The 111768-nt window shown below is 60.9% G+C and carries 111 protein-coding genes and 1 riboswitch (2 of these 112 running past the window's edge); of the genes, 51 read left to right on the forward strand and 60 right to left on the reverse strand.

What is annotated here, in order from left to right; genetic code table 11:
- The 3 genes from EI291_RS00155 to fdhD all read right to left on the reverse strand — a co-directional run.
- Positions 1 to 2207 carry the 5' portion of an FdhF/YdeP family oxidoreductase gene (locus EI291_RS00155; RefSeq protein ID WP_125417249.1) on the reverse strand. Its footprint begins 343 nt before the window's first position, so the window shows 2207 of its 2550 coding nt (coding positions 1-2207); the start codon lies at positions 2205 to 2207; its stop codon lies off the left edge, out of view.
- A gap of 45 nt (positions 2208 to 2252) precedes the next feature.
- Positions 2253 to 2579, reverse strand: coding sequence for a DUF7009 family protein (locus EI291_RS00160; protein ID WP_125417250.1), 327 nt, complete (start codon positions 2577 to 2579; stop codon positions 2253 to 2255).
- Between the two features lie 120 nt (positions 2580 to 2699).
- Positions 2700 to 3584 (reverse strand): formate dehydrogenase accessory sulfurtransferase FdhD, encoded by an 885-nt coding sequence (gene fdhD / locus EI291_RS00165; RefSeq protein ID WP_240635311.1) that lies wholly within the window; start codon positions 3582 to 3584, stop codon positions 2700 to 2702.
- Positions 3585 to 3828: 244 nt separating this feature from the next.
- On the opposite strand from fdhD, the gene moeB reads away from it, so the two are divergent.
- From moeB to EI291_RS00185, 4 genes are all read left to right on the forward strand, one after another.
- The gene (gene moeB, locus EI291_RS00170) at positions 3829 to 4938 is read left to right on the forward strand and encodes a molybdopterin-synthase adenylyltransferase MoeB (RefSeq protein ID WP_125417251.1); all 1110 of its coding nucleotides are present in this window, start codon (positions 3829 to 3831) and stop codon (positions 4936 to 4938) included.
- Between the two features lie 209 nt (positions 4939 to 5147).
- Entirely contained in the window at positions 5148 to 6311 is a 1164-nt protein-coding gene (locus EI291_RS00175; protein ID WP_125417252.1) for a putative sulfate/molybdate transporter, read from the forward strand.
- Positions 6312 to 6403: 92 nt separating this feature from the next.
- Positions 6404 to 7846, forward strand: coding sequence for a S41 family peptidase (locus EI291_RS00180; RefSeq protein ID WP_125417253.1), 1443 nt, complete (start codon positions 6404 to 6406; stop codon positions 7844 to 7846).
- Positions 7847 to 7978: 132 nt separating this feature from the next.
- Complete coding sequence (locus EI291_RS00185; protein ID WP_125417254.1) at positions 7979 to 8281, forward strand: hypothetical protein; 303 nt, start codon at positions 7979 to 7981, stop codon at positions 8279 to 8281.
- Positions 8282 to 8404: 123 nt separating this feature from the next.
- On the opposite strand, the gene EI291_RS00190 is transcribed toward EI291_RS00185, so the two are convergent.
- Positions 8405 to 9214, reverse strand: coding sequence for a DUF2490 domain-containing protein (locus tag EI291_RS00190; protein WP_125417255.1), 810 nt, complete (start codon positions 9212 to 9214; stop codon positions 8405 to 8407).
- Between the two features lie 84 nt (positions 9215 to 9298).
- Between EI291_RS00190 and EI291_RS00195 the strand changes: the two genes are divergently transcribed.
- A complete protein-coding gene (locus tag EI291_RS00195) occupies positions 9299 to 9682 on the forward strand; it encodes a nuclear transport factor 2 family protein (RefSeq protein ID WP_125417256.1) in 384 nt (127 codons plus the stop codon).
- Between the two features lie 98 nt (positions 9683 to 9780).
- Here EI291_RS00195 and EI291_RS00200 read toward each other — a convergent pair whose 3' ends face one another.
- The 3 genes from EI291_RS00200 to moaA all read right to left on the reverse strand — a co-directional run bounded on the left by EI291_RS00200 (position 9781) and on the right by moaA (position 12147).
- Positions 9781 to 10581, reverse strand: a complete 801-nt coding sequence (locus EI291_RS00200) for an alpha/beta hydrolase (protein WP_125417257.1) — start codon at positions 10579 to 10581, stop codon at positions 9781 to 9783.
- Positions 10582 to 10801: 220 nt separating this feature from the next.
- A complete protein-coding gene (locus EI291_RS00205; protein WP_125417258.1) occupies positions 10802 to 11080 on the reverse strand; it encodes a DUF1294 domain-containing protein in 279 nt (92 codons plus the stop codon).
- A gap of 50 nt (positions 11081 to 11130) precedes the next feature.
- Positions 11131 to 12147: a GTP 3',8-cyclase MoaA gene (gene moaA, locus EI291_RS00210; protein WP_125417259.1), complete on the reverse strand. Its 1017-nt coding sequence runs from the start codon at positions 12145 to 12147 to the stop codon at positions 11131 to 11133.
- A gap of 187 nt (positions 12148 to 12334) precedes the next feature.
- Here moaA and moaD point away from each other — a divergent pair, with 187 nt between their 5' ends.
- A complete protein-coding gene (gene moaD, locus EI291_RS00215) occupies positions 12335 to 12577 on the forward strand; it encodes a molybdopterin converting factor subunit 1 (RefSeq protein ID WP_125417260.1) in 243 nt (80 codons plus the stop codon).
- A 105-nt stretch (positions 12578 to 12682) separates the two neighbouring features.
- A complete protein-coding gene (locus tag EI291_RS00220) occupies positions 12683 to 13102 on the forward strand; it encodes a molybdenum cofactor biosynthesis protein MoaE (RefSeq protein ID WP_125417261.1) in 420 nt (139 codons plus the stop codon).
- Between the two features lie 202 nt (positions 13103 to 13304).
- Here the strand turns inward: EI291_RS00220 and EI291_RS00225 are convergent, their stop codons facing one another.
- A complete protein-coding gene (locus EI291_RS00225) occupies positions 13305 to 14480 on the reverse strand; it encodes an NTP transferase domain-containing protein (protein WP_125417262.1) in 1176 nt (391 codons plus the stop codon).
- Positions 14470 to 14958 carry a cyclic pyranopterin monophosphate synthase MoaC gene (gene moaC, locus EI291_RS00230; RefSeq protein WP_125417263.1) on the reverse strand — a complete coding sequence of 163 codons (489 nt, stop codon included), beginning with the start codon at positions 14956 to 14958 and terminating at the stop codon, positions 14470 to 14472. Before moaC ends, EI291_RS00225 begins: the two co-directional genes overlap by 11 nt.
- 322 nt (positions 14959 to 15280) lie before the next feature.
- On the opposite strand from moaC, the gene EI291_RS00235 reads away from it, so the two are divergent.
- From EI291_RS00235 to EI291_RS00245, 3 genes are all read left to right on the forward strand, one after another.
- Positions 15281 to 16321 carry an RtcB family protein gene (locus EI291_RS00235; protein WP_170172437.1) on the forward strand — a complete coding sequence of 347 codons (1041 nt, stop codon included), beginning with the start codon at positions 15281 to 15283 and terminating at the stop codon, positions 16319 to 16321.
- Positions 16322 to 16630: 309 nt separating this feature from the next.
- Positions 16631 to 17860, forward strand: coding sequence for a molybdopterin molybdotransferase MoeA (locus EI291_RS00240; protein WP_125417265.1), 1230 nt, complete (start codon positions 16631 to 16633; stop codon positions 17858 to 17860).
- A gap of 99 nt (positions 17861 to 17959) precedes the next feature.
- Positions 17960 to 18439: a hypothetical protein gene (locus tag EI291_RS00245; RefSeq protein ID WP_125417266.1), complete on the forward strand. Its 480-nt coding sequence runs from the start codon at positions 17960 to 17962 to the stop codon at positions 18437 to 18439.
- 310 nt (positions 18440 to 18749) lie between these two features.
- Here EI291_RS00245 and EI291_RS00250 read toward each other — a convergent pair whose 3' ends face one another.
- The 11 genes from EI291_RS00250 to EI291_RS23295 form a co-directional block, all read right to left on the reverse strand.
- Entirely contained in the window at positions 18750 to 20108 is a 1359-nt protein-coding gene (locus EI291_RS00250) for an alpha-amylase family glycosyl hydrolase (RefSeq protein WP_240635313.1), read from the reverse strand.
- Between the two features lie 303 nt (positions 20109 to 20411).
- Positions 20412 to 20837, reverse strand: coding sequence for a putative signal transducing protein (locus tag EI291_RS00255; protein WP_125417268.1), 426 nt, complete (start codon positions 20835 to 20837; stop codon positions 20412 to 20414).
- Positions 20838 to 20930: 93 nt separating this feature from the next.
- Positions 20931 to 21074 carry an MFS transporter small subunit gene (locus EI291_RS22660; protein WP_170172432.1) on the reverse strand — a complete coding sequence of 48 codons (144 nt, stop codon included), beginning with the start codon at positions 21072 to 21074 and terminating at the stop codon, positions 20931 to 20933.
- 81 nt (positions 21075 to 21155) lie between these two features.
- The gene (locus tag EI291_RS00260; protein WP_125417269.1) at positions 21156 to 22559 is read right to left on the reverse strand and encodes an L-lactate MFS transporter; all 1404 of its coding nucleotides are present in this window, start codon (positions 22557 to 22559) and stop codon (positions 21156 to 21158) included.
- Between the two features lie 301 nt (positions 22560 to 22860).
- Positions 22861 to 24405: an N-acetylmuramoyl-L-alanine amidase gene (locus EI291_RS00265; protein ID WP_170172438.1), complete on the reverse strand. Its 1545-nt coding sequence runs from the start codon at positions 24403 to 24405 to the stop codon at positions 22861 to 22863.
- Between the two features lie 63 nt (positions 24406 to 24468).
- Complete coding sequence (locus EI291_RS00270; protein ID WP_125417271.1) at positions 24469 to 24996, reverse strand: hypothetical protein; 528 nt, start codon at positions 24994 to 24996, stop codon at positions 24469 to 24471.
- Positions 24997 to 25058: 62 nt separating this feature from the next.
- Positions 25059 to 25628 carry an energy transducer TonB gene (locus EI291_RS00275; protein WP_125417272.1) on the reverse strand — a complete coding sequence of 190 codons (570 nt, stop codon included), beginning with the start codon at positions 25626 to 25628 and terminating at the stop codon, positions 25059 to 25061.
- 276 nt (positions 25629 to 25904) lie between these two features.
- Entirely contained in the window at positions 25905 to 26375 is a 471-nt protein-coding gene (locus EI291_RS00280; protein ID WP_205701547.1) for a tetratricopeptide repeat protein, read from the reverse strand.
- A 113-nt stretch (positions 26376 to 26488) separates the two neighbouring features.
- A complete protein-coding gene (metF, locus tag EI291_RS00285; RefSeq protein ID WP_125417273.1) occupies positions 26489 to 27445 on the reverse strand; it encodes a methylenetetrahydrofolate reductase [NAD(P)H] in 957 nt (318 codons plus the stop codon).
- A gap of 172 nt (positions 27446 to 27617) precedes the next feature.
- On the reverse strand, positions 27618 to 31358 hold the full coding sequence (gene metH, locus EI291_RS00290) for a methionine synthase (protein WP_125417274.1): 3741 nt from the start codon (positions 31356 to 31358) through the stop codon (positions 27618 to 27620).
- A gap of 73 nt (positions 31359 to 31431) precedes the next feature.
- Positions 31432 to 31545, reverse strand: a riboswitch (SAM riboswitch).
- A gap of 89 nt (positions 31546 to 31634) precedes the next feature.
- On the reverse strand, positions 31635 to 31766 hold the full coding sequence (locus tag EI291_RS23295; RefSeq protein ID WP_262697259.1) for a hypothetical protein: 132 nt from the start codon (positions 31764 to 31766) through the stop codon (positions 31635 to 31637).
- 207 nt (positions 31767 to 31973) lie between these two features.
- Between EI291_RS23295 and EI291_RS00295 the strand changes: the two genes are divergently transcribed.
- The 5 genes from EI291_RS00295 (at position 31974) to EI291_RS00315 (ending at position 38031) form a co-directional block, all read left to right on the forward strand.
- Complete coding sequence (locus tag EI291_RS00295; RefSeq protein ID WP_125417275.1) at positions 31974 to 33101, forward strand: PA14 domain-containing protein; 1128 nt, start codon at positions 31974 to 31976, stop codon at positions 33099 to 33101.
- A gap of 106 nt (positions 33102 to 33207) precedes the next feature.
- Entirely contained in the window at positions 33208 to 34215 is a 1008-nt protein-coding gene (locus EI291_RS00300) for an SDR family oxidoreductase (protein WP_125417276.1), read from the forward strand.
- Between the two features lie 83 nt (positions 34216 to 34298).
- Complete coding sequence (locus EI291_RS00305; RefSeq protein WP_125417277.1) at positions 34299 to 34898, forward strand: gluconate 2-dehydrogenase subunit 3 family protein; 600 nt, start codon at positions 34299 to 34301, stop codon at positions 34896 to 34898.
- A 28-nt stretch (positions 34899 to 34926) separates the two neighbouring features.
- Positions 34927 to 36606 (forward strand): GMC family oxidoreductase, encoded by a 1680-nt coding sequence (locus tag EI291_RS00310; RefSeq protein ID WP_125417278.1) that lies wholly within the window; start codon positions 34927 to 34929, stop codon positions 36604 to 36606.
- Between the two features lie 90 nt (positions 36607 to 36696).
- Entirely contained in the window at positions 36697 to 38031 is a 1335-nt protein-coding gene (locus tag EI291_RS00315; RefSeq protein WP_125417279.1) for a family 1 glycosylhydrolase, read from the forward strand.
- 13 nt (positions 38032 to 38044) lie between these two features.
- Here the strand turns inward: EI291_RS00315 and EI291_RS00320 are convergent, their stop codons facing one another.
- Positions 38045 to 38758, reverse strand: coding sequence for a carboxypeptidase-like regulatory domain-containing protein (locus EI291_RS00320; RefSeq protein ID WP_125417280.1), 714 nt, complete (start codon positions 38756 to 38758; stop codon positions 38045 to 38047).
- A gap of 350 nt (positions 38759 to 39108) precedes the next feature.
- On the opposite strand from EI291_RS00320, the gene EI291_RS00325 reads away from it, so the two are divergent.
- The 3 genes from EI291_RS00325 to pulA all read left to right on the forward strand — a co-directional run bounded on the left by EI291_RS00325 (position 39109) and on the right by pulA (position 42629).
- Entirely contained in the window at positions 39109 to 39717 is a 609-nt protein-coding gene (locus tag EI291_RS00325) for a TlpA family protein disulfide reductase (RefSeq protein WP_125417281.1), read from the forward strand.
- Between the two features lie 67 nt (positions 39718 to 39784).
- Positions 39785 to 40534 carry an alpha/beta fold hydrolase gene (locus EI291_RS00330; protein WP_125417282.1) on the forward strand — a complete coding sequence of 250 codons (750 nt, stop codon included), beginning with the start codon at positions 39785 to 39787 and terminating at the stop codon, positions 40532 to 40534.
- A 91-nt stretch (positions 40535 to 40625) separates the two neighbouring features.
- On the forward strand, positions 40626 to 42629 hold the full coding sequence (gene pulA, locus EI291_RS00335; RefSeq protein ID WP_125417283.1) for a type I pullulanase: 2004 nt from the start codon (positions 40626 to 40628) through the stop codon (positions 42627 to 42629).
- A 146-nt stretch (positions 42630 to 42775) separates the two neighbouring features.
- Here the strand turns inward: pulA and EI291_RS00340 are convergent, their stop codons facing one another.
- The 7 genes from EI291_RS00340 to EI291_RS00370 all read right to left on the reverse strand — a co-directional run bounded on the left by EI291_RS00340 (position 42776) and on the right by EI291_RS00370 (position 51498).
- The gene (locus EI291_RS00340) at positions 42776 to 45118 is read right to left on the reverse strand and encodes a patatin-like phospholipase family protein (RefSeq protein ID WP_170172439.1); all 2343 of its coding nucleotides are present in this window, start codon (positions 45116 to 45118) and stop codon (positions 42776 to 42778) included.
- Positions 45119 to 45208: 90 nt separating this feature from the next.
- Positions 45209 to 46540, reverse strand: coding sequence for a HAMP domain-containing sensor histidine kinase (locus EI291_RS00345; protein ID WP_125417285.1), 1332 nt, complete (start codon positions 46538 to 46540; stop codon positions 45209 to 45211).
- Between the two features lie 39 nt (positions 46541 to 46579).
- Entirely contained in the window at positions 46580 to 47263 is a 684-nt protein-coding gene (locus tag EI291_RS00350) for a response regulator transcription factor (RefSeq protein ID WP_125417286.1), read from the reverse strand.
- Between the two features lie 143 nt (positions 47264 to 47406).
- A complete protein-coding gene (locus EI291_RS22665; RefSeq protein WP_170172440.1) occupies positions 47407 to 48282 on the reverse strand; it encodes a hypothetical protein in 876 nt (291 codons plus the stop codon).
- Between the two features lie 323 nt (positions 48283 to 48605).
- Entirely contained in the window at positions 48606 to 49574 is a 969-nt protein-coding gene (locus tag EI291_RS00360) for a zinc dependent phospholipase C family protein (protein ID WP_125417287.1), read from the reverse strand.
- Positions 49575 to 49655: 81 nt separating this feature from the next.
- The gene (locus EI291_RS00365; protein WP_125417288.1) at positions 49656 to 50399 is read right to left on the reverse strand and encodes a LytR/AlgR family response regulator transcription factor; all 744 of its coding nucleotides are present in this window, start codon (positions 50397 to 50399) and stop codon (positions 49656 to 49658) included.
- 82 nt (positions 50400 to 50481) lie between these two features.
- Positions 50482 to 51498, reverse strand: a complete 1017-nt coding sequence (locus EI291_RS00370) for a sensor histidine kinase (RefSeq protein ID WP_125417289.1) — start codon at positions 51496 to 51498, stop codon at positions 50482 to 50484.
- 209 nt (positions 51499 to 51707) lie between these two features.
- Here EI291_RS00370 and EI291_RS00375 point away from each other — a divergent pair, with 209 nt between their 5' ends.
- Positions 51708 to 52796: a DUF5694 domain-containing protein gene (locus tag EI291_RS00375; protein WP_125417290.1), complete on the forward strand. Its 1089-nt coding sequence runs from the start codon at positions 51708 to 51710 to the stop codon at positions 52794 to 52796.
- Between the two features lie 132 nt (positions 52797 to 52928).
- On the opposite strand, the gene def is transcribed toward EI291_RS00375, so the two are convergent.
- Positions 52929 to 53528 carry a peptide deformylase gene (def, locus tag EI291_RS00380; protein ID WP_125417291.1) on the reverse strand — a complete coding sequence of 200 codons (600 nt, stop codon included), beginning with the start codon at positions 53526 to 53528 and terminating at the stop codon, positions 52929 to 52931.
- Entirely contained in the window at positions 53525 to 53935 is a 411-nt protein-coding gene (ruvX, locus tag EI291_RS00385) for a Holliday junction resolvase RuvX (RefSeq protein ID WP_125417292.1), read from the reverse strand. The genes def and ruvX overlap by 4 nt, the downstream gene beginning before the upstream one ends.
- Positions 53936 to 54355: 420 nt before the next feature.
- On the opposite strand from ruvX, the gene EI291_RS00390 reads away from it, so the two are divergent.
- Positions 54356 to 56038, forward strand: a complete 1683-nt coding sequence (locus EI291_RS00390; RefSeq protein ID WP_125417293.1) for a S41 family peptidase — start codon at positions 54356 to 54358, stop codon at positions 56036 to 56038.
- A gap of 202 nt (positions 56039 to 56240) precedes the next feature.
- Here the strand turns inward: EI291_RS00390 and EI291_RS00395 are convergent, their stop codons facing one another.
- Positions 56241 to 57227: a transglutaminase-like domain-containing protein gene (locus EI291_RS00395; RefSeq protein WP_125417294.1), complete on the reverse strand. Its 987-nt coding sequence runs from the start codon at positions 57225 to 57227 to the stop codon at positions 56241 to 56243.
- 198 nt (positions 57228 to 57425) lie between these two features.
- Between EI291_RS00395 and EI291_RS00400 the strand changes: the two genes are divergently transcribed.
- Together EI291_RS00400 and EI291_RS00405 are read left to right on the forward strand one after the other, a co-directional pair.
- Positions 57426 to 58634: a homogentisate 1,2-dioxygenase gene (locus EI291_RS00400; RefSeq protein WP_125417295.1), complete on the forward strand. Its 1209-nt coding sequence runs from the start codon at positions 57426 to 57428 to the stop codon at positions 58632 to 58634.
- Between the two features lie 179 nt (positions 58635 to 58813).
- Positions 58814 to 59344, forward strand: a complete 531-nt coding sequence (locus tag EI291_RS00405; protein WP_125417296.1) for a hypothetical protein — start codon at positions 58814 to 58816, stop codon at positions 59342 to 59344.
- Between the two features lie 135 nt (positions 59345 to 59479).
- On the opposite strand, the gene EI291_RS00410 is transcribed toward EI291_RS00405, so the two are convergent.
- From EI291_RS00410 to EI291_RS00435, 6 genes are all read right to left on the reverse strand, one after another.
- A complete protein-coding gene (locus tag EI291_RS00410) occupies positions 59480 to 60301 on the reverse strand; it encodes a hypothetical protein (protein ID WP_125417297.1) in 822 nt (273 codons plus the stop codon).
- 72 nt (positions 60302 to 60373) lie between these two features.
- Positions 60374 to 61930, reverse strand: a complete 1557-nt coding sequence (locus tag EI291_RS00415; protein ID WP_205701548.1) for a hydroxymethylglutaryl-CoA reductase — start codon at positions 61928 to 61930, stop codon at positions 60374 to 60376.
- 61 nt (positions 61931 to 61991) lie between these two features.
- Positions 61992 to 62495 carry an energy transducer TonB gene (locus EI291_RS00420; protein WP_125417298.1) on the reverse strand — a complete coding sequence of 168 codons (504 nt, stop codon included), beginning with the start codon at positions 62493 to 62495 and terminating at the stop codon, positions 61992 to 61994.
- Entirely contained in the window at positions 62488 to 62778 is a 291-nt protein-coding gene (locus EI291_RS00425; RefSeq protein ID WP_240635353.1) for an energy transducer TonB, read from the reverse strand. The genes EI291_RS00420 and EI291_RS00425 overlap by 8 nt, the downstream gene beginning before the upstream one ends.
- Before the next feature lie 60 nt (positions 62779 to 62838).
- A complete protein-coding gene (locus EI291_RS00430) occupies positions 62839 to 63249 on the reverse strand; it encodes a hypothetical protein (protein ID WP_125417300.1) in 411 nt (136 codons plus the stop codon).
- 96 nt (positions 63250 to 63345) lie between these two features.
- Entirely contained in the window at positions 63346 to 64125 is a 780-nt protein-coding gene (locus tag EI291_RS00435) for a WG repeat-containing protein (RefSeq protein ID WP_125417301.1), read from the reverse strand.
- Positions 64126 to 64353: 228 nt separating this feature from the next.
- Between EI291_RS00435 and EI291_RS00440 the strand changes: the two genes are divergently transcribed.
- Positions 64354 to 65169, forward strand: coding sequence for a phytanoyl-CoA dioxygenase family protein (locus EI291_RS00440; RefSeq protein WP_125417302.1), 816 nt, complete (start codon positions 64354 to 64356; stop codon positions 65167 to 65169).
- Positions 65170 to 65260: 91 nt separating this feature from the next.
- Entirely contained in the window at positions 65261 to 66043 is a 783-nt protein-coding gene (locus EI291_RS00445) for an SDR family NAD(P)-dependent oxidoreductase (protein WP_125417303.1), read from the forward strand.
- Between the two features lie 225 nt (positions 66044 to 66268).
- Here EI291_RS00445 and EI291_RS00450 read toward each other — a convergent pair whose 3' ends face one another.
- Positions 66269 to 66922, reverse strand: a complete 654-nt coding sequence (locus tag EI291_RS00450) for a phosphatase PAP2-related protein (RefSeq protein WP_125417304.1) — start codon at positions 66920 to 66922, stop codon at positions 66269 to 66271.
- Positions 66923 to 67084: 162 nt separating this feature from the next.
- Here EI291_RS00450 and EI291_RS00455 point away from each other — a divergent pair, with 162 nt between their 5' ends.
- The gene (locus EI291_RS00455; protein WP_125417305.1) at positions 67085 to 68395 is read left to right on the forward strand and encodes an amidohydrolase; all 1311 of its coding nucleotides are present in this window, start codon (positions 67085 to 67087) and stop codon (positions 68393 to 68395) included.
- 174 nt (positions 68396 to 68569) lie between these two features.
- Positions 68570 to 69445, forward strand: a complete 876-nt coding sequence (locus tag EI291_RS00460) for an ATP-grasp domain-containing protein (RefSeq protein WP_125417306.1) — start codon at positions 68570 to 68572, stop codon at positions 69443 to 69445.
- Between the two features lie 79 nt (positions 69446 to 69524).
- Here the strand turns inward: EI291_RS00460 and EI291_RS00465 are convergent, their stop codons facing one another.
- Positions 69525 to 70316 (reverse strand): SDR family oxidoreductase, encoded by a 792-nt coding sequence (locus tag EI291_RS00465; protein WP_125417307.1) that lies wholly within the window; start codon positions 70314 to 70316, stop codon positions 69525 to 69527.
- A 303-nt stretch (positions 70317 to 70619) separates the two neighbouring features.
- Between EI291_RS00465 and EI291_RS00470 the strand changes: the two genes are divergently transcribed.
- Positions 70620 to 73091, forward strand: a complete 2472-nt coding sequence (locus EI291_RS00470; protein WP_125417308.1) for a M4 family metallopeptidase — start codon at positions 70620 to 70622, stop codon at positions 73089 to 73091.
- 103 nt (positions 73092 to 73194) lie between these two features.
- On the opposite strand, the gene EI291_RS00475 is transcribed toward EI291_RS00470, so the two are convergent.
- Together EI291_RS00475 and EI291_RS00480 are read right to left on the reverse strand one after the other, a co-directional pair.
- Positions 73195 to 73965 (reverse strand): outer membrane protein, encoded by a 771-nt coding sequence (locus tag EI291_RS00475; protein WP_125417309.1) that lies wholly within the window; start codon positions 73963 to 73965, stop codon positions 73195 to 73197.
- Positions 73966 to 74042: 77 nt separating this feature from the next.
- Positions 74043 to 74753, reverse strand: a complete 711-nt coding sequence (locus EI291_RS00480) for a tetratricopeptide repeat protein (protein WP_125417310.1) — start codon at positions 74751 to 74753, stop codon at positions 74043 to 74045.
- Between the two features lie 165 nt (positions 74754 to 74918).
- Between EI291_RS00480 and EI291_RS00485 the strand changes: the two genes are divergently transcribed.
- On the forward strand, positions 74919 to 75812 hold the full coding sequence (locus EI291_RS00485; protein WP_125417311.1) for an alpha/beta fold hydrolase: 894 nt from the start codon (positions 74919 to 74921) through the stop codon (positions 75810 to 75812).
- Between the two features lies 1 nt (position 75813).
- Here EI291_RS00485 and EI291_RS00490 read toward each other — a convergent pair whose 3' ends face one another.
- Entirely contained in the window at positions 75814 to 76320 is a 507-nt protein-coding gene (locus EI291_RS00490) for a methylated-DNA--[protein]-cysteine S-methyltransferase (RefSeq protein WP_125417312.1), read from the reverse strand.
- Between the two features lie 267 nt (positions 76321 to 76587).
- Here EI291_RS00490 and EI291_RS22990 point away from each other — a divergent pair, with 267 nt between their 5' ends.
- Positions 76588 to 78162 (forward strand): RICIN domain-containing protein, encoded by a 1575-nt coding sequence (locus EI291_RS22990; RefSeq protein WP_205701549.1) that lies wholly within the window; start codon positions 76588 to 76590, stop codon positions 78160 to 78162.
- Between the two features lie 69 nt (positions 78163 to 78231).
- On the opposite strand, the gene EI291_RS00500 is transcribed toward EI291_RS22990, so the two are convergent.
- The 3 genes from EI291_RS00500 to EI291_RS00510 are packed head-to-tail and all read right to left on the reverse strand — an operon-like array spanning position 78232 to position 81163.
- Positions 78232 to 78960 carry a phospholipase D-like domain-containing protein gene (locus tag EI291_RS00500; protein WP_125417314.1) on the reverse strand — a complete coding sequence of 243 codons (729 nt, stop codon included), beginning with the start codon at positions 78958 to 78960 and terminating at the stop codon, positions 78232 to 78234.
- The gene (locus tag EI291_RS00505) at positions 78899 to 80179 is read right to left on the reverse strand and encodes a glycoside hydrolase family 1 protein (protein ID WP_240635315.1); all 1281 of its coding nucleotides are present in this window, start codon (positions 80177 to 80179) and stop codon (positions 78899 to 78901) included. Before EI291_RS00505 ends, EI291_RS00500 begins: the two co-directional genes overlap by 62 nt.
- Before the next feature lie 24 nt (positions 80180 to 80203).
- On the reverse strand, positions 80204 to 81163 hold the full coding sequence (locus EI291_RS00510) for a cation diffusion facilitator family transporter (RefSeq protein ID WP_125417315.1): 960 nt from the start codon (positions 81161 to 81163) through the stop codon (positions 80204 to 80206).
- 129 nt (positions 81164 to 81292) lie between these two features.
- On the opposite strand from EI291_RS00510, the gene EI291_RS00515 reads away from it, so the two are divergent.
- Both EI291_RS00515 and EI291_RS00520 read left to right on the forward strand, forming a co-directional pair.
- On the forward strand, positions 81293 to 82723 hold the full coding sequence (locus tag EI291_RS00515) for an APC family permease (RefSeq protein ID WP_125417316.1): 1431 nt from the start codon (positions 81293 to 81295) through the stop codon (positions 82721 to 82723).
- Positions 82724 to 82799: 76 nt separating this feature from the next.
- Positions 82800 to 83501, forward strand: coding sequence for a phosphatase PAP2 family protein (locus EI291_RS00520; protein WP_125417317.1), 702 nt, complete (start codon positions 82800 to 82802; stop codon positions 83499 to 83501).
- 10 nt (positions 83502 to 83511) lie between these two features.
- Here EI291_RS00520 and EI291_RS00525 read toward each other — a convergent pair whose 3' ends face one another.
- From EI291_RS00525 to EI291_RS00555, 7 genes are all read right to left on the reverse strand, one after another.
- The gene (locus tag EI291_RS00525) at positions 83512 to 84024 is read right to left on the reverse strand and encodes a GNAT family N-acetyltransferase (protein WP_125417318.1); all 513 of its coding nucleotides are present in this window, start codon (positions 84022 to 84024) and stop codon (positions 83512 to 83514) included.
- A gap of 79 nt (positions 84025 to 84103) precedes the next feature.
- The gene (locus EI291_RS00530; RefSeq protein ID WP_125417319.1) at positions 84104 to 85288 is read right to left on the reverse strand and encodes a transglutaminase domain-containing protein; all 1185 of its coding nucleotides are present in this window, start codon (positions 85286 to 85288) and stop codon (positions 84104 to 84106) included.
- Positions 85289 to 85394: 106 nt separating this feature from the next.
- On the reverse strand, positions 85395 to 86387 hold the full coding sequence (hemB, locus tag EI291_RS00535; RefSeq protein WP_125417320.1) for a porphobilinogen synthase: 993 nt from the start codon (positions 86385 to 86387) through the stop codon (positions 85395 to 85397).
- Positions 86388 to 86486: 99 nt separating this feature from the next.
- The gene (locus EI291_RS00540; RefSeq protein ID WP_125417321.1) at positions 86487 to 87014 is read right to left on the reverse strand and encodes a hypothetical protein; all 528 of its coding nucleotides are present in this window, start codon (positions 87012 to 87014) and stop codon (positions 86487 to 86489) included.
- A gap of 169 nt (positions 87015 to 87183) precedes the next feature.
- Entirely contained in the window at positions 87184 to 87402 is a 219-nt protein-coding gene (locus tag EI291_RS00545; RefSeq protein ID WP_125417322.1) for a hypothetical protein, read from the reverse strand.
- A 207-nt stretch (positions 87403 to 87609) separates the two neighbouring features.
- The gene (gene rocD / locus EI291_RS00550) at positions 87610 to 88875 is read right to left on the reverse strand and encodes an ornithine--oxo-acid transaminase (RefSeq protein WP_125418213.1); all 1266 of its coding nucleotides are present in this window, start codon (positions 88873 to 88875) and stop codon (positions 87610 to 87612) included.
- 93 nt (positions 88876 to 88968) lie between these two features.
- On the reverse strand, positions 88969 to 89427 hold the full coding sequence (locus EI291_RS00555; protein WP_125417323.1) for a hypothetical protein: 459 nt from the start codon (positions 89425 to 89427) through the stop codon (positions 88969 to 88971).
- Positions 89428 to 89519: 92 nt separating this feature from the next.
- On the opposite strand from EI291_RS00555, the gene EI291_RS22690 reads away from it, so the two are divergent.
- From EI291_RS22690 to EI291_RS00620, 14 genes are all read left to right on the forward strand, one after another.
- Positions 89520 to 89684: a DUF5522 domain-containing protein gene (locus EI291_RS22690; protein WP_170172441.1), complete on the forward strand. Its 165-nt coding sequence runs from the start codon at positions 89520 to 89522 to the stop codon at positions 89682 to 89684.
- A gap of 263 nt (positions 89685 to 89947) precedes the next feature.
- Positions 89948 to 90187, forward strand: a complete 240-nt coding sequence (rpmB, locus tag EI291_RS00560) for a 50S ribosomal protein L28 (protein ID WP_044003635.1) — start codon at positions 89948 to 89950, stop codon at positions 90185 to 90187.
- 197 nt (positions 90188 to 90384) lie between these two features.
- Positions 90385 to 92031, forward strand: a complete 1647-nt coding sequence (locus tag EI291_RS00565) for an aminopeptidase P family protein (RefSeq protein ID WP_125417324.1) — start codon at positions 90385 to 90387, stop codon at positions 92029 to 92031.
- Between the two features lie 149 nt (positions 92032 to 92180).
- On the forward strand, positions 92181 to 92363 hold the full coding sequence (rpmG, locus tag EI291_RS00570) for a 50S ribosomal protein L33 (protein WP_022825071.1): 183 nt from the start codon (positions 92181 to 92183) through the stop codon (positions 92361 to 92363).
- Positions 92364 to 92370: 7 nt separating this feature from the next.
- Positions 92371 to 92532 (forward strand): DUF4295 domain-containing protein, encoded by a 162-nt coding sequence (locus EI291_RS00575; protein ID WP_125417325.1) that lies wholly within the window; start codon positions 92371 to 92373, stop codon positions 92530 to 92532.
- A gap of 187 nt (positions 92533 to 92719) precedes the next feature.
- Positions 92720 to 93697 carry a signal recognition particle-docking protein FtsY gene (ftsY, locus tag EI291_RS00580; RefSeq protein ID WP_125417326.1) on the forward strand — a complete coding sequence of 326 codons (978 nt, stop codon included), beginning with the start codon at positions 92720 to 92722 and terminating at the stop codon, positions 93695 to 93697.
- 141 nt (positions 93698 to 93838) lie between these two features.
- Positions 93839 to 94768, forward strand: a complete 930-nt coding sequence (locus EI291_RS00585; protein WP_125417327.1) for an alpha/beta hydrolase — start codon at positions 93839 to 93841, stop codon at positions 94766 to 94768.
- Positions 94769 to 95037: 269 nt separating this feature from the next.
- Positions 95038 to 96351 (forward strand): 30S ribosomal protein S12 methylthiotransferase RimO, encoded by a 1314-nt coding sequence (rimO, locus tag EI291_RS00590; RefSeq protein WP_125417328.1) that lies wholly within the window; start codon positions 95038 to 95040, stop codon positions 96349 to 96351.
- Positions 96352 to 96620: 269 nt separating this feature from the next.
- Entirely contained in the window at positions 96621 to 98213 is a 1593-nt protein-coding gene (gene bshC / locus EI291_RS00595; protein ID WP_125417329.1) for a bacillithiol biosynthesis cysteine-adding enzyme BshC, read from the forward strand.
- A gap of 214 nt (positions 98214 to 98427) precedes the next feature.
- Complete coding sequence (locus tag EI291_RS00600; protein WP_125417330.1) at positions 98428 to 99336, forward strand: carboxypeptidase-like regulatory domain-containing protein; 909 nt, start codon at positions 98428 to 98430, stop codon at positions 99334 to 99336.
- A gap of 237 nt (positions 99337 to 99573) precedes the next feature.
- Complete coding sequence (locus tag EI291_RS00605; RefSeq protein ID WP_125417331.1) at positions 99574 to 99771, forward strand: hypothetical protein; 198 nt, start codon at positions 99574 to 99576, stop codon at positions 99769 to 99771.
- 42 nt (positions 99772 to 99813) lie between these two features.
- On the forward strand, positions 99814 to 100323 hold the full coding sequence (locus EI291_RS00610) for an RNA polymerase sigma factor (protein WP_125417332.1): 510 nt from the start codon (positions 99814 to 99816) through the stop codon (positions 100321 to 100323).
- 17 nt (positions 100324 to 100340) lie between these two features.
- Positions 100341 to 100946: a hypothetical protein gene (locus EI291_RS00615; RefSeq protein WP_125417333.1), complete on the forward strand. Its 606-nt coding sequence runs from the start codon at positions 100341 to 100343 to the stop codon at positions 100944 to 100946.
- Between the two features lie 36 nt (positions 100947 to 100982).
- The gene (locus tag EI291_RS00620) at positions 100983 to 101567 is read left to right on the forward strand and encodes a 5-formyltetrahydrofolate cyclo-ligase (protein ID WP_125417334.1); all 585 of its coding nucleotides are present in this window, start codon (positions 100983 to 100985) and stop codon (positions 101565 to 101567) included.
- On the opposite strand, the gene EI291_RS00625 is transcribed toward EI291_RS00620, so the two are convergent.
- Positions 101564 to 102037: a hypothetical protein gene (locus EI291_RS00625; RefSeq protein WP_125417335.1), complete on the reverse strand. Its 474-nt coding sequence runs from the start codon at positions 102035 to 102037 to the stop codon at positions 101564 to 101566. The genes EI291_RS00620 and EI291_RS00625 overlap by 4 nt on opposite strands.
- A gap of 108 nt (positions 102038 to 102145) precedes the next feature.
- Here EI291_RS00625 and EI291_RS00630 point away from each other — a divergent pair, with 108 nt between their 5' ends.
- Positions 102146 to 102652, forward strand: coding sequence for an ExbD/TolR family protein (locus tag EI291_RS00630; RefSeq protein ID WP_125417336.1), 507 nt, complete (start codon positions 102146 to 102148; stop codon positions 102650 to 102652).
- 66 nt (positions 102653 to 102718) lie between these two features.
- On the opposite strand, the gene EI291_RS22695 is transcribed toward EI291_RS00630, so the two are convergent.
- From EI291_RS22695 to mnmD, 5 genes are all read right to left on the reverse strand, one after another.
- Positions 102719 to 102868: a hypothetical protein gene (locus tag EI291_RS22695; protein WP_170172442.1), complete on the reverse strand. Its 150-nt coding sequence runs from the start codon at positions 102866 to 102868 to the stop codon at positions 102719 to 102721.
- A gap of 125 nt (positions 102869 to 102993) precedes the next feature.
- Positions 102994 to 103554, reverse strand: coding sequence for a GDYXXLXY domain-containing protein (locus tag EI291_RS00635; protein ID WP_125417337.1), 561 nt, complete (start codon positions 103552 to 103554; stop codon positions 102994 to 102996).
- Positions 103551 to 104771: a DUF2157 domain-containing protein gene (locus EI291_RS00640; protein ID WP_125417338.1), complete on the reverse strand. Its 1221-nt coding sequence runs from the start codon at positions 104769 to 104771 to the stop codon at positions 103551 to 103553. The genes EI291_RS00635 and EI291_RS00640 overlap by 4 nt, the downstream gene beginning before the upstream one ends.
- Positions 104772 to 104820: 49 nt before the next feature.
- Positions 104821 to 105372: a hypothetical protein gene (locus EI291_RS00645; protein WP_125417339.1), complete on the reverse strand. Its 552-nt coding sequence runs from the start codon at positions 105370 to 105372 to the stop codon at positions 104821 to 104823.
- A gap of 23 nt (positions 105373 to 105395) precedes the next feature.
- Complete coding sequence (mnmD, locus tag EI291_RS00650; protein ID WP_240635317.1) at positions 105396 to 106085, reverse strand: tRNA (5-methylaminomethyl-2-thiouridine)(34)-methyltransferase MnmD; 690 nt, start codon at positions 106083 to 106085, stop codon at positions 105396 to 105398.
- A 138-nt stretch (positions 106086 to 106223) separates the two neighbouring features.
- Here mnmD and EI291_RS00655 point away from each other — a divergent pair, with 138 nt between their 5' ends.
- Both EI291_RS00655 and rlmN read left to right on the forward strand, forming a co-directional pair.
- Entirely contained in the window at positions 106224 to 106655 is a 432-nt protein-coding gene (locus EI291_RS00655) for a thioesterase family protein (protein WP_125417340.1), read from the forward strand.
- Positions 106656 to 106915: 260 nt separating this feature from the next.
- Positions 106916 to 107983, forward strand: a complete 1068-nt coding sequence (gene rlmN, locus EI291_RS00660) for a 23S rRNA (adenine(2503)-C(2))-methyltransferase RlmN (protein ID WP_170172491.1) — start codon at positions 106916 to 106918, stop codon at positions 107981 to 107983.
- A 91-nt stretch (positions 107984 to 108074) separates the two neighbouring features.
- On the opposite strand, the gene EI291_RS00665 is transcribed toward rlmN, so the two are convergent.
- Positions 108075 to 108761, reverse strand: coding sequence for a hypothetical protein (locus EI291_RS00665; RefSeq protein WP_125417342.1), 687 nt, complete (start codon positions 108759 to 108761; stop codon positions 108075 to 108077).
- Positions 108762 to 108958: 197 nt separating this feature from the next.
- On the opposite strand from EI291_RS00665, the gene EI291_RS00670 reads away from it, so the two are divergent.
- Positions 108959 to 109582 carry a DUF3575 domain-containing protein gene (locus EI291_RS00670; RefSeq protein WP_125417343.1) on the forward strand — a complete coding sequence of 208 codons (624 nt, stop codon included), beginning with the start codon at positions 108959 to 108961 and terminating at the stop codon, positions 109580 to 109582.
- Between the two features lie 84 nt (positions 109583 to 109666).
- Positions 109667 to 110260, forward strand: coding sequence for a DUF3575 domain-containing protein (locus EI291_RS00675; protein ID WP_125417344.1), 594 nt, complete (start codon positions 109667 to 109669; stop codon positions 110258 to 110260).
- Positions 110261 to 110345: 85 nt separating this feature from the next.
- On the opposite strand, the gene EI291_RS00680 is transcribed toward EI291_RS00675, so the two are convergent.
- Positions 110346 to 111413 carry a YihY/virulence factor BrkB family protein gene (locus EI291_RS00680; protein ID WP_240635319.1) on the reverse strand — a complete coding sequence of 356 codons (1068 nt, stop codon included), beginning with the start codon at positions 111411 to 111413 and terminating at the stop codon, positions 110346 to 110348.
- Between the two features lie 55 nt (positions 111414 to 111468).
- Between EI291_RS00680 and EI291_RS00685 the strand changes: the two genes are divergently transcribed.
- Positions 111469 to 111768, forward strand: partial view of a DUF6503 family protein gene (locus EI291_RS00685; RefSeq protein WP_125417345.1) — the beginning only. 513 nt of this gene lie beyond the right edge of the window; 300 of the gene's 813 nt are visible here — the first part of the coding sequence; its start codon is at positions 111469 to 111471; the stop codon falls past the right edge of the window.

A 111768-nucleotide genomic window follows, 5' to 3' on the forward strand; every position in this document is an offset into this window, starting at 1 on the left:
TAGATGGTGGTGTTGAACTGGTCGTGGCTGCGCACCGTCATCAGGATGAGCTGGTCGGGCTCGTGGGTGTACTTCTCCAGCTCGGTGGTGCTAAAGTTGGCCTTGCCGTTTTTGGTGGTGAATTTCCGGTCCCGCGGGCCGTTAGGCAGGTAGAACCCGCCGGGGCGGCGCAGCTTCTCGTTGAAATTCTCGAAGCCCGGAATCACCCGGCTGATGTGATCCCGGATAACGTCGTAGTTCTCCGTCATGGCTACCCAGTCGTCGATGTTGATCCTGTTGCCGAAGGTGGCAATGGCCATGCCGCACAGGATGGCTACTTCGCTCATCATCTGGCCTTCCAACGGCACCAGTACGCCCTTGTTCTGGCTCACCACCCCCATCGAGTTTTCGCAGGAGGTCATCTGGTGGCCCGACTTCTGCATGTCCACGTCGGCGTGGGTGAAGCAGGGCAGTAGCAGGCTGGTTTCGCCGGTGGTGAGGTGGCCCCGGTTGAGCTTGGTGCCCACAAACACGGTGAGCTTCTGCTTGCGCATGCCCTCGGCAATTATCTCAGTATCGGGGCCGGCGGCCAGCAGGTTACCGCCCAAGCTGAAGAATACCTTGGTTTTGCCCTTGTACATGGCCTTGATGGCCTCCACGGTGTCGTAGCCGTGCTCGTAGGGCGGCTGGAAGTTGAACTCCTTCGCCAGCGAATCCTGGAATTCCTTGGTGGGTTGCTCCCACACGCCCATCGTCCGGTCGCCCTGCACGTTGGAGTGGCCGCGCACCGGGCAGGTACCCGCGCCGGGCTTGCCAATGGCGCCCTTCATCAGCTGCAGGTTCACGATTTCCTGAATGGTCTGCACGCCCTGGCGCTGTTGGGTAACGCCCATAGCCCAGCAGGTTACAATCTTTTGCTTGGTGGCAATGATGTTGGCCGCCTCCAGCAGCTGCCCGCGCGAAATGCCGCTCAGCTCCTCAATATCCTCCCAGCTGGTGTTGCGAATGTTCTGCTCGAACGACTCGAAACCGGTGGTGTACTTGTCGATGAACGGCCGGTCAACTACCTGGCCGGGGTTGCGGTCCTCTGCCTCAAACAGGTGCTTCATGATGCCGCGCAGCAGGGCCATGTCGCCATCCACGCGCACCTGCAGGAACAGGTCGGTAATCTGCGTGCCGTCGCCCAGCAACGCGCCCAGCGCCTTGAAGGGGTTCATGAAATCCTGCGGATTCTTGAACGCCATCAGACCCGCTTCCGGCAGCGGGTTCACCGAAATGATTTTGGCTCCGTTCTGCTTGGCCTTCTGCAAAGCCGTGAGCATGCGCGGGTGATTGGTACCGGGGTTCTGCCCGATGATGAGGATGACCTCTGCCTCGTGAATATCATTGAGCGTGACGGAGCCCTTGCCCAGGCCCAGCGTGGGGCTCAGGGCAGCGCCGCTGCTCTCGTGGCACATGTTGGAACAGTCGGGCAGGTTGTTGGTGCCCAGTAGCTTGGCAAACAGCTGGAACAGGAAGGCTGGCTCGTTGGGCACTTTGCCCGAGGTGTAGAACACAGCCTCGTTGGGCGAAGCCAGTGAGTTCAGGTTGTCAGCAATCAGCTGGAACGCATCAGGCCAGGCAATGGGCGAGTAATGGTTGTCGCCGGGGCGCTTTACCATGGGGTGGGTGAGGCGGCCGGCGTTGTTCTGGTCCCGGTCGGTCATCTGGGAAAGCTGGGCCAGACTATGCTTGGCGAAAAACTCCGGGCCGGCGGCTTTATCGTCGGCATCCGAGGCGGTGGCTTTGGCGCCGTTCTCGCAGAACTCGGCCACCGAGCGGTGGTCGTCCGGGTCGGGCCAGGCGCAGCTGGAGCAGTCGAAGCCGTCCTTCTGGTTCATGTTCAGCAGGCCCCGGGTGCCGCGGTTCACGCCGCCCTCGCTCCAGCTGAACTCCATGCTCTTGAGTACGGCCGTGACGCCGGCGGCTACTTTGGCGCGCTCCTCCAGGCGCAGGCCGGTGAGAGCCTCCGGCGGCTGGGCCAGAATGGGGTTGTGGTATTTGGCGTTGGCGACGTCGGGGGCGGGTATCATGCTTTCGTCTCGTTCGTGTTGCGGATCGGGGCGGTAATGGTCGGGGGCCGGGGCCTCGCCCTGGTCGGGCCGCTCCCCGCTGCGAGGTTTGTTCTCAGCTCGTTGCTGTTCCGATTTACCAGCTTTGCTGGGGTCGTGGGCGGGTGACTCTTCCATGATGCGGGGTGGAAATGGCGGTGGTGAGGCAGGCAAGCCGGGGCGTTAGTGCTTGCACCCCAGATCTTTCTCTACCAAAATATGCAGTACGTGGTTACGGGCAACATCGGTGGTGCCGCGCAGGCTGACTTCATCCGTGGAGGTCCAAGTGTCGGCTACGGCAGCCGGCAGCAGTACCCGGATGTGGCCCGCCTCGTAGCGTACCCCAAGCGCGGACGCCGCAGCATCACGCTCTAGGCTATACGTAAGTTGCTCAAAGGTGGCCGGGCCTAACGGAACCACCGTTTCCAGCCGGCCCTGCTCCCGAAACGTATCCACTTCGGGTGGGTCGAGGCGCAGACGGAGCGTATTGTCTTCGAGGCGGAGCTTCATGGTAGGGTAGGAAGGTAGGCGGGTGAGCGGCTAGGCGGTAAGCTGATGGGAAACAAGAAGACTCAATTGTCAACCTGAACGGAGCGAAGGACTTTATCAACGCTTGGTACTTCAAACGATTTAGACGTTGCCATCTGTCTCATTCACAATTCGCCAGGGATGAGAGTACACGTTGTAGCGGTTCTGGCGCACGAAGCCGCAGAGCGTCATGCCAAAGTCGCGGGCGGCGGATACCGCCAGGGACGAGGGGGCACCCACGGCGGCCAGCACCGGAATGCCCGCTATGGCCGCTTTCTGCACCAGCTCAAACGAGGCCCGGCCGCTCACCAGCAGCACAGAACTGTGCAGCGGCAGCATTTCCTGCAACAAGGCCGCGCCAATTACTTTATCGAGGGCGTTGTGCCGGCCCACGTCTTCGCGCAGCAGCAGCAATTCACCTTCCGGCGAGAACAGCGCCGCCGCATGCAGGCCCCCAGTCTGCTCAAACAAGGCCTGGGCCTCCCGCTGCCGCTCGGGCAGTTGGTGAATAATGCCGGCAGCGACGTGTGGGCCGCTGCCGGGCAGCACCGGGCAGGCCGCCGCGTGTACGGCCTCGATGCTGGTTTTGCCGCATACGCCGCAGCTGCTGCTGGTGTAGAAATGGCGTTCCAGCCGGGGCAGGTCGGGAAGGGCGGAGGGGGCCAGCTCGGCGCGCACCACGTTTTCGCGCTCCTCCTCCTTTTCCACATCGGGGCAATAGAGTATGCCCTGCAGCTCCTGTCGGCTGCGGATGATGCCTTCCGTGAACAGAAACCCGGCCGCCAGCTCAAAATCGTGACCCGGCGTGCGCATAGTGATGCTCAGGGTGCGGTGCTGCCGCTCGGCGGCCGGCCCGTAGCCTACCCGGATTTCCAGCGGCTCCTCAGCGGCCAGCACATCGGAAGCCTCCGCGACAGTGGTACCCTGCAAGCGGTGCACGGTGGTGTATTCGTAGCTGGTGGGGGGCAGAAAAACGGGAGCAGACACGGCAGCGGGAAAAACGGATGAAATCAGCAGGCTGTACGCACCGGCGACGGGGGCGGTGGTATAGTGGGTTAACCTTCGGGGGCGGAAGTAAGTTTGAGAGCAGGGAAGTGCCGCCTGGCGCTGAAGCGGCGACGTGACGAGGTGAAAGCAAACCCGGTTCTTTGCGGCCGGTTCCGGGCTTTCGGCTGTTCTGCCATCTGCCGCCTGCCTGCCCCGGCCCTCCGTTGCTCCTCACCACTCCGCCATGCTTACTTCCGAAGAACGCCACATCTACCGTCGCCATTTGCAGCTGCCCGAAATTGGGGAGGCCGGTCAGGAAAAGCTGAAAGCCGCCCGCGTGCTGGTGGTGGGAGCTGGTGGCCTGGGCTGCCCCATTCTGCAGTATCTGGCGGCCGCCGGCGTGGGTACGCTGGGCATTGTGGATGCCGACAAAGTGGACCGCAGCAACCTGCAGCGGCAGATTCTGTACGGCCCCGCCGACCTGGGCCGGCCCAAAGCCGAAACCGCCGCCCGCGCCGTGCGCCGCATCAACCCGTTGGTCCACACAGAGGTGTACGGCTGCCGGGCCACGCTGGGCAACGTGCGCGAGCTGGTGAGCAAGTTCGACCTGGTCATTGACGGCTCCGACAACTTCCCCACCCGCTACCTGCTCAACGACGCCTGCGTATTGCTGGGCAAGCCATTGGTTTCCGGGGCCATCTACAAGTTTGAAGGCCAGGTTTCCGTGTTTAACTACCAGGGCGGGCCCACCTACCGCTGCCTGTTTCCACAGCCCCCATCCGCCGCTGAAGCCCCCAACTGCGACGCTACCGGCGTGCTGGGCGTGCTGCCCGGCCTGGTGGGCACGGCCCAGGCCACCGAGGCGCTGAAGGTGCTGCTGGGTATTGGGGAGGTGCTCAGCGGCCGGCTCTGGCTGTTTGATGCGCTGACTTTCCAGACCCGCACCCTGAAGTTTGCCCGCCGCCCCGAGCAGGCCGCCATTACGCTGGATACCGCCAACCGCACTGACTACGCCGACCTGTGCGGAGTACCCGTGCGCAGTGTTTCGGCGGCGGAACTGCAGGCGCAGCTGGCTTCAGCCCAGCCGCCTTTCCTGCTGGATGTGCGGGAGCCCCACGAGTACGCCGCCGGCCACCTGCCCAACGCCACTCTGCTACCCCTGAGTACGTTGGAAAAAGGTGTAGCTACCCTGCCCAAGCAGCATCCGGTGGTGGTGTACTGCCGCTCCGGCCGGCGCAGCACCCAGGCCATTGAGCGGCTGCAAACGGAGTTCGGCCTGGCTAACCTCATCAACCTGGAAGGTGGCATTCTGGCCTGGGAAGATGCGGCTATGGGTGATGAGGTGGTGAGATGATTGGTAGAATAAGAACGTCATGCTGAGCGAAGTCGAAGCATCTCTCCCGAGGGCAATCAGTTATCAGTGCAACGAAGCGGTAGAGATGCTTCGACTTCGCTCAGCATGACGTTCCACATCAATTGGGGCCTCGCCAAACGGTGCCAATTAAGCAACTTACACAACGACCGGACGCGAATACGCGTCTTTACGCCTTCTGCCAGTTCTCCATGCCGCTTACCGTTACCCCGCCGCCCCGTCCCCGTATCCGCTTTGATCGAAATGAGCTGGCGGGTGCGTTCGGTGATTTGGGTACCGATTTGCCCCTGCTCATCGGCATCATTGCGGCCTCCGGCATGGACAGCGCCGGGGTGCTGGTGATGTTCGGGCTGATGCAGGTGTTTTCGGGGCTGTGGTACGGGATGCCGATGCCGGTGCAGCCGCTCAAAGCGTTTGCCGCCCTGGTTATTGCCCAGAAAATTCCCGGCCGCATCATTTTCGGGGGCGGGCTGGCTATTGGAGTGAGCATGCTGCTGCTCTCCGTAACCGGGTTGATTGACGCCCTGGCCCGATTGGTGCCCAAGGCCGTTATCCGGGGCATTCAGTTTGGGCTGGCGTTGCAGCTGGCTACACTGGCGCTCAAAGAGTATGTGCCTGCCGATGGCGTGGCCGGGTTTGCGCTGGCGGCGGCGGCGTTTCTGGTAACGGTGGTGCTGCTGGGCAACCGGCGCTGGCCGGCCGCCCTGGCCGTGCTGGCATTGGGCGTCACCTATGGCCTGCTTTTCAAGCTGGATGTAGCTACTGCGCACCGGGCCATTGGCCTGCACCTGCCTGGCTGGCACGTACCGCAGTGGCCCGATATCCTGACCGGGGCCGTGCTGCTGGCGTTGCCCCAGATTCCGCTTTCCCTGGGCAACTCGGTACTGGCCACCCGGCAGGTGGTGGAAGATTATTTCCCGGAGCGGCCCCTTACGGTGCGGCAAATCAGCTTCACCTACGGCCTCATGAACCTGTTGAACCCGTTTCTGGGCGGGTTTCCGGTGTGCCACGGCTCGGGCGGCATGGTGGGGCACTACACGTTTGGGGGGCGCACGGGCGGCTCGGTGGTGTTGTATGGGGTGCTGTTTCTGGTGCTAGGCCTGGGGTTCAGCCAGGGTTTCCAACAGATTGTCCAGATTTTCCCGCTGCCCATTCTGGGGGTGCTACTGCTGTTTGAAGCCCTCACGCTGGCCACCCTGCTGCGCGATATTGCCGGCTCCCGCTCCGACTTATTGCTGGCATTGCTGGTGGGGCTGTTATGCAGCGGGCTGCCGTATGGATACCTGGTGGGCCTGCTGGTGGGCACGGCGCTGTACTATGCCATGCAGCGCGGTTGGGTAGGGCTGGGCAAGTAAGGAGCAGGCAAAAAATAGTCGGGGCGTGGGCAACGGAAAGTCAGGCATCCGCATCTGCGCAGGTGTTACAACCTATCCACTGACTTGCCGCTATGCTTCGAATTACCTCCGTTTGGTTGCTGCTGGCGCTGCTATCCGTTTCTGCCGCCGCGCAAACTGCCCCGGCCGCGTGCGGCTGCCGGCAGGATTTTGAGCAGATGCGGCAGCTTATTGCCACCAACTACGCCGGCTACCGCGACAAAGTAACGCCCGCCACCCAGCCGCGTCTCGATTCGCTTACGGCCTTGGTGCGGGCCCGCACCGATACGGTCCGGGCCGCCAATTGCGGGGTTGTACTGTATCAATGGCTCACGTTTTTTCGGGATGGGCACCTGGCCCTGCGCAACGACCAGGTGCCGACGGTAGACTCCGTGGCCATTCGGGCGCGTTACGCGGCTACGGAACGGCTGCCCTGGACGCGCGCCTCTTTCCGCGCTTACCTCGACGACCCTACCCGGCCCAAGCAGCCGCTGGAAGGCATCTGGCGCGACGCTGGCAACGATTACGCCGTGGGCATTGCGCAGGCTCCCGATGGCCGGTACCAAGGCTTCGTGCTGCGCGCCGACAGCCTGTGGTGGATGCCCGGGCAGGTGAAGTTTACCTTTCGGGCCCCCTCCGCCGCGGCCCCGGGCCAGGCCACGTACTACATGCGCAACCATGAGGCGCAGCCACGCGCCGTTGTGCTGGCTGCCGATGGCCAGCTGGATATGCAGGGAACGAGCTGGTACCGCACGTACCCCCGGCCGGCCAGGCTACCAACTGTGCCGGCCCCATTCAGCTTCCGGATGCTGGATGATACCACGGCCCTGTACCGTATTGCTTCCTTCGACGGCCAGTACCGCCCCCGCATCGACAGCCTCACCAAAGCCCACGCGGCCGACCTGCGGCACACCCGCCTGCTGATTCTGGATCTGCGCGGCAATGGCGGCGGCTCCGATGGCAGCTACCGCTCCCTTACGCCCTACCTCTACACCCAACCCGTGCGTGAAGTAGGGGCGGCGCTGCTTTCTACCCCTGACAACAACCGCAAGTACAGCGGCACCCTCTACCCCGATATGAGCTGGTTGGAGAAGCGCTACTTTGCCAGACTGCAGCGCCGCCTGAATGCGCATGTAGGCGAGTTGGTACCGCAACGGCGCAACGGCCAGCGCACCAGCCTCCGCCGCCAGTCACACCAGCATCCCGAAGTAGCCCGCGTGGCCGTGCTGCAGAACCGCAACTGCGCCAGCACTACCGAGCAGTTTCTGCTGGAAGCCCGTCAGAGCCGGAAAACAACGCTGTTTGGCGAAAACAGCGCCGGGGTGCTCGACTACGCCAATATGCAGTTCCAGCCGCTTTCCTGCTACCGGCTTACCCTGGGCTGGGCCACCTCCCGCAGCTTTCGCCTCGACCAGCAGGAAGGCATTGATGGCGTAGGTATTGCGCCCGCCGTGCGCCTCAATCCGCAGGCCCCCGATGCCGTAGAACAGGTGCGGGCGTGGTACCGGCGGAAGTAAGTAGCCCAGGCTGCTCAGGCCATGCCGGGTGGTGCTGTCAGCTACTTGTTGACTACCTTGCGGCCCCGGCTCCCCATTCATATACCCGCAGGAGTTGTCAGGCCATTACGCCCCGGGAACAGGTGCCCGCGTATGGAAGAACGAATACTCTGTCAGGTCTGGAAAACGGTGCGTATTGAAGCTGGTCCACAACCGTTTCAGGGCTACTGGAGCATGGGCGAAGGTGTAGTGTTTGACTTCAGCACGCTCAACCAGCCAACCTCCCCGACCACCGGCTGGGTAAAGCAGGCCGGCAGAATTGTGCAGGCCGGCAATGAAACGGCCCTGCACCTGCTCATCCGGTCCGTTACCGCGCAACACCTGACGCTGGAGCTGCACATGCACTACGCCGGCGAGGCCCGCCATACCCTCACGCTGCACCTGGTGCCGGGGTAGTAGTGAGGGTTTGGTAGTGAGTATTGGGTATCAAGTAGTGAGTAACAGAAGCTAGTCGCAAAACGCCTGAGGCGTCTGTTACTCAGTACTAACGTCTCACTACTCAATATCTGCTACTCACCACTAATCCGGCTGGGAGGGCACGAACTCGGGAGGGGCGGTGCTGGCTTTGCGGCTCAGGCGGTAGATGACGGACAGAGCCACGTTGTTTTTGGCCACGGTGGTCTGGGGCGTAAACACGTTCTGCCGGTAGCTGGCGGCGGTGTAGTTGGCCTGGTTCAGCCAGCCGGCCTGCACCGTCAGGTGCTTATCGAACTGGTAGCCCAGGCCTGCAAACAGGCGGTTGCGCTCAAAAAACGGTCCTCGTGGGTTGAAGAATACCTCGTCATACACCGTCAGGAACACGGTATGGTCGGTGAAGGTGGGATGGTTGAGGGGCAGCAGCGTATTGAAGCGGTAGCGCAGGCGGGTGCGGTAGCGGCGCTGGCCCGCGGGCACCACGTCGTCGCGGAAGCGAAACCAGCGTTCTTCCATGCGGTAGCGGTGCTCCAGCTTAAGCCGGGACGTCAGCTGGGTGAGGGTGAGCTGCTGCCACAGGCGGCCTTCCACGTTCAAGGGGCCGGCGCTCAGGTCGCGGTAGTCGGCGGTGGAGTAGCGGCCCCCGGCCAACATCAGCGTGAAGTTCTTGGCCACGTCGTAGCTCACGCCGCCCTTCAGCTCGGTGTAGAAAAACTGCCGGCCCAGGCCGTTGGCGCGGGTCTGTACCTCGGCGTAGCCACCCCAGTGCTTGGGGCCGCCGGGCAGCACCACGGTGCCGATAAGCCAGGTGCCCACCTGGCGGTCGGGCACGGCGTTGGTCTGAGCCGGGGCGGCAAGCGGCAGCAGGCCCAGCAGGCTGGTGAGCAGAATCGGGTGATGGGAAGAGGGCAGCATCAGGGCCCGAAGGTAGAAAACCCGCGGGGCTCCACCCAAGCGCAAGCTCCTGCGTACAGCCAACTGCATCCAACCTTCCTTCTCATGGCATCACCCGAGCAGAACAAACAAACGGCCATTGCCTTCTACCAGCTGATGTTCAACGACTGCCAGCCCGCCGAAGCCATCCGGTGCTATGCGGGCGACGAGTACATCCAGCACAACCCCCACGTGGCCGACGGCAAGCAGGGCTTCATCGACTACTTCGAGCGGATGCAGCGCGAGTACCCCGGCAAGCACGTCACCATCAAGCGGGCCCTGGCCGAAGCCGACCACGTAGTGCTGCACTGCCACCAGCACTGGCCCCACGACCACGACTACGCCGGCATCGACATCTTCCGCTTCGACGAAGCCGGCAAAATCGTGGAGCACTGGGACGTGTTGCAGGTGATTCCCGCCGAGGATAAAAGCGGCAACGGCATGTTTTGAGTAGTTAGACGTGAGTATCTAGTAGTTAGATTTTCTTCATCTGTTTGATCATCATGTTGTCGATGATTTTCTACATACTCACTACTCACTACTGATATCTACTCCGCAAGCACCTGCCGGATGGCGCGCTGGTAGTCGGGGTTGTCGGTCATGCCGTTGTGGCCCGCACCGGGTAGGGTGATGAACTGGTCGCGGGGCTTGAGCTGCTGCCGGAGCCGGGCCGTGGAGGTGGGGCTGATAACCTCGTCCTGGTCGCCGTGGAAGATGACGATGGGGGCCGATACGCGAGACAACACCTCATCGGTGGCCAGTGGGTAGCGTACGATGAAGGGCGGAACCCAGGGATAGTGCTGGCGCGCCATGGCCCGCATGCTGGCGTAGGGGGCCTGCAGCACCAGCAGGCGCGGGTGGTGCCGGGCGGCCAGCCACGCCGCCGGCCCGGTGCCCAGCGAGTAGCCTAGCAGTATGGTTTGGCCTTCCGCGAATTCGCGCGTGAGTTGCTGGTAGGCCATGTCCACGTCGGCGAGCAGCTGGGCCTGGCTGCTGATGCGGCCCCCGCTTTTGCCGTAGCCCCGGTAATCGAGCAGGAACACGCTGTAGCCCAGCCGGGTGTAGGTGGCCGCCACCTCGCCCCAGCTATCCAGGGCCCCGCCGTTGCCGTGCAGGTAGAAAATCAAGCCTTCGGAAGCGGAATCGGCCGGGAACAGCAGGCCGTGCAGGCGGGTGCCGTCGGCCGTCGGAATCCACCGCTCCTCAAACCGGTTGCTGAACCGGAAACGGTAATTGGCCGGTAGTTTAGCGGGGAAGAACAGCAGCCGCTCCTGCTGAAAATACAGCAGCACGCACACCGCCACGTACAGCGCCGCCCCCACACCCAGTATCCAGAATAATACCTTCATAGTAGGTCAAGGATACCAGATTTACACGGGATACTATATGGTCACACCAGTTTTATGCACGATGGAGGCAGCCTGTAAATACGTGACACTTCGTGTCTCAGCGTTGGCCGATTTCGTTCGGACGGCGCATCCGAGGAGACGCGAAGTGTCGCGTCTCTACACTGCTCAGCGAATGACCACAAAGGGCTTCTTTTCAGTCAGTAGTTTGTATTCGCCACAGCTATAGTGACACCGGCAGGTACGTCCATATAAAATAGAGCGCCGCGCCTTGCAGCAGCGTCAGCAGCAGCGTGATGCTCCAGAAGGCGGCTTTGCGGTTTTTGTGGTGCAGCAGCAGGATGGCTGCCCACGCGCCGGGGGCCGCGCCGGGTAGCGTGGCGAGGTGCAGCGTTTTTTCCGGGATGCGCCGCTCTCCGCGCCGGGCTTTCCGTTTATCGAGGGCGAACAGCAGGAAGCACAGCAGGTTGAAAAACAGCAGGCTGATCAGGAGTACGGTCATGGGGGGAGGCGAAACGGGCGGAGCCGCAAGTTACGCGTCGACGGTTCTGCTTACCCCCCAATCGTACTCATCGACTCAAAGCTGAGCTGGTGCACAGGGCGCTGGCTTTCGGCCTCGAAGCCATTAGCGGCGCGGTTGCGGAACGCCGATTTCAGGGCGTCGGCAATCTGCTCATCCGAGGAACCGCCGCGCAGCAAAGCCCGAATATCGAGCACGCCCTGGTCGTAGAGGCAGGTTTTGAGGCCGCCCTCGGCCGTGAGGCGGATGCGGTTGCAAGTGCCGCAGAAGGTGCGCGAGTAGGCCGCAATGATGCCCAGGCGGCCCTGATGGCCGGCTACGGTATAGTGCGAGGCCGTGTCGCCGGAGCGGGTGGGCACCGGCGTCAGCTCGCCCAGGTTCAGCGCCAGATGCTCGCGGATGCGGTTGTGATTCCAGGGCAGTGTGGCGGGCGTGGCTTCGTGGCTGTGGCCATTAAAGGGCATTTCCTCGATGAAGCGCACATCCACCGGCAGGTCGCGGGTCAGCTCGGCCAAGGGCAGCAGGTCCTGGGTGTTCTGCCCGTCCATTACCACCGCGTTGATTTTCACCCGGATGCCGGCCGCCAGCAGCGCGTATAGCGTGTCGAGCACGCGGGGCAGCTCGTCGCGGCGGGTGATGCTGGCGAAACGGGCCCGGTCGAGGGTGTCGAGGCTCAGGTTCACGGCTTTCAGGCCCATGCGGGCCAACTCGGGCACGTGGGGCGCGGTGAGCACGCCGTTGGTGGTCATGGTCAGCTCCGTGATGCCCGGAATCTGGCTGAGGCGGTCCATGAACGGCACCAGGTCGCGGCGCACGAACGGCTCCCCGCCCGTGAGGCGCACTTTGCGCACACCCAGGCCGGCCATGATGGCTACCAGCCGTTCCATTTCCTCATAGGTCAGCAGCTCCTGCTTGGGCAGGTACTTGATGCCTTCCTCGGGCATGCAGTAGAAGCAGCGCAGGTTGCACCGGTCCGTGACGGCCAGCCGCAGGTATTCCAGCGGGCGACCATGGTTATCAAACAGAACGGAGGGTACAGCAGCAGACATAAGCGAAGGGGCAAAATACCGGCTGCGGGGTCCGCGCCGTCAAACAAACAACGTAAATAAGCCTTTTGCGTTCGGGTAAACTGCGCCGGCCCGAAAAGAGGCGGCCAGGTTGGCCTCCTTACCCGATCTTGCAACGGCTCTGGCCCCGGGGCGGCCGCCTTTCTGAACAAGAACTACTAGATAACCAATGAACCTGAAAATTGCTTTGTTTGGCATTGCCCGCGAAATCGTGGGGCAGCCCACACTAGAGGTTTCCGCGCCCGAAGGCCAGTCGGCCCAGGGCCTGCTCCAGAGCCTGCATGCTCGCTACCCCGAGCTGGCCCGCCTCAGCAGCCTGGCCGTAGCCGTCAACAACGAGTATGCTGCCGACGATACCCCGCTGCAGGAGCGCGACGAAATAGCCCTGATTCCGCCGGTAAGCGGTGGGTAATTTCCGCGTCAGTTGCTAGTTGTTGGTTGTCAGTTTTTAGGCAGTCCAGAACGTCATGCTGAGCTTGCCGAAGCATCTCTACCTCAAGTCAATCCCATTCTTCCCTTGATCCACATCGACCTCACCGACCAACCCATCGACGTTTCGGCTGCCCTACGCAGCGTGGAAGCCGACGGGGCGGGCGCTATCAATACGTTCATCGGCACGGTGCGCAACAAGAGCACCGGCCGCCCCGTGGTGCGCCTCGAGTACGAAGCCTACGACAGCATGGCCCTGCACCAGCTCCGCAAAGTAGCCGAGCAGGCTGCCGAGCAGTGGCCGATGGTGGAAAAAATAACCGTCATTCACCGCAAAGGCACCCTCCACATCGGCGACGTGGCCGTGGTCGTGGCCGTCTCCACGCCCCACCGCGCTGAGAGCTTCGCCGCCTGTCAGTACATCATCGACACCCTGAAACAGGTGGTCACCATCTGGAAAAAGGAGTTCTACGAGGACGGTGACGTGTGGGTAGCGGCGCACCCGTAGCGGCTAGTCAAGTCCATCGGCTTTAGGTAAAAGCAGAACGTCATGCTGAGCTTGCCGAAGCCTCTCGCGTGCTGACCTCGGGTTACTATCCCAACGTAAGCACGCGAGAGGCTTCGGCAAGCTCAGCATGACGTTCTTTTTTGCGCTTCAGCCTCAGCACGCGAGATTATTCGCAGGCTCTGCATGACGTTTTGTGTACGCGTTACTCCAGCTCCTGGCGCACCTGCTCGGCTTCCTCGGGCGTGTTCACGTTGCGCAGCTCCTGGGGGGCGGGGGCGGGCAGTACGGCTACGTCGGAGTTGATGATGGTTTTGCGGGGGCAGCTGTAGCCCAGGCTCAGGAAACGCAGCAGCTGCGGGTAGCTGGCCGGCTCCCAGATGGTAATCAGCGGCTCGGGCCACTCGTTTTCGGGGCTCTGGAAGGCGGTGGCGAGGCGGGCCGGCTGGCGGTGTTGCACGAGGTGGGCCAAGGTGGTTTCGGACAGAAACGGCAGGTCGCAGGCTACTACCAGCCAGGCGGCGTTGGGGTCGAGGCGCAGGGCGGAGAGGATGCCGCTGAGCGGGCCCAGGTCGGTGAAGGTATCAGGCAGAGGGCGCAGGCCGGCGTATTCCAGCTCCACCACCTGGTCGGGGCGGCAGGAAACGTGCACGTCCTGGCAGAAGGGGGCCAGCAGCTCGGCGGCGTAGGCGCGCTGCTCCTGGCCGTGGTAGGCCAGCTTGCCTTTGTCCTGGCCCATGCGCTGGCTGCGGCCGCCGGCCAGCACCAGGCCCCGCAGCGGCGGCGCGGCGGCGCGCCATTCTTCCAGAATCAGTTGGACAATGGCGGCGGTATCGTGCAGGGGCAGCACCGGTACCGATGCTTCGCCTAAGTGCGCCTGCAGGTAAGCGGGCACTTCCGTGACGCCTTCGGGCAGCAGCAGGGCCCGCACGTTGGTGAGGCGGTCCAGCTTCTTTTCCACGGGCTTGGCGGGGTCCAGGATGACCAGCTGCTGGGCGGCCCGGAAATGGTTGCCGTTTACCAGCACCAGGTTCTGGTGCTGCAGCAGATCGGGCTGGCTGAACCGGTCGAGGGGTCGCTTTACATCGAGGCGGGCGAAGCGGATGTTGTCGGTCAGCTCGGCGCTGGCCCCGGCGGCCAGCATGCCGGTTTCGGGAGTGGTGCCGTTGCGCACGGCATCGGCGGCGGCGTGGTCGGCGTCCACGTAAGCCACGCGCAGGGTGGCGGCCAGCAGCGGCAGCAGCCGGGCGGCCAGCTCCTTGATGCGGCCACAGGGGGCACCCAGAATGGCCAGCTCGTGGCGGCCAAACTCGCCACCATATGGGCGGGCCAGCTGGGCGTGCTTGCTGCGGGGTTTGTCGGCGGGGGCGTTATCCGGCATGGTGGAAGTCCTGTTTACCGCCGGTTTTGCTGATGAGGCGGGTTTCCTGAATGAGAATGTCGTGCGAGAGGGCCTTGCACATGTCGTAGATGGTGAGGGCCGCTACCGAGGCGCCGGTCAGGGCTTCCATCTCGACGCCGGTTTTGCCCGTCACGGTGGCCGTGCACTCAATCAGCACGGCGTCGGGACCATCTACTTCAATGGTCACCTGGCAGTTATCCAGACCCAGCGGGTGACATAGCGGAATCAGCTCCGACGTGCGCTTGGCTCCCATGATGCCAGCCAGAATAGCCGTCTGAAACACGGGACCCTTGCGGGTGGGCAGGTCGCCTTCTTTCACCAAAGCCATGATTTCGGGGCCGAGTACCACGCGGCTGCGGGCCCGCGCCACGCGGCGGGTTGGTTGTTTGGCGCCCACGTCCACCATGGCGGGCTGGCCGGCGTCGTTGAGGTGGGTGAGTTTAGCGGAGTCGGACATAGGTAGCACAAGCGTCAGCTTGTGAGTGAGGAAAGTGGAGAGTAAGTCCTGTACGAAGGTACCGCCCGGAAAGTAGCGCGAACTTTGCAGTTCGCGCCTCGAATGGTCTTTTCGAACAGCGCAGGGGCACGAACTACAAAGTTCGCGCTACTACGCTGGCCCGGCAGTCAGTGCAAGGCGAGTGAAATAACCACCATAGCTGCCGGATTGATTTTTTCGACATCTTTGCAACGGTCTATGCTGAGACCCTGAAGATTGCGCGCCCACTATGCGGCTGCTCCCCGAGGCGCGCCCCGCTTACTTATTTCGTAAAGAAGACCCCGTGAAAACAGTCTATTTCACGGATTGTAGCGCCGTGGAGCAGAACGCGCTACAATCCCTGCTCGCCTTCGAGCACCAACCCACCATCGGCCGGATTGCCGTCTTTCCCGACATTCATTACTGCTCCGAGCGGTCCATCCCGGTAGGAGTGGCCTTCCAGACCACCGACGTATTCTACCCGCTGGTCACTGGCAAAGACATGGGCTGCGGGGTGGCCTACCTGCGCATTCCCCGGGCGGAGGTGCTGCGCCCGTTCGACAAAGCCCGGCACTACCGGGCCCTGGAACGGGAGGTACACCACATGACCGACGAGGGCCTGGGCGGCGGCAACCACTTCCTGTCGCTGGAAGAGTCGGCCGACTTCCTGTACGTTATTGTGCATACCGGGAGCCGCAACCTGGGCGTGTACATGTACCAGCAAAACCGGCAATTGCTGCAACAGCACAACCCCGGCCAGGAATGGCTGCCGCTTGACGTGGCCACCCCGGCGTACCGGCAGGAGTACCAGCGGGTGCTCACGTACGCGGCCAGCCGGCGGCAAGAGTTTCTGGCCAAAACCTACGACTTCCTGCGCCGCAATCAGTACGTGGCCAGTGGTCAGCCCGTGGTGGCCGACAGCTGCCACAACCTGCTCGAATTCACGCCTCAGGGGGTAATTCACCGCAAAGGCAGCACCCAGCTGCCGGTTGATGGGATGGTGGTGATTCCGCTGTCGATGAGTCGGGGCTCCCTCATCGTGCGGGCCAACCCCTGGCACTCCGCCGCCGAAACTGCTCTCTGGAGCTGCGCCCACGGTGCGGGCCGGCAGCTGAGCCGTACTGATACGCTTAAGTTCTGGCACTCGCTTAAAAAGGCGGAGAAGGACGCTTACCGGCAGCGCTTCCCGGAGCTGCTCAACCGGCAGGGCGACTTTGACAGCAGCATACTGCAAGAGTTTGACTTCGCCTATAAAGACTCCTCCGAGTTGCTGACCACCCAGCCCCACCTCATTCGGTGTGACGAAACGACGCCCATCGTAACCGTGAAATTCACCGGAGTGTAGACAAGCAGTAGCGCGAACTTTGCAGTTCGCGTCCCCGCGCCGTTTGGGCGGCTGTTGTTCGGTTGTCGTTCGGGGGCGCGAACTACAAAGTTCGCGCTACTATTCGGTCAGCTACACAAGGTTACCAGCCGATGTAGAGACGCGACACTCCGAGTCTCGTCGTTGCTGATGTTGTTTGAGTAGTACAGTTCCTGATTGTTTAACAACGAGACGCAAGATATTGCGTCTCTACATCCGCCTTTCCAAACAACCAGCGGCCTTATTCGTTGGGAAACGGCACAAGCTAAAGCTTGTGCTACATTTATCCCTATGATTTCTGTTGCTGAAGCCACCCGCCTCGTTGCCGCCACCATTCGCCCGCTGGGCGTGGAGCATCTTTCCCTGAGCCTCGCCACCGGCCGCGTGCTGCGCGAGGACCTGCGCGCCGACCGGGACTTTCCGCCCTTCAACCGGGTAGCTATGGACGGCATGGCCGTGCGCTACGAGGCTTTGGCGGCAGGCCAGACGGAGTTCCGCATTCACCACACCCAGTTTGCCGGCCAGTCGCCCCAGCCGCTGCCCGAGGCCACGGCCGCCGTGGAAATCATGACCGGGGCCATGCTGCCGCCCGGCGTGGATACCGTGATTCGCTACGAGGACCTTACGTTCCGCACCGATGCGGCGGGCCAGCGCTGGGCCACCGTGCAGGCGCTGCCGCCCCGGGCCGGCCACAACGTGCACCCCCAGGCCGCCGACCGCCACCAAGGCGACCTGCTGGTGCCCGCAGGCACCCGCCTGGAACCCGCCGAAGTAGCCGTGGCCGCTACCGTAGGGGCCGCCACCGTGGCCGTGTCGCGGCGGCCGCGGGTGGCCGTGGTGAGCACCGGCGACGAGCTGGTGCCCATCACCGAGCAGCCCCAGGCCCACCAGATCCGCCGCTCCAATGCCATCATGCTCCAGGCCGCCGCCGAAGCCTCCGGGGCCCGCACCGAAATCTTCCACTTCGACGACGACCCCGCCGCGCTGCGCCAGGGGTTGCCCGCCCTGCTGGCCGGCTTCGATGCGGTGGTGCTCAGCGGGGGCGTGTCGATGGGCAAGGCCGATTTTCTGCCGGGTGTGCTGCGGGAGCTGGGCGTGGAACAGGTGTTTCATGAGGTGAAGCAGCGGCCGGGTAAGCCGTTCTGGTTCGGGCAGCAGCCCGGCGGAGCGGTGGTATTTGCGCTGCCCGGCAACCCGGTGTCCACGTTCGTGAACTTCTACCGCTACGCCCGGCCCTGGCTGCTGGCCGTGCAGCAGCCCGCCGGCACTTCGGCCGCCGGGGCCGCACCTGTGTCCGCCGTACTCACCCAGCCCGTCGACTTTAAGCCGCCCATGACGCACTTCCTGTTGGTGAGCCTGGAAGCCGGCCCTGACGGCCGCCTGCTGGCTACCCCTGAGCGCGCCGGCGGCTCCGGCGACATGGCCAGCCTGCTCACCTCCAGCGGCTTCCTGGAGCTACCGCCGGAGCAGGAACACTTCCCCAAAGACACGGTGCTGCCGATGTGGCGGTTTCGGGGGTAGATATGTAATTATAAACCGTTTAAGTGTGAAAAGCAGCTTGCGGCTGCTTAGGTATGCTCTGCTTACCGATTATTCACGGAGGGCTGCTACCTTGGCCCGATGAAGTACCTCTCTCTTCTCCTTCTGCTCCCTGCACTTGGGATGCTTACGGCCTGTAATAACGATGATACAGATGCTCCGGCACCTGTGCCTGCAACGGCTACCTACGCCGAAGGCAGCGGAGCAGCCGTTGCCTTGTCACTACCTAGCGTCAGCTATGTTACTGCTGTCGCCAATGGTCCTGGTAATCAGCCACGTCGTGCCATTGTGCTACGTGTGACCTTGCCTAACGGCTCGGTTTCGACCATGACGTATAATTATGCGGGGAGCGAATTCCCTGCGGTGGGACCAGTGGCCCTGGATGTGCCGGTGGTGATTACGCCCGTCACAATCACCGGTCCGGGTTTTCAGGATGGTGGAAGTCAAGCCACCTTGAAAGTGGAATCTGTTACCCCTCAGGTAGTGAGCGGCACGTACTCGGGCACGTTCACGATGGGTGGACCACCGGTCAGAGTAGTTTTCAACCGACTGCCGCTGTAGGCAATACGCCGTTTACTGCTTCTGCATAGTGGGGTGATGATACAGACATAATCATAGCATAATCTGTTTGCCTCAGGTATAGTACGTAGCGCGCGGCCAACGCAACATCACCCCTCAAAATCCAGTCTGCACTATGCACTAAAGGCAGGGATGCCTGAGCCACTCGTGCGCAATGACAACAGGCGCAGCTTCCCGAACAAGTTGTCGGAAGGCTGCGCCTGTGGGAGTTGCTACGGTGGGGTGGTTGCGTGGCTATACAGCGGTATCAACTTAAAGCCGACCGGCAGATGGGAATTTGATACTTCATTGGCTACTTCCGCAGCACCATGTACCCATAAGCCGGCAGCGTAACCGTGGTGCCCACCGCTACGGAGCCCCCGCGCAGGGCATCGGTCCAGGTGGAGTTGGCCAGGGCGGTGGGCACTGTGTATTGCACCGAAGTATTGCGGGTATTAGCCAGCACGAAGGCCTGGTCGGCACCGTCGACTTTGGTGAAGGCGCACACATCGGCGGAGCTGTAGCCGGTGGACGTACCGTGGCGCAGCGCCGGACTGGCGGCGCGGGCCTTCAGAATCTGCTTGTGCGCCCTGGTAATGGCCGGCTGCGTATCCCACTGCACTTTTACGGAGGTAAAGGGGAAGGGAATAGCGGCACTCATGCCCGCTTCCTGGCCGTTGTACACCATCGGTACGCCCTTGTAGAGACTGGCCACCACAAACGCTGACAAAGCGCCATTCTGGCCCCCGAACAGCGTTACGGGCGTGCCGTCGGAGCCGTTTACGTCGTGGTTGGTGGTGTAGCGCACCACCTGCTGGGTGCCGGTGGCTCCCACGTACTCCGTAGTGTTTAATCCATCAAAAGCAGTAGCGGCAGCACCGTTTTTGTACACCTGGTAAATACCGCCGTAGAAGTTAAAGCCGAAAATATAGTCGAAGCCCGCGGTGAAGTGGTTGCTGCGGTTGCCCTCGGCCAGCAGCAGCAGCTTGTGGGTTTTGATGTTGCGCAAGGTGTCCACGGCCTGCTTCCAGAAATCAGCGGGCGGAGTGTCGGCATAGTCGAAGCGGAAACCGTCCACATTGGCCGTGTACACCCACGATTTCAGGGCCGAAATCATAGCCAGGCGCATCGGGGCACTGCTGAAGTTGAGCTGGGCCACATCGGTGAAGCCGCTATTAGGCGGACTGATAATCTGGCCGGCTCCGTTCTGTTGGTACCAGTCGGGGTGTTGCTGAATCCAAGCATTGTCCCAGCTGGTATGGTTGGCTACCCAGTCGAGCATGACGGCCAGACCCCGCTGGTGCGCCCCGTCCACGAGGGTGCGTAAATCGGTGAGCGTACCGAATTCCGGGTTTACGGCGGTGTAATCCTGCACGGCGTAGGGTGAGTTCACGCCCCGCAGTGAGCCAATCGGGTATATCGGCATCAGGTAAATGGTGTTCACGCCCAGGGCCTTGATGGAGTCCAGCCGGGCCGTAACACCCGCAAATTTGCCGCCCGCGCTGAAGGCCCGCATGTTTACCTGGTAAATGACTGCGTCCTGCCGGTCGGGCACGGCATTGAAGGGCGTACCGTACTGCGTGGGCGTAGGAGTGACAGGCGTGGTAGGGTCATCGGGCTTGGCCGGGTCCGATTCTTTACTGGAGCAGCCCACCAGTAAACCGGCGGCCATAAAAACGGGCAGGCTATGCCTGAGAACAGTGGTAAAGAATGACATGAAGTGCAGGGGAAACGCGGATAGAAACGCTGGCCGGAAAACAGCCGGAGTAGTGTAAAGTCGCCGAATGTTGTCTTGTCGTTGCACAATACAAGTCGTTTTTATCCAACACCGGAAGAGAAATGGGCGTCGCTGCACTGGCGAATCAACCGCTTAGGCAGCTTCCATTAGTAAGCATTCGATTCCGGTACACCGCTACCAAGCCAGCCCGGAAGTTGCCGTACTCCGATTGTGGGTGCATGCAACGGCACAGCAACCTCACCCCTCAAAATCGAAGCCGCACTGGAAACAGTGGCACTGCGGCCGTTCGGGGGCCAGCAGCCACAGGCGCAGCTTCACAAACAGGTTGTCCTGGGGTTGGGGCTGGTGGCGGCACATTACGTCGGTGTGGTGGCAGCGGGGGCAGCGGGGCGCGTCGGTGGGAGCTCCGTCGGGGGCTTCGGGGGGCATGGCGTGCATCACGGAGCGTTGCGGATGCAGGGTGGCCTGGGCGGCGGCTACGTCGGGCTGCCGCACAAACAGCCGCACGCTGCCGAGCACGGGGCCGTAGGGCCGGCTTTCGTTGCTGAGAAAGCACGGGATACCGGCCGCTTCCAGCTGGTTTTTGGCCAGGTGGGCAGCAATGGCATCCGAAAAGGAATCGAGCAAAACGATGTTAGCAGGAGCAGCGGAATCCGAAGACATGACAAAAGGCGAAGCCGGGCGGCCGTACGGGCCTATAACAGCAGAAGCACCCGGTGGGGTGCTTCTGAAGATGACAAATTCGGGGCAGAAAACCTACTTAAACAAGGCCAGCGCCTTGATGAAGGTTTGTGACACGCCCCAGAGCAGCGGAATGCCCACGTACAGCCAGGCCAGAACGGCCGAGGCTCCCATGGAAGAGGCCTCGGGCACAGGAGTAGTTGAAGGGTTGTTATTCATGATGATTTCGGAGGTTAGGGTGATGGTTTTGGGTTTCCGGAATGCAACCAGAAACTGAAAACCAGCAACTGGAAACTGTGATTAGTGTCCGCCGGCTTCCACGGTTACGGGGCCTTTCTCGTAGTATTCTTCCTTCACGGGGCGCACGGCCAGGTTGGCCAGCAGGCCCAGTACCAGCACGCCGGCCATGGTGTAGAATACGTTTTGGTAGGCGGCGGCGCCGGTCAGGCCCTGGGCCTTGGCATGCTCATGCAGTGTGTGCACAATCAGCGGACCCAGTACACCGGCCGTGCTCCAGGCCGTGAGCAAACGGCCGTGAATAGCCCCTACCTGGTATTTTCCGAACATATCGGAGAGGTAGGCCGGCACCGTGGCAAAGCCCCCGCCATACATGCTGATAATCACGCAGGCCACGGCTACAAACAACGCCAGCTGCAGATTGTGACCCAGCGTGGGCACTAGGGCATACAGCAGGATACCCAAGCCAAAATAAATGGCGTACGTCATCTTGCGGCCCAGCTTATCGGAAGCCGACGACCAGAAGAAGCGGCCCAGCAGGTTAAACAAACTCAGCAGGCCCACAAAACCGGCCGCCGCCGCCGCCGTTACGCCCCGGCCCGCGCCCATGGCCCCATCCGAGAAGGTTTCCTGAATAAGCGGCGAAGCCGTTTCCAATACACCAATACCGGCCGTCACGTTGGTGAGCAGCACCACCCATAGCAGCCAGAACTGCGGCGTTTTGATGGCGTTATCGGCCGATACGTTGGCTGTGGTAATCATGGCGTTGTGCTCGGTGCTGGGCACGTAGCCGGCCGGCTTCCAGTCGTCGGCGGGCACCCGAATGGTCCAGACACCAAACTGCATGAACAGCAGGTAAATAATACCCATCACAATAAAGGTGGGGGCCACCCCCTGCGGAGCGGAATCCTTGAACTGGTTCATCAGGTTATTGGCCAATGGCGAGCCAATCATGGCTCCGCCGCCAAAACCCATAATGGCCATACCCGTTGCCACTCCTTTGCGGTCCGGAAACCACTTGATCAGGGTGCTTACCGGCGAAATGTACCCAATGCCCAGCCCGATGCCGCCCACGAAGCCGTAGCCGAAGTATACCAGCCAGATGTTGTGCAAGTGCACCCCTAGGGAGGCAATCAAAAAGCCGCCACCAAAGCATAGTGCCGAGGCCAGCATAGCCTTGCGGGGGCCTACCCGCTCCAGCCACTTCCCAAAAATAGCCGCTGATAAGCCCAGCAGCACAATGGCAATGGAGAAAGTGATGCCGATTTGAGTAGGCGTCCAATCATCCGGCGCGGGCTTGTTTACGTCGCCGCTGATAAGGGCGCCCAGCGGCTTGTTAAACACGCTAAAAGCGTAAGCCTGCCCAATGGCCAGGTGAATAGCCAACGCGGCGGGGGGCACCAGCCACCGGTTGTAGCCCGGCCCGGCAACGGTGCGGCTTCGGTCCAGTAACGAATCAGTTGCCATAGAATGAATGGGATTTTGGGAGAGTGAAAGAACGAGCTGGCCCGGTGACAGGAGTAGCGGGGTGTTGGCTGTACGCATTGGCCGCCAATAAGGTAGAAGCACCTGAAGGCCTTTGGTGTCAGTAGCTCAACTATTTTTTGCTAAAAAGCTATAGGCCTTTGTGCTAGTTGTGCAGAACCGGCAACCGGTTGCGGTGCAGGATGTATCCCGCATACGTGCAAAAAGGATGTAGGTACACATCTACATCCTCTCTTTTCAGATTGATTTGCTAATAGTCGCAGTTATTTACAGCTAGTGCCGTCTAATCATTGGTAGCGGCTTCACCCAGCAGCCAGCCGCGCGGGCCTTTGGCACGGGTACTTTTCAGAAACTGCTCCAGGCCCCGCTTCATGGCCTCGGCCATGCGCTGCTGAAACTGTGGGCTTGTGAGGCGCTTTTCGTCGTCGGGGTTCGATACAAAGGCCGTTTCGACCAGGGCGTTGGGGTATTCAGTAGGCCCGTTCAGGCCAAAGTTGAAGCTGCCCACGTTGCCGAAGCCCGCCAGCCCGGTACCGCGCATCTGCTCATACAGCGCTACCGACAAGGGCCGGAACGCCACGTAGCGGTAGTAGGTGCTGGTGCCCTGGGTGGTGGTGCTGCCGCTGGAGTTGACGTGGATACTGATGAGGACATCAGGGTTGAGGCGGCGCAGCAGCAGCACCCGGTCGCCATTATCCACGGTGGCGTCGGTAGTGCGGGTCATGAGTACGCGGGCCCCGGCCTGCTCCAGTTCCCGCTGCAGCTTCAGGGCAATGGCCAGGGTCAGGTCTTTTTCACGGGCTCCGGTGGGACCTGTGGTGCCCATATTAGTGCCGCCGTGGCCGGCATCTATGGCCACCGTGAGGCCCCGCAGGCGCAGCTTCTGAGGTGGCCGCTTTACCCGAATTTCCAGCGTGTTACCCCGGTATCCGATGTGGTAGCCCCAGCTCTGGCGATGCCGCAGCTGCAGCACCAGCCGGAATACATCGGGCTGCACCTGCTCATAAGTGACGTCGCCCAACTCCCGCAGTCCGTCGCGCTGAGTTATCCAGTTGGTGTTGGAGGTGGCCCCGAAAATATCGACCACCAGCCGCCCTGGCTTCGTGAGCAGCTGGGAGCGGTAAGGCAGGCGCTGGGTAAGCGGCACCCGCACGTAATCGTACGTGGAGTCGCCCTGCACGCTCCAGGAGCCGGTGAGAGACGACGGTACGAAGCCGCCCGGCGGCAGCAGGCGCACCACGTCCTGCGGTACCCTGGCGGTTTGGGTTTCCGAGAGCTGCACGCGGTACTGGTTGTCCACGCGGCCCGTCAGGTGCAGCACCACCGCCGAATCAAGGTAGCCCATCTTGGCCCCACCCAGTCGGTCTTCACCCAGTCCATAATTCAGATACGCCAGTTCCCCTCTCGTGCGGGCCAGCTGCGGCTCGCTGGGGTTCAGAAACCGGATTTGGTTGCGGCTGAACGCCACTACCGCTGTGCTGTCGTCTGGTCCTAGCTTAAAATCAATACGGCGGTTCCGGAGCGTATCGCCGGGCTGCACCACGTAGGTGCCCTGGTACACGCCCCGTTTGCCCTGCGCTTGGGCCGGCAGTAGTTCGATAAGTGGCTTGCCAGCCAGAAACGAGGCCTGCAAACCCGGCGTGCCCAGCAGCCGCACCTGCAGCCTGTCGCCGGGCTGCAGCCATTGGTCCTGGGCCGGTACCGTTTCGGCGGAAGTAATAACCGGCTGAGGTGGGGCAGACTGCGCGAGAGGGCGCTTCTGCGCCACCACAGTAGGTGCGCACAAAGAGCCGAAAAGTAGTAAACTAAGCAGAGTACGGAGCAACATAGGCACTGGTAATGCAAAAGCCCCGCGCAGGGCGGGGCTTGGGAACATACACAGGAAAGTCTGTTACGGTTGCTTAACCGCATCACCCAGATCCTTCACGTCACGGCCGGTTTCCAGCGCTGTAAACTCGGTTTGTAGAGCTCGGATGTGCAGCTCGTCGCGGCCCTTGATGTCGAGGCGGATGTTGCGGAACTGCGCGTTGAGGCGGCGGCTGATGGCGGTGGCATAGTCCCAGTCGCGCTGGGTCCACTGCCGGCGGCGGGCCCGCACCTGCTGCATGAACTGCACGAAGGCCGGCTCAATGGTGGCGGGCGTAAGGGCTTCCACCTCCGCGTACGTGCCCAGCAGCTCGTTGGTCAGGGCCGTTTCAGCGGCTTTGTCCAGGGGCTGGCGGCTGCGGGATTTCGACACCGAGTCGAAACGGGCGGCGCGGCGGCCGGCCACGCGCAGCTTGGCGGCGGCCTCATCCACTACGGTATCGAGCTTGCGGGCCTCCTGTTTCACCATATCCTGCCGCTCCCGCGGCGTCGAGTCGCAGGCCGCCAGCAGCAAACCGGCTGCTGCCAACCCAAACAAAACGTGCTTTTTCATGGCCACAAGATACGGGAATGGAGCGTCGGCGGTTAACTATGCGCTACGCGGGTAACCTTCGGCTATTGTGGCCGCAACCGGAACGTGAAAGGCAGTTCGTACTTCGATACCACCGCCCGGCTGCCAATGCGGGCCGGAATCCACTGGTCGGGAATAGTGCGGGCTACCCGTAAAGCTTCCTCGTCGCAGCCGTAGCCGATACCGAACAGCACCTGCTGGTCGGTAGCGTGGCCCAGCGTATCGACTACGATGGATACCACTACCCGACCCTGCACATTCTTGGTTTGAGCCGCAGAGGGGTAGGCCATTTTGCTCATGTAAGGAGCCAGCGCTGCATCACCCCCGATAAAGAAGATAGGATGAGTAACCCGCTGCCGCGTCCATTCGCCGCCGGCGGTTTGCACCGCGTACGGTACATCATCAAAAGGTCGGAAGAACACCAGCTTCTTCGTCGTGTGGTCGTATTTCTGGGCAATTACCTGGCTGCCGTCGCGGGTATAGGCATAATACTCCCACACACCGACTTTCTCGCCTTTGTCCAGTATGCCGCTGCCGGCATCGGTTTTACGTAGTTTCTGGGCCTGGGCACCGACGCTGACCAGTAGTAAGCACAGCAGTAAAAGTTGTTTCATGGTGGGAATCGTGGGAAGTGTAGACGGAGCAAAACGCCGGAACAGCCGGCTGGAAAACCAGTCGGCTCGCTTTTCAGGGAAAGAAATTATTGTCTTAATGCAATTGTGCCCTCGGTCGGCGCGGGTGGGAATATAGGTGTGAAGCCATATACAGTCTCTGCAAAGGCAGCAGACGTACACAAACCAATGCCGGGGGGATTGGCATTAAAGTTTGTCGGTCCGGGAAATATACAACTATTCACCTAGCCTGTCAAGTTACCTGTGACCTGCAGGATGTTAATCATCCAGCAAATCCTGCAGGCTGCGGAGTTGATTTTGGAGCCCGGGCCACGCCGGGCATAACTTCTCCAAGCGGCGCAACACATACAGTGCGGACCGGTTGTCGCCGATGGTGCGTAGAATGGTTGCCCAGCCCGATAAGGCTCCGAAGTGCCGGGGCTCCAACCGAAGCGCTTCGCGGATATCGGTGATGGAGGCTTTGTATTCGCCACGCAGAAAATAGGCGGTGGCCCGCTTGTTCCAACCCTCAGCGTACTCAGGTGAGGCGGTTGTCAGCTCCGTAAACTCGTTAATAGCCACCGTATATTCCTCCGCTGCCAGGGCGCGCATGCCGGCCTCCAGGTGCTTATCCAGCAACGGATGGTCGGTGGTCAGCCAGATCTGCCAGATGCCTTCCTGTAATGCCTCTATTTCAGTAGGCGTTGAGGCCCCGCGCAGGCGGGCAAACAGGTCGTCGAGGGAATCCAAGGAATGGGTTTGTGAAAGGTGAACTTGTGAAATACGGGAATCCTGGCAGTACGCGAAGTCAGAAAGTACAGTTAGCCGAACAGTTCACAATTTCACCTTTCACAAGTTTGCGCTTAAAAAAGTGCCGCCGCCACCCGCCGTATGCTTTCTGATTTGCCCATGCTATAGTAGTGCAGCACCGGCACACCATGGGCCATTAGCTCCTTACTCTGGTTGATGCACCACTCAATGCCAACTTCGCGGGCTGCCGCATTGTCGGGAGCCAGGTGCACGGCGTCCACCAGCTCGTCGGGCAGGTTCAGGTAAAAGGCGCGGGGCAGTGCCGTGAGCTGGGCCTTGGTGGTAATGGGTTTCAGGCCCGGAATGATGGGCACGGTGATGCCCGCCTCCCGGCACCGGCGCTCAAACGAGAAAAACTGCTCGTTATCGAAAAACATCTGCGTCACGATGTACTCGGCCCCCCGGTCTACCTTGTGCTTGAGGTAGCGCAGGTCGGTGGCGTGGCTGGGGGATTCGAAGTGCTTTTCGGGGTAGCCGGCCGTGCCAATGCAGAAATCGGTGGCCCAGGTATCGTCCTGCTCCTCGTCCAGATAGGCACCCTTGTTCAGGTCCGCCACCTGCCCGATCAGGTCGCAGGCATAGCTGTGCCCGTCAGGCTCGGGCTGAAACCGGCCCTCACTCTTGATGGGGTCGCCGCGCAGGGCCAGTACGTTGTCGATGCCCAGGAAATGCAGGTCGATGAGGGCGTTTTCGGTTTCCTCCTTGGTAAAGCCTCCGCAGATTAGATGGGGCACCGTATCCACATCGAAGCGGTTCTTAATGGCGGCGCAAATACCCACGGTGCCCGGGCGGCGGCGCACGGTTTTCTTTTCCAGCAAACCGTTGGGGTGCTGCCGGTACACGTACTCCTCGCGGTGGTAGGTGACATCAATAAACGGCGGCTTGAACTCCATCAGGGGCTCAATATTGGAGAACAGCGTCTGAATGTTCTCGCCCTTTTTAGGGGGCAGCACCTCAAAGGAAAACAGCGTGCGGCCGTCAGCGCGGGTGATATGGTCGGTTACTTTCATTGGTGGGACCCCACCCCCGGCCCCTCCCCTCCGGGAGAGGGGAGCCTGACGGAGCGGCTATGCTATGGCGTATAGCTCCGGCCATACGCGCTGATGAAGTAATTATTTGTCTGGCAGCCCTCTCCCGGAGTACTCTGCGCATCAAGCAGAGAAGGCCGGGGTTGGGGCCCTGTTACAGTGCCGTTGCCGACACGGCCGCCGGGTCGTAGTTGAGATTGGGGGTCAGCCAGCGTTCCAGCTCCGCGAAGGGCATGTGCTTGCGCTCGGCCAGGTCGGCTACCTGGTCCTGGCCGATGCGGCCGAGGCCGAAGTAGCGGCTGCTGGGGTGGGCGTAGTACAGGCCACTCACCGACGAGGCCGGGTACATGGCCAGGTTTTCGGTGAGACGGATACCGGTCTGGGTTTCGGCGTCGAGCAGCTGGAACAGGGTGATTTTCTCGGTGTGGTCGGGGCAGCCGGGGTAGCCGGGGGCCGGGCGCACACCCTGGTATTTCTCCTGAATCAGGTCTTCGTTGCTGAGGTTTTCGGCCGGGTTATAGCCCCAGAATTCCTCCCGTACCCGCTGGTGCAGGCGCTCGGCAAAGGCCTCCGCGAGGCGGTCGGCCAGGGCTTTGAGCATGATGCTGGAGTAATCGTCGTGTTCCTGCTCGAACTTCTCCAGCCACTTTTCGATGCCAATACCGGCCGTGACGGCAAACCCGCCCAGGTAATCGGCCCGGCCCGACTCGCGGGGGGCCAGGAAGTCGGAGAAGGCTAGGTTGGGCACGCCTTCGGCTTTTTCGCTCTGCTGGCGCAGGGTGAAGAACTCCGTTTGCACCTGCTGGCGGGAGTCGTCCTGGTACACCTCAATGGTATCGTGCTGCACGGTGTTGGCCGGCCAGAAACCCAGCACGGCCCTGGCCGTCAGCCACTGCTCATCAATAATGCGGCGCAGCATGGTCTGGGCATCGTTGAAGAGCTGGGTAGCTGCTTCGCCCGCGTGCTCATCAGTGAGGATGCGCGGGTAGCGGCCCTTCAGCTCCCAGGTATGGAAGAACGGCGTCCAGTCGATGTACTCCGCCAGCTCGGCCAGGGGGTAGTTGTCGAGGGTTTGGGTGCCGAGGAAGGTGGGCTTCACGATGGGCGTGGTGGCCCAGTCGGCCTTGAAGCCGTTGGCGCGGGCGGCTTCAATGGGCAGGTAGTTCTTCTCGCGCTGGCGGCCGGCGTAGTCGTGGCGCAGGGTGTCGTACTCGTCGCGCACGGTGCGGGCGTAGGCATCCTTGCCCGAGCCCAGAAGGCCCGCGGCCACGCCCACCGAGCGGGAAGCATCGTTCACGTGCACGATGGGGCCGCTGTAGTTGGGCGCAATTTTCACGGCCGCGTGCAGGCGGGAAGTGGTAGCCCCGCCAATGAGCAGCGGGGTTTTTAGCCCGCGCTTCTCCATTTCCTGGGCCACGTACACCATTTCATCGAGGCTGGGCGTAATCAGGCCGCTGAGGCCGATAACGTCGGCCTGCTGCTTCTGGGCTTCGTCCAGAATCCGCTCAAGGGGCACCATCACGCCCAAATCCACGATATCAAAGTTGTTGCAGGCCAGCACCACGCCCACAATGTTTTTGCCGATGTCGTGCACGTCGCCCTTCACCGTGGCCAGCAGAATCTTGCCGGCCGTCTGACGGGCGCTGCCGGCTTTTTCGGCTTCCAGGTAGGGCTGCAGATACGCCACGGCCTTCTTCATCACCCGGGCCGACTTCACCACCTGTGGCAAAAACATTTTGCCGGCCCCAAACAGGTCACCTACCACGTTCATGCCAGCCATCAGGGGGCCTTCAATCACGTCGAGGGGGCGGCCCACCTGCTGGCGTACTTCTTCGGTGTCTTCGTCGATGAACTCAGTAATGCCTTTTACCAGCGCGTGCTGCAGGCGCTCGGCCACGGGCAGCTCCCGCCAGGCCAGTGTGTTGGTTACGGCCCCGGACCCGGTGGCTTTCTGGTCCTTTACGGTTTCGGCAAAGTCTACGAGGCGCTCGGTGGCGTCGGGGCGGCGGTTGAGCAGCACGTCTTCCACCAGCTCCAGCAGCTCGCGGGGCACGTCGTCGTACACGGCCAGCTGGCTGGGGTTTACAATGCCCATATCCAACCCGGCCCGAATGGCGTGGTAGAGGAAGGCCGAATGCATGGCCTCGCGCACCACGTCGTTGCCCCGGAAGGCGAAGCTGATGTTGCTGACGCCCCCGCTGGTCAGGGCTCCGGGCAGGTTGGCCTTGATCCAACGCACGGCCTCAATGAAATCGAGAGCGTAGTTGCGGTGCTCATCAATACCGGTGCCGACGGTCAGGATGTTGGGGTCGAAGATGATGTCCTCGGCCGGAAAGCCTACCTCGTTGACCAGGATGTCGTAGCTGCGCTTACAGATGTCGATGCGGCGCTGGTAGTTATCGGCCTGGCCCTGCTCATCGAAGGCCATAACCACCACGGCGGCCCCGTACTGGCGCACTTTGTGGGCGTGGGCGCGGAAGGCTTCCTCGCCCTCTTTCAGGGAAATAGAGTTGACGATGCTCTTGCCCTGTACGCATTTGAGGCCGGCTTCCAGCACCGTCCACTTCGAGGAGTCAATCATCACCGGCACGCGGGCAATGTCGGGCTCGGAGGCAATCAGGTTGAGGAAGGTAGTCATGGCCTGCTCCGAGTCGAGCATGCCCTCGTCCATGTTCACGTCCAGCACCTGAGCACCGCCCTCTACCTGGTCGCGGGCCACCTGCAGGGCCGCCTCGTAGTTGCCGGTGCGGATAAGGCGGGCGAAGGCGCGGCTGCCGGTTACGTTGCACCGCTCGCCCACGTTCACAAACAGGCTCTGCTCGGTAATGCCAAAGGGTTCCAGGCCGCTGAGGCGGGTGGCGGGCTTCACGGCGGGCAGCGGCCGGGGCCGGTATTTATCAGCCAGCTTGGCCAGCTCGGCAATGTGCTGGGGCGTGGTGCCGCAGCAGCCGCCTACCACCGTTACCAGTCCGTCTTTCAGGTAGTTTTCCACCACCGCCGCAAATTCCTGGGCCGATTCATCGTAGCCGCCGAAGGCGTTGGGCAGGCCGGCGTTGGGGTAAGCCGAAATATGCACGTCGGCCAGGCGGCTCAGCTCCTGAATGTACACCTTCAGCTGGTCGGCCCCGAGGGCACAGTTCAAACCCACACTCAGCAGCGGCAGGTGGCGGATGGAGTTCCAGAAGGCCTCCACCGTCTGCCCGCTCAGGGTGCGGCCCGAGGCGTCGGTAATCGTGCCCGAAATCATGACGGGCACTACCCGGCCGCCTTCATCAAAGAACTGCTGCACCGCGTACAGGGCGGCCTTGGCGTTCAGGGTGTCGAAGATGGTTTCGATCAGCAGCGCGTCGGAGCCGCCGTCAATCAGCCCGCGCACCTGCTCCAGGTAGGCCGTAGCCAGCTCGTCGAACGTCACGGCGCGGAAGCCGGGCCGGTTTACGTCGGGCGAGAGGGAGGCGGTGCGGTTGGTGGGCCCGATGGCGCCAGCTACAAACCGCTTGCGCGTGGGGTCCTGCCGCTCAAACTCATCGGCCACCTCGCGGGCAATGCGCGCCGACTCGTAGTTCAGCTCGTACACCACGTGCTCCAGGGCGTAGTCGGCCTGGGCAATGGTGGTGCCGGAAAACGTGTTGGTTTCCACCATATCGGCCCCGGCGGCAAAGTATTCGGCGTGAATGCCTTTGATGATGTCGGGCCGGGTGAGGCTCAGTAGGTCGTTATTGCCGCGCAACGGGTGCGAATGGTCCTGAAAGCGCGTGCCCCGGAAATCGTCCTCCGTGAGCGTGTGGCGCTGAATCATGGTACCCATAGCCCCATCCAGAATCAGCACACGGCGGCGCAGAATATCGTGGAGGGGTGACGCAACAGGGGCGGAGGCGGGGGAAACGGTCGGCATATCGGCTCTTCTAAAGGAAATCAGCGGCGAAAAGGGCCTATCCAGAAAGAGCCGGGCGCAAAGGCCGGTTCCGCACTTATCTTCTTCCAGCGCCCGCAAAGGCCCTGGAAAGGGAGTTAGCACCTTGTTTGATTTCAGGTTGCTAAGACGTCATCGGGCCCAATCCCTCGGTCTTTCTGGATAAGTAACAGGACGAAGATACGCCGCAACGCCCGAAAAACAACAGGCCCGGCCGCACATGTGCGGCCGGGCCTGTTGCAGCGTGCCAAACGGCAGCTAATCTTTCTTAATGCAGTTGGGTACGGTTTTGCCGTCTTTCTTTTTGGTGCCGGCCTGCTCGTAGCCTTTCCAGCAGGGATCTTCTTTTTTTGCGGTGGTATGAGCGGTGGTGGTTTTCTTGGTAGGCATAGTTTAATATGAACAGGGCTGGGTGAACTTCCTGTTGGTAAGAGAGGTACGAACTCATGATAAAACAAGTTGCCGGCTACCGACAGAAGAAAACCGAGCGGTTTCTCGTTGGTCTGGTAGGAGCCAGCTTCAGGTAGATTGACGGCGGACAAGAGTTGGTTGAGTTTTTACATTGTGCACGCGGGCTGAGTGCTATTTTCGAAAGCTATGCAACACATACACTATTCGCGGGCCATCATCCTGCTGCTCCTGCTGGGTAGTATCCCAACCGCACATGCCCAGCAGCCAAGTGGTACTGGCCTGCGCGGGCAGTACTACGACGGCCACAATTTTGAGAAACTGGTGCTTACCCGCTCCGACCCTGGCATTGATTTCAACTGGACAATTGGCCCCACTGGTGACCATTTCGTGTCGCCGGGCCCTGGGGTGCCAGGGGAGCATTTTTCCGTGCGCTGGACTGGTTACCTGTATGCTCCGGCAACGGGAACGTATACTTTTCAGGTTGCTACCGATGATGGAATGCGGGTATGGGTGGGTGGTAAGCGTATTGTGAATTCCTGGCGCGGACAGCCTGTTGCGGTGGTGACGGCGCACCTGAAGCTGACGGCTGGGCGCTACTACCCGGTGCGTGTTGAGTATTTTCAATTCGACCGGGATTCGCGGGCCCAATTGGCCTGGCAACCGCCAACTGGTTCCACCGAGCCGGAAAGCATTCCCACGCGTTACCTGTATCAGCGGCTGCCAGCTACGGCGGTGCCTGTGCAAGAAACTCCCCCGGCGTCTCCAGTTGTAACTGCTCCGGCCGTTCCGGCCAGTCGGGTATCCACTGCGCCTCCAGCTACCCCGTTAAGGCGCAGCGTGGCCCGTACTTCGGCCCGAAGTGCCCGGGCTGTTGTGGCACGTCGCCCTGCTGCTGCGGCACCGGTTGCAGTGGCTCCGGTAGCCGTGCCCGATACGCAGGTGGCGGTACTGGCTACTTTGGGGGCATTGAGCAAAGGAACTACTGTTACGCTGCCCAACCTGTATTTCACGCAGAGTACGGCCTCTCTGCTACCAACTTCGCGCCCAACCCTAAATGCACTGGCCCACACACTGCGCGCGCAGCCGGGCTTGCAGCTGGAAATAGCCGGTCATACGGATAATGTAGGCGACGCCGCCCTGAATCTGCGGCTGTCTGAGCAGCGTGCTCAAATGGTACGACACTACCTGATACAGCAAGGGGTAGATTCAGTGCGGTTAAAGGCGCGCGGTTACGGAGGGACCCGGCCGGTGGCTAACAATCAGAACCTGCAGGAACGACCTCGCAACCGGCGGGTAGAAGTAATAGTGCAGTAACGAGGCTGGTTACCTCGTGTATGTACATCAATTTGGCATAAGTTCAACAACCCGGACGGTTTCGCGTAAGGCATAAGCTCAGCATTGTTTCTTACCACCTCGTTCTATGGCTGCCAAAAAAGCAGCGGCTCCTAAAAAAGCTGCGACCCCCAATCCTTCCGCTGCCGGCAAGGCCCCGGCAAAAACCACTGCTACACCCGCTGCCAAGCAGGCTTCCAAAGCTGCGGCCGAAGCGCCCAAGCCCGTGAAGCGGCCCACGGCCAAGGACATGAAGCAGCACGCTCAGAAGCTGCCGTACCCTGCCAAACAGGCCGATATGAAGCTGCAGCCCGCCATGGATTTCAGCACCTACCGCGCCGCTGGCAAGCTACAGGATAAGATTGCCCTGGTAACCGGCTCCGATTCCGGTATCGGGCGGGCCGTGGCCGTGGCGTTTGCCATGGAGGGCGCCCACGTGGCCGTGCTTTTCAACGAAAACGTGGTGGATGCCGAGGAAACCAAGCGCCTCGTGGAAGCCCAGGGCCGCCGCTGCATTCTGCTGCAGCTGGACGTGCGCGACCCGGAGCAGTGCAAACAGGCCGTGCGCCGCACCCGCGCCGAGTTGGGCGGCCTTAACATCCTGGTCAACAACGCCGCCTTCCAGATGGCGCAGGAGAAGTTCGAGGACATTCCCGAGGAGCAGATCCGCCGCACCTTCGATACCAACATTCTGGGCTACATCTGGATGGCGCAGGCAGCCATTCCGCACCTTAAAAAGGATGACTGCATTATCAACACCGGCAGCATTGTGGGCCTCACGGGCATTCCGATTCTGATTGACTACGCCTGTACCAAATCGGCCATTCATGCCCTCACTAAAAGCCTGGCCACGCACCTGGGCGAGCGGGGCATTCGGGTGAACTGCGTGGTGCCCGGCCCGGTCTGGACGCCCAACATCCCCGGCACCATGCCGCGCGAGGAAATCGAGAAGTTCGGCTATGAAGTGGCCCTGGCCCGTCCTGGCCAGCCTGAGGAGCTAGCCCCCGCCTACGTGCTGCTGGCCTCCCAGGACGGCTCGTTTATGACCGGCTCGCTGGTGCACGTAACCGGCGGCAAAATGAGCAGCGACCAATAGGTGAAATTGTGAAATGGTGAAGTTGCGAAGCGCCGTTGGCCCGCAACTGCCTTTCACAAGTTCATAAATTCACCATTTCACATATGCCCCACTACCCCGAAGGCACCGTCCGGGCGCTGCTGGCTACCGATCAGGTAACGCCCGCTACCCGCGCCGCCCTGGAAGCCCGCCTCAACGCCCCGGCCGACTACCAGCCCCAGTTTTTTGACGCCGATACCTACGCGCTGCTGCAAGCCGTATCCGCCCGCGTATTCCCCCAGCCTGACCGGAAAACGCCAATCGAGCTGGCCCCCAACGTGGATAAACGCCTGCTGGCCGGCACTGCCGACGGCTGGCGCTACGACGCCATGCCCCCCGACCGGGAAGCGTACCGCTTGGGTCTGGGCGGCATCAACCAGGCGGCGCAGCAGGCATTTAACCAAGCGTTTGTTGAGCTGACGCCGGCGCAGCAGGACCAGATAATCGGGCAGCTGGCGGCCGGTGAGGCTCCGGGTGAAAACTGGCAGCAGCTGCCTCAGCACCGCTTCTTCGAGGAAATGCTGGCTGAGTTGACGGAGAGCTACTACGCCCACCCGCTGGCTCAGGAAGAAATTGGCTACGTGGGCATGGCTGATGTGCCCGGCTGGCAGCGCATCGGCCTCAACGAACGGGAAGACCGGGAGCCTGAACCAATTGGTAATTGATAATTACTAATTACTAATTGAACACCTTATGCCCGACGAAGAAGTACTCGAAGAAGGCGTGCTGAATCCGGTTCAGCCCGAAATACAGGATCCGCTGCTTCAACGCATTCTGGCCGATAACGAAGCCACCCCGGCCACTGAGCCTACCGGCGAGGAAGCTCCCGCCCCGCTGCCCGACCCCACCGACGAGGTGGACTGTGTGGTGATTGGTACCGGTGCGGGCGGCGCGCCTTTGCTGGCGCGCCTGGCCATGGCCGGCCTGAAGGTAGTGGCCCTGGAGGCCGGCCCCCGCCGCGACCCGACCAAGGATTACGCCACCGACGAAAAAGCCCAGAACTTCCTGTTCTGGAACGACGAGCGCCTTTCGGCCGGTCAGAACCCGGTGGCCTTCGGCAAAAACAACTCCGGCACTGGCGTAGGCGGTTCCACGCTGCACTACACTGCCTACACCCCCCGCGCCCACCGCGGCGACCTGAAACTGCACACCGACTTCGGGCAGGGCGTCGACTGGCCCTTCGGCATCGAGGAGCTGGAGCCGTACTATGAGGAAATTGAGCATTTCCTGGGCATTTCGGGGCCCACGCCCTATCCCTGGGACCCTACGCGCCGCAAGGGCTACCCGCTGGCTCCGTTGCCGCTCAACGGCGCGGCCCAGCTGATGGAGCGCGCCTGCCGTCAGCTCGGTATTCAAACTTCACCGGCGGCCAACGCGGCCCTTTCGGCGCGCTACTACCAGGAGGGCATTGGCTGGCGCGAGGCCTGTACCAACCGGGGCTTCTGCCAGGCCGGCTGCAACCGCGGCGCCAAGGCCAGCATGGACGTGACCTTTCTGCCGCTGGCCGAGAGCTTCGGGGCCGAAATCCGGGCCGATGCCTACGTGACGGAGATTGAGCGCGACGCCTCGGGCCGCGTAACGGGCGTGGTGTACGAGCAGCACGGCCGCACCGTGCGCCAGCGTTGCCGCCACCTGTTTCTGTGCGCCGGGGCGGTGGAAACGCCTCGTTTGCTGATGCTCAATGAGCTGGCCCTCAACAGCGGCCACGTGGGCAAAAACTTCATGGCCCACCCCGGCATGCAGGTGTGGGGCACGTTCCCCGAGGACATCTGGCCCTACAAAGGCATTCCCGGCGGCCTGATTTCCGAGGACACCCACCGCCCCAAAGACGCCGACTTTGCCGGTGGCTACCTGCTGCAAAGCATCGGGGTGATGCCCGTGACGTTTGCCACCCAGATGGTGCGCCAGCGCAAGCTCTGGGGCCAGCCCCTGCGCGACTACATGCGCAACTACAACCACATTGCCGGCATCAACATCCTGGGTGACTGCCTGCCGCACGAGGCCAACTTCATGGAGCTCAGCGACGAAAAGGACGCCCGCGGCCTGCCCAAGCCCCGCCTGCACTTCACGGCCCAGGAAAACGAGCAGCGCATGAACCGCCACGCCGAGAAAATCATGCGCCAGATATGGGAAGCCGCCGGCGCTACCGATATCTGGGCCTTCGAGCGGTACGCCCACGTCATCGGGACGGCCCGCATGGGCCTGAGCGGCGACGATGCGGTGGTGAACCCCGACGGTAAGGCATTCGATGTGCCCAACCTCTACATCTGCGACAACTCGGTGTTCCCTAGTGCCCTGAGCGTCAACCCGGCCCTCACTATCATGGCCCTCAGCCTGCGCACCGCCGATAAGTTTCTGGCAAACCTTCAGTAGTGCTTAGTGCCTAGTGCTTGGTGCTTAGGTATTTTCCTTGAATTGATAGAACAGCCTAAGCACCAAGTACTAGGCACTAAGTACCAAACAATGAAGTCATTCCTCACCCATATTAAAGAGAAATTCGGCGACGGTAATTACGAGGGCGACCAGTTTGGCGGAGCCGGGGGCCACGACGGCTCCGGGCTGCCGACCGGCGCGCCGGGCAACTTCATGTTTGCCACTGGTATCGAGTGCTCGTACCCTACTATTGCCAACGGCACCATCCGGCGCGATTTGCTGGCCGAAACCGACCACTACAACCGCTACAAGGAAGATTTGGGGCTGGTGAAGGAGCTGGGCCTGAAGGTGCTGCGCTACAATCTGCCCTACTACCTCATCCACAAAGGGCCAGGTCAGTTCGACTGGGAGTTTGCCGATTTGGCCATGGCCGAAATCAAGCGGCTGGGCATCACGCCCATCCTGGATCTGATGCACTTCGGGGTGCCCGATTGGGTGGGCAACTTCCAGAACCCCGAACTGCCCGTGCATTTTGCCGAGTACTGCGGGGCCGTGGCCCAGCGCTACCCCTGGGTACGTTTCTACACGCCCGTCAATGAGATTTACGTAACGGCCCGGGCCTCTGCCAAAGACGGCATCTGGAACGAGCAGCTGAAGGATGACCGCGCCTTCATTACGGCCATGAAGCACATCACGGCGGCCAGCATCATGGGCACCCAGCAGATTGCCCGCTACCGCCCCGACTGCATCATCGTGCAAAGCGAGTCGGCGGAGTACATCCACGAGATGCGGGCCGTGGAAAGCCCCGAAATCCGCCTGCAGAATAAGCTACGCTTTCTATCACTCGACTTGCTGTATGCGCATACCATTGATGCCGAGGTGCTGCTGTACTGCATGGACAATGGCATGAGCCGGGAGGAGCTGAAGTGGTTTATGGCCGGCGAGCCGCCCGGATACCAGATTATGGGCAACGACTACTACGGTCGGAACGAGAAGATAATCAAGCCGAACGGCGACTGGTGCGAGGCCGAGGACGTGCTGGGGTGGTACACCATGACCAAGCAGTACTACGAGCGGTACCGCAAGCCCGTGATGCACACCGAAACCAACACCTTCAACCCCAAGGACGCAGAGTGTTGGCTCTGGAAGCAGTGGGTGAACGTGCAGCGCATCCGGCAGGATGGGGTGCCGGTGGTGGGCTTTACCTGGTACAGCCTGCTGGATCAGGTGGACTGGGACATCAGCCTGCGCGAGAAGCGCCTGAAGGTAAACGCCTGCGGCCTCTACGACCTGGACCGGAAAATCCGGCCGGTGGGGGAGAGCTACAGGATGATGATTGAAGAGTTCGGCCAGATTACCATTGTGCCCCACGCCGAAATGTTCGAATTCACCAGCCGACCCGCCACGCTGAAAGTAGAGAAGTAGTGCCACCGGAACATTAAAAGGATACCGGATATGTGCGTACATCGTTCGGGGCCAGCAGCAGGGAATCCTGCGTGGTGCTGAACGAGACGTACGACCCGTTACGGTACCGCAGTACCTTGATGCGCAGCAATTGCTCGGCCGGTACTTCGGGCGCAAAGCTGGTGCCGCCGCCCTGAGCCGCGCTGGCAAACCCGCCGATGGTAGCCTGGAGTCCTGTGCGAGCCGGACCGGGCTTGAAGCTGATGTCTACGCTGATTCGGTCATTCCCTTGCAAAGCTGCCGGATTGGTAAGCTGACAGGTTAGCTTGGCCGTGCGGGGCAGCCAGTAGGTAGGGGCCGTTACCGTAGTGTCGCGCTGCTGCGGGGCCGGTAGGTACACTCCGTTCACGCCGAAGTAAGATGGCGCTTTCACATCAACGGTGAGGTGGCCCGTCTGCAGTTCCTCGTCGCTCAGGGAGTAATTCAGGGTATAGTTACCGTTGGCATCGGTGGTGGCAGTGGCCTTTGTACGTGCGCCGGTGCGCCCGAAAAATCCCCAGCCTTTGTACCACACCAGCGTCAGGCCGGCTCCACGCAGGGGCACTTGGCCGTTACCCGTCACGAAGCGCCCTTTCACGGTAGTGCAGCCGCCCGGGCAGTCCGGGGTGGGGTCTTGTTTCTGACAGCCGCCGCTCAGGATAAGACTCGCGGCGGCTGCAAATAGGCCAGGGTGAATAGCAGATTTCATGGAAATAGCAGAAAGTGGTAGAATAGAAGCCGAAGAAGCAGCTTTATTCCCGTTTCAGCAGTCCGAAATTTGGCTTTACCTGACCTCTGTTAGTTGGGTAAATGGTAGCGCGCAGCTTCATTAAATCGGTTTCCGGTTGAAAGGTGGAGAATATAGAAGGGTAAACGCCTGTGGTATCTGACTTTTTAACCTCCGGATAGTAAGCTCAGTTTGGCAGAGGAAAGGCCTGGGTATTGCAGATTGATACACAATTGGAGAGCCTGCAATTACTTCGCCAGGAGGCGTAAGCCCGGTCAGTATTCCGTTGAGAGTAGCTTTGTTCGTTTTACTGAATTGACTATCCGTTTTCAATGAACCGTCCTAAACTCAGCACCGCGTTGCAATGGCTGCTACTGCTGGCCGTCGTAGTGGTGCTGACGACCGATTTGCGCACGCCCGTGCTGGGTCGGCTGCAGCAGGTGTTGCTGGCCACGGGACTGTGGCGGCCGACTTTACCTAACACTCCGACTGGCCCGCCAACCCCGCTTACAGCGGGCGGCTATCCGCACGCGCTTATCCTGCGTGGCCTCGATGGCAGCACCCTGAACCTGCAGGAGCTGCGCGGCAAAGCAGTGCTGGTGAACCTCTGGGCCAGCTGGTGCCCGCCCTGCGTGGCCGAAATGCCCGGTTTGCAGCGTCTGTACGAGCAGGTGGATAAGCGCAAAGTGGCTTTCGTACTGATTTCTCTGGACGAAAATCCCGCCAAAGCCCAGCGCCTGGTGCAGCGCCGGGGCTACACCATGCCCGTGTACTTCCCCACGGCCCCGCTGCCCGCCCCCTTCGATACCGAGTCCATACCGACCACCGTGCTACTGGGCCCCGACGGGCGAGTAGCTGCCCGCCACGAAGGCATGGCCGACTACGACACCCCGGCGTTCAAGGCCGCCCTGGAAAAACTGGCTGGCTCCGGTCGGCCGTAGCCAGGCTGGCTGCGTACTGCGGATATGCAGAGCCGGCTTGGAGTCGGCTCACTATGTCCTTTTCAGTATGCCCGCATCGTCTTCCATTGCCTTTATCGGCCTGCACTACTGGGCCGGCTCCGGCCGCGCCTTTAACGCCGTAGCCCACCTCCTGGCCCCCGATTACCCGTTTCGGGCTCCTGACTTGCCGGGCTTTGGTGGCGCAGCGCCATCCGAGGTGAGTAGCTACACTGTAGATGCCTACGCCGACGCAGTAGCGGCATTCATTATTGGGCAAAAGTTGAAGCGGTACGTGCTGGTGGGGCACAGTATGGGTGGGAAAATAGCACTGGATCTGGCGGCCCGGCAGCCTGCCGGTCTGGCGGGCGTTGCCCTGCTGAGCCCGTCCCCACCCACGCCCGAGCCCATGACCGACGAGGACCGCACAAGCAGCGTGAAAGCCTACGGTAAGCCCGCCGAAGCTGAAAAAACCTTCCGCACCATCACCGCCCGGCCTTTGCCCAAGGCAATGCACCAGCAAATTGTGCAGGACAACCTGCGCAGCTCCCGCCCGGCCTGGGAGGCTTGGCTGCTGCACGGTAGCCGCGAAAACCTCAGCGCCCGGATGTGTGACGTGCAGGTACCCTGCCTGATTCTGGCCGGCGACCAGGACGCCATCATGTCGCCCTCGGTGCATGGGCTGGAAACCCTGCCGCTGCTGCCCGAGGGTACCCCGCTGGAAATCATCAGCGGCGCGGGCCACTTGCTGCCCTACGAGGCCCCGGAGGAAGTAGCGGCCTTGCTGCGCCGGTTCGCGGAGCGGCTGGAAACGGCTTAGAAACAACTGACACGGCCCATTAGTCGGCCTGATCAGCGTATTGGGAAGCGCGGCAAACCCCCGAACTTGCGGGCTGACTTCTCTGCCCTCTATGAAAGCCTGGCTCTTCCCGACGTTTGTTTCCGTAGTTCTTTCCCTCACCACCTGCCGTACTGCGAAGGTGGGAGAGGGCTACGACGCCTACCCCACCTACGAAGGTCCCGACCTCGGCCTGACGTTCCAGCAGGGCCAGGCCCGCCTGCGGGTGTGGGCGCCTACGGCCGAGAAGCTCCAGCTAAAACTGTACGCCAAAGGTACCGGCGGCAGCCCGGCGGCGGAGTACGCCATGCAGAAATCCGTGGGCGGAACCTGGGTGTACACGTTGCCCGACCAGCCGGCCGGCCGGTTTTACGTGGTGCAGGCCACCATCAAAGGCCAGACGATGGCCGAAGTGCCCGACCCCTACGTGCACGCCGTGGGCCTGAACGGGCAGCGCGGGGCTCTGCTCGACCCCGCCACAGCCAGCCCGGCCGGCTGGGAAGAGGACGCACGGCCCGAGCTAAAGCAGCCTACCGACGTGGTTATCGGGGAGCTGCACGTGCGCGACCTGTCCATGCACCCGCAGTCGGGCGTGCAGCAGAAGGGCAAGTACCTGGGCCTTACGGAAGCCGGCACGCGCGGGCCCGGCGGCGTCAAAACCGGCCTCGACCACCTCGCGGAGCTGGGTATCACCCATCTGCACCTGCTACCCACCAACGACTTCTCCTCGGTGGATGAAAGCCGGCTGGCCGATAATCAGTACAACTGGGGTTACGACCCGCTGCACTACTCCGCCCCCGAAGGCTCCTCCGCCACCGACCCCGCCGACCCCGCCAGTCGCATTCGGGAGCTGAAGCAGGTGGTGCAAACCCTGCATCGCCGGGGCCTGCGGCTGGTGCTGGATGTGGTGTACAACCATACCACGGCCGTTGGGCGCACCTCCTTCGAGCAGCTGGTGCCCGGCTACTACTACCGCCACCGCCCCGATGGCACCCTGTCCGACGCGGCGGCCTGCGGCAACGAAATTGCCTCCGAGCGGCCCATGGTGCGCAAGCTCATCGTGGAATCGGTGGCGTACTGGGCCCGGGAGTTTCACGCCGATGGGTTCCGGTTTGATTTGATGGGCGTGCTGGATCTGCGCACCATGCGGGCCGTGCGCGTGGCCCTGGACCAGCAGGACCACAGCATTTTTGTGTACGGGGAAGGCTGGACCGCCGGCAGCAGCCCGTTGCCCGAGGCTGAGCGGGCCCTGAAAGCCAACGTGCTGAAACTGGACCGCGTGGCCGCTTTTTCGGATGAGCTGCGCGACGGAGTGAAGGGCCACTTTGCCCGGCAGACGGAGCCGGGGTTTGCCAGCGGCCGGCCGGGGCTGGAGGAAAGCGTGAAGTTCGGCATTGTGGCCGCCACCCAGCACCCGCAGCTGGATTACACCAAAGTAAACTACTCCAAAGCGCCCTGGGCAGCCTCCCCCGCTCAAACCATCAACTACGTGGCCTGCCACGATGATATGGTACTCTGGGACAAGCTGGCCGCCTCCAACCCCGGCGCATCGGAGGAGGAGCGGCTGCGGATGGATTTGCTCAGCAATACCATCGTCTTCACCTCCCAGGGCGTACCCTTCCTGCCCATCGGCGACGAGTTTCTGCGTACCAAGTTCGGCTCACACAATTCCTACAACCAGCCCGACAGCATCAACCAGATTGACTGGAACCGGAAGGTGCAGTACGGCCGTGTATTTGCGTTCTACCGCCAGCTCATTGCCTTGCGAAAAGCGCACCCCGCCTTCCGGCTGCCCACCCAGGAGCTGATTCAGCAGCATTTGGAGTTTCTGCCCAACCTGCCCGCTACCACCATCGGCTACCGCCTGAAAAACCACGCCGGCGGCGACGAGTGGAACACCATTGTGGTCCTGTTCAACGGCAACCGCCAGCCGGCCCGCCTGCCTGTACCGGCCGGCCGGTACACGGTGGTGTTGAGCGGCTCCGAAATCAACCAGAAAGGTCTCCGTCCGCTGGACGTAGCCGCTGAGGCTACCGTGGAAGTGCCCGCTTCGTCGACACTTATTCTGGTGCAGTAGCAGGAAGTGAGTGACCTGTCATCCTGATCAAAAGCGAAGGACCTTAGTATGTTGAAACGACAGACGTAACAACGTACTAAGGTCCTTCGCTTTTACTCAGGATGACAGGTGATCAGCTCAGCAATTCACCTTCACAAATTCACCGCTTAATCCAACGACCGGTCCCGGAACAGCACGAAACCGATGTGGGCGAATACGCCGAATTGATGGTCCTTCTCATCGTAGTGGATGAACTGCAGAGCGGCCGGCCCGACGGGTGTCTGGTACTGGAAACCCGTCATCAGGGTGAGGTAAGGACGGGTAATCAGGTTGCCGCGTTTGGCCAGTAGCGGGTTGTCTTCACGCCGCTCCCAGGGCCGCACCAGCGTGTGCACGTAGCCCTCAGTACGCCACTCCAATGAACCCACCACGGCTTTCACGTAGCGCAGACCGGCGGCGGCATAGGCTGTGCCCCGGTAGCGGTCCAGGAAAATGGTGCGCGAATCAGGCAGCGGCAGGAAGGTGGAGGAGTTGGTGAGCGAGGAGCGGTACGTGGAGAAGCTGCCCTGCGTGCTGGCTACCAGGTCCACCATAAAGCCCCAGGCGTTGGTGCGCGCGCCCACCGTATCCACTTTATTCAGGTTAAAGTATTGTTCTGTGAATAGGTTGGCTTTCAGCCACTGGTGGTTGCGGCTGCGCGCCGTTAAGTCGTTGGCCGTGGAACCGGGCTCGTACTTTTCACGGCCCGTTACGGCCCGGAAGCTCAGCTCAACGCGGCGGCCGGCCGTGGGGTATTGGCGGCGGTTGAGGGAGTTACGCTCGAACCGTACGGAGGCCGTGGCCCCTTGAAAGCGACTCAGGTCCAGCTTGTCATCGGAGTTGATCTGGTCGGTGTTGGCGAAGTTATCCCGGTTGGTGAACAGGCCCCCGCTCAGCACGTAGCGGCTGCGGTAGTTGGGGCTGATGCCCACCTGCAGAAACGTCTTCAGGTCGCGCTGCTGAATCTGGATGTTCTGGGCGGCTTTGCCCGTACCCAGCAGCCCGCCGGTATCCTGGTAGTTGAAGTTGTTGAAGAGGATGGTCGGCTCGAAATACACCGGCACGTTGCCCGGAATGCTGATCCGGAAGGAGCCCCGCGCCCCGTTGTAAAACCGCCCGATGGTGGCATCGGCCTTGATGGTGTACAGGTAGCGGTTGAGGTAACGGTAGCTGGCCCCCAGGTAAAAGTTGCTCATGGAGCGGGTGGTCAGCAGTACGCCCAGGTCGGTGGAGAGGTTGGAGTTCTGACGGGCATCCACGTTCAGGGTGTAGCCCTGCTTCTCCCGGTCGTAGCGGATGCGGGGGTACACGTTGTTGAAGAAGTCGTTGTTCACCAGGCGGTAGTAGCCTTCTTCAATATCGGCCGGAGAGTAAGTAGAGCCGGTGCGCTGAAAAAAGCGCCGCACAAACGTCTGCTGCACCTCTGGAATGCCCTGCACGTTCACCTGCTTAAACTCCGGGCGTGGGGCCCGATCCTGGAAAGCCCGGCGGCGGGCCTGCAAAGCCAGCGTATCCTCGCGCCGGGCAATGCGCTGCTGAATCAGGGGCAGCTTCTCCATGGCCGCCTGGGTGCCCAGCGTCACCAGCTGCTTCACCTTGTTGAAGTCAGCCGCTGTAATATCGCCCAGCTTGGGCTGAATGAAGATGCCGTTGCGGCCCACGGAAGTGGTATCGGCCACGTTGGAGCCCAGAAATAGCAGCGTGCTGGTCAGCAGGGCATCGTCCCGCTCCTTGGGGTATTTGTTGAAGGCCACATCGCCCACGTTCACCCCAATAATCACGTCGGGCTTGAACTCCTGCCGCATCACGCCGGTAGGGAAATTGTCGACCACCGCCCCGTCGAACAGGTAGCGGCCATCGGCCTGGCGGATGGGGCGGAAGGCCAGCGGGAAAGCCATGGAGTTGCGCACGGCATCGGAAAGGGAGCCACTGCGTTGCACCACCTTCTCGCGGGTGAATACTTCCGAGGCCACAGCCCGGTAGGGCACCAGCAGGTTATCGAAGTTGTAGTTGGCAATGGCACCGGCCGGAGCCAGCATGGTAGCCAGCACGTAGTTCAGCGTCACGTCGTCCACCAGCTTGGGCGTTACGCGCACTTTCAGGGTCGAGTCGAGGGCCAGGCGCAGGTGCAGGGCCGCCGGGCTGGGGTCGGTATCGTAGTAGTTGAACACCTTGCCCTCTAGGGGCCGCCCCGATACCCAGGTCTGGAAAGCGGGGTCCATAATAATCTCCTCAATTTCCCGGGGCGAGTAGCCGGCCGCGTACATGCCGCCCACAATGGCACCCATGCTGGTGCCCACAATGTAGTCGATGGGAATCCGGTTTTCTTCCAGCACCTTCAGCACGCCCACGTGGGCCAGGCCTTTGGCACCGCCTCCGCTGAGTACCAGGCCTACTTTTTGGGCCTGGGCAGTAAAGGAAGCAAGTAGCCACGCGCAGAGAAAAACGGCAACGCAAGTAGAGTTACGCATAGAAGCAGGAGGGAGTATAGCGGGGAAATGTCCCGAGGGAGGGGCGCGTTTCCTACGCATATAGCGCAGCGGAGTTGTCGGGTTTTCGACCTAGTGGCTTCTCGACCCATCCAACGGGGGCATCTGCCCCGCGAGTAGGGTAAGCTCCACGGTAAACTCCTGTTCCTGCTGGTGGAATTGCAGCCTGGCGCCGTGCAGCTCCGCAATGCGGCCACTAAGCCATAGTCCCAGCCCCGCCCCGTCGCTGAGCACCTCGGCGCGGTAGTAAGGAGCCGTCAGATGGTCGAGGTCCGGCAGCGGATTCAGTAGCGGATTTCGGATGGTGAGCACATACGCGCCGGGTGCCTGAGACAGCGAGGCATGCACGGCGGCTCCGGCCGGGGCATGCCGCAGCGCATTTTCCAGCAGGTTCAGCACCACCGTCAGTAGCTTGTCCGCATCAGCCGAAACGGTGTAGCTGGGCGCGGCTTCATCAATGAGCAGGTGTAGCGGCCTGCGGGCCGCGCGGAAGCGGGGCAGCAGTCGGTCGGAGGCCAGCAGCAGCAGCTCATCCAGCGCCACCGGGGCCAGATGCAGCGGCAGCGCCTGAGCCTGCAGGCGGCTCACCAGCAGAAAATCATCCACCAGCCGGCTCAGGCGGCGCAGCTCCTCCAGGTGGCCCTGCAGCTCCTGGGCCAGCGGTGCTGCTACATCCGGGCGGGCCAGGGCCACGCTCAGACCGGTACGCATGGTGGCCAGCGGGGTGCGCAGCTCGTGGGCGGCGGCGGCCAGAAAGTTGTCCTGCAGCTGTCCGCCTTCCCGCAGCCGGTGCAGCATCTGGTTAAGGGTGCGCGCCAGTTCCTGCACTTCGTCGCCGGTGTCAGGCTCCGGCAGCAGCGCAATACCCGGAGCCGATTGAATCTGGCGGGCCTGAGCCGTAATGCGCCGCAACGGCCGCAACGCCAGCCTGCTCACGGCTCCCGCCAGCAATGCGGCCAGCACCAGACTGCCGCCGGCCGCTACCGCCAGCCCTTGCCAAACCTGCTGTAGCTGTCGGCGCAGAGGCGCAGCCGGGTGGGCCAGCCATACTTCCACCGCGTCGGCTGGGAGCAGGTTAGCGGCTTTGCTGGCCCGGGCCACGCGCCAGCCGGCCGCACCGGTGCCTGGCCACCGGGCCGAGCGAAATAGTTCCTGGGGAGCATAGCCGGGTGCGCGGTACACCACCCGCAGCTGCTCGCCGGTCTGGTCGGGCAGCGGAATAGTGGGCGTGCCGGGGCCGGCCTCCGTACGCAGCAGCAGCAGCTCGGCCCGGCTTTGCAGGCGGGCGTCATCGGCGCGGGTGAGCAACCGGCGCAGCTGCCGGTACTGGTAGCCGCCGGCCAGCAGCGTAGTCAGCAGCACCACGGCTCCGAAAGCCAGCAGCAAATGCGCGCGTAGGGACATAGCAGAGGAATGGGGACGTAAACGTAAGCCGGCAGCTTATCAACCTCGCAGCCGGTAGCCGTGGCCGATGACGGTTTCCAGCAGGGGCGGCTGGTCGGGAAAGGCGCGGTCCAGCTTGCGGCGCAGTTGGGAAATATGCACTTCAATTACGTTGGAGCCCATGTCGTACTCTACTTCCCACACTTTTTCAGCAATGCGGGTTTTGGGTACCACCCGGCCCGCGTGGCGCAGCAGCAGTTCCAGCAAGGCAAACTCGCGGTTGGTCAGGCTGATGGGGATACCTGCGCGCGTTACGGCCCGGTGCAGCGGGTCCAGCTCCAGGTCCAGCAGCCGGAGCGGAGCGGCCCCCGCAGGTGCTGCCCGTACCCGCTCCAGGGCCCGCAGGCGGGCCAGCAGCTCATCCAGCTCAAACGGCTTGCGCAAATAATCCTGGGCACCGGCATCCAGTCCGCTGATTACGTGGCGGGTATCCGACAACGCACTCAGAATGATGACCGGTACCTGCGGCTCTGCCCCGAACTGCCGGAGGTTGCGGAGCACATCAAGGCCATTCTGCCCGGGCAGCATCATATCCAGCAGCACCACATCGTGCGCCGCCAGGGCCGCCAGCTCCAGGCCGGTCGGGCCGTCGGCGGCTACATCTACCACGTGGCCGTGCTGCACCAGGCCCTGGCGGATAAACTCGGCCAGCCGGCTTTCATCTTCAATCAGCAGAACGCGCATACAAAAGAGCAGGAATAGAGAGCCACATTTCCTGTGGGTGTACTGGGGCCGGCGACGAATGGTTGGTGCGAAGGGGGGAGCAGCAAAAGACCGTCATGTTGCCATAAGAGCAGCATGACGGTCTTTCGGAAGGCCCACAGCGGCTAGTTTACCAGGAAACGAGTGCCGTTGATGGTGAGGGTTTGGGTGCGGAGGCGGCGCAGGGCATCGGCTGCTACCACGCCCTCCGCCTGGGGCATGGACAGGGCCGTAGCCTGAATGCTGGCCCCTACCTTCAGCTTGTCGGCCAGCTGCTCGCCTACGTGGGGCGGCACCAGCAGCAGTGTATTGTCTGATAACACCATGCCCCGGAGCTGGCCGCGCGCATCGGTCCGCAGCTGCGTGATGGTGCCGCTTACGGTAGTGGCCGTGGCCGCGGCAGCCGTGGCTTCCGGCCGAACCGGCGGCGTCAGCTGCAATGCAGCGGCTCCTTCGCCCACGCTCACCAGCTCTAGGCGCGGTGCGGAGGCTGAGGCAGTGGCCGAAGCGGATGCGGGCGGCGGGAAACCCGGACCAGCCACGGCTTCAAACTTCACCGTCTGGCCTGGTTTGGTGGCGGCCATCAGGGCTTTGGCCATGTGCGGTGGGAAGTGAACCTGGGTAGCAGTGCCATTGATGTTGGTCAGGAACCCATCGTACAGGCCCTCCGGATTGGTGGCGTAGCTGGTGAGCGTTCCGGAATAGGTTTTCACCTCGCGCAGTGCCTGCGGCCGCCCCAGAGGGCCACCGGGGCGGTGTGGCCCCCGGCCGGCATGCGGGCCGCCAGGGCCACCGGGGCCTTCCGGACCGGCGGGTGCTCCGGGCAGAGGGAGGGGCGCGCCATCGGGTACCGGAGCAGCGGCACCAGTGGCCGAAGCCGCCCGCTTGGTTTTTACTTTGGTTTTAGTGGCTTTGTCGGGGTTGGTGGTTTGCTGGGCGTGAGCCGTGTGGAGCATAGCGGCCAGCAGCAACAGCGGCAGAAGTTTATGAGCAGTGTGCATCGGAGAAAAGCGGTAAGCCGTGGGCTCGTTCCCAGCGGACGATACAAAGGTTTGGAGCCCAGGTAAAGTCGGCCTGAAGCTGACATTAATTTTTCTTCAGCTTCGTATTAAGAGCGAGCTTGAGGATTTACGAAGTCGCCTTTCCCGTCGTACTGAGCCCTGCGATGCATCTCCACCGCTTCGTCAGGACGTTTTTCAACGAAGCGGTAGAGATGCTTCGCGGGGCTCAGCATGACGTTCTATTTTAAATTCCCCAACACGCTCTAAGAGCTGCAAAAGAAGGTGAAAAGAGCGTCTTCAGCCTCGCTCCGCGCCGGCTTCCGTTACTCTTCGTGGCCGGCTACCACTTTCACGGGGGCCTGCTCGGCTTGTTTGGCCTCCAGGGCCAGGCGTTGCTGCTCTTTCTCCGAAGGGGTGCGCGGTAGCATGTCCAGGTCGGGCTGGCCGGCATCTACCCAGGCCGTGTACCAGAACGCGCCCACCAGCCGCAGAGCCAGCCGCATCTGCCGTTCTACCTGCCCGTTCAGGCGCTGGTGGTACTCGCGGGCGAAGTCGCGAGAGTAGGTGCGCACCGTGAGGTTGCCGCGCTGCTCAAAGCCGTATTTGCGGTCCGCGGGTATCTTCTGGCTCAACTCCCGCTCAAACCGCAGCACCGAGTCCACGGCCGCATTGGAGCGCGCCACTGTGGCCCAGATAACATCCGTGGGCTTATCCAGGTACGGAGCCGGACCGGTAAAGAAGTCGTAGCCATTGCTCAGCAGCTCCGGCAGGCGGCTTTCCCAGAGGCCGTGAATACCGCGCTGCCCGGTCAGCTGCCCGTTGTAGTTGTGGGTAGTGTGCAGGGGCACGCAGGCATCGGCCACGTAATGGCCCATATCGGCGGAAAGGTGCAGAATCCGGTCGGCATCGTGGGCCTGGAAAGCGGCCGTGAGCTGGCCCTTCATGCGCGCCACCTGCCAGGGCACAATGCCGTGCCGCAGCAACGAATCCTCACCCAGCAGGGCCACGGCATCGGCGTAGGAGCGGGGCAGTTTGGTCAGGGCCGAGTCGCCGTACACGTCCACGTCCAGGAAATGGCGGGGCGCCTCACCGGGTACCACGGTGCGGCGCGAGTCGGGCCGGGTGGCGTTGTCGGTGAGGTAGTCAATGTTGGCCTTGTAGAAGCGAATCATTTCGGGCGGCAGCGTGTACACCGCCAGCCGGTTGATGAGCCGGTGTCCGAAAAAGCCCCAGGCCTGGGCTGAGGAGGCAAGCAGCAGCAGGAAACCAAATAGTGGTAAAATACGAGGCATAGACATCTGGAATACATTGGGATAGAACGAGGAAGATACACGGAGTTCCTGAACCCGCCAACTACTGGCCTCTGCCCGGCGCTACTCCCGCTCCCGCACCAGCCGGTACAGTGCTTCGCGGTAGGTTTCGCCCACCGGAATGGCCTGCTCGCCGATGTACACCGTGTTGCCATCCACCATACTGATCTTGTCTACGGCTACCAGAAACGACTTGTGCACCCGCAGAAACGGGGGCTGCGGCAACTGTGCGGCCAGTTCCTTGAGCGTCTGGTAGGTGATAAGGCGCTGGCCCGCCACGAAGAGCGTCACGTAGTTGCCCAGCGCCTCGGCGTAGAGAATATCGGCGTGACTGACGCGCAGAAACTTGTTTTTGCTTTCGCCCTTCACGAACAGGTAGCCATTGGCCGCCGGAACCGAAGCCGCTGGTGCCGCAGCCGCGGGCAGCGGCGGGGGCGCAACGGGCGGGGCGGGGGCCAGCAGGGCCTGGGCTTTCTGCACGGCCCGCAGAAACCGGTCGAAGGCAATGGGCTTGAGCAGGTAATCCACCACGTCGTGCTCGTAGCCTTCCAGGGCGTATTCGGGATAGGCGGTGGTGAGGATGACTTTGCACCGGTTGCCGCAGAGCTTCAGAAACTGCAGGCCCGTCAGCTCGGGCATTTGAATGTCGAGAAACACGAGGTCGGCGCGGCCCGCCTGCACCCACTGCAGCGCCTCAATGGGGTTGGTGGTGGTGCCGGCCAGCTCCAGGCCCGGAATTTTCTGGATGTAGGCGGCCAGCAGCCGGCTGGCGTAGGCTTCGTCATCAACGGCAATACAGCGGAGCATAGCGGCGGGCAGCAGGAAGTGGACGCCGCAATATAGCCGCCAGAACAACTCTGCGCCCTCTGCGGGCACCGCAGTCAGGACTTCACCCCAACTCCAGCTCCAGCAGCGTGCGGTGCGTGGTGCCGTCGGAGTGCACCTGCAGGCGGTGGCGGCCGGGATACAGCAGTTCCAGCCGCCGCCGGATATTGGCCAGCCCGATGCCCGTCGTGTGGTCTTTCTGGTGCTGATTGATGTGGTTGTGCACCTCAAACTGCAGCTGCCGGGACGTGGGCAGGCGCAGACTGATGCGCACCGGGCACTCGGGCCGGCCCGTGACGCCGTGCTTGAGGGCATTTTCCACAAACGGAATCAGCAGCAGCGCCGCAATGCGCTGCTCATCAACGGCCCCCTGCACGTCCAGCTCCACAAAAAACCGGTCCTCGAACCGCAGCCGGTGCAGCGCCAGGTAGTTGTGCAGGTAGGTTACTTCGTGCTGCAGGCTGGCCGTGCCGTCGGGGCTTTCCGTGAGCATGTAGCGCATCAGGTCGGAGAGGCGCAGCACCGCGTCGGCTAGCGGCTCCGACACCAAGTAGGCTTCGGCGTAGAGGTAGTTGAGCGTGTTGTAGAGGAAGTGCGGGTTGATCTGGGTTTTGAGGAAGGCCAGCTCGGCCCGGGTTTTCTCCTGCTGCAGCTGCTGGTGCTCCCGCTCCCGCCGAAACGCGTTTTCCAGCCCCCACACGGCCGCGCTCAGCACGATATAGGAGGTGCCCCAATACAAATTGTCGAGGGCGTAGCGGCTGAGTGTAGTATCGGGCGAGTAGTTGCTGATGCCCACGGTGGCGGGCAGCAATATTTCTTCCAGCAGGTAGCGCAGCACAATGAAGGCGCCCATCATGCCGGCCACACCCAGCAGCAGCTGTGGCAGCCGGCCGCGCCGCAGGTAGCGCGGAAACACCCACAGGTAGCCCAGGTAGAACTGCACGCACTTCACCAGCAGCAGGGTGTAGGTGAGGATGGCAAACGAGCGTTTCGCGTGGTCGAGGTAGAGGCCCAAGCCGATGTAGCCGGCCCACAGCCCCCAGCCCAGCACATGCAGCCCGATGAGTTGGCGTTTCGTCATGCCCTAAAAGTAGCAGGAGCCGCCCGGCGGGCGCAGTTTATTATGTGAACCCGCCGGTTTGGCTTGTGAACCGGACGGCTGGGTTCCGGGCGGGCAGATGGGGAGTTGGCAACTGGTTTTGGGTGGTTGAGATAATAAAGTTTCGGCCGGCGGGCGGGGCCTGCACCTTTGACTCAGTTCTGCCACCTCACCTACTTTCCTCTTTCGTTATGCTGCTTTCCACGCTCCGCCACCTGCTGTTCTGCCTGTTGCTGGTACTTCCCCTGGCCGCCCATTCCCAATCTGCCGCGCCGCTCGAAGTGGTGATGGTGGCTTCTTCGCACGTCAACACCGGCCCCGCTGCCAGCTACCGGCCCGTCATCGAGAAGCTGAAAGCCTACAAGCCCGACATGATTTTCGGCGAGTATATCTCGGCCACGGAGCTGCAGCAGCTGCCCGCCGACAACTACGCCTCCCGCATGTTCCGGCCCCGCCAGCAGTTTGTGCAGCAGCGCAGCCCCAAAGCCCGGCCCCTCACGGCGCGCCAGATGGAAAAAGCCCGGCAGGCGCTGGCCGGCTTCCCCTACTACCATAAAACCCGCATGGAGCTGGCCCGCAGCTACGTGCTCGGCTCCGACCGCGCCAATGCTGAGTACCAACTCTACCTGCTCAACCAGGAAATGAAGCCCCGCTTCGGCGCGCAGGAGCTGGCCTACTTCAACACCGTATTCGGCGGCTCCGACTCCCTAAAACAGCGCCGCTTGGTGCGCTCTACCAGCGAGTACCACAAGATCTTTTTCCCGCTGGCCTACGAGCTGCAGCACCCCCAGATATATCCCATGGACTGCCAGCTTTACGATGTGGCCTGGAGTACGGCCTGGGGGCAGGCTGCGGAGCGCGTAGCAGCCCTGGAAGCCCGCTTCAAGCTTGATTCCACCTCGGCCGAAGCCACCACCTGGCGCCGCATGAACGCCGCCGGCACCACCTACGCCAACTACGGCCCCACCACCAACGAGCCGTTGGCTGTCTACCAGTCCCTCAACGTCCCCGCCTATGCTCAGGTAGATGAACCCGCCAACTTCTACGGCGGCGTGGCCCTCTACGGTGCGCCCGGCTTCCCAACGGAAGAAGTGAAGGCCATGAAAGCCCAATGGATGCTGCGTAACCAGGGCATGTGCGCCAACGTGGTGCGCCTGGCCCGCCAGCAGGGCGCCCGCCGGGTGGTGGTAGCCGTCGGGGCCTCCCACGGCCAGGTGATGACCGAGCTGCTCCGCGCCACGCCCGGCGTGACGGTAGTCAGCTTCAACGACCTGCCGTAGCGCAACCAGACTATCCGAGTGAATAATTTGGGGTGAGTAGGGTACGTGAACTGTTGTAGTGAATATAAAAAGGCCTGCCGCAGTGCACACTGTGGCAGGCCTTTGGCGTTGTTATGGAGTGCGTCTGGCCTCCTATCGGCGGCCCTGGCCGGCGAACTTCATCCGGTAGTCGGCCGATACGTCGCCTTTGCTGATGCGGGCCAGCTTGCCCTTCAGCAGCTGCTTCTTCAGGCCCGATACGTAGTCCGTAAACAGCACGCCCTCTAGGTGGTCGTACTCGTGCTGAATTACGCGGGCCGTCATGCCCGAGAAGGTTTCCTCGTGCTGCTGGCGGTTTTCGTCTTCGTAGCGCAGCACAATGGTAGCGTGGCGCACCACTTTCTCGCGCACGCCCGGAATGCTCAGGCAGCCTTCCTCAAAAGCCCATTCTTCGCCGGTTTCACTTACCATCTGCGGGTTGATGAAGGCGCGCTTCACCGGTCCGGCCGTGGGTTCTTCCACAATGGGGTTGCCATCTTCATCCTCATCCATCATGGGCTCGGAGTCAATGACAAACAGCCGAATGCTTTTGCCTACCTGCGGGGCGGCCAGGCCCACGCCGTGCGCGTGGTACATGGTGTCGTACATGTCGGCAATAATCTGCTTGAGTTCTGCGGCCGGGAAATCGGCCGGAATAAGTTTGGCCTTGGCTTTCAGCACTGGGTCGCCGAAGGCAACAATGGGGTAAATCATCGGGATTCGAGGTAGGATTGCAGAATGATGGTGGCGGCCACCTTATCTACGGTGGCTTTGTCGCGGCGGTCCTTTTTGCCGAGCCCCCCGGCCAGCATGGCGGCGTGGGCCATGCGGGAGGTAAACCGCTCGTCAATCTCGTGCACGGGCACCGCCGGAAACTCCTTGCGCAGCTTGCGCACCACGCCCACTACGGCACTGGTAGAGTCGGTGGCCTCGTTGTTGAGGTTTTTGGGCATGCCGATGACGAGGGCCGCCAGCGGCTCGCGCTGGTGGTAGGCCTTCAGGTAAGTCAGCAGATCCTGACTGTGAATGGTGTCCAGCGGAGTGGCAATCAGCTGGAGCGGATCCGTAACGGCCAGCCCCACCCGCTTATGGCCGTAGTCGATGGCAAGAATTCGGCCCATCACAAAAAAGAAAAGTAACGCCAGAAGGCAACGGCTCCGGTACTTGCCCGAAGCTGCTCACAAAGATACGATGCCCCTGCAGAAAGGTGGCATATCGAGTACTCATCCCCACCGGTCGGCACCGGGCGCCCTATCTCATTCACCGGCAAAAATCAGCGGTTAAACGAAGTGCGCCAGTCTTTCTAAAATGATAAAATAATATTTGTATTCGATTCACAATCAGAATGTTTGTAGTAGCATTTGGTGAAGGTGTTGTTTTGTGTTATTGACTCCAATAAATAAAAAATTGCACTGTTATTTGAAAATGCTGATGCCTCCATATGGTGCCGCGGTTTCTTGGAAAAGTTTCAATAGTTTTGAAGACCTGTCAGTACTGTGCATTTCTGATTATCGGCTGAACAACTACTCTCTCAACGCGTTATGACCTCCGAGCCCCACGACTCGCCGCAGTCCGCGTCGAAGCCGAACCCGCGAAATTTCCGGCGGCAGGTACGGCAGCCATTGCTGCTGGGGCTGGCCCTGCTGGCCGGGGTGCTGCTGGGTGCTAACCCCTTCCGCCCCTCCGATCAGAACCCCGACCTCACGGCCCGCGGCTACCTAAAGTTCAAGGAAATCCTCAGCTACGTGGACCGGGATTACGTGGACTCGGTAAACGCCGAGGAGCTGTCGGATTACGCCATCAGCCGCATGCTGGAGCGCCTCGATCCGCACTCGGTGTTTATACCGGCCAAGCAGCAGCAGCAAGCCTCTTCCTTCCTGCAAAGTGACTACGACGGCATTGGCGTCGAGTTCAACCTGTTCCGCGACACGGTAACGGTAGTAGCTCCGCTTAGCGAAGGCCCCGCCGAGCAGGCCGGCCTGCAGCCCGGTGACCGGATTCTGGCCGTGAACGGGCAGCGGGTTTCGGGCGTGCACATGACCACGGAGCAGATGTTCGGCAAGCTGCGTGGCCCCCGGGGCTCCAACGTGGTGCTGCAGCTGGTGCGCCGCGGTTTGCCGCGCCCCATCAACGTGCAGGTAACGCGCAACCGCATCCCCAACTCTTCGGTGGACGTAGCCTATATGGTAGACAACCAGACCGGCTACATTAAGGTAAGCCGCTTCGCCAGCGGTACCTACGATGAGTTCAAGGCCGCCCTCGGCGACCTGCGCCGCCAGGGCCTCACCCGCCTCGTGCTGGATTTGCGCGGCAACCCCGGCGGCTACCTCGACCGGGCCACCAAAATGGCCGATGAGTTCATTGGGGGCACCAAGAAGATTGTGTACACCGATGGCAAAGGCGACCAGTACGATACGCAAACCTTCTCCCGGGTGGCCGGCGAGTTTGAGGAAGGCTCATTGGTGGTGATGGTGGACGAAGGCAGCGCCTCGGCCGCCGAAGTGCTGGCCGGCGCGTTGCAGGACCACGACCGGGCCGTGCTGGTGGGCCGCCGCACCTTCGGCAAGGGCCTGGTCCAGCAGCCCATTGCCCTCAACGACGGCTCGGAACTGCGCCTGACCATTGCCCGCTACTACACGCCTTCGGGCCGCAGCATCCAGAAATCATACCGTGGCGGGCTGGGCGAGTACGAGAAGGACCTGCAGAACCGCCTGCGCCACGGCGAGCTGTTCCACGCCGACAGCATTCACTTCGCCGATTCGCTGAAGTACCGCACGGCCCACGGCCGCACCGTGTACGGCGGCGGCGGCATCATGCCCGATTTGTTTGTGCCCCGCGACACCTCGGCTACGTCGGCTTACTACACGCGGCTGCAGAGCAACAACCTCATCCGGGAGTACGCCGTGGCCTACTATCAGGAGCACAAGGACGAGCTGGAGGCCCTGCGCTTCGAGCAGTACAACCAGACGTTCCGCGTGAGCGAAACGCAGCTGCAGCAGCTGGCTGCCCGCGCGGCCCACAACGGCATCCCGCAGGACGCCGCCGGCCTGCGCCGCAGCACGCCCCTGCTGCGCACCCAGCTCAAAGCCCTCATTGCCCGCAGCGCCTACGGTAAATCGGCCTACTTTCAGATCCTGAACCAGGATGATGTGGAGATGCAGCAGGCCCTGAAAGCCGTGCAGGAGCCCAATAACCCCGTGATGCTGGGGCTGCTGGAGAAGTAGCCGGGCGGCGTGCTGGATGGTGGCAACGGAAAATGGTGAACTGTCATGCTGAGCTTGCCGAAGCATCTCTACCTCTGACTAACTGAATCATACAACGAAGCGGTAGAGATGCTTCGGCAAGCTCAGCATGACGTTCCAGGTTCGTAACAGACGCAAAAGGCCCGCAATGCACTGCGGGCCTTTTGCCTAAGGATGGCTTTTCCTACTTCACATCCTGAAACCGGAACGTCTGCTGAATGCCCGTCAGCGGTTTGCCATCAGCCTCGGCGTAGGGGTAGATGAAGTAGTTGAGCGGGGCGCTTTTCTGACGCGGCGTGAGCACCAAATCCCGGCCCCGGGTGAACTCCAGACGGTTTTCGTCGTGGGCCCCGAAGAAGTAGTTGCGGCGGGTGGGGTTTTTGGCGGCTTCGGAGGCATCAACGGGTACCCAGCCCGTGGTGGGCGTGTAGAACTCAGCCCAGCAGTGGTAGCCCTTGATTTCGCCCTGCCCCCGCTCAGGCGGCAGCGGAAAGCCGATGCTGAAGCGCGCCGGAATGCCCACGGCCCGGCAGTAGCCAATGAACACGGCGTGGAAATCGGTGCAGTTGCCGCGGCGGGCGTCGCAGGCGTAGTAAATGTCGCCCCGGCCCCAGCCCTGGCCGGTTTTGTCGTACGTCACGGTGCTGACCACATGCTCATAGATGGCGCGGGCTTTCTCGAGGTCGGTTTTGGCCTGGGCTTTTGTTACAACTTCCTGGGCCCACTGTTTGATTTTATCGTCGAGCGGCACGAGGCGGTCGGGCTGGAGCCAGCGGGCCATGTCGGGGTCAGCAGCTTCGGTGCGGCGGGCTTTTTTGGGCGCGGCGCTGGTCAGGTAGGGGTTGAGGCGCTCCTGGCGGGTGGCTTCCAGCTGCATTTCTACCCGCAAGTTGGCGGCCTGTGCGGCGGCTACTTTCAGGTGTAGCAGCTGGTTACCATACTGGCCGGTGCGCACGGTGTAGGGCACGGTGGTTTTCACCGTCAGGCCGCTGACCTGCTGGTAAGCATCGGGGTGGGGCACCGGCAGCCACAGCTCCACCGAGTCGGTGCCGGCGGGCAGGGGCGGTACGGTGGCTGCGTACGTGAAGGTGAACGTGCGGCTGCGGGGCGCGGGCGCGGCCGGAGTATCGGGGGTAAAGAACGAGAGCAGAGGGAGCAGAAAGGAGAGCATAGCAGCAGAAGAAAGGGGGCCGGGCAACGGGAGAAGCCGAAAGGCGCCGGAAAAGTTGCCGGGGCCGCCGTTGCGTAAAAGTACGGTCATCCACCTTAGGCTTACTGGGTGGACGGGCACCGTGAGGTCAGCGGCAAATCCTGTACCTTCACTGCCCGGCATTCTTTGCTTGTTTCCCACCCGCAATTTTCCACCCGTATGCCCTTCTATCAACGCTTAGGCCAGATTCCGCGCAAGCGCCATACCCAGTTCCGCCAGCCCGACGGCTCCCTCTACCACGAGCAGCTGGTGGGCACGCTGGGCTTCCACGGCGTCTCGTCGCTGCTCTATCATAAGCACGCACCCACCGAAATCAGGAAGGTGGGGGAGCCCCGGCCCTTCGCCCCCAAGCTGCTGAAAGACCGGCCACTGGAGCCGGCCCACCTGCGCACCCTGGCCCAGACCAGCACCGGCGGCGACTATCTGCAGGCCCGGCAGACGCTGCTCGGCAACGCCGACGTGACCATGAGCATCTGCAACCCTACGGAGCAGCGCATGGATTACTACTACAAGAACGCGCTGGCCGATGAGGTGATTTTCGTGCACGAAGGCCGGGGTAAGCTGTGGAGCCAGCTGGGCAAGCTGGCCTTCGAGCCCGGCGACTACGTGGTGATTCCGCGCACCATCATTCACCAGCTGCACTTCGAGGAAGGCCCGGTGCGTTTGCTCATCATCGAGTCGTTCAGCCCCGTGGAGACCTGCCGCCGCTACCGCAACCACTTCGGGCAGCTGCTGGAGCACGCGCCCTACTGTGAGCGGGACTTCCGGGGCCCGTCGGAGCTGGTAGAGGATGACGTGCGCGAGTCGGGCGAGTACGAGGTGCGGGTGAAGAAGGACGGGCTGCTGCACACGCTGGTGTACGGCCACTCGCCCTTTGATGTGGTGGGCTGGGACGGCTACTTCTACCCCTACGCCACCAGCATCCACGATTTCGAGCCCATTACCGGCCGCATCCACCAGCCGCCACCCGTGCACCAGCAGTTCGAGGGGAATAACTTCGTTATCTGCTCCTTCGTGCCGCGTCTGTTCGATTATCACCCGCTGGCCATTCCGGCACCTTACAACCACTCCAACGTCGATTCCGACGAGGTTCTGTACTACGTGGCGGGCAACTTCATGTCGCGCAAGGGCGTGGATCTGGCCTCGTTTACCTGGCATCCCAGTGGCATCCCGCACGGCCCGCACCCCGGCACCGTGGAAGCCAGCATTGGCAAGAAGGAAACCCACGAGCTGGCCGTGATGCTCGACACGTTCCGGCCGCTCTACCTCACCGAAGCCGCTTTGCCCTACGTGGACCCGCGCTACCCCATGAGCTGGCAGCCCGGCTTCGTGCCCGATCCGCCCCGCGCGGCGGATATGATGGATTAGCCGAAACGGCAGTTCGGCACTGAACACGATAACCGGAACCGGGACGTTAGGCAGCTGGCGTCCCGGTTTTGGCTTGGTCGAGTTGTTGGTAAAGTTCGTGTGGCACAATTCGTGTTCTGGCGGCTCAGGCAAACCGGCGCAAACCGACGCTTCGTATCTTCGGTCAAATTGCAAAACCCATGAAAAAAATCCTGTTTCTGGCCCCCGTACTGGTGGTGTTGGCTTTTTTGAGCAGCTGCGACAAACTGGACAAGCTGCTGACGTTTTATATCGAGGATTCGCAGTCGGTGAAGATTGCCAGCAACTTTCCCATTGGGCAGGTGCTGCCGCTCACGCCCATTACCGTTCCGACCCGCTCCGATGAGAAGTTCAAAAACGAGAATACCAGCGCCAATCTGGTGAAGGACGTGAAGCTGGACCGCCTCACGCTCACCGTGACGGACCCCAGCACCGAAAACTTCGACTTCCTGCAGAGCATCAGCCTCTACATCAGCACCGACAACAACGACCGTATTCTGCTGGCCTCCAAGGACAACATCCCCACGGGCGTAAACACCATCCAGCTCACTCCCACAACGGAGAAGCTGGATAAGTACATAAAAGCCAGCAGCTACACCCTGTCCACGGAAGCCCTCATCCGCAAGCCCATCAGCCGCGACATCACCATCCGTACGGATTCCCGCTTCAAAGTAACCGCTGACCCGCTGTAGAGCCTATGTGGTAGTAAGAGTTGAGAGCTGCCCAGTTCTTTCCTGGTCGCTTAGCTCCATAACGAAAAGCCCCTGATGCCTGGTTTTGGCGTCAGGGGCTTTTCGTTGGGAATAAACGGTGTGTACCACTACGTCTTACAGCGTGCTACTCGTCGGGTGCATGCTGTTATAATAGGTTACCAGTTTCAACACATCATTTACATCGCTGTAGGCGAGGTGGTTAGTAGTGGCGTAAGCTGCTAGTTCGGTCCGAGCATCCTTTTCAAATAGCTTCAAAACGGTTTGCTTGGTGAGGGCCAGCTCATACACGGCTTCCTTGGCTGGAGTACCGGCAAACAGGCGGGTGATGCGGCGGTATTCTTCCGGCTTGCTTTCTACATTGTAAGCGGCAACATACTCGGCTGGCTGAATGTAAAACTCATGCAGGATAAGCAACTGTATGTTACCGGATGCCAATACCTCAAAAAAGGACCGCTGTTGAACATGCGCTTCGTTGTAATATGGTTTAGCGGCAAACTGATGGCTGGCGCGGTCAGGGCCACTGATGCTAAAGCCAGGTAGCACATCGGGGGTAAGCGCCCGAAAGCCGTTGGGCTGGCTGGTATCCTGAATTTCCAGTTGCTGCAGTACTACATTGTACCGCATGGTTTGCACGGCCGCCGCAGGAGATGCAGCCGGGGCAGAAACGGTGCCGGTTGCCCAGCCACCCGTGAAGTACAGCAGTTGGGGCGCAATAGTAAGCTTCTCCAGACCCGACCGGTTAGTTGGATTTGTCCGGTCAATTTCACGCTGCAGTCGGTTCAGCTGAATCAGAGGATTCTGACTACCAGCTCCACTGCCGCCCGACATAGCCGCGCCGGCCGATTGACTACAGGCTACGTGTGTTCCGAAAAACAGGAATGTGGCCGTTGCGGCAGTATATTTTAGTATTCTATAGAAAGGAAATATGGTGTGCATGTAGCAAATAATGAAGCTAAAAAGGACGTTTGCTCCCGTTAAGCGACTGGTGCTTTAAAGAGCACCTCAAAGTTATCGATTCCGGCCGTATTGCTCGTGCGAGCTTACCCAGTCGGAACTGCTGATGGCGGAACCTAGGCTCAACTCGCCGGCCAGCACCACGCCGGCTACTATTTCGGCGAACTTGTTGACGGTGCCGCGACCCACGCAGCCCAGCAGCCGCAGAAACTCGTTCTGGGTGGCTAGGCCGGTGCCGCCGCCATGGGTGGCCACAATCAGGCTGGGAATCGTCATACTGATGTACAGGTCGCCTTCGGGGGTGATTTCGGAGTAAAGTACCCCGGCCGAGGATTCCGATACGTTGGCCACATCCTGGCCGGTGGCAATGAACATGGCCGTGATGCCGTTGGCCGAGTGCGCGCCGTTGTTGTTGGCCCCCGAGATAAACGCGCCCACATTGCTCACCTGCCCGTGGTAGGCCAGCTGCTCGGGCGTTACGCGCATGCGCTGCTGCAGAATGTCGCGCTTGATGACGGCCTCGGCCACCACCCGCTTGCCGCGGGTACGCATCACGTTGATCTGCGAAGCCTTTTTATCGGTGGCGAAGTTGCTTTCAAGGTAGAAGTGGCGGATGGGTGCGCCTTTGTAGTTTTCCAGAATCCAGGAGCAGGCCGCAAACGTGGCCCGGCCCACCATATTCTGACCGGCCGCGTCGCCGGTGCTGAAGTTGAAGCGCAGGTAGGCGAACTTGTTGGCCAGGTAGGTATCAATGTACTGGAGCTTGGCCACGCGGGAGGTGCTTTCGGCCTCGGGCCGAATCTTGTCGATTTCCTCCTCCACCCACTTGCCAAAATCCCGGGCCCCGCGGGCGTCGTCGAACACGAATACCGGGGCCCGCTGCATGGCGTCGCCGATAACGGTACACTTCACGCCCCCGCAGAGGTTCAGCAGTTGAATACCGCGGTTGTAGCTGGCTACCAGCGTGCCTTCGGTGGTGGCCAGCGGAATTAGGAAGTCGCCCTGGGCGTGCTCCCCGTTCACGCGCAGCGGCCCGGCCAGCCCCACCGGAATCTGGGCTACGCCGGTAAAATGCTCGCAGTTGCCCTGCAGGTCGTGAGCATCAAAGGAATACTGCTTGAGGTGCTGGAACTGCTGGCCCGAAAACTCCTCGGCAAACCGCTGCCGCGCCCGGATGGCCTCGTCGGAGTAATCATCTTTCTCGGAGCGGGGAATCTTGTGGCCCTGCGCCGGCAGATTGGCAATGGAATCTTCCACCTCCACTGTCAAATCTCCGAATGGGTCGGCCGAGAACTGTACCTGTACGGTATGCAGGCCCTCCGGCAGGTGTTCCGTAGCCAAATGAAACGTGGCCGACTGCCCCACCGGCAGCGTGAAGCCGGCGGCATCGGCGTTGAAGGTGGTGGCGGGACGCACGTCTCCTTCGCCCAGGTCGAGGGCAATTTCTTCCACGCCGATGCGCTTGCCATCCAGTACCACGGCCTCCACGCGGGTAATGCGCACGGTGTCGAGGCGGTTTTTGATGCTGAAAGCCACGCCCTCGGGCGTATTGTGTAGGCTGCCGCGGGTATACAGCAGCTTAAGCAGCATGGGGCTGGGCGTGAAAATCATAAGGCGGGAGAGGTTGGGTTAGGATTCTACGGGAGCGGAAAATAGAAAGGTTTTGGATAGCTCAACGGGTATTGGTCTTAAAAGATGAAGCACAGCGTTTCAATTGCCATCGGCCAGAGGGAGCAACGGCTGGAAATGCAATCGGCAGAGAATACGCAACGGCAACAGCCCGTCCGCTTTGTCGTCCCGGCGAGAACCGCCCGCTCATCAGACGCACCAGCCGTACGGCTTCCGCGTCCAGGGCCGGATGCAGTGTTTTAATAACCTGCGGCTGTTGGACGTGCCCTATCGTATCAATTACAAACTCCACGAATACTTTCCCCGCCGGATAGCCAGTCAGAGCGTGACCAAACTTATTATTCTGATATAAAAAGCAGAACAGATTATCGTAGCCGCCTTCAAATACAGGCATTTGCTCTATATGTCCTCCCCAACGCATTGGCCGGTAAATAACTTCTGTACGTTGAGCTGTATCTGGTACAACGTGAGCTGCTTGGGCAGTGGCGGTATGGTGGCTGAGCGTCCAGAGAAACGCAGTCAGCGGTAATAGCAGTAGCCTATTCATCTTCTGTGAGGCTAAAGGTTATAGGCAAAGTGTAACGCACATCCACCGCTCGGCCTTGTTGGTTTCCTGGGTTCCAGGCCGGCATCAGCTTAATGACTCGCAGCACTTCCTGGTCCAGCAGTGGTTCCAGGCCTTTCACAATGCTGGCGTTTTTTACCCGGCCATCAGCAGCCACGGTAAACGTGACGAAAACTTTTCCTTCTGAGGTGGCGCCTTCGGGGTAATGCAGATTCTCTTTTAAAAAGGACAGCACGCCTTTCCGCCCGCCTTTGAACTCCGGCATTTGTTCCACTACTATTCCTACAAAAGGCAGTGATGCAGTGTGCTCAATAGCAGACGGTGGTTATAGCCCCAATGCAGCGGCTGTAACATCAGCAAGAGGCTCAAATAGCTCGTTTTGCCCGGGCTTAAAACACAGCAAAGCTTGTCCCACCGCCTCCCGCGCCGACAGCCCCAGCCCGCACACCAGCAGCAACGCCACCAGAAACTTCCGCAGCCGGGGCCGCAGCGCCACGCGGCGCGGCAAGGGGGCAGGCTGTTCCGGTGCCAGTTGCTCCGCTTGGAAACGCCCGCATACCCGGCCATCGGGAGAGGTGCGGAAAGCGGCTTCCAGCTTCGGTTGGGTGGCCTGGGTGAAGTCGAGGACGGTGCGCTGGCACTGCGCGCAGTGGCGGCCCTGGGCGGTAGGCGTCATCTGCTGCCAGTCTTCGGGGCAGGCGCTAAGGCGGACGTTGAGGATGGGTAACGGCAGCATAACGGACGGATAGAGTAGCGGATATTTCTGCAACGATGTAGCTGCACGTATTCGCGCCTCTACTACCTGAAATATACCGCTTTTAGGCCGCGCCGCTTACTGTTCGTCGGTCCAGAACTCGTGGCCGGTGCTGTCGAGGTAGCCGGAGCGGCCGTCGGGGGTTTGTACCCGGGCTACATCCTGCAGGAAGGGCTCCGCTTGCAGGTAGCGGACTTCGGTGAGGTGGTTGCCCTCGGCATCGAGGTAGCCGAACAGGCCGTTTTGCTGCACCACGGGGTACACCAGATTGCCGGTGAGGCGGATGGCATCGTACTGCAGGGGCTGCACCAGCTTACCTTTGGCGTTGAGCACGCCCCATTTGCCGGCCTGGCGCACGAATAGCAGCCCGTTGTAGTTGTCCCGGATTTCATCGTAAATGGCCGGGACGGAAGCTGTGCCCACCGTGAAGCGGAAGCCTACTTTACCGTCTTTGCGCACCACGTCCCCCTGCTCCAGGGGTTCTTCTTCGGGCTCGGCGGGGGCCGGCTCGGTGAGGCGGTGGCCGCTGGGGCCGATGTCGAATGTTTCGCCGTTCAACTCCACGGTGGCCCGGCCCTGGCGGAAGTTGCCGGCGCGGGTGTACTGCACGGGCGTTACGGGGTTGCCGCCCCCATCAATGTAACCGTACAGCTGGCCCTGCCGCACCCAGGCAATTTCCTCCTGAAACGGGCCGGCCTCATCAAACCGGGCGGGCAGCACCAAGCGGCGGCTACGGTCGGCGTAGCCCCAGCGGGTGCCCTGGCGGAACGGTACCAGGCGGGTAGGAGCAGTTTGGGCTTGTGCCACGGAAGCCGCGCCGGCCAGCAGCAGCAGCAGCTGAAGCAGAAGTCGTTTCATGCGGAACGGTGGTTGGGAAGCGGCGGCTATACCTGCCAAGATACGCACAACGGCGCAAACCAAATGCGGCCCGGCCGGTTGATTCACTCGTTCTTCACCGGCCGGCCCCCAACTTGCGGCCGGTAATCCATCTGGTTGGCCGCACTTCCTCAAAAACGACGGGCAGCCCGCCGGACCTACTATCTTTGCCGCTGCCTGAATGGGCGTGTTTTCTAACCGCCTCTGCTTATGTCATCACAACCACACTATCCGCGCTTTACTCTGGGCGAAAGCCTCACTTCGGAGCAGCTGGACTTTTTTCGCCAGCACGGCTTTCTCCATTTTCGGGCGTTTATCTCCCCTGATACCGTGCAGAGCCTGCTGCGGGCCTCCGAGCAGGTGCAGCAGCAGTGGCTCGCCGACGACGTGAAAAAGGTGAACGGCGTGCCCATCAAATACGGTAAGGATGTAGATGGCTCGCCCATCGTGCAGCGCTTCGCCTTTGCCTCCCACCACAGCCCCGTGCTGCACGAGTTTCTGCAGGATCCGCGTTTTCGGGCGTTGTTTCCGCTGCTGGAAGCGCCCGGCGGCCGGGTGGGCGAGAATGAGAAGGATGGCCTCGTCATCAACCACTACGTGAACGTGCCGGGCTCGGAGTTCTCGCAGATGGGCTGGCACACCGACTCCTTGCGGGACGTGTTCTACGGCAAGAAAATCGGGCCGATGCTGAACGTGGGCGTGCACCTCGATGGCACGCCCGCCACCAACGGCGGCCTGCGCCTGATACCCGGCACCCACCGCCAGGGCCTGCGCGACATTCTTTTCCGCAAGAAATACTACAAAGACGTAGGCCCCGACGAGCACGAAGTAGCCGTGGAAACCGAGCCCGGCGACCTGACCGTCCATGACGGCCGCATGTGGCACCGCGTGGCCCAGTCGCCGCTGGTGGGGGAGGCCTCGCGCCGCCGGGTGATGTACGTGCCCATTATTGCCGGCAAGTACGAGCCCAAGCACGAAAACAGCCCCACGCCGTTCTATCTGCGGTTCTTACACCTGGTTAAATAGTGCTTAGATATTAGGGCTTAGTGCTTAGGTTGTTCAGCGCTGCCTAAGCCCAGTCTCTGAGCACTAAGCCCTAATACCTAAGCACTACTACATGAAAACAGCACTGATTACGGGCGCGTCACGCGGGATTGGGCGAGCAATGGCCCTGGAGCTGGCCCGCCTTGGCTATGATGTGCTACTCACGGCCCGCTCCGAAGACCAGCTGAACGAGGTAGCGGCAGAAGTGCGCAAGCTGGGCCGCGCGGCGCAGGTGTTGCCCCTGGATCTGGCCGCATCGGGCGCGGCGGAGCAGCTGGCTGCCTGGGCCACGGCCCAGACCACCGAGCTGGCCGTGCTGGTGAATAACGCGGGCTACGGCCTCTGGGGGCGGTTTGAGGAGCTGAGCCTGTCCGAGCAGCAGAACATGCTGCAGCTGAATATGCACCTGCCGGTGGCCCTCACTCATGCCCTGCTACCGGTACTGCGCCGTCAGCCCAAAGCCTACATTCTGAATGTAGCCAGCACCGCCGCCTACCAGGCCGTGCCTACGCTCACGCTCTACGCGGCCAGCAAGGCGTTTTTGCTCAGCTTCAGCCGGGGCCTGCGCTACGAGCTGCGCGACACCGCCGTTTCGGTAACCTGCCTGAGCCCCGGCGCTACCACCACCGATTTTGCGGGCCGGGCCGGTATGAACGCCGAGCTGCAGGCCACCGCCAATAAGGTTTCCATGACGCCCACCCAGGTGGCCCAGGCCGGCATTGCTGCCCTGCTGGCCGGGGAGGCCGAGCTGATTCCCGGAGCCCTCAACAAGGTTTCCGCCACACTCACCAGCTTCGTCCCGAAAAGCCTGACGGAGCGCATTGCCGCCGGCATCTACGAGAAGCATCTGAAGTAAAGTGATGATGGAGGAATGAGGGAAAAAACGCCCGTCATTCCGAACGTAGCGGAGCGAAGTCGAGGAATCTCGCGTGCTGATGTTGTAACGCTAATCCAACTACCATCACTCCGTAGCCCAAGGTTTCAACCCTGGGCTAATGCAGCAGGGTCAGCACACTAGATGCTTCCGCTGCGCCTTAGCCTGACGGTTTTTTCAACAACATCAGCACGCGAGATTTCTCGACTACGGCTGCGCCTTCGCTCGGAATAATGTTCTCCCCACGGCCGCCCCGCTCAGCCACCACGCCAGCCCCACAAACAGCGGAGCGGCCAGTACATCATACGTGTAATGCGCGTGCTGCACGAGTACCAGCGTGCCAATAGCCACGGTGCCCGCCAGCAGCCCCCACCGTCGCCAGCCGACCGGCACGGCCAGAGCCAGCAGCAGCAGCGTGGCGGTGTGGCCCGAAAAAAACAGGTCTTTGGTGATGGGGGCGGGGGCGGCGTAAATCAGCTGGTCCACCAGCGGGTCGCGCAGGAGCACCAGGCCCGGCGGCGGCTCCAGCGGCAGCAGATACAGCGTGAGGCAGCGCAGCAGGTGCAGCCCCAGGTACGCCCACAGCGCCCGTAGCAGCCGCAGCGGCCGGGGCAGCAGCACGGTCACGCCCAACCCGATGCCTAGATAAATCACCGCAAACGTCAGTCCCGAAACATCGTGGGCGGGCAGGGCGGCCAGTAGCGGGTCGGGGAGGGTGCGGCCGGGGCGGGCCTGCACCCAGGCAAAGTAGCGCGGCAGCTGGCTGGTCAGCAGCAGTAGCAGCACCACCACCGCGCCCAGCTGCCCCCGGAAAGCCGGGCGGTGCCAGGCCGCAGGCCAGGTAAGGTCAGGTAAGGTCATGAGCCGGAAGGGAGATAGCTGCGCAAAGAAGCACCGGAAAACGGGAGCCGTCGCTGAAAGCAACTTTGCCGGGCTGTTGTTTTTGTTCCGGCCGGTTGGGACTTACCTTGGCCAGTGAGTCGCCCGCTGGCGGCGGTTTCGTATCCGCGTTTCTCTGCTTCTATGACCCTTCGTTATCTGACTGCTCTGGCAGCTGCCGCCATTACCACCACCTCCGCCTTCGCTCAGAATACGGCCCTGACGGAGCGCATTGCCAAACTCTCGCAGCAGCAGGAAGTCAAAGTGGTGGCCTGGCGGCGCGACATCCATGAGCACCCCGAGTTGGGCAACCAGGAAACCCGCACCGCCGCGCTGGTAGCCGAGCACCTGCGCAAGCTGGGTCTGGAAGTGCAAACCGGCGTGGCCCGCACCGGCGTGGTGGCGTTGCTGAAAGGCGGCAAGCCCGGCCCGGTAGTGGCCCTGCGCGCCGATATGGATGGTCTGCCCGTCACGGAAAGCAACAACCTGCCCTTCGCCTCCAAGACCCGGGCGCAGTACAACGGCCAGGAAGTGGGCGTGATGCACGCCTGCGGGCACGACACCCACGTGGCCATGCTGCTGGGCGCGGCCGAAGTGCTGGTGCAGATGCGCCAGGAGCTGGCCGGCACCGTGAAGTTCATTTTCCAGCCCGCCGAGGAAGGCTCCCTGCCGGGCCAGGAAGGCGGGGCCCGCCTCATGGTGAAGGAGGGCGTGCTGCAGAACCCGAAGGTGGACGCCATCTTCGGGCTGCACATTCAGGCCCAGACGGAAGTGGGCAAGCTCAGCTACCGCCCCGGCGGCGAAATGGCTTCCTCGGATGTGTTCAACATCAAGGTGAAGGGTAAATCGGCGCACGGGGCGTACCCCTGGCTGGCGGTGGACCCCGTGGTAACCGCCGCCCAGATTATCATGGGGCTGCAAACCATTGTCAGCCGTCAGTCGCAGCTCACGGAGGACGCGGTGGTGCTGACGGTGGGCATGGTGCACGGCGGCGTGCGCAATAACATCATTCCGGAGCAAGTGGAGCTGACCGGTACCATCCGCTGCCTCAACAAGGAAATGCAGCAGAACGTGTGGGCCGCCGTGCGCCGCACCGCCACTAACATTGCCGAAAGCGCCGGGGCCACCGCCGAAGTGGACATCGTCAACTACGCCCCCATCACCTACAACGAACCGCGCCTGACCGCCCAGATGGTACCCAGCCTGAACCGGGCCGCCGGGGCCGCCAACGTGAGCGTGCAAAAAGCAGTGACCGGGGCCGAGGACTTTGCTTTCTACCAGGAAAAAGTGCCCGGGGTGTTTGTGTTTGTGGGCGGCATGCCCAAGGGCAAGGACCCCGCCGATACCGCCCCGCACCACACCGCCGGCTTCTTCGTGGATGAAAGCGGCCTGACCCTGGGCGTGCGCACTCTGGTAACGCTGGCTACCGATTACCTGGCCGCCGCCAAAAAGTAAATCACGGATTTAGACGAATTCATCGGATTACGCGGATTTGGAATGCTCCGCTTCACGTCCCGCCAACGGCCGCCAGGCGCAACCTCAGCGGCCCGTTATCGTCTAGTAGCCCATTCGGGTACTCTGTAAGTGTACCCGAATCCGTGAAATCCGCTGAATCCGTTTACATCTGTGATGAATATTGCCCTCGTTACCTGCGAAAGCCTGGCCCAGTACGCTGCTCCCAACGTCGATGATGAGGACAGCCTGCTGACCCGCTACCTGCGCGCGCAGGGCCACACCGTGGAGCCCCGCATCTGGAGCAACCCGGCCGTGGACTGGCTGCGCTACGATGTGGTAGTGGTGAAGTCGCCCTGGGATTATTTCGACCGGGTGGCGGAGTTTTACGAGTGGCTGGACCGCATGCAGCAGCTGGGCGTGCGCATGCTCAACCCCGCTGCCACCATCCGCTGGAACGCCGATAAAAAGTACCTGCTGGAAATGGAGCAGGCCGGGGTGCGCATCGTGCCCACCTGCCTGCTGCCCCGCGGCCAGGCCGTGGATGCCGCCCAACTGCTGCGGGAAATGAACCAGGAAAAGCTGGTAATCAAGCCTGCCGTGAGCGGCGGGGCCAAAAACACCTTCGTGCTCACCCGGCAGGAAACTGCCGTGCGCCAGCCCCAGCTCACGGAGCTGCTGGCCCAGGAGGATTTTCTGGCCCAGCCCTTCCTGCCTCGCATTCAGGAAGAAGGCGAGTGGTCGTTACTGTACTACGGCGGGCAGTTCAGCCACTGCGTACTCAAAACCCCCAAAGCCGGCGACTTCCGGGTGCAGCACTACCTGGGCGGCGGCATCGAAACCCGGGAAGCCCCCGCTCACCTGCGCCGCGCTGCCGACGACATCGTGCAGCGCTTTGCCGCAGGCTGCCTCTACGCCCGCGTGGATGGCGTGGACCAGCACGGCGAGCTGCTGCTGATGGAGCTGGAGCTCATCGAGCCCTTCCTCTACTTCGCCTCCGACCCGCAGGCCCTGCCCCGTTACGAAGCTGCTTTGCGGGAAATGGTGAAATAGTGAGATGGTGAGTTTGCCGTTCTACTTGTGCCATTAGGTCCGAGAGAACTGTAAACTCACCATCTCGCCATTTCACCACCTAAAACCCATTCACTGTGAAGCCGCCGTCCACGGCCAGGGTTTGGCCGGTGATGTAGGCGGCAGCGGGCAGGCACAGGAAGGCTACGGCAGCGGCCACTTCCTCCGGCTCCCCGATTCGGCCGGCGGGCGTACGGCTCAGCACTTCCTGCAGATAGGCCTCATTCTGCAGCACCCCGGCCGCCAGCGGCGTGCGGATGTACCACGGGGCCACGCAGTTTACCCGAATGCCCTGCCCGGCCCATTCCACGGCCAGATTGCGCGTGAGCTGCACCAAAGCGGCCTTCGTCATGCCGTAGATGGAGCCGGTGCGCACGTGCGTGAGCCCGGCCACCGACGAGATATTGACAATACTGCCAGCCCCCGAAGCCGCCAACAGCGGCTGCACGCCCCGGCTCAGTTCCCACGCCGACTCCAGGTTAGTGGCCAGCAGCTGCTGATATTCCTCGGGCGCGTAGCTGGTTGTGGGCTTGCGGATGTTGGTTCCCACGTTGTTTACGAGGATATGCAGCTGCGGCCAGCGCTGTTGCGCGGCCTCCTGCACCCGCGCCCGGCCCTCCGGCGTGCTGACGTCGGCGGCCAGCGCGTGGGCATCTAGGCCCTGTTGTTGCCACTGTGTTACTTGTTGCTCCAGCTCCGGGGCCGTGCGCGCTACGGCCAGTACGCTGGCTCCAAACTGCAGCAGCTCAGCCGCTACGGCGGCACCAATTCCTTTAGAAGCTCCGGTAACTATTGCCGTCTGGCCCTGCAGGCTCCAGCGTGCGTTGTTGGGTAAGAAAGATGAAGACTCCATGAAGGCAAATCTTGAAATGTTTAAAATTTTGGCTTAGCTACCGAGTACGCTGTTTGCCAGACTAGGTGCAATAAACCCGTAAACTTCTTAATCCGTGTGAAATAAGGATTATTAATATTTCGATAGATATAGTGGATTGTAAAATGAAATTAATTGATAAATGAGTTTTTTATAATGATTTTATCAATGAATAAAGCCTGTGATTAAAATATCATTAATTTAGCCGATGTAAGTACTCTGCTTTCGGAATGAAGCCCGGTATCAGAGCAATTCAATTTCACTCCCCACAACCAAACACATTGTATGATCAACAAATACTCTGCGGCAACGCTGTTGCTGCTCGGTGGCGTAACGTCGTCGGCCCTGGCGCAGGACTACTCTCGCGTGCAGGCGAAAGAGCTGAATGACAATGGCACGCCGTACATGGTCCAGTTCCGTACGGGAACTGAAGCCCAGCTCAGCAATGCCCAGGCAGTTCTGCGCGAGCAGCTGCAGCTCACCCAGGACGACCAGATGGTGCAGGCCAAAGCAGAAGCTGACCAGCTGGGCTTCGTGCACGAGAAATACCAGCAGTACTACAAAGGCATCAAGGTAGAGCACGCCACTTACTCGGTGCACGCCCGCCAGGGCCGTGTGGAAAGCATCAGCGGCCAGTTTGAAGCCGTGCGCGGCCTCAATACCACGCCTTCCCTGGATGCCTCGGCTGCGCTGGAGCGGGCCCTTTCGTTTGTGGGTGCCAAGCGCTACATGTGGCAGGATGCCCGCGAGGAAGCCGGCCTGAAGCAGTTGGAAAACAACCCTAACGCTACCTACAAACCCCAAGGCGAACTGGTGATTGTGCGCAACCAGCGCAGCCAGAACCCGCTGAAAGCCAGCAAGCCCACGCTGGCCTGGAAATTCAATATCTACGCTCAGGCACCGCTAAGCCGCGCCTATGTGTACGTAGATGCGCATTCGGGCGAGGTGGTTCTGCAGGATAACATCATCAAGCACGCAGCTGCTACGGCTACGTTTGCTACTGCGTACAGCGGCACCCAGCAACTGGCCAACAGCACCACTACCAACGGCTATTACCTGCGCGAAACTACCCGCGGCCTGGGCATCGAAACCTATAACGCCAGAAAGGGCAGCAGCTACACGGCCGCTGTTGATTTCGTAGACGCCGACAACAACTGGACGGCGGCTGAGTACAACAACGCCAACTTCGATAACGTAGCCGGCGACGCCCATTTCGGGGCCCAGGCTACCTACGATTACTGGAAGCTGGTGCACGGTCGTAACTCCTATGATAACGCCGGTGCAAAAATCAAGAGCTACGTACACTTCGACGACACCCCCGGTGATGGAGTGGGCTTCGAAAATGCCTACTGGAACGGCTCCGTAATGACTTATGGCGATGGTGCCAGCACCTTTAAGCCTCTGACGGCTATGGATGTGTGCGGCCACGAAATCGGCCATGCCGTCTGCGAAAAAACCGCTAACCTGACCTACGCCAACGAGTCGGGAGCTATGAACGAGGGCTTCTCCGACATCTGGGGTGCCTGCGTGGAAGCCCGCGCCGTATCCGCTTACGGCCTCACGGGCAAAAGCACCTGGCTGATAGGGGAAGAAGTAATGAAGGCAGGTGGTGCCCTGCGCTCCATGAGCAACCCCAACCAATACGGCCAGCCCGACACCTACAAAGGAACCTACTGGAAACCGACCACTTCATCCCCCAGCAATGCCAACGACCAGGGCGGGGTGCACACCAACTCGGGCGTACTCAACTACTGGTTCTACCTGCTGAGCCAGGGTGGCTCGGGCACCAACGACCTGGGCAATGCCTTCTCGGTAACTGGTGTGGGCATTGATGCCGCCGCCAAAATTGCCTTCCGCGCTGAAAGCGTATACCTGACGGCTTCTTCGACCTATGCCAACGCCCGCACGGCCGCCATTTCGGCTGCTACGGACCTGTACGGCGCTAGTTCTACCCAGGTAACGGCTGTTACCAACGCTTGGTACGCAGTAGGCGTGGGCGCTGCCTCGGGTGGCGGAACCGGCGGCGGCGGTACGGTTTCGTACTGCGCCAGCAAAGGCACCAGCGTGGCTTACGAGTGGATTGACTACGTGAAACTGGGCACCATTGCCCGTACTTCGTCGTCGGATGCCGGTTACTACAACGGTACCGCTTCGTCTACTTCGGTAACCGCTGGCTCTTCGCAGACCATCAGCTTCTCCGCTGGCTTCGCCTCTACGGCTTACACTGAGTACTGGAAAGTATATATCGACTACAACCAGAACGGCGTGTTCACGGATGCCGGCGAATTGGTAGTGTCGGGCTCTTCGGCCAGCACTGGCACGCTGTCGGGCACCTTCACGGTTCCCACCACGGCCAAATCGGGTGCTACCCGTCTGCGGGTGATTATGAGCGACGCTTCGGCTACCACCAGCTGCGGCAGCTACAGCTACGGCGAAACCGAAGATTACACGGTGAACATTACAGGCGGTGCCTTCGCTCCGCAGGGTGTAGCTACCATTGCCGGCAGCTCGCTGAGCAACTCGGTTGAGAAGGCAGTAAGCCTGTTCCCGAACCCGGCTTCCGATGTGCTGAACATTGCCCTGGCCAGCAAAGCTGAGGTGGTTTCGGCAACGGTAACCGACCTGCGCGGTGCCCGCGTAGCTGGTGCCCGCTTCGAAGGCGGTCAGCTGAACGTAGCCGGTCTGGCCAAAGGCATCTACCTGCTGACGGTTAGCGACGGACAGAAAACCTTCCACGAGAAGTTCGTGAAAGAATAGTCCCCGCGTATCTCCCCTCAATAAAAAAGGGCTGCCAGCTGGCAGCCCTTTTTTGTTGGTCATCATTCTGGAAAAGCAGTGTGCTCAACTACTCATTTCGGTGTTAACGGCCCCAGGGGGAATACTCCAGCTTCAGCTCCAACTGGCCGTAGCCATCATTCAGAGAAGAACTGGATCTGGGAGAATCTGGCGCCGCCATCGACGTACTGATGTCATCCAGCTGGTCGGTAGTGGTGAAGGAGTAGGAACCTTCCAGCGAAGCCCCCAGCTTAGGCGTAAGCCGGACCGTGAAGCCCACGCCCACCGGCAGCGTAAGCGCCAGAGCCGGGTAGTCGTTGCGTTCTGATGATAAGTAACTGGGCGTATAGTTACCGCTGGGCCGCTCGGTGCCCCGGAAGGCTTTGGGGCTGTACAGCAGCCAGCCCGCGCCCACTTTCAGATAGGGCTTGATGATGGACGCCGGCTTGCGGGGGGCTGCGTAGGCTCCTTCATCGTGCAGCGGCTCCCAGCGCATGAATGCAATGCACGCCACATTATTTCCCTGAAATGCCAGGCTCCGTTCCGGCAGGTAGTCTTTGGCCCCCAACCTGATGTAAGACACCTCGCCGCCCAGCTGCCAGTGCGGATGCAGCTGATACTGCAGGCCTCCCGTAAAGCTGGGCCCGATGAATTGGTCGCCCAGGCTGCTGGTGAGGTCGCCGTTGTAGTAGCCCACGCCGCCGCCCAGGGTAAAGCGCACCGGCCCTCGGTAGTAGGCCCGCGCCTGGTTATCGTAGTGTCGGCGCCGACGCTCCGGGCCGGTACCTTGGGCACAGGCGTGGTGAGCGGCTACCGAAACGAGCAAAAAGGCGGGCAGAAGAGAACGGAAAGTCACGCAGTAAAATCAATAGGTGATGAAGCCCCGGCATACGGGGCCATGCCCTGGGGTGTTGCCTGGTAGCCAGGCCCGTACTACTTGATGGTGCCTGCCGGATCCGGCAGCTTCTCTTTCAGATCAGCCACCAGGTCGAAATCCATGGAAGTGAGGCTGATATTCTGCCCCTTGTGAATGGCTTCCCAGGCCTGCGGGTATTTCTCCTGGTAGAAGTAGGCGCGGGCCAGCTGCTGCCAGGCCGTAGCGTTGGCAGCATCCTGGGTAGTTGCTTTTTCCAGCAGTTCGGTGCCGGTAGTCAGGTCCTTTTTCTTCTTGGATTGCTGATACCGGATCAGGTAGCTGGCGCCCAGGTCGCTGAGCAGGTATGAGTTGGTAGGAGCCAGGGCCACCCCCCGCGTAAGAAGGCTGATCGATTGCTCCGGCGCTTTTTCACTGGCCACAATGCCCAGACCATGGAAGGCATCGGCATTGTTGGGGTCGAGGACCCAGGCCAGATTAAAGCGGTAGGCAGCGGTATCCACCTGGTTTTCGGCCAGGTACTCGTAGCCTTTGGTGCTGAAAAAGCGGCTGGCTTCGGCGCGCGAGGCAAAGCTGCCGGCCAGTTTAGTAATGAAAGGTGTACCCAGGGCCTGTTCCGCCTGCGCGGGTGTGAGGCCACCAAATAAAGGCTGCAGCCGCTGTGCCGCTACCGAAGTAGTCTCGGTTGAAGACTTGGTCTTGCGCTGAGCCTGAACGGGAGCTGCTGCCCAGAGGGCAAATGCTGCGGCAAGCAGAAAAGAAGATTTCATGAACGTGTAACGAACAAAGGAGGCAAAAATTGGCAGCAGGCCAGTCATCAAAGATAAGAAGGCCATACAACCTGCACGACGGGCGCCCGTTGCAGTGGTTTCGGCCCGCAATCCGGTAGGTACCGGCGGCCGTACGTCGTCTTTTCAGCAGATATTTCCAGTTCTATGCGTTTTTGGCTGTTGCGGGGGTTGCTCGCCTTACCTATTGTATGCGTGTTGCTGGTAGCGGCCGGCGAGTATGCCGTAGCGCGGCCCAGCCGCCGCACCGCCGATATTGCCTACGTGCCAGCCTCCGATACGGCCTTCCAGGCCCGCGGCCACCAACTGGATGTGTATGCTCCCAAACGAAAAACTGCCACCCCGTATCCGGTGGTAGTGTTCATTCACGGCGGGAGCTGGAATAGTGGCAATAAAAACTTCTACTCCTTTATTGGCCGGCGCCTGGCAAAGCAGGGGGTGGTAGCCGTTGTCATCAACTACCGATTGGCCCCGCAGGTGCACGTGCCGCAAATGGCCGACGACTGCACCCGGGCCGTCATCTGGACGGCCGCCCACATTGCAGCTTACGGCGGCGACCCGCAGCGGATTTTTGTGATGGGTCACTCGGCGGGGGGCGGACTGGCGGCGCTGCTTGCGGCCGATGATACCTTGTTCCGGCGGTGGGGGCTGACTCAAAACCCGGTGCGGGGTGCTGTGCTCGATGACCCGGCCGGGCTGGACATGTATGAGTACCTGCGCAAGATGGAATATCCCCACGACGACCAGTATCTGGTGCCGTTCGGCCACGACCCGGCCGTGTGGAAACAGGTTTCGGCTCTGTATCAGCTCACCGAGCATACCCCGCCCGTGCTGTTGCTGACGGGCGGCGAAACGTACCCGTCCATCAGTAGCAGTAGCCGGCGATTTCAGCAGCGTCTGAGCGCATTGGGCCACTCGCCCCGCTACACCGTACTGCCCGGTAAAACGCACATTCCGATGGTCCTGCAGCTATACTGGCAACACAACATCATCTATCAGCAGCTGTTGCCCTTCGTGGGGGCCACATCCGGCGGGCACTGATTCAGAACAGGCTGGTTTGTATGCTGGGCCGCTCGAAATCCAGCAGCCACCGTTTGCGCGAAAGTCCTCCAGCATAACCCGTCAGCTGCCCGTTGGCTCCGATGATGCGGTGGCAAGGCCAGATAATAGCCAGTGGATTCTGGCCGTTGGCGGCTCCCACGGCCCGTACCGCGCCGGGGCTGCCCAGCTGCCGGGCAATATCCAGGTAGGAAGCTGTGCGGCCATACGCTACCAGCGGTAGAGCCGCCCACACCAACTGCTGAAATCCGGTGCCTGTGATAATATCGGTGGGTAGAGAAAACTCCTGGAGTTCCCGCCCAAAGTATGCCTGCAGCTGCAGCCAAGCCTCGCGCAGGCAATCTGCTACCTGGGTCTGGGGCGTGCCCGACGAATGCAGACCCGCTACCCGAGGCTCCTGCATAAACTGCACACTGCGGAGGCCGGCATCGGTGCCGCGTAGCTCCAGAGCACCCAGGGGAGAAGGCAAAACGGCGGTGGCTTCGGACATGGGTGGCGGAGGAGCTACGTGGAGAAGTCCAAAAATAATGAATATAGCGAAATATGCTTCTATTCGCCTTTTATGGACTGTGTGAGTACCCGTTACGAACTCCACGGTATCGGTAGCGCTGAAAAAAGGCGTATATTAGTCAGGCTGGAACCGGAAAAATATAAATCTGTTCCTACTTTTTTGTGCGGTTTCATGTGCCCTGCGGGGCCGTAGTTCTCCTCATTCAACGCCTTCTTCACTGTGCGGTATTTACTTTTTTGCTCTGCTTTGGGCCTGAGTTTAACCAGCGGATTACAGGAGGCTGCGGCTTTCCCGGTAGGGCCTCTGCCAGCAGAAACCCGCAGCCTGCCGGTACAAGGCTGGGGCACAGGCCTCACGGCTTCGTATTTCAACAATGGCTCATTGGCCGGCGCTCCGGTGCTGAAGCGGCAGGATGCGGTAATTGACTTTAAATGGGGAGCCGCCGCCCCGGCCCCCGAACTGCCCGCCGATAACTTTTCGGTGCGCTGGGAAGGCCTGCTGGCGGCACCTACCACCGGCCGCTACCGCTTCGTGGCGGTAACTTCGGATGAGGTGCGCCTGTGGGTAAACGGCAAGAAAGTGCTGGATACCTGGGACGGTAAAAAACAAAGCAGCCTCGACGATGCTACCGTAACCCTGGCCGCCGGCGAAAAGACGACCATCAAGTTAGAATACAATGATGCCGATGGCAACGCCGGCATTCAGCTGCAGTGGGTGGCCCCCGGTCAGGCACCGCAGTTGATTCCCTCGGGCAACCTGTACCCGCTGGGCTCCCCTATGACGCCCGACCCGGCTGGTCCGCCGCCGGTGGCCAAGCCCAAAGCCGTGCCCACGCCAACTGCCGCTGCCAAGCCAGCCGCCGCTAAACCGGTAGCCAATGCCAAGCCTGCTCCGGCTGCCAAACCCGCTGCGGCCCCGGCCAAGCCTGCTCCTAAACCAGCGGCTCCGGCCAAGGTGGCCAAAGCAGCTCCGGCTGAAAAGGCTCCCAAACCCGTAAAGCCACCCAAGCCCGTAAAGGAAGTAGCCGAGGCCACCCCCCCCGCCGACCTTTCGGGATTGTATATGCTCACGGTGCGCTCCACGGGGCGGCCGCTGAAAGTAGACCAGGGCCGGCCGGCTACCCGTGCTGAGCAGATGGCTGCCGCCGCCGCCGGCGTAAAGGAAGACGCGCAGTGGCGCATTGAGCCGGCCGGTGAAGGCCTGTATCGGCTGGTGTCGCCGGGCAGCAATAAGGTGCTGGAGGTACTGGGCAGCTCCACCTCCAACGGGGCCCCGCTCAGCGTCTGGACGTACTACAGCGGCTACAACCAACGCTGGAAGATTGACGATGTGGGCGAGGGATATTACAAGCTGACCCCACACCACGTACGCAAGAAAGTGCTTACCTACGGCGACACGCTGCAGGGTGGCCTGCAGCAGCTGAAGTACAGCGCCGCCACCAACCAGCAGTGGAAACTGGTACCGGTGAAGCCCGCCGAGCAGCCCATTCTGGCCGGCGCGCCGGCTACGCCGGGAGTAGGAGCCAATAACATGAGCGTGTACCCTAACCCTTCCAACGGGGTGTTGCAGATGTCGTACAGCCTCAGCGAAGCCCGGCCGCTGGGCTGGGTGCTGTACAACCAGAATGGGGCCGCCGTGCGCGTATCCGATTACCGCAAGCAGGCCGCCGGAGCCCATCATCAGACGCTGGACTTCACCGGATTGCCCGCCGGCGACTACTACCTCAGCCTCACGGTAGGCATCACCAACACCCGTCAGCTGATTTCCATTCGTCGGCCCACCGCCGATGCGCCTGAGGTAGGCGCTACCACCGGCAAGTAACGGTCCGGCGCTAAAAGAACGAGTCCCCCGAAGCGCAGCCTCGGGGGACTCGTTCTTTTAGCGCCATAGCTAGCCCTTGAATTCCGGCAGGTGGTTCCAGAGCCGGGAAAACTCGGCGGCGTACTGGTCCACGATGAATGGGTCAGCTGATATCAGGAAGTTTTCGAGGTTGAACTCGGCGGCGGAGCGGGTCCAGTTGTAGCTGCCGGTCAGTACAGCCCGGTTATCGGCCACGGCAAACTTATGGTGCATATGGTTCGTGGATTGGTCGGTGCGCACGGGCACGCCGGCCTCCCGCAACTGCCGGACGTCCGAGCCCCGGTCAAATAGCTTTTCATCGTCAGTGAGCAGGCGCACCCGCACCCCGCGCTGGTGAGCAATCAGAATAGCATCGGTCAGGCGGTCATCGGCCACGGTGAACACGCACAAATCCAGGGTGTGCTGCGCCCCAATGAGAAACTGGCGGATGGCGGCCACGCACTCATCGTTGGGGCTGAAATACACCTGGGCGCTGCCTGTGCGGGCTCCCGCCGGGGTCTTCGGAGGTGCGGCGGCCGGGGGAGGTAATAAGGCACTGGCCGCCTCCAGCCACTCAATCACCGCTTTATCCTTGAACGTGTTGAACCGCTCCTTAGCCAGCTCAAACAGCTGGTGGCGCAGGTGCTCCACGTTGCCGTGCTGCTGCTGAAATGCGGTGAGCTGGTCGCGGAGCTGGCGGGCTTCGGTGGGGGATAAGTTAACGTCGGCGAAAGCCTGGCGAAACTGCCGGAGCAGATCTGCCTCGGAAGGAGAGGACATGACAGGGAGTTAGAAAGTAGGAAGTAGGAAGTAGCAATTCTGCTGGCTGCAGAAGGGCATCTGCCACATGTTCCTGAGCCTGCCGCAGGGCCTCCGCGGAAGGCTCATGCAGCACCCGGGTAAGGCCGGGCGTGGGGTGGGCGGTATCGGCATCCCAGAGGCCGGCGTGGTGCCAGGGCGTGAGGTGGTCCCAGTCGGGCCGGTCGATGATGGGGTAGAGGCACACGCCCAGCAGCGGTACGCCAGCCTCCAGCGTTCTGGCAGCTTCGTGGGCAATCATGCGCAGCCAGGGGGCCCGGTCGTGGCCAGGATGGCTGGTTTCGGTGAGCACCACGGGGCGGTTGTACCGGCGGTGGGCCCGCTCCAGCAGCGCACTCAGCGGCCAGAAGCGCGGGTCGTGCAGCTCGTTGGCCCAGCCCAGGGTCTGGCGGGGCTCGTGCTGCCACTGGTTATCGTAGTAATAGTTGAAGCCCAGCAAATCCAGGTACTCGGGGCGGCCGCCCAGCTCGGGGCAAAGCCGGCCGGCCAGCATATCCACACTCTGAAACTGGTTGAGGTCGAACTCCCGCACCCGGCGCAGCTCAGTCGGAGTAGCGCCCAGCCGTGGCACAATGTGAATCAGTGGCTCGGTGGTGAGGATACGGATGGTGGGGTCGGCTTCGCGCAGAGCGGCCACGCCTTCAATGTAAGCCCGCATCAGCCCCCGCTTCACCTCCCAGCCCTGGCCCACGCAGTAGGGCGAGGTGCCGCGCACATCACCGCCGAGCCAGCTCATGAAGCTCACCTCGTTGATGGGTGTTACGATGAGCGTTTCCTCGGGGCAATGCTCCCGGTAAAATGCCACGAAAGCCCGGCACAAGTGCGCAAACCGGCGCGCAAACAGCGGGTGCAGGGGCGTCAGGTCGTCGGGGTAGCCGAAGTGGCACAAGTCCCATACCTGCTGCACACCGTGGCGGCGGCCGGCCTGCAGCAGTGTCAGCACGGTGCTCCAGTCATAATTGTACGGCGTTTTCTCCACCTGGCTCCACCGGATACCCTCGCGCACGGTGTGCAGGTTCATGGTTCGGATGGCCGTATAATCTTCGTCCAGCAGTTGCAGGTGGCCGGTCAGGGTCAGAAAATCAACGCGGTGCCCGAAGGCATTTTGCTGGTCGGTGCATTCAAACCCCGCCATCCAGAAAGACCGGAACGGTGAATCAGCCAAAAGGTCGTTTTGCATAGCGTAGGTAGTAGAGGGCGAAGGCTAGATCTGGGGCGAAGGGAAATCGGTAACGGAAGGGTGGCGGTTTTTGCCCGTCAGGCCCTTGGCCTCCACGAAAATACGTTTGAACTCGGGGTGCTTGGCCCGGATGGCATCCTGCAGGCGGTCCACGGCTTCCTCCACCTCATTGGCCGAAAGATGGTCATGAAACTCCACGTCCAGGGCCAGCACCACATCGTGGGGACCCATGTACATGGTGAGAGGGCGGCGCACTTCTTCCACCCCGGACTGGGCGTGGGTCAGGGCCTCCAGGCTGTCGAGGGTTTCGTCGTCTACACCTTCGCCCACCAGCAGTCCTTTGGTTTTATAAATCAGGAAGATGGCTACTGATACCAGCAGCAGCCCGATGCAGATGGAGGCGGCCCCATCGAACAGCGGATTGTTGAGCAGGTGCCCGAAAAATACCCCGGCCAGGGCAATAACCAGCCCGGTGAGGGCGGCCATGTCCTCCATCAGAATGGCGAAAATGGAGGGGTCCTTGCTGCGGCCCAGCGTGGTCCAGAACCCGGCGTCGCCGCGGGTTTTGTTGAACTCCCGCAGGGCCAGGAAGCAGGAAATACCCTCAAACACCATGGACAGCCCCAGCACCACGTAGTTCCAGGTGGGGTCGGTGATGGGGGCGGGGTGCTTGAGGTGCTCCACGCCTTCGTAAAACGACATGCCGCCGCCCACGGAAAACACCAGAATAGCTACAATCAAGGACCAGAAATACAGTTCCTTACTGCGCCCGAAGGGGTGGCGGGCATCGGCGGGCTTCTCCGACTGCCGCACGCCGTAGAGGATGAGCAGGCCGTTGCCGCTGTCCACCAATGAGTGAATACCCTCCGACAGCATGGCCGAGCTACCCGTGAAAAAAGCCGCGACAAACTTGCTGATGGCAATGGCGACGTTAGCCCCGATGGCCCCGTAAATGGCAATTTTGGAAGAAGAAGTACCGGCCATGCGCTGCGTTAAATGAGCTACTGGTACGCGCCACGGCCGGCTGGGGTTGGCGGCAGCGCGGGGCCGGGCCGGCCCCGCGCTGAACAATTGCCGCGCCCGTGGCTTTCACAACTCCAAACCTCTGCCTCTATGCCCCACGCTACTCCCCCTGCCTCCCCCGAAACCACTGCCCCGCTCCGTCGCCGCCTGGGGCTGGTGCAGGCCACGGCCCTCAACATGATTGACATGGTGGGTATCGGGCCCTTCGTGACGCTGCCGCTGGTAATGGGGTTTATGGGGCCCAACTTTCTGCTGGCCTGGGTAGTGGGCGCGGCCCTGAGCCTGGTAGATGGACTGATCTGGAGCGAGCTGGGCGCGGCCTACCCCGAAGCCGGCGGCTCCTACCGCTTCCTGAAGCTGGCCTACGGCGAGCATACCTGGGGCCGGCTGATGTCGTTTCTGTATGTGTGGCAAACCCTGGTGCAGGCTCCGCTGGTAGTGGCTTCCGGGGCCATCGGGTTTGCGCAGTATTTTGGGTACCTGGTACCCCTCACCGAGTGGTGGCAGCCCAAGCTGGTTTCGGGCGTGGTGGTGCTGCTGCTCATTGCGCTGCTCTACCGCCGCATTGAGGAGGTGGGCCGGCTGGGCGTGCTGCTGTGCGTGGGCGTGCTGGGCCTCATGGGCTGGCTGATTTTTGGGGGACTCATGCACGCTACTCAGCCGGTGCAATGGCTGCCAACGGGGGGCGTGGGGGCACTGCCCGGGGTTCTGTTGTCGGCTGCTATGGGTCAGGCCACCGTCAAAACCATTTACAGCTACCTCGGCTACTACAACGTGTGCCACCTGGGTGGGGAGGTGCAGGAGCCCCACAAGCTGATTCCGCGCAGCATCTTCCTGAGCATTCTGGGTATTATGGCCCTGTACCTGCTGCTGAACTGGAGCGTGGGCTCAGTTATTCCGTGGCAGGAAGCCGGGCAGTCCGAGTTTATTGTGAGCACCTTCGTGGAGCGGTTGTATGGAGCCACCGCCGCTAAAGCCGCCACGGCGCTGGTGCTGTGGGTGGCGTTTGCCTCACTGTTTGCGGTGCTGCTGGGCTACTCCCGCATCCCGTACGCTGCCGCCGCCGATGGTGAGTTTCTGCCGGTATTCGCCCGCACCCACCCTACCAAACACTTTCCGCACGTGTCGTTGCTGCTGCTGGGCGGTGTGGGTTTTGTGTTTAGCCTGCTGTTTAAGCTGGGGGAGGTTATCAGTGCCATTCTGGCCATGCGCATTCTGGTGCAGTTTGTGGGCCAGGCAATTGGGGTAGTGCTGCTGCGTCGCCGCCGGGGCACGGCGGGGCTACCGTTCCGGATGCCGCTGTACCCATTGCCGGTGGTAGTAGTGGTAGCAGTATGGCTGTGGGTATTCAGTAGCATTCAGGAGGGTATTGAAATCAGCTGGCCCTTCGGTGGGAGCGGCTCTTTTTTCCTGCCGTTCCAAGTGGCGGCCCTGCTGATGATGACCTTGGGCAGCATCGTTTTCCTACTCTGGAGCCGACAGCGGCAGGTTTGGCCTTTTCAGCGAAATCACACTACATAAAAGCCTGAATTAAATTTTTATTAATTAGTAAAATTTATATATTGTTTTGTCCTATTCTGCTAAAACTCCCTTCGCCATGGTTCCTGCTATTGATCAAGAAATATTAGAAGGGCTTAATGCTTGGGTGCATAAGTCGGCTGCTTTCGATGAGTTTGTAGCCTTCCTGAGCTATAACAGCCTATTCAAAGGGGCTGTGTTTACTGTCATCCTGTGGTGGCGGTGGTTTCAGTGCGGTAATACCAGTCCGGGCAACCGGTGCCGACAGGTAGTGCTGGGAGTATTGGCCGGCTGCCTGCTGGGTATTGGCGTTACCCGCGTCCTGACACACATTTTCCCGGAGCGCCCCCGCCCGCTGCACAATACCGAACTGCACCTAATACCAGTACAGGAGCAGTTGTTATCCGACTCCGCCGATACCAGCTCGTTCCCCAGCGACCATGCCACCGTGTTTTTTGCGCTGGCTACGGGGCTGTTCTTCCTGTCGCGGCCGTTGGGCGTAGTGGCATTGGTGTACGTGGTAGTATTTATCTGTCTGCCCCGCCTGTATCTGGGGCTACATTACCCCACCGATCTGGCGGCCGGAGCCGTGGTGGGCGTAGCTACGGCCCTGGCGGCCAACCTGCCCGCCGTGCGTCGTCGGTTCTACGCACCCATTGTGAACTGGCAATACCTGCACCCCAGCCCATTTTACGTAGGGCTGTTTTTGATGAGTTACCAGCTGGACGAGATGTTCGGCGGCGTACGGCAATTCCTGAGCTTCCTGGCTTCCCGGTTCTAGGCAGCCGCTACTAGTCCAGCCACTTCTCGTAGCAGAAGAAGCGTAGCCCCGGCCGGAACGCCAGCGTGATTTCGCCGGCGTAGCGGTAGCCCAGCTTTGGGAATAGCCGCTGGGTTGCCTGGTTTTCGGAATTGGTATCCACCCGCACTACCCGCAGGCCCTGTTGCCGGGCGAGTACTTCCGCCTGGGCCAGTAAGGACGCCGCCAGCCCCCGGCCCTGCGCCGCCGGGCTCACGGCCAAGCGGTGCGTTACCAAAGCCGGTTCCGTCACGTCCCAATCAGCCTGGGCATACTCGGGGTCCTGGTCATTGTGGGTGAGGGCAGCCACGGCGGCAATCTGCCCGTCCAACTCCGCTACCCATAAATGGCCCCGCTCCACGTCGCGCCGGAACACTTCCTCGTTGGGATACTCCGCGGTCCACTGAAAATTACCGGCCGCCTGCATCAGGGGCACCACCCGGCGCACCAGCGCCAGAATAGCTGGTACATCAGCAAGGGCGGCAGGGCGCAGTGATGCAGGCATAGGGCGGCAGGAAAATGTTGGACAGTTGAAACCCAAAGGTAAACGGCCAACTCGCATTACTGGAAAACCGCCGGTTCAGTTAGCGGGCCAACTCGTTACGGCCTGCGTTCAGGTTCATAAACAGCGTAGGCCGCAGCAATTTGCGGGTTTGCAGGTAGCGGGTCATGAATGCCTGGCAATTGCCCAGCTTGGTGTCGGCTTCCTGCATCATCTGCGTGAATTGCCGCACAGAGGTCTGCTGACTTTGGTCCTGAATATGCACTCCGGCCAGCAGTGCCCGGGCCTGCTTAAAGTGCTGCGCAATGGGTGGTAACAGCTGCTGCAGCTCCTCGTCGGTTTTCTTCGGCAGAAACTGATGGTTATAATACTCAATGAAGTCGTTCAGCTTGGCAATACCAGCATTAAACTCATTTGACGCATCATTGTACGCGGCTATGTAAATGTGGCTCAGGTAATTGAACAACAAGGCGTTGCTGATGCCGGCTTGCTCAATGCGGCGGGTGCTGGCCTGCCGCTGCTGGCCCGGCGTCTGGCGCTCATACGCCGCCACCGAGTCGGCCACGCTGAACGGCCGGGCCGCCGGAGCCGGTGTGCTGCTCTGCTGAAACTGCCGGGGCGTCAGGGGCGTCGGCAACAGCTGCCACAGCGGGTCATAAGGCATGTGGCGGCGGATAAACGTGCTGGGTGGCACCCGGAAATACTCTTCCGTGAAGCGCGCCACATACGTATCATCACTCACATAGCCGGCACTCCAGGTCGGGTCCATCAGCGTCCATTGGCCGTCAATGCGGGTAGCGCACCAGGCATGCCCAACAGGGGCTAGGGCGCCGCTTTGCTGCTTGGTGTAGCCGGTTACCACGTAGCTTTTCAGCCCGGCCTGGCTGACTATGGCGTTGTACAGCTCCGCGTAATCCGTGCAGACGCCAGTCCGTTTCGCTAAGGCCTTGCGCACGGTCTGGACAGGTTCTTCGGTGAAGGAAATGACGTACATATTCTCCACGTCGTAGCGGATGTTGCGGGCCACCCACACAAAGGCCGCCCGGGCCTTATCGGCTTCTGAGGAGAAATTGGCCGTAATGAAGCGGGCCAGTCCGCCCACGGTGTGGGTCACTGAGTCAGGCACCTGCAGCATCCGGGCATCTACGCTTTGGTACATGTTGAGCGGAATAGTGCGGCGTGGTACCGGCTTCTGCGCCCGCGCCCGGTGTGCACTGCTGCTGAGTAGCAGCGCCACCAGCAAGAAGAAATAAAAATGCCTGCGCATAGGATAGAAAATGCCTGAACCCCAATATTCCAGGATACAAAAATGGGCAAATTCCCCGGAAGATTTCCGCAGAATTTGCCCATTGTGTGCCTGTTGTAGTAGGCCATTAGCCGCGCCGCAGCACTTCGGCAGCTTCCTTGGCAAAGTAGGTCAGAATAGCGTCTGCACCGGCGCGCTTGATGCTGGTGAGTACTTCCATCATGGTCTTTTCGCCATCGAGCCAGCCCTGCTGGGCGGCGGCTTTCACCATGGCATATTCCCCCGATACGTTGTAGGCCGTTACGGGCAGCTGCGTGTTGTCGCGCACTTCCCGAATCACGTCGAGGTAGCTCAGGGCGGGCTTAATCATCACCATATCGGCACCTTCCTGCTCATCGAGGGCCAGCTCGCGCAGGGCCTCCCGGCGGTTGGCGGGGTTCATCTGGTAGCTTTTCTTGTCGCCTTTCTTGGGGGCCGAGTCCAGCGCGTCGCGGAAGGGACCGTAGAAGGCGGAAGCGTATTTGGCCGTGTAGCTCATGATGCTCACGCCCGAAAATCCATTGCTGTCCAGCACGTCCCGGATCCAGGCCACGCGGCCGTCCATCATGTCCGACGGACCGATGATATCGGCCCCGGCGCGGGCCTGGGCCAGGGCCATCTGGCCCAGCACTTCCAGGGAAGCATCGTTTAGGATTTCGCCCGATTCGGCGTCCACAATGCCGTCGTGGCCGTCGGAGGAATAGGGGTCCATGGCCACATCGGTCATCAGCACCACGTCCGGAAACTGCCGCTTGATGTCGGCCACCGTTTTCAGGTACAGACCATCCATGTTGGCCGATTCCCGGGCCAGCCGGTCTTTCAAAGCCTCATTCACCTGCGGAAACGGCGCAAAGCTCTTGATGCCCAGCTCCACGCAACGGCCAATTTCATCGATAACCCGGTCGGCCGAAAACCGGTGAATTCCCGGCATCGACTTAATTTCAATCTGCTGGTTTTGGCCTTCGGTAATGAAAATCGGGTAGATGAAGTCGTGAGTCGCGAGGTGCGTTTCCTGCACCATGTCGCGGATAACCTGTGATTTACGGTTGCGGCGCGGGCGGTGCGTGGGTACGTTGGGCATCGTTAAATTCGATTGGTAAGACGGGATAGAACAGCCGAGGCAAAGGTAAGGTTGCAGCCGGACCAGATTCAACTCAGGGCCAGCCGGCTTTCTGCCACGCTACATATTGAAAAACTCCTGAAAAATCTCCAGCCAGGCGTGCTTGCCGCCAATGCCCAGCACCACAAAGTAGTAGCCCAGCAGCACCACCACGGCTCCCACGCCCAGGCCCAGCCAGCCACCCAGGGCCAGACCAGCCACCACTCCGCCTACCACAAGCAATGCACCCAGAATAATATGCAGGGTGTCGTGCCGCGACGGGGCCTGGGGCCGCACCAGAGCCGTAGCTTCCTGGGGGCGGCGTGGTGTAGCCGAAAGCAGCCGTCTGCCGGTTGCTAAAAGGCTTTTTTCTGCCGGCTTGGCAATTATGGCCGGCGCTTCGGACTTGGTTTTAGGCGGAGCTGAAGCAGAGCGGGAGAAAGTACTTGGAGCGGTAACAGAAGCCGGGTGTGGTGGCGTAGCTGGTTCAGGAACAACAGCACTAGTAGCCGTCGGCTCAGGCCGGAATGAAAAGGCAACCTGCTGGCTACGGCAGCTGCTGAGCAGCAGCAAGGCCAGCGCCCAGCCTACTCGGGTAATTGTTTGCATGCTCCAAGGTAGAGACAAACTGCCCGGCGTATCAACTTTGAGCAGTGTACTTCCGGTGTTTTCGACTATAAAAAAACGCCGCGCCTCACCCATAACGGGGAAAGCGCGGCGGCACCGGCAAAAAGAGGGGAGCGGTAAAAGCTGGCAGAAACGGGTATTCGAAACCGGATTATTGCTGCCGGAACGAGGCTGCTTCGGTAGCTGTCATGGTCACGCGGGTAGCCTGCGGGCCCTGCGAGTCGTGCAACAGCAGTATGGTGCTGGCAGAGTCAGTGGGAAAGGTATTAACGGCCCCGAATGTACGGGTAACCAGGGCAGCCCGGGTGGTCTGGCAGCTGGCCATTAGAGCAGTAAAACCACAGAACAATAGTACCCGAAGTGCACGCATAACCAGTAGAATTTGAGGCGGTAATGGCTCAAAGGTACGGCGTCGGCTACCCGCTCTGCCGGCTTCTTCGGTCAACCACCCCGGTTGGGCTGCCAGCGAAATAAAATCGTCGGTGGAGAAACTGTGTGCTCGGTGAACAGGCGAATAGCAACGACAAACGGCCTGCCCGGAGGCAGGCCGTTCAGGCACCATGGATCAGAAATCAGCTTAAAACTCTCGGATTACCTGCTCAATGATGTCGCAGGCTTCGTGCAGCTGCTCCTCGTTGATAACCAGCGGGGGCGCAAACCGGATAATGTCGCCGTGGGTGGGCTTTGCCAGCAGGCCGCGCTCCATCAGGGTCACGCACACGTCCCAGGCGGTGCGGCCATCAGCCGAGGGCTTGATGACCACGGCATTGAGCAGGCCTTTGCCGCGCACCAGCTCCACCACCTCGGGGCGCTGCTGCTGCACCCGGCGCATCCGCTCCCGGAATACTTCACCCAGCGCCTTGGCGTTGGCCGTCAGGTGCTCCTCCACCAGCACGTCCAGGGCAGCCCGCAGTACCACCGAGGCCAGCGGGTTGCCGCCGAAGGTGGAGCCGTGCTGCCCGGGCTGGATAGTGAGCATGATTTCGTTGCGGGCTAGCACCGCCGATACCGGCAGCACACCGCCGCTCAGGGCCTTGCCCAGAATCAGAATATCGGCGTGCACGCCCTCGTAGCACACGGCCAGCAACTCGCCAGTGCGGCCCAGGCCGGTCTGGATTTCATCGGCAATGAAGAGCACGTTGCGGGCTTTGCACAGGGCGGCGGCTTTGGCCAAGTAGCCTTCCGAAGGCACCATCACGCCCGCTTCGCCCTGAATGGGTTCTACCAGAAAACCGCACACGTGCGGGTCCTGCAGAGCCTCTTCCAGCGCGGCCAGGTCATCGTAGGGCACTACCTGGTAGCCGGGCATATAGGGCCCGAAGCCGCCGGTGGAGTCGCCGTCGGTGCTGAAGGAGATAATACCGGTGGTGCGGCCGTGAAAATTGTGTTCGGCCACCAGGATGCGGGCCTGGTTGGGAGCAATACCTTTTTCCTGATAGCCCCACTTGCGGGCCAGCTTGAGGGCCGTTTCCACGGCTTCGGCTCCGGAGTTCATCAGCAGGGCCTTATCGTAGTTGAACAGCTCGCACAGCTGCTTCTCGGCCAAGCCCAGCTGGTCGTTGAAAAACGCCCGGGAGGTAAGCGTCAGCTTCTGGGCCTGCTCCGTCAGCGCCCCGATAATGCGGGGGTGGCAGTGGCCCTGGTTCACGGCCGAGTAGGCCGACAGAAAATCGTAGTACCGCTTGCCCTCCACATCCCAAAGGTGCACACCTTCACCCCGGCTCAGCACCACGGGCAGCGGGTGGTAGTTGTGGGCACCGTAGTGGTCCTCCAGGGCCATCAGTTCCTGGCTGCGGCTGGCGGTGGCGGTGTCGGTAGCGGCGGGGTGGGACGACGACGACATAAACGAAATGGAATTGGGTTGGGGTTTTTTCAAAGCTACGGAAAACCCGGCCGGTTGATCAAGGCTGCCAGAGTAGGGGCCGGCCGGTGCCGACTATTCCTGCCCCGCCAGGCGCTCCTCCAGGTCCCAGTATTTGCCCAGGTAATTGCCTTCTTCCCGCCCGGTGGTGTACAGAAGCAGCCAATCCTGCACCGCACTTTCCGGCAGTTCAATGGGGGCAGATTGTGCGGCGGTTTCGGTTCGCATGATCTGGCCTTTCAGGGTCGGGCCCTGCCAGCCCAGTACCCGCACTACCAGCAGTTCCGGGGTGGCCGCCTCGTTCAGTGCCCGGGCCACTACATACAGCTGCGCTCCGGCCGGCAAGCCCTGCCGAAACTGCTGCCGGGCCCCACCAAGGGTGCGATGTGCCTCTTTCAGTGGCAGGGCTGGCAGAGTAGCCGGAGCCTGTGCTACCTTGCGCACGAGCTGCCAGGGTCCAATCGGCTCGGGCTGAGCCGCTGCTCCCAGTGGGCCGAAGCACAGGAAAAACAGAAGAGGCCGCAGAACACGCATATCAATAGCTGAAAAAAGGATGAGCAAGATAAGGGCTGCTGCCTCACCTTGGCCCCAATACGTAACTTGCCGCCTCACCCAACCCATTACCCGTGCCCCGTCCCACTCCTCAACCCCTCCAGCCCGGCGACTTTTATTACACGCCCGAAGGCTACATGGTGTTTACGGAGCAGTACCACCGCCGGCGAGGCTACTGCTGCTGCAGCGGCTGTCGGCATTGCCCTTGGCGCAGCACTGTGGGCAAAACCGAAAAGTAAAAAGCCAAGGCCACCGGTTTGTTTTGGCCCCGGTGAAAACCGGCCCGCGCCTCCACGGTCAAGGGATAAGCGGCCTTTATCCCGGCCAGTAGCTGCCGCAGCGCACCCGAAAGAGTAGCTTGTTTGCCCTTTTTGCCGGGTCTGGTTCAACTTCTTTTTCACCTAACCCGCTATTTTCCAGCGGGGCGGTTTGATTTCGAAATATTAATTACGATATTTGCGGCCCCGTTTTTCTGCTTTGTAACACTCAACTTTCTGATATCATGGCCCGTGTTTGTGACCTTACTGGCAAGCGTACCCGCGTAGGCAACAACGTTTCGCACGCCAACAACAAAACCAAGCGCAAGTTCTACCCGAACCTGCAGAAGAAGCGTTTCTACATCCCTGAGCAGGACGCCTGGGTTACGTTGAAAGTGGCTACCAGCACCATCCGCACCATCAACAAGAACGGCATCATGTCGGTCCTGAAGAAGGCGAAGGAGCAGGGCTTCATCGTATACTAGTTTCTCGCTCCGAGAAATTCAGTCGATTTTTTCGCGAAGCTTCCGCGGCTTAGCATTCGGGTTATCCTGAATGTAGCCGCGGAAGCTTCGCGTTTTTATATTTTCGGTTAGTGCTGCTTTCCCGGCTTCTCCGGTATCTTGGATGCGCGACCGGCCCACGCGCAACGAATGTGCGGCCGCGTAGTCTTTGCCCTGCTATGCCAACTCCCTTCATCTCCCGCGCTGTCCGCCCGCTGCTGCTGGCTGCTATGCTTGTAACGGCCGCGCCTGCTGCCCAGGCCCAGAGTTCTGCCAGTGCCGACCATCCGGCCGACCTACTGACCCCGGCTTTTCACAAGCAGCGCCGCGAGCTGGTGCGGCAGGCCATGCCGGCCGGCTCGGTGGCCGTGATGTTTGCCGCGCCGGTGCGCAACCGGGCTAACGATGTGGACTTCGTGTACCACCAGAACCCCGATCTGTATTACCTCACTGGCTATCAGGAGCCGAACAGTATGCTGGTGCTGTTCAAAGAACCGCAAACTGTGGGCGGCCAGACCGGTGTAACGGAAATGCTGTTTGTGGACCCCCGCGACCCACAGCGGGAGCAATGGACGGGCCGCCGCCTCGGTTCCGAAGGGGCCAAAAAGCAGCTGAACTTGCAGGCCGCCGCCGACAATAAGGCCTTTGCCACTGCCGGTATTAACTGGGCCGGTTTCACAAATGTGCTGTTCGCGGAATTGCCCGCTGACATGCGAGACGATACCCGTGACCCGGCCGACCTGTTCAACCTGGTAGCTTCGTTCCGGGAGCAGGCCGCCGTACCTGCCGATTTCAAGCCGCAGCAGTCGGACCTGTACAAGATCATTCAGCGGTACGGGGTCAGTAACGCAGCCAACCTGCGGCCTTACCTCGAAAACCTGACTAAGCAGAACCCCGGCGTAGCCCAGGATGCCTATGTGCAGAGTTATCTGAAGGCCACCACCGATGCGGAGCGCCAAAAAGCCGTGGCCAACCGCCTTTTGTCCCGCTTCGATACCAGTGTGCTAAATGACATTCTTAGTAACCTGCGGGCCGTGAAAACGCCCGAGGAGCTGGCGCTGCTGCGCCGGGCCGTGCGCATCAGCGCCGTGGGCCAGCAGGAAGTGATGAAGGCCACTACCCCCAACATGGGCGAAATGGAGCTGCAGGGCCTGCACGAGTATGTGTACAAAAAGTATGGAGCCGAGTTTGAGGGCTACCCCAGCATTGTGGGGGCCGGCAACAACGCCTGCGTGCTCCACTACATCACCAACGACAAGCCCCAGGTAAAAAACGACCTGCTGCTGATGGACTGCGGCGCGGAGTACCACGGCTACACCGCCGACGTAACACGCACCATTCCGCCCGGTGGCAAATTCAGCCCGGCCCAGCGCCAGATTTACGAGATTGTGCTGGCCGCCCAGGAGGCTGGCTTTGCTGCCTGCAAGCCTGGGGCTGAGTTTCAGGCACCCCATAAAGCCGCTCAGAAGGTGATTACTGATGGCCTGCTGAAGCTGGGCATTATCAGCAAGCCCGAGGAGGTGCGCACCTACTTTCCCCACGGCACCAGCCACTATCTTGGCCTGGATGTGCACGACCGGGGCAACTACGAGCCCCTGCAGGCTGGTAATGTAATTACCGTGGAGCCAGGTATTTATATCCCGGAAGGAAGCCCCTGTGACAAGAAATGGTGGAACATTGGCGTGCGCATTGAAGATGACGTACTCATCACCAGCAGCGGCTCCGAGAACCTCTCCCGCGAAGCCCCGCGCACCGTGGCGGAAATTGAGGCAATGATGGCCCGACCCAGTGCTCTGGATAATTTTAAGCTGCCAGTGTTGCGGTAAGTACTCCCGCTTTCCTGCCAGCAGCAGGGTCCTGCGTGGGTCTGCGTGGCCCTTTTCGTACAATCCATCAACTATTTAGCCTTTGTGCATTTGACTTTTCCGAAAGTCCTTGTACCTTTGCAGTCCTTAATCCCAAAAACCCCGTCGAGATGGCTAAGAAAGGCAACCGGGTGCAGGTAATCCTTGAATGCACTGAGCATAAGAACTCGGGGCAGCCGGGCACCTCGCGCTACATCACCACCAAGAACCGCAAGAACACTCCTGAGCGCATCGAGTTGAAGAAGTTCAACAACGTGCTCAAGAAGATGACCGTTCACAAGGAAATCAAGTAATTGAGCAATGGCTAAGAAAGTAGTAGCAACCCTGAAAACCGCTACCGGCAAGGACTGGGCAAAAGTCATCCGTGCTGTGAAATCGGACAAAACCGGCGCTTACACCTTCCGCGAAGAAATGGTGCCCGTTGACAAAGTGCAGGACTATATCGCCACCGGCGTTAAGTAAGCCCTGGCCTTTGTGGCAATTCTGAATAAGTGAAGAAGTCCCGCCAGCGTGGGACTTTTTTGCGTTGTCAAGGGGTATAGTGCTTGGTGCTTAGTTGTTAGTGCTTAGCATCGAAGTACCTGCGACTGCACAAGGGTTCCGCAAACCGGTTTCTAAGCACTAACCACCACGCACTAGGCACCAATTAATGGGACTTTTCGATTTTTTCAAGAAGGATAAGGAAAGCAAGGAGCAGCAGCAGGCCCTTGATGAGGGGTTGCAGAAAACCAAAACCAGCTTCTTCGACCAGCTCAGCAAGGCCGTGGTGGGCAAAGCTACCGTGGACGAGGCCGTGCTCGACGACCTGGAAACCATGCTGGTGCACGCCGATGTGGGCATCGATACCACCGTGAAGGTGATTGACCGCATTGAGAAGCGTGTGGCCCGCGACAAGTACGTGAGCACCTCGGAGCTGGACCGTATCCTGCGCGAGGAAATCGTGGAGCTGCTGGACCGCAACAGTGGGGCCACCGGCTCCCGTGCTATCCTCGACCGGCCCGATAACACCGGCTCACCCTTCGTGATTATGGTTGTGGGCGTGAATGGCGTGGGCAAAACCACCACTATCGGCAAGCTGGCGCACCGCTTCCACTCGGCCGGTAAGAAAGTGGTGCTGGGTGCCGCCGATACCTTCCGGGCCGCGGCTGTGGATCAGCTCATCATCTGGGGACAGCGGGTGGGCGTGCCCGTCATTTCGCACGGCATGAACACCGACCCTGCCGCCGTGGCCTTCGATGCGGTGCAGAAAGCGGTGGACATGCAGGCCGATGTGGTGATTATCGACACGGCCGGCCGCCTGCACAATAAGGTGAACCTGATGAACGAGCTGAGCAAAATCAAGCGCGTGATGCAGAAGGTGATTCCCGATGCGCCCCACGAAGTGCTGCTGGTGCTGGACGGCAGCACCGGCCAGAACGCCTTTTTGCAGGCCAAAGAGTTCACCAAAGCCACCGAAGTATCGGCCCTGGCCATCACTAAGCTCGACGGCACGGCCAAGGGCGGCGTGGTTATCGGTATTTCCGACCAGCTGCAGGTGCCGGTGCGCTACATTGGGGTAGGTGAGAAGATGACCGATCTGCAACTCTTCGACCGGACGACGTTCGTGAATTCGTTGTTCAAAAAATAAATCGGGCTACCCGGTTCGTCATTCCGAGCGGAGCGAGGAATCTCGCGTGCTGACGTTGCAGAAGTAACTTTCTGACATCAGCACGCGAGATTCCTCGCTCCGCTCGGAATGACCGTTTATCATACTGTTACCGTTACCTGTATGCGCCTTTCTGCTGCAATCTTCCTGCTGTTCCTGCTGCTCAGTTCCTCAGCGCAAGCCCAAGCGACGCAGCAAAAGCCAATAGCCGGCCGCATTGAGCACATCGAGAACTTCGCCTCCAAACTGGTAGAGCCGCGAAACGTGGACGTGTGGCTGCCGGCCAACTACGATGGAAAGCGCCGATTTTCGGTGCTGTACATGCACGATGGGCAGATGCTGTTCGACAGCACTACCACCTGGAACCACCAAGCCTGGAACGTAGATGACGTGGTAACCCGCCTCCAAAAAACCGGGAAGCTGCAGGATGTGATAGTAGTGGGCGTATGGAACGCCGGTTCGCGCCGCCATGCCAATTATTTCCCCCAGAAGCCATTCGTGCAGCTGACCACCGCGGAGCGCGACACCGTGCAGCAGCAGCTCCGCCAGGCCGGCCGCAGCACCGATGCATTCCAGCCCAATTCCGACGCTTACCTGCGCTTTCTGGTAACGGAGCTGAAGCCCCTGATTGACCGCAAATACCGGGTGTACACTGACCGGCCGCACACCTTCGTGGCCGGCAGCAGCATGGGCGGGCTGATTTCGATGTATGCCTTGTGCGAGTACCCGCAGGTGTTTGGCGGGGCGGCCTGCCTGTCTACGCACTGGCCCGGTACGTTCACGCTGCGCAACAACCCCATGCCGGCCGCCTTCCTGCGCTACCTGCGCACCAATCTGCCCGACCCGCGCACTCACAAGATCTATTTCGACTGCGGCGACCAGACCCTGGATGCGCTGTACCCGGCCATTCAGCGGGAGGTAGATGCTGTGGTGCAGGCCCGGGGCTACACGCCCGCCTCCTGGCAGACGCGTTACGTGCCCGGTGCCAACCACAGCGAAAAAGCCTGGAATCAACGCCTCGACGGACCTTTGCAGTTTCTGCTGGGCAAGTAGCTGATTTCAGCTATAAGCTAGAGCTAAAGGCTAGTTCCCCTCCTTGGAAAGGAGGGGAACTAGCCTTTAGCTCTAGTCTGGCCTTTTGACGGCAGCATTGCTCAATTGTCAATCAAAGAAACCTTCTGTGTAGGAAAAGGCGTTGCCGGGTTCGTACCTTTGCGGTCCGATTTTTCGTCGCGGGTGGTAACGGGCAAGTTTATCAGTGCTAAGAAATTGCCCGGCCGGCCGTTCACCGATACGCGAAGCCGAGCTTCGCGCTACTCCCTATGAAAGTAAGAAGCCAGCAGGCCAATAAAGTCAACGTCATCACCCTCGGCTGCTCCAAGAACCTCGTGGACTCGGAAGTGCTCATGGGCCAGCTCCGCGCCAACCAGTTTGAGGTAACGCACGAAGCCGACAAGAGCGACGCCAACATCGTCATCATCAACACCTGCGGCTTTATCGACAACGCCAAGCAGGAAAGCATCGACACCATCCTGCGCTACGCCGACGAGAAGGAAGCCGGCCGCCTGGAAAAGCTCTATGTGACGGGCTGCCTCTCGCAGCGCTACAAGGACGACCTGGAGGTGGAAATCCCGCAGGTGGATGCCTTCTTCGGCACTTTGGAGCTGCCGCAGCTGATGAAAACGCTGGAGGCCGACTACATGCACGAGCTGGTGGGCGAGCGGCTGTTGACCACGCCCAAGCACTATGCCTACTTCAAGATTGCCGAGGGCTGCAACCGGCCCTGCTCGTTCTGCGCCATCCCGCTGATGCGCGGCAAGCACATGGACCGCCCCATTGAGGATCTGGTGAAGGAAGCCAAGCGCCTGGCTTCGATGGGTACCAAGGAACTAATTCTGATTGCCCAGGACCTGACATACTACGGCCTGCAGCACTACGGTGAGCGGAAGCTGGCCGACCTGCTACGCAACCTGTCCGACGTGAACGGCATCGACTGGATCCGGCTGCAGTACGCCTACCCCTCGCAGTTCCCGATGGATGCCCTGGACGTGATGAACGAGCGGGACAACATCTGCAAATACCTGGATATGCCCCTCCAGCATATTTCGGATAACATGCTGAAAACCATGCGCCGCGGTATCAGCAAGCGCCGCACGGTGGAGCTGGTGGACACCATCCGGCAGCGGGTGCCGGGCATTGCGCTGCGCACCACGCTCATTGCTGGCCACCCTGGCGAAACCCAGCAGGACTTTGAGGACCTCTACAACTTCGTGGAGGAAACCCGCTTCGACCGTCTGGGCATCTTCACCTACTCGCACGAGGACAACACCCACTCTTTCACCCTGCCTGACGACGTGCCGGCTGAAGTGAAGCAGGACCGCGCCGACCAGATTATGGAGCTGCAACAAGGCATTTCGATGGAGCTGAACGAGGAGCGCGTGGGCCAGACCCACAAGGTGCTGTTCGACCGCAAGGAAAGCGGCTACTTCGTGGGCCGCACCCAGTACGACTCGCCCGAAGTGGACAACGAAGTGCTGGTGCCCGCCACCAAGGATACCTACGTGCGCCTCGGCGACTTCGCCCAGGTGGAAATCACGGAAGCCTCCGACTTCGACCTGTACGGCAAGCTGGTGTAGGTTTTAGTTGTCAGTTGCTCGTTGTCAGGTTGAATGACCGGATAGCTGATTAGCAATGAACTTTCGTAGTAGCTCCCGATGCGCTGAGCGTCGGGAGCTACTGCTTTTTGTGGCCTGACCCACGGCTAGCAACTGACAACTGATAACGAGCAACTAACAACTAAAACCCTGATCAGCAGCTGACAACTGACAACAAGCAACTGACAACTAAAAAAGCTCAGTTACTTTGTGGCCACTGGCCGGTTATAGCCCGATTATCCTCCTCTCGTATGTCCGTCACGACTCTTTCGTACGCCGCAACCGGCGCGTTTTCCTCTTTGCTCACTGACTATTTGGGCCAGGCGGAAGCGCTGCAGCCCTTCTACCACCGCTTCCCCACGCTGACTGCCTTCGAGGAGCAGATAAAAGAGAAGCAGACCCAGTACACGCCCGAGGCCCGGCAGCGGCTGACTACTGAGCTGCAGCGGCAGTATGCCGCGCTGCCCGCGGTGCACCCGGCAGTACAGGCCAATCTGGAATTGCTGGAGAAGGATACGACGTTCACCATCACCACCGGCCACCAGCTCAACCTGCTCACCGGGCCGCTGTACTTCATCTACAAGATTGTAACAGCCGTGAAGCTGGCCCGCCAGCTGAAGGCACAGTACCCGCAGTACGATTTCGTGCCGGTGTACTGGATGGCCTCCGAAGACCACGACTTCGCCGAAATCAACCACCTGAACCTGTTCGGCAAAAAGTACGAGTGGAACGCCGCCGACCAGGGTGGGCCCGTGGGCCGGTTGCCGCTGGCGGGCCTGAAAGAGGAACTGCTCGACCAGTTGCCCGCCGATGTGCCGGCGCTGTTCCGCGAGGCCTATGAGCAGTCGGGCACGTTGGCCGAAGCCACCCGCCGCCTCACGCACGCGCTGTTTGGGGAGTACGGGCTGGTGAGTCTGGATGCCGACGCGCCCGCGCTGAAACAGGCGCTGGTGCCGGTGCTGGAGCAGGAAATTCAGGCCCAGGCCTCCAACCAGGCCGTGCAGGCGGCCAACGCCCGCCTCGAAGCCGCTGGCTACAAGCCTCAGGTGTACTCGCGCCCCCTCAACCTGTTTTTCCTCACTGACGGCGGCAAGCGGGAGCGGCTGGAATACGACGCGGCTCAGGACTGCGTGCAGATTACGGTGCGCAATACCGGCCGCTGCCATACCCAGCAGGAGTTGCTGGCGCTGGCTCAGGAGCATCCCGAGCAATTCAGCCCCAATGTGGTGCTGCGGCCCCTGTACCAGGAGCTGCTGCTGCCCAACCTCTGCTACATCGGGGGTGGAGCCGAGGTGGCCTACTGGTTTCAGTTGAAGGGCGTGTTTGAACAGAACCAAGTGCCGTTCCCCATTCTGCTGCCCCGCAACTCGGCCCAGTACGTGGGCAAGGCCAACGCCGGCAAGCTGCGCAAGCTGGGCCTCACCTCGCTGGACATCTTCCGGCCGCTGCCCGAGCTGAAAAAGCAGGTGGGTGCCACGCTGGGGCAGGAGGAAGTGAGTCTGCAGGAGCAACAACAGCAGCTGGCCGCCGCCTTCCAGCAGATGGCCGACCTGGCCCAGCGCCTCGACCCCACGCTGGTAAAAACGGTAGCGGCCGAGCAGCAGAAAGTGGCCGGCATTGTGCAGGGACTTGAAAAGCGCCTGAGCAAAGCCGCCGAAGCCAAGCACGAAACGGCCTACACCCAGCTCACGGCCCTCAAAGACAAGCTGATGCCCAACGGCCACTTGCAGGAGCGGGAGGACAATGTGCTCAGCATCCTCATCAATAACCCCGGCTTTATCAACCAGCTGCTGGACGCCTTCGACCCGCTGGTCCTGGAGTTTACGGTGCTGGAAGAGGACTAGAAGACAGCTTCAGCTTGTCGGAAAACCACCAAAGAACGTCATGCTGAGCTTGTCGAAGTATCTCTACCGCTCCGTTGTAGCAATCCAGCGGAGCGGTAGAGATACTTCGGTAAGCTCAGCATAACTGTTTGAAATAAGCAGGGAAGGCAACCATCGGCCACCGGCGGAGCTCTGGGGGAGAGTTGTTCTACTCTTCTCCAACTCCTTATTCCTGATGGTGGCTACTCAACGTTCCTGTTTCTCTATTTCCTGGCTGCGAAAGGTGGTCGGCGGGCTGCTGGTGGGGCTGCTGCCTCTGACGGCCATCGGCCAGACGCTAACCGGCATCATTACCGCCGGCCCCGCGGCCGGTCCGGTGCCGTACGCCAACCTGGGCATTCCGGGCAAGAGCGTGGGTACCGTAACCGATGAGCACGGCCGCTACCAGCTGGCCTACTCGCCGGCCAACCTCGCCGATACCGTGTACCTATCCAGCCTGGGCTACCGGCCGCAGCGGGTGGTGCTGCGCGAACTGGTGGCGCAACCCAACCGCACGCTGGCACCCGTGGCCGTGCCGCTCTCCGACGTGCGGGTGCAGGCCGCGGGCCTCTACAAGCGCCGCCGCACGCTTGGCTGCACCAGTGATTCTCATGCCATCATTTCCAAGCTCAAAGCCGAGCATCTGGGGGCCGAAATGGGAATGGTCGTCTGCCTCAAACACAAACCCACCAAGCTGCTGACGGCCCATTTCAACGTGCTATACCAGCAGCCCGACACCCTGCGGTTTCGGGTGAACCTCTATCGGCTGCTGCCCGACGGCCGCCCCTCGGGGGAGAAGCTGCTGACCCGTAACCTGCTGGTGAGCACCGCCGACCGCACCAGCACCAACGCCCCGCTCACCGTGGACCTGACCACGGACCAGCTGGTGTTGGACGAGGATTTTCTGCTGACGCTGGAGTGGGTTAGCGGCGGGGAGGTGGAGCAGGTAAGCAAAAGCCTGGCCTTTTCCAGCGCCCTGGGCTATGGCAAGGGCGACCTGTACTTCCGCAAAACCAGTCAGGACTCCTGGGAGAAACCTTCCATGGGGGCCAGGCTGGCCGGTATGCAGCCGAAGGTGGGTTTCTACGTGACGGCGCTGGATTAGCACGGGTAACTTAGCAAAAGCAGCAGGCCCGCAACAGCTGGTTTTTTTAGTAGTGCAGGAAGCTATATCCGGCCCTCGGCTGCCCCTTTTCTAAAAGGGCAGCCGAGGGCCGGTGGCGTATAAAAAAAGTTGTGAAGCGCGTGTAAGAAAACGATGTGACGGCATACTAAGGGAATAGAAACGGCTCCGGAACCCGCTCTGTACTCCCAACTCTCTTCCCTGATTTCTTCAACCGTCATGCTGAAAGTTATCCTGAAGTTGCTGCTGCCCCTGGGTATTTTATTGCTGTTTCTGCCTTTGCTGTTGCGCGCCGAGCAGCGGCCGGTGCCGATTGGGTATCAGGCGTTGCCGATGATAGGGCCCGCCGGGCTGTTCCCGCTGGAGGCTACCGGGAATCAGGCAGAATATCAGACGGGTCCTACCGGCCGCCGCTAGTTACCTTGCCCATTCTGCTTCTGCCCCTCGTTTGCTCGCCTCATGCCTGTATCGTTTGATGAGCTGGTAGCGGCCAACCACAACCGGCTGCACCGCATCTGCCGGGCTTACCTACCCCATGACCCGGCCGCCGCCCAGGACTTGTACCAGGAGATGCTGGTGCAGCTCTGGACCTGCCTGCCCGGCTACCGGGGTGAGGCCCAGCTGGGCACCTGGGTGTACCGCGTGGCCGTGAACACCGCTTTGCTGTTCCAACGCCGTGAGCAGCGCCAGCCTACTGCTCGTTCCACTTCGTTCGACCTGGCGGAAAGCCTGCCGGCCGAAACCGATGAGGCGGCCCGCGCCCTCAACACCCTGCTCGACCAGCTGCATCACTGCATTGCCCTGCTGCCCGATGCCGACCGGCTGCTGGTATCGTTGCTACTCGAGGATGCCTCTTATCAGCAGATTGCTGAGGTGCTGGGCCTGAGTGTGAGCAACGTGGGCGTGCGCCTCAACCGGCTGAAAAAGAAAATGGCCGCCTGCGTGGCTCCTGCCCGCCTGGCCGACTAACCTCTGTGCTTTTCGCTATGGATTTTCAGGAATTACAACGCAGCTGGCAGCAGCAGACCGCACCGGCTGCCTCTACGCCAGAAGTGGGCACCAGCGCCTCCGGCCTCTTGGCCGAAACTCAGCGCCTGCACCGGCTGGGCCAGCGTCGCAACTGGCTGGCTTCGGTATTAATTGGGTCGGCCTTGCTGATAGAACTGGCAGTGCCAGTGCTGACCGGCCACCTCCGCACGCCGGTACAGTACGCCGGAGTAGTGCTTCTGACCCTCACGTTGGTTGGCTATGTGGCCCTGATGTGGTGGGGCACCACGCTGCGCCGCGCCGCCCGTCCCGACCTCGACAGTCGGGCTTACTTGCAGGCCGCTCTGCGAACCTTCCGCTTCCGGCGCACTACGCTGCTGTGGCTGGCTATACCCTACGCGCTGGGTTTTGGCGCGGGGATATGGCTGCTGAATAAAGACCGCCTTATGTATGCACCGGTGTGGCAGCCGGTACTGGGAATGGTGCTATTGGTGGGCGCAGCACTGTGGGGCCGCCAGGTTGCCCTGCGGCGGCATGAGCAGCAGTTCGGTGAAACCGAGCGGCAGCTGCTACACTGGCAGCAGGCATTGGAGCTGAAAGGCTAATTTGCACGGGTACGTCTTCCGTCAGTTACTCCCACTATGCTTTCTGAGCCCACCAAAGCCAACCTCCGCCGTGCCACCCTGGCCCGCCGCCGCGCCCTGCCCGATGCCGAAGTGGCCCGGCGCAGCGCCGTTCTGTGGGAGCAGTTGCGGGCGGGTTTTCCGGTGGCGCAGTGGCGGTGGCTGCACCTGTTTCTGCCCATTCCGCAACAGCACGAGCCCGATACCTGGCCGCTGGTCCGGGAGCTGTGGGCGCAGCAGCCGCACCTGCAACTGGCCGTGCCCGTTGTGCAGCCTGACGGCCACACGCTGCGCCACTATCATCTCACGCCCACAACCCAACTCGTGAATAACAAGTGGGGCATCCCGGAACCGGTAGGCGCGGTTGAGGTACGCCCCACCCAACTAGATGCCGTGCTGATTCCGCTGCTGGCCGTTGATGAAGCCGGCCACCGCGTGGGCTATGGCAAGGGCTTCTACGACCGGTTTCTGACGGAGTGCCGGCCCGATGTGCTGCGGATTGGCGTGAGCCTGGAGCCACCGGTGCCGCGCATTGCCGATGTGTGGGCCGGCGACGTGCCGTTGCATGCCTGCCTCACGCCCGAGCGGGTGTGGTGGTTTTAGGTGGTGACGGGCGTACTTGACCGTCGGCCCCACTGTACCCCGGCCCACCATACTCCCACTACGCAAAGCGCCTGCAAAGCCCGCAGCAGCCAATATAGCCGCGTCACCCCAGCGGCGTCGGCATAGGGTTCGGAAGCCGTCAAGGGTGGGTATATGGTAAAGCCCACGGCTAGCAGCGTAGTGAGAAAATGCGTGCATAGGAACAGTACCAGTGCGCAGCTCCCTGCCACCAGCAGCCACCAGGTACTGCCGGGTACCAGCCGCCGCTGCAGTCCGCTTACCAGCAGCACCAATGCCAGCGGTGGCAGTATGAGCAGCAGTTGCCCCGTGTAGGCATCGAGCACGAAGTAGGTGTTGTGCAGTTGAACGTCAATGGTTGGATGCCAAATGGCTGCAGGCCCGAGCAGGAGACTAACTAGCAGCCCCCACAGTAGCAGGGTAGCTCCGAGTAGCGGAAGTAATCGACGCATGGATACGTAGCAGATAGTGCCGGGCAAGATACGCGCCGGCCTACAATACGGCGGCATTTTATAGCGTTGCCTGAATACAACAGTATTCACCTAAGCCCCACTATTATTATGGCCGACCTCCAAACCGCCGCCCCCGCCGCAAAAGGCTCCAAGCCCCGCGCCAAAAAGCACGCCTTCCGCCTCGATATGACGCCGATGGTGGACCTGGCCTTTCTGCTGCTGACTTTCTTCATGCTTACCACCACTTTCAGTAAACCGACCATCATGGAAGTAGCCATGCCGGCGAAGGGTAGTGAGACATCGGATGTGCCTGCCTCCGGAGCCCTGACGGTGCTGCTGGATCGAAACCGTACAGTCCATTATTTCTATGGCTTGAATACGGAGCGTGAGCCGGCTAAGCTGCATACCACTTCCTTCGCTGCCGATGGGCTGCGCAATGTGTTGCTGGCTTTTCGGAATAAGGCCAATGGCATGGTACTCATCAAGGCATCCGACCACGCCGCTTATCAGAGTATGGTCGATGCGCTGGATGAAATGAACATCACCGATACGAAGAAATATGCCTTGGTTGACCTCAGCTCAGCCGATAAACAGTTGCTGGCCCAGGTGCGCTAAGCCAGGGACCTTGAGCAATAAAGAGTACGCCGCCTGCTTTCACTGGAAAAGCAGGCGGCGTACTCTTTATTGCCCGGAGGCTGATGTGGTGTCGGGTAGGGTTGGTGTCGCTGCTACGGGGCGGCGGCTGGTGGTCTTTTTACGCAGGTTAGCAGGTTGCGTAGCACGGCGCTGGGCCGCTAATACGTCGGCCAGTGACGACAAAGTGACTTTCATACAGAAGAAGGGTAAATGGATAAGACAACATGCAATAGGATAGTGTAGCGGAACAGAAACGGGGTAGTAGCAGCAAGATACAACAACAGCGCGGAAAAACGATATGCCGGCTGGGTTTGCCTTGTTTATTGCCGGGCAGTGGTATCAAGGCCGATAATACGGGCCTGACCCCAGGGGGCCACGCTGATTTGCACCCGCAATGGCCGCCGCTGACTAAGCCTGCGGCTCATGGTCTCGGGTACGTAGTATCGCTCCAGCCCGTAGCGCAGGCGCACGCCCCGCCGCCACACGGTCTGCACTGAGCCTCGCAATACTGCCTCCTGACCGTTAGTGGCCGGGCGCTCCGGAAAAATCCCAGTGGCTTCAAACGTACCATCGGGGCGAGGGGCCAGGAGCACGTAGGCAGCCTGCTGCCGCCGGGGTGGAGTATTGCCCCGCCAAAGGCCGCCAGGCAGCTCATTAATCTGGTAGCGCAGGTTCACGTAGTCGCCGTACAGCAGGTCGCGCGGGTCTACGGGTTGGGTGCTGAGCCAGAGAGTCCGGCCCAGGGCCGCCGTGGCATAACCGGCTACGGCCACGCCCACCACAAACAGCACCTGCGCTGCTACCAGCCACTGCAGCCAGCGGCGGCGGGGGGCCGGTATGTCGGGCCGGGGTGGGATAGAAGAGGATACATCAGGGGTCATTGCTGAGGAGTAGAAGGACCGGAAAACGTGCGGGCCGCCCGGCGGCGCAACAGCCAGCTCAAGCCAAACAGCAGCAACCCACCCAGCAGGAAAAACAACGACTTATCCATAAAACCCCAGGTAAGCTTGAAGTACGCCACCGCCGTTGTCACGATAAACAATACGGTGCCCAGCGTAACCCGGTCCTGGTTCTGCTCCTGGTGAGCCCGCAGCAACACGGCTCCGGAATAGGCATACAGCACTACCAGCGTAGCCACCGCCAGTGGCAGGCCGCCCGTAAAGTAAAACCCTGGCAGCAGCAGCAGCCAATCGGTGAGGCTGCCGAGGCGGCCCCGTTGCCGCTTCCCCGCCGCCGACAGCACCGCTACGGCCACCAGCGCCGCCAGATACGGCACCAGCGGAGCGCGCAGCTGCCCGGCATAAAAGTCGGACTCGCCGAACAAGGCCAACCCCAAGGTGAACAGAAACGCCGCCACCAGCGGCGGGCCCTGTAGCGCCCGGCCCGCCGGCCGGTCAGGCTGCCAGTCGCCCAGCGTATACACCAGCATGGCCGGGATAAAGAACCAGGTGATTTTAACGTGCAGAAAGTTGATGAGCAGTGCCGCCTGCCAAAGCAGGCCGGTGGCCAGTACACCGCCCAGCAGTGCATCGGGCCGGCGCCACCAGTAGTAGCCCAGGCCCAGCGCCGTACCCACTGCCGTGAGGTAGCTGAACGCACCCAGCTGCCCCGTGTTGTAGCCCTGCACAATGCCGCTGATAACGGCCGTCATCAGAAACAGCAGGCGGCTGCGGTACAGCCACGTCAGGCCCATGCCCGCCACAGCCCAGGCCAGTAGTCCGGTCAGGTCGTAGCCGATAAGCTGGTAGAGTTGGCTGGTAAGTACAATGCTGGCCCCGAACAGGATCAGGCCCAGTGCAATCAGGCCCATGCCCAGGTTGAGGTTGCCGCGCCGCCGGAAATATTCACCTCCGGCGTAGGCGCTGCACAGGGAGCCCAGCAGCAGCGCCAGCCGAACCAGCTCCGTTAGGCCCTGCCAGTTGGCGGCTACTACGCTCAGCGCACTCAGGCCTACCAGCAGGCTACCCAGCAGGGGCAGCAGGCCAATAGCCGTAGCGTCGGTGGGGTATAGGGCCAGCAGCTGCTCTCGCTGCTGCTCCGTAATGATGCCCCGCTGCACCCAGTCCTGTCCGTCGGTTTCCAGTAGTTTGCGACTCATAACAGAAGCAACTTACGCAGGAAGGCGCAGAGCAACCAGTCAAGTAGACTCAGTCAATAACGATATAGGAGCCGCTACCGGCGAAGCCGAATCCATTTTCAATCCCTGGATTCTGAATATAGGCCCAGCCTTTATTACCAATAGCCCTGTTTATTCTCTCCTGGTATAAAGGGAAGTCACTCTCAGTGGCATCAATAATATCCTCAATAGTAAGTAGCTGCAGTAATGCACTGAAGTTGACCAGGTCCAGTATCACACACGCCCCAAAATCAGAGCTAAAGGCTGTTATTTTCTTCTCGACTGATAATTGTTCAAGGGTACTATTGGTACCATCAATACGCTGTATCTGCTCAACGGAGAGGCGGAATGGACCGGCAGATTTGAAGACGTTTTTAAAGCCAAGCAAACAGCCCCCACCGTAGGGAAAGAACTCGTTTTCTAGTAGCTGAAGAAAGGCTGCTGGATCTTCCGTTGCATTATCAAAGCCCATATTGCCAGACTCTTCGCGGATGTTCTCCAGGTACAGCGGGTCGATGAAAAGCAAATGCCCGGTTAAAATCTCCAACTCAATAGGTTCTCCGTTGCAGGAATACTGCTGCATGGTGCGTGGTTGCGTGTAATTTCTTACCCCCGCTTCCAGGCCCGCGTCATTTCGCGTTTGCCGGGAGGGCCGGGAATCTTCTCCACCAGCCAGCCAGCGGCCAGCAGGCTGCGCTTGAAGGAGCCCTTGGCGCAGTAGCTGACCAGGCAGCCGCCGGGAGCCGTGGCCGCATACAGCTGCTGAAACACCTCATCCGTCCACATATCGGGCTGCTTTTCGGGGGCGAAGGCATCGAAGTAGATGACGTGGTAGGTATCGTTGGGCAGGGGAGTGGTTTGCAGCTCACCGGCCAGCTTCAGGAGCACGAACTGCGGCGTGAGGGCCACGGGCCGCCCCCACGTTGAGGCGTGCAGTTGCTGCTGATAATCAAGTAGCTCGGGGTTGTGGAAATAGTTCTCGATACCCAGCTGTCCCACCACCGACCAGGGCAAAGGGTACTTCTCGATAGTGTCATAAAACACCGGCTGACCAGCCGTGGTAGCCCGCTCCAGCGTCAGCAGGGCATTCAGGCCGGTGCCGAAGCCAATTTCCAGTACCCATACCGGCTCGGTGGCTGCTTCCAGAGCATGTTCCAGGCCGGCTGCTAGATACACGTGCCGGGCCTCCTGCAGCGCGCCGTGGGTGCTATGGTAATGCTCATTGAGGGCAGGCACGAACAGCGTGCTGGAACCATCGGCGGTAGCGCGCACTTCCACGTGAGGCATCGGAATCATATGCGGAAATAAAAAGAGCTGGAATCAACAGCCGGCACACAACGTGTATCGGATGCCGTAGCCCAATATACAGCAATCCGGGCTAAAACCCGAGCGGCTGCGGTGCCCGGCTCGCCCCTGTACGTATCTTGCCGGCCTATGGCTCGCATCCGGATTTCTTTGCCCGATACTTACCTGCTGACCGTGGAGCTGCCCGTGCGCATCACCGACCTCAACTACGGCAACCACCTCGGCAACCATGCCCTGTTGGGGCTGTTGCACGAAGCCCGCGTGCAGCTGCTGCATCACCTGGGCTATGCTGAAGTAGACCCCGCTACCGGGCTGGGCCTCATCATGGCTGATGTGGGCATCGAGTACAAAGGCGAAGGATTTTACGGTGATACGCTCTCCATTCAGATGGCCGCCACCGACCTCAGTAAGTACGGTTTTGATGTGGTGTACTGGGTGAAAAACCAGGATGGCCGCGAAATTGCCCGCGCCAAAACCGGCATGCTCTGCTTCGACTATAACACCCGCAAGCTGCGCCCCCTGGAGGATCGGTACGCCGCCCGCCTGCGGAGTGGTGAGTGAATAAGTGAGTGAGTGAGCTGGGAAAAGAGCTGTCATCCTGAGCGGAGCGAAGAACCTTACCACATTGAAACGACGCATGTAACAACGTGATAAGGTCCTTCGCTCTGCTCAGGATGACAGCAGCACCGCAACCGCCAACTCGCTACCTCACCGTTTCGGTAATTCATCCAGCGGCACTTTTTTCATTCTCAGCGGGTTGAGGCACGTTCCCGGCCAGAAGCGTAGGGCTTCGGCGGCGGGTGTTGTATCTTTGCCCCATGATGATTGATTTGCCCGTAGTTTCCAAGCGCGACATCCGCAAACTCACCCCCGACGAGCTCAAGGCCTTTATGGTGGAGCACGGCGAAAAGCCCTTCCGTGCCAAGCAGGTGCTGGAGTGGCTGTGGAAGAATACGGCCGGCACTTTTGAGGAGATGAACAACATCAGCCTGGCTACCCGCGAGCTGCTGGCCCGGCATTTCGTCATCAATGGAGTGCAGGTGCAAAACCACCAGCTCAGCAACGACGGCACTATCAAATCGGCCTTCCGGCTGTATGATGGCAACATTGTGGAAGGGGTGCTCATTCCGCACGACACGCGCATGACGGCCTGCATTTCCTCGCAGGTAGGTTGCTCACTTACCTGCAAGTTCTGCGCGACCGGCTACATGGACCGGAAGCGCAACCTCGATGCGGCCGAAATCTACGACCAGGTGGTGCGCATCCGGGAGCAGTGCGAGGCCCAGTACGGTACGCCGCTTACCAACATCGTGTACATGGGCATGGGCGAGCCGCTGCTCAACTACGCCAACGTGGTGAAGAGCATTGAGCGCATCACCGCCCCCGATGGCCTGAACATGGCCCCGCGCCGCATCACCGTGAGTACCGCCGGCATTGCCAAAATGATCAAGAAGCTAGCCGACGACGGCGTGAAGGCCAACCTGGCTCTTTCGCTGCACGCGCCCAATGATGCCAAGCGCAACGAAATTATGCCCATCAACGAGGCCAACTCTCTGGCTTCGCTCAAGGATGCGCTCCAGCACTACCACCAGGTAACGGGCCGTAAGGTAACCTACGAGTACATCGTATTCGAGAGCTTTAACGATACCCTGCAGGATGCCGAGGAGCTGTTCCAGATTTCGAAGTGGATTCCCTGCAAGGTGAACCTCATCGAGTACAACCCCATCGAAAACGCCGACTACATCAACACGGCCGACGATAAGCTTACGGCGTTCCACAAGTATCTGGCCGACCGGGGCGTGCAAACCAACATCCGCCGCTCGCGCGGGAAGGATATTGACGCCGCCTGCGGGCAGCTGGCTGTGAAAGAAAAGCCCCAGGAGTCATAGGCATAGCCGGAGTTTCTGCCGGAAACGCGCAACGGCCCGCCATTCTGTACAGGAGTGGCGGGCCGTTGCGTGTAGTGAGGTGTCGCGAAGTCTATTTCGTATCCATCAGGATCTGCATAATAGCGGGGCACTGCTGAGCCGATTGGTAACCTACTTTGGAGCCCAGGGCGCGCAGCTTATCACTGTCGTTCATGGCATCGGCCCCATACACCTGCTGAATTTCTTTGGAATGAGCTTTGAAGCTGGTTTCCAACTGGTCCGAAACCATTTTCAGGCGCTTCTCCTTGGGCAAGCCTTTCAACTCCTTCTGGCGGGGCGTAATGTTGGCGCAAAACTCGGTAGCCAGCGTGTTCACCAGCTTGGTTTCGTCGGTGCCGGCGGGTTTAAACTGGGTGCTGCCCTGGCCGCTCATGCTGGCAAACAGCGGCCGGCTCACCTCACACTCCTGCACCAGCTGCATCCCGATTTTGCGGCCCAGCTGCTCGCCGTAGGCGCGGGCGCCGGCGGGGTCGTTGGTGATGCGCGCCATCAGCTCAGGCTCTGTGGCGGCGCTGGCCATCATCAGCCGGGTAAAGAGCTGGGTGGCTTCATCCTTGTTCAGGCTGGCAAGCGGCTTCTTTTTGTCTTCCTGCTGCAGTTGCGTGCACATACCGGCCGAAATGCGCTGCACCATCTTCTTCTCCACGAGGGTGTCGGTGGAAGCCGTTTGCGCCATGCCCCGGAAGGCGGTGCTGCACAGGCTCAAAAGCAATACAACACGAATAATACAGATTTTCATAGCCTAAATATAGGGTTACCGAGCACTGTCAGCAAACCGGTCTACTATGCACAACGAAACATTAATCGGGGGTAATGGATATTCAAAATATTTTATAGAAGTTTGCTACGACAAGCAACTATCCCGGCATCTTGCTACTCTTGCTATCAGCTGCTTTCGGCAGCTTCCGTTCTTATCTTTTGTCATTATAATTCCTCATGCCTTCTCTCCTCACTCGTAGTCTGCTGGTAGCCGGAGCGCTGCTGGTATTCAGCCAGGTACAGGCCCAGACTAATGTTATAAAATTGGATATCTTCCAGCCTATCGTCAATACGGCCGCCTTATCGTTTGAGCATAAGCTCACGGAAGCTAGCAGCTTTCAGTTCGGGGTTTCCTTTACGGCCAACTATCGGGAGGATGGCTATGATTACAGTGGCTCTTCTTACGAAGGCCGCAAAACCTCCGGATTCGGGATAATGCCGGAGTACCGGTTTTACCTCTCGGAGAAACATCCCGCTATGGAGGGCTTCTACGTGGCCCCCTTTCTGCGCTACCAGTACCTCAGCCAGACGGGCAGCTATTCCAGCTATGATCCGCTGACGGGTAATATCACCTACCGCAAGGCCGATGCCTCGCTGAATGCGTTTGGCGGCGGCGTAGTGGTAGGCCGACACTGGATTTTCAAGCAGCGGTTTTCTCTGGATGCACTGCTGGGCCCGTCCTACATGGTATCGGGTGTGACATCGGATGACCGCAACGTGGAGAAAAGCAATTTCCTGGGGTTCTATGATGATATGAACTACTGCCTGCGGGGTGCCATCACCTTCGGCATTGCCTTCTGATTCCGGCCCCGATTAGTGCCGGGTTTTGCATCCTAAGCTCGGCTTGCGTCCAAAAATTGCCCCTTACTTCCCTCTTCATATTTTATGAAAAAACTCTTACTCGCTGCCACGCTTGTGGCTGCCTCCGCTACCTCTGCCCTGGCGCAGAATAACGTAGTGAAAGTGAACATTCTCAGTCCCCTGGTGAAAACCGGGTCGTTCTTCTACGAGCACAAGCTGTCGGACAACAGCAGCCTGCAGCTGGGTGCCCTGTTTACCAGCTGGAAGGTAGACGGCAACAACACCAAAGTATCGGGCTTTGCGCTTACCCCCGAGTACCGGTTCTACCTATCGGAGCGCTCCACGGCGCCGGAAGGATTCTACGTAGGGCCATTTCTGCGCTACCAGAATCTGACGCTCAAGGATACCTACGAAGAGTATTCGTATGATGCCAACGGCAACCCGCGCACCACTACCCAAACCGATGAAGCTTCGCTGAACACGTTCGGGGGCGGGGTAGTAGTAGGTCGTCAGTGGATTTTCAAGGAGCGTTTTGCCCTGGATCTGTTCCTGGGCCCCTCGTACAATGGCGGCTCCATCACCATGAAAAGCTCCTCTTCAGGCACGGATAGTTTTGACCCGGGGCCTTTTGATGGCTTCGGTATCCGGGCTGGTGTTACGTTCGGCCTCGCTTTCTAGCACGTAATTCTCAAGTATTTTAAGCATCAAAAGAGCCCGCTCAAGTCAATTGGGCGGGCTCTTTTGATGTCATCCGGCAGATGTACTAGCTTTTCCAGCGGCCTTCGGCGCGGGGGCGGCCAGTTAATACTTCCTCTTTGGTTTCGCCTTCGGGTACCTCACGGGTTTCGATGCGTACGGCGTGGGCTTTGGGTTGCACGCGCTGCCCGAAAGCATCAGCAAACTCCTGGGTAAACTCGGCCCCGAAAAAGATGATAAGCGCCGAGTAGTTTACCCACACCAGCAGAATAATGGCCGAGCCCGCCGCCCCGAACGTGGAGCCGGGGTTGGCCTGGGCGATGTAGAAGGCAATGAGGTATTTGCCCAGCATAAACAGCAGGGCCGTAATGAACGCGCCCACGCCCACATCGCGCCACCGGATGATGGCATCGGGTAGAAACCGGTAGATGAGCGCAAACAGCAGAGAGGTGATGAACAGCGATAGGCTAAAATCAATCAGCTTGAGCAGAAATACGGTTATTTCCGGCATGATGCGCTGCAGATAATCAGTGAAAAAGCTGAGCGTGGCGCTGATAACGAAGGAAATGAGCAGCAGCAGGGCCACGCTCAGGATGAGGCCGAAAGACAGGAGCCGGTCGCGCACAAACTGCCAGATGCCGTTGCGGGGCTTTACCTTCAGGTTCCAGATATCATTGATGCTTTCCTGCAGGGTAACGAAAAACGTGGTAGCGGCAAATATCAGTGTGCCAATGCCGATGACGGCGGCAAACCCGCTGCGCTCCTGCTTATTGAACTCGTTGATGCTGTCCTGCATGAATTTGGCCGCATCGGCACCAACCAGCCCCTTCATGTGGGCGAATACTTCGCCGGTAATAGCCTCAGTACCAAACACAGTGCTGGCCGTGGTAATAACGATGATAAGCAGCGGCGGCAGTGAGAAAATAGTATAATAGGATAGGGCCGCGGCGTGGCGAAGTGAGTTATTCACCATAAACTCGCTGGCCGTAGTTTTGAGAATATTGATGACGTCGGAAAACTTGTAATGAGTAGCCATGAACGAGCAGTTGCTGAAGGAAGCGTTGGCGGTAGTACGGGCCGGAGCCGGCGGGCGTTTGGTGGAGTTGATCAATTTGCCGTGCTTTCCGTAGAGCAAGCCGGACTGTAGTTCAGTCCTGTTTCTGGTCTTTTTCCTGTTTTAGTTTCTCCCGATGCGCCTGTTATTCGTTACTGCCCTGCTGGTTCTGCCCGAGCTTGCCCTCTGCCAGACTACACCCAAACAGCCTGCCCCGGCTACTGCGGCGGCCAAAGCCAAAAAGGGTTCCTACCCGGCTGCCGCCGGTTTCGACCAGGCCGGGTCCGACGCCCGCGCCATTGCGCTGGCCGATAAAGTAATGCTGGCCATGGGCGGCTACCCGGCCTGGCAGCAAACCCGTTTGCTGGGCTGGGATTTTCTGGACGGCTCGTATCAGCTCTGGGACCGGCAAACCAATGATTTTCGGTGGCAGAAG

Origin of the sequence: Hymenobacter rigui (genome assembly GCF_003944715.1) — a bacterium.
Lineage (GTDB): Bacteria > Bacteroidota > Bacteroidia > Cytophagales > Hymenobacteraceae > Hymenobacter > Hymenobacter rigui.

Excerpts from the sequence above, each read along its gene's own strand:
- EI291_RS00160 (WP_125417250.1), bottom strand. The coding sequence starts at position 2,579 with ATGAAGCTCCGCCTCGAAGACAATACGCTCCGTCTGCGCCTCGACCCA.
- moeB (WP_125417251.1), top strand. The coding sequence starts at position 3,829 with ATGCTTACTTCCGAAGAACGCCACATCTACCGTCGCCATTTGCAGCTG.
- EI291_RS00175 (WP_125417252.1), top strand. The coding sequence starts at position 5,148 with ATGCCGCTTACCGTTACCCCGCCGCCCCGTCCCCGTATCCGCTTTGAT.
- EI291_RS00180 (WP_125417253.1), top strand. The coding sequence starts at position 6,404 with ATGCTTCGAATTACCTCCGTTTGGTTGCTGCTGGCGCTGCTATCCGTT.
- EI291_RS00185 (WP_125417254.1), top strand. The coding sequence starts at position 7,979 with ATGGAAGAACGAATACTCTGTCAGGTCTGGAAAACGGTGCGTATTGAA.
- EI291_RS00190 (WP_125417255.1), bottom strand. The coding sequence starts at position 9,214 with ATGCTGCCCTCTTCCCATCACCCGATTCTGCTCACCAGCCTGCTGGGC.
- EI291_RS00195 (WP_125417256.1), top strand. The coding sequence starts at position 9,299 with ATGGCATCACCCGAGCAGAACAAACAAACGGCCATTGCCTTCTACCAG.
- EI291_RS00200 (WP_125417257.1), bottom strand. The coding sequence starts at position 10,581 with ATGAAGGTATTATTCTGGATACTGGGTGTGGGGGCGGCGCTGTACGTG.
- EI291_RS00205 (WP_125417258.1), bottom strand. The coding sequence starts at position 11,080 with ATGACCGTACTCCTGATCAGCCTGCTGTTTTTCAACCTGCTGTGCTTC.
- moaA (WP_125417259.1), bottom strand. The coding sequence starts at position 12,147 with ATGTCTGCTGCTGTACCCTCCGTTCTGTTTGATAACCATGGTCGCCCG.
- moaD (WP_125417260.1), top strand. The coding sequence starts at position 12,335 with ATGAACCTGAAAATTGCTTTGTTTGGCATTGCCCGCGAAATCGTGGGG.
- EI291_RS00225 (WP_125417262.1), bottom strand. The coding sequence starts at position 14,480 with ATGCCGGATAACGCCCCCGCCGACAAACCCCGCAGCAAGCACGCCCAG.
- moaC (WP_125417263.1), bottom strand. The coding sequence starts at position 14,958 with ATGTCCGACTCCGCTAAACTCACCCACCTCAACGACGCCGGCCAGCCC.
- EI291_RS00240 (WP_125417265.1), top strand. The coding sequence starts at position 16,631 with ATGATTTCTGTTGCTGAAGCCACCCGCCTCGTTGCCGCCACCATTCGC.
- EI291_RS00245 (WP_125417266.1), top strand. The coding sequence starts at position 17,960 with ATGAAGTACCTCTCTCTTCTCCTTCTGCTCCCTGCACTTGGGATGCTT.
- EI291_RS00250 (WP_240635313.1), bottom strand. The coding sequence starts at position 20,108 with ATGGCCGCCGGTTTACTGGTGGGCTGCTCCAGTAAAGAATCGGACCCG.
- EI291_RS00255 (WP_125417268.1), bottom strand. The coding sequence starts at position 20,837 with ATGTCTTCGGATTCCGCTGCTCCTGCTAACATCGTTTTGCTCGATTCC.
- EI291_RS22660 (WP_170172432.1), bottom strand. The coding sequence starts at position 21,074 with ATGAATAACAACCCTTCAACTACTCCTGTGCCCGAGGCCTCTTCCATG.
- EI291_RS00260 (WP_125417269.1), bottom strand. The coding sequence starts at position 22,559 with ATGGCAACTGATTCGTTACTGGACCGAAGCCGCACCGTTGCCGGGCCG.
- EI291_RS00265 (WP_170172438.1), bottom strand. The coding sequence starts at position 24,405 with ATGTTGCTCCGTACTCTGCTTAGTTTACTACTTTTCGGCTCTTTGTGC.
- EI291_RS00270 (WP_125417271.1), bottom strand. The coding sequence starts at position 24,996 with ATGAAAAAGCACGTTTTGTTTGGGTTGGCAGCAGCCGGTTTGCTGCTG.
- EI291_RS00275 (WP_125417272.1), bottom strand. The coding sequence starts at position 25,628 with ATGAAACAACTTTTACTGCTGTGCTTACTACTGGTCAGCGTCGGTGCC.
- metF (WP_125417273.1), bottom strand. The coding sequence starts at position 27,445 with ATGAAAGTAACCGACCATATCACCCGCGCTGACGGCCGCACGCTGTTT.
- metH (WP_125417274.1), bottom strand. The coding sequence starts at position 31,358 with ATGCCGACCGTTTCCCCCGCCTCCGCCCCTGTTGCGTCACCCCTCCAC.
- EI291_RS23295 (WP_262697259.1), bottom strand. The coding sequence starts at position 31,766 with ATGCCTACCAAGAAAACCACCACCGCTCATACCACCGCAAAAAAAGAA.
- EI291_RS00295 (WP_125417275.1), top strand. The coding sequence starts at position 31,974 with ATGCAACACATACACTATTCGCGGGCCATCATCCTGCTGCTCCTGCTG.
- EI291_RS00300 (WP_125417276.1), top strand. The coding sequence starts at position 33,208 with ATGGCTGCCAAAAAAGCAGCGGCTCCTAAAAAAGCTGCGACCCCCAAT.
- EI291_RS00305 (WP_125417277.1), top strand. The coding sequence starts at position 34,299 with ATGCCCCACTACCCCGAAGGCACCGTCCGGGCGCTGCTGGCTACCGAT.
- EI291_RS00310 (WP_125417278.1), top strand. The coding sequence starts at position 34,927 with ATGCCCGACGAAGAAGTACTCGAAGAAGGCGTGCTGAATCCGGTTCAG.
- EI291_RS00315 (WP_125417279.1), top strand. The coding sequence starts at position 36,697 with ATGAAGTCATTCCTCACCCATATTAAAGAGAAATTCGGCGACGGTAAT.
- EI291_RS00320 (WP_125417280.1), bottom strand. The coding sequence starts at position 38,758 with ATGAAATCTGCTATTCACCCTGGCCTATTTGCAGCCGCCGCGAGTCTT.
- EI291_RS00325 (WP_125417281.1), top strand. The coding sequence starts at position 39,109 with ATGAACCGTCCTAAACTCAGCACCGCGTTGCAATGGCTGCTACTGCTG.
- EI291_RS00330 (WP_125417282.1), top strand. The coding sequence starts at position 39,785 with ATGCCCGCATCGTCTTCCATTGCCTTTATCGGCCTGCACTACTGGGCC.
- pulA (WP_125417283.1), top strand. The coding sequence starts at position 40,626 with ATGAAAGCCTGGCTCTTCCCGACGTTTGTTTCCGTAGTTCTTTCCCTC.
- EI291_RS00340 (WP_170172439.1), bottom strand. The coding sequence starts at position 45,118 with ATGCGTAACTCTACTTGCGTTGCCGTTTTTCTCTGCGCGTGGCTACTT.
- EI291_RS00345 (WP_125417285.1), bottom strand. The coding sequence starts at position 46,540 with ATGTCCCTACGCGCGCATTTGCTGCTGGCTTTCGGAGCCGTGGTGCTG.
- EI291_RS00350 (WP_125417286.1), bottom strand. The coding sequence starts at position 47,263 with ATGCGCGTTCTGCTGATTGAAGATGAAAGCCGGCTGGCCGAGTTTATC.
- EI291_RS22665 (WP_170172440.1), bottom strand. The coding sequence starts at position 48,282 with ATGCACACTGCTCATAAACTTCTGCCGCTGTTGCTGCTGGCCGCTATG.
- EI291_RS00360 (WP_125417287.1), bottom strand. The coding sequence starts at position 49,574 with ATGCCTCGTATTTTACCACTATTTGGTTTCCTGCTGCTGCTTGCCTCC.
- EI291_RS00365 (WP_125417288.1), bottom strand. The coding sequence starts at position 50,399 with ATGCTCCGCTGTATTGCCGTTGATGACGAAGCCTACGCCAGCCGGCTG.
- EI291_RS00370 (WP_125417289.1), bottom strand. The coding sequence starts at position 51,498 with ATGACGAAACGCCAACTCATCGGGCTGCATGTGCTGGGCTGGGGGCTG.
- EI291_RS00375 (WP_125417290.1), top strand. The coding sequence starts at position 51,708 with ATGCTGCTTTCCACGCTCCGCCACCTGCTGTTCTGCCTGTTGCTGGTA.
- def (WP_125417291.1), bottom strand. The coding sequence starts at position 53,528 with ATGATTTACCCCATTGTTGCCTTCGGCGACCCAGTGCTGAAAGCCAAG.
- ruvX (WP_125417292.1), bottom strand. The coding sequence starts at position 53,935 with ATGGGCCGAATTCTTGCCATCGACTACGGCCATAAGCGGGTGGGGCTG.
- EI291_RS00390 (WP_125417293.1), top strand. The coding sequence starts at position 54,356 with ATGACCTCCGAGCCCCACGACTCGCCGCAGTCCGCGTCGAAGCCGAAC.
- EI291_RS00395 (WP_125417294.1), bottom strand. The coding sequence starts at position 57,227 with ATGCTCTCCTTTCTGCTCCCTCTGCTCTCGTTCTTTACCCCCGATACT.
- EI291_RS00400 (WP_125417295.1), top strand. The coding sequence starts at position 57,426 with ATGCCCTTCTATCAACGCTTAGGCCAGATTCCGCGCAAGCGCCATACC.
- EI291_RS00405 (WP_125417296.1), top strand. The coding sequence starts at position 58,814 with ATGAAAAAAATCCTGTTTCTGGCCCCCGTACTGGTGGTGTTGGCTTTT.
- EI291_RS00410 (WP_125417297.1), bottom strand. The coding sequence starts at position 60,301 with ATGCACACCATATTTCCTTTCTATAGAATACTAAAATATACTGCCGCA.
- EI291_RS00415 (WP_205701548.1), bottom strand. The coding sequence starts at position 61,930 with ATGATTTTCACGCCCAGCCCCATGCTGCTTAAGCTGCTGTATACCCGC.
- EI291_RS00420 (WP_125417298.1), bottom strand. The coding sequence starts at position 62,495 with ATGAATAGGCTACTGCTATTACCGCTGACTGCGTTTCTCTGGACGCTC.
- EI291_RS00425 (WP_240635353.1), bottom strand. The coding sequence starts at position 62,778 with ATGCCGGAGTTCAAAGGCGGGCGGAAAGGCGTGCTGTCCTTTTTAAAA.
- EI291_RS00430 (WP_125417300.1), bottom strand. The coding sequence starts at position 63,249 with ATGCTGCCGTTACCCATCCTCAACGTCCGCCTTAGCGCCTGCCCCGAA.
- EI291_RS00435 (WP_125417301.1), bottom strand. The coding sequence starts at position 64,125 with ATGAAACGACTTCTGCTTCAGCTGCTGCTGCTGCTGGCCGGCGCGGCT.
- EI291_RS00440 (WP_125417302.1), top strand. The coding sequence starts at position 64,354 with ATGTCATCACAACCACACTATCCGCGCTTTACTCTGGGCGAAAGCCTC.
- EI291_RS00445 (WP_125417303.1), top strand. The coding sequence starts at position 65,261 with ATGAAAACAGCACTGATTACGGGCGCGTCACGCGGGATTGGGCGAGCA.
- EI291_RS00450 (WP_125417304.1), bottom strand. The coding sequence starts at position 66,922 with ATGACCTTACCTGACCTTACCTGGCCTGCGGCCTGGCACCGCCCGGCT.
- EI291_RS00455 (WP_125417305.1), top strand. The coding sequence starts at position 67,085 with ATGACCCTTCGTTATCTGACTGCTCTGGCAGCTGCCGCCATTACCACC.
- EI291_RS00460 (WP_125417306.1), top strand. The coding sequence starts at position 68,570 with ATGAATATTGCCCTCGTTACCTGCGAAAGCCTGGCCCAGTACGCTGCT.
- EI291_RS00465 (WP_125417307.1), bottom strand. The coding sequence starts at position 70,316 with ATGGAGTCTTCATCTTTCTTACCCAACAACGCACGCTGGAGCCTGCAG.
- EI291_RS00470 (WP_125417308.1), top strand. The coding sequence starts at position 70,620 with ATGATCAACAAATACTCTGCGGCAACGCTGTTGCTGCTCGGTGGCGTA.
- EI291_RS00480 (WP_125417310.1), bottom strand. The coding sequence starts at position 74,753 with ATGAAATCTTCTTTTCTGCTTGCCGCAGCATTTGCCCTCTGGGCAGCA.
- EI291_RS00485 (WP_125417311.1), top strand. The coding sequence starts at position 74,919 with ATGCGTTTTTGGCTGTTGCGGGGGTTGCTCGCCTTACCTATTGTATGC.
- EI291_RS00490 (WP_125417312.1), bottom strand. The coding sequence starts at position 76,320 with ATGTCCGAAGCCACCGCCGTTTTGCCTTCTCCCCTGGGTGCTCTGGAG.
- EI291_RS00500 (WP_125417314.1), bottom strand. The coding sequence starts at position 78,960 with ATGTCCTCTCCTTCCGAGGCAGATCTGCTCCGGCAGTTTCGCCAGGCT.
- EI291_RS00505 (WP_240635315.1), bottom strand. The coding sequence starts at position 80,179 with ATGCAAAACGACCTTTTGGCTGATTCACCGTTCCGGTCTTTCTGGATG.
- EI291_RS00510 (WP_125417315.1), bottom strand. The coding sequence starts at position 81,163 with ATGGCCGGTACTTCTTCTTCCAAAATTGCCATTTACGGGGCCATCGGG.
- EI291_RS00515 (WP_125417316.1), top strand. The coding sequence starts at position 81,293 with ATGCCCCACGCTACTCCCCCTGCCTCCCCCGAAACCACTGCCCCGCTC.
- EI291_RS00520 (WP_125417317.1), top strand. The coding sequence starts at position 82,800 with ATGGTTCCTGCTATTGATCAAGAAATATTAGAAGGGCTTAATGCTTGG.
- EI291_RS00525 (WP_125417318.1), bottom strand. The coding sequence starts at position 84,024 with ATGCCTGCATCACTGCGCCCTGCCGCCCTTGCTGATGTACCAGCTATT.
- EI291_RS00530 (WP_125417319.1), bottom strand. The coding sequence starts at position 85,288 with ATGCGCAGGCATTTTTATTTCTTCTTGCTGGTGGCGCTGCTACTCAGC.
- hemB (WP_125417320.1), bottom strand. The coding sequence starts at position 86,387 with ATGCCCAACGTACCCACGCACCGCCCGCGCCGCAACCGTAAATCACAG.
- EI291_RS00540 (WP_125417321.1), bottom strand. The coding sequence starts at position 87,014 with ATGCAAACAATTACCCGAGTAGGCTGGGCGCTGGCCTTGCTGCTGCTC.
- EI291_RS00545 (WP_125417322.1), bottom strand. The coding sequence starts at position 87,402 with ATGCGTGCACTTCGGGTACTATTGTTCTGTGGTTTTACTGCTCTAATG.
- rocD (WP_125418213.1), bottom strand. The coding sequence starts at position 88,875 with ATGTCGTCGTCGTCCCACCCCGCCGCTACCGACACCGCCACCGCCAGC.
- EI291_RS00555 (WP_125417323.1), bottom strand. The coding sequence starts at position 89,427 with ATGCGTGTTCTGCGGCCTCTTCTGTTTTTCCTGTGCTTCGGCCCACTG.
- rpmB (WP_044003635.1), top strand. The coding sequence starts at position 89,948 with ATGGCCCGTGTTTGTGACCTTACTGGCAAGCGTACCCGCGTAGGCAAC.
- EI291_RS00565 (WP_125417324.1), top strand. The coding sequence starts at position 90,385 with ATGCCAACTCCCTTCATCTCCCGCGCTGTCCGCCCGCTGCTGCTGGCT.
- rpmG (WP_022825071.1), top strand. The coding sequence starts at position 92,181 with ATGGCTAAGAAAGGCAACCGGGTGCAGGTAATCCTTGAATGCACTGAG.
- EI291_RS00575 (WP_125417325.1), top strand. The coding sequence starts at position 92,371 with ATGGCTAAGAAAGTAGTAGCAACCCTGAAAACCGCTACCGGCAAGGAC.
- ftsY (WP_125417326.1), top strand. The coding sequence starts at position 92,720 with ATGGGACTTTTCGATTTTTTCAAGAAGGATAAGGAAAGCAAGGAGCAG.
- EI291_RS00585 (WP_125417327.1), top strand. The coding sequence starts at position 93,839 with ATGCGCCTTTCTGCTGCAATCTTCCTGCTGTTCCTGCTGCTCAGTTCC.
- rimO (WP_125417328.1), top strand. The coding sequence starts at position 95,038 with ATGAAAGTAAGAAGCCAGCAGGCCAATAAAGTCAACGTCATCACCCTC.
- bshC (WP_125417329.1), top strand. The coding sequence starts at position 96,621 with ATGTCCGTCACGACTCTTTCGTACGCCGCAACCGGCGCGTTTTCCTCT.
- EI291_RS00600 (WP_125417330.1), top strand. The coding sequence starts at position 98,428 with ATGGTGGCTACTCAACGTTCCTGTTTCTCTATTTCCTGGCTGCGAAAG.
- EI291_RS00605 (WP_125417331.1), top strand. The coding sequence starts at position 99,574 with ATGCTGAAAGTTATCCTGAAGTTGCTGCTGCCCCTGGGTATTTTATTG.
- EI291_RS00610 (WP_125417332.1), top strand. The coding sequence starts at position 99,814 with ATGCCTGTATCGTTTGATGAGCTGGTAGCGGCCAACCACAACCGGCTG.
- EI291_RS00615 (WP_125417333.1), top strand. The coding sequence starts at position 100,341 with ATGGATTTTCAGGAATTACAACGCAGCTGGCAGCAGCAGACCGCACCG.
- EI291_RS00620 (WP_125417334.1), top strand. The coding sequence starts at position 100,983 with ATGCTTTCTGAGCCCACCAAAGCCAACCTCCGCCGTGCCACCCTGGCC.
- EI291_RS00625 (WP_125417335.1), bottom strand. The coding sequence starts at position 102,037 with ATGCGTCGATTACTTCCGCTACTCGGAGCTACCCTGCTACTGTGGGGG.
- EI291_RS00630 (WP_125417336.1), top strand. The coding sequence starts at position 102,146 with ATGGCCGACCTCCAAACCGCCGCCCCCGCCGCAAAAGGCTCCAAGCCC.
- EI291_RS22695 (WP_170172442.1), bottom strand. The coding sequence starts at position 102,868 with ATGAAAGTCACTTTGTCGTCACTGGCCGACGTATTAGCGGCCCAGCGC.
- EI291_RS00635 (WP_125417337.1), bottom strand. The coding sequence starts at position 103,554 with ATGACCCCTGATGTATCCTCTTCTATCCCACCCCGGCCCGACATACCG.
- EI291_RS00640 (WP_125417338.1), bottom strand. The coding sequence starts at position 104,771 with ATGAGTCGCAAACTACTGGAAACCGACGGACAGGACTGGGTGCAGCGG.
- EI291_RS00645 (WP_125417339.1), bottom strand. The coding sequence starts at position 105,372 with ATGCAGCAGTATTCCTGCAACGGAGAACCTATTGAGTTGGAGATTTTA.
- mnmD (WP_240635317.1), bottom strand. The coding sequence starts at position 106,085 with ATGATTCCGATGCCTCACGTGGAAGTGCGCGCTACCGCCGATGGTTCC.
- EI291_RS00655 (WP_125417340.1), top strand. The coding sequence starts at position 106,224 with ATGGCTCGCATCCGGATTTCTTTGCCCGATACTTACCTGCTGACCGTG.
- rlmN (WP_170172491.1), top strand. The coding sequence starts at position 106,916 with ATGATTGATTTGCCCGTAGTTTCCAAGCGCGACATCCGCAAACTCACC.
- EI291_RS00665 (WP_125417342.1), bottom strand. The coding sequence starts at position 108,761 with ATGAAAATCTGTATTATTCGTGTTGTATTGCTTTTGAGCCTGTGCAGC.
- EI291_RS00670 (WP_125417343.1), top strand. The coding sequence starts at position 108,959 with ATGCCTTCTCTCCTCACTCGTAGTCTGCTGGTAGCCGGAGCGCTGCTG.
- EI291_RS00675 (WP_125417344.1), top strand. The coding sequence starts at position 109,667 with ATGAAAAAACTCTTACTCGCTGCCACGCTTGTGGCTGCCTCCGCTACC.